The following is a 115,343-nucleotide window of genomic DNA, read 5'->3' as shown; positions in this document are numbered from 1 at the left end:
GCAATGGCAAGGTAATCAAGGGTTACGTCGCCAGGTGGATCAGCTCAGCGTGGCGCTGCCTGAAGCGTTATCTCACTATACCAACCTTAATAGCTTGCTAATGGTGTTGGTCGGCGAGCTTGCCCATTTGACGGGGGAAGGCACCATCACCCGAAAGTTAGCGGCTTACTATAATTTGCTAGAAGCGAAAGATTTGGCGGGTATTGAGCGAGCGTTACTCTCCAATGTGTTTGCTGCCGATGCGATGCCAGCAGCAACGCTACAGCGCTTGTTGGCGTTAATAGGTGAAGAGCAGGCATTCTTAGAGACATTTCGTGTTCTGTCTAATGCGGAAAATCGTGAGGCGTTAGAAGCAGCGCTGAGCGGCCCTGATATTGAGCGCGTGCTAGAGCGTCGTGCGTTAGCGATTCAGCAGTCGGAAGGTTTCGGAGTAAGCTCTGAAGAGTGGTTCGACTGGCAAACAGTAAAAATTGGCCGCTTAAAGACACTAGAAGACAGTGTGTTGGCATCGGTTGTAGCGAAAACGGACGAACTCAAGCAGCAGGCCCAGAGCGACTTATGGTGGTACTTAGCGGTTGCGATAGCCGCTACGGCTATCGCTATTATCATGGCCGTACTGATCGTGCGCACCATGACGCGGCCCCTGCAGCGTGCACTGGTAAGCATTGCAGAGCGTGGCGATGACTTGACGCAGCGTTTGCCAGTGCCTGGCAGTGATGAACTCTCTAAACTTTATCAGGCAGTTAACGATGCCTCCGCACAAACTGAGCGGCTGATTGCCGATATAAAGCGCAACGCCCAGTCGGTGGCTCTTGCCAGCAATGAAATTGCTCAGGGTAATCAGGATCTTGCTCAGCGTACTGAAGAGCAGTCCGCTTCGCTGGTACAGACAGCGTCTAGTATGGAGCAGATGACCGCTACTGTACGGCAAAATGCAGACAATGCGCATCAGGCGCAACGTATGACCGGAGATGTTGCTACCCAGGCTCAAGAAGCCACGCAAGTAGCAGCGCAGGCGCGGGAGGCAATGCAGCATATTCATCAGGCTAACGAACAGGTCACCACCATTGTGACGGCCATCGATAATATTGCCTTTCAAACTAACCTGCTGGCACTTAACGCATCGGTAGAGGCTGCGCGCGCAGGTGAGCATGGCCGTGGGTTTGCCGTTGTGGCCGACGAGGTGCGTAAACTTGCTAGCCGCAGCGCTGAAGAGGCCAACCAGATCCGTCGCCTGATTGATAATAATGTTGCACGTATCAACGAGGGCGAAACGCTGGTGACGACAACGAGTGATACATTAGAGCAGATAGCCGAGCGCGTTCAGCAAGTGGCGGCACTGGTAGATGAAATTGCCACTGCTAGTCACCAACAGTCGGCAGGAGTTGAACAGATTAGTCATGCCATGGCGCAGCTTGAAGATGTCACTCAGCAAAATGCCGCGTTGGTTGAGCAAGTGGCCACTGCTAGCCGTTCGTTAGATGGACAAGCTGAGGAAATGACTACGTTGATTAGTCGTTATCAGGTGCATGATCTGTCATCAAGCGAGAGCCAACAGCTCGCTTACAGCGAAAATTACTAAATGATAGCGTTCCGGGGGAGCTTTATGCTCCCTCTATTCTGTCGGAGGACAGGTTTTGATCGATGTAGCCATAAGTATGTGCCCCGTTTGTTTTAACAACACGTAGGGTTAGGCAGTGTTAATATGACTGAAAGTCATTAAATTTATACTGTTTATAAAGGAGAGCAGAGACGTATGTGTACGCCCTTGAACGATCCTAAGGAGCAGTCTTTGCCTCATTCATCCGCTAATTCGGCTGCCCAGCGTGGGCCATTGGCCTTTAGCGCCGCACCGTCAGTTATCGATTCCAATACGCCGCTAACGCCGGCAGAGTCTGCATTTCGTTATGCCAACGAAGCTATTATTATTACCAATGCTGATAACCTTATCGTGGATGCTAACCCTGCATTCTACGAGCTAACGGGCCTAACGTTTGATGATGTCCGGGGCAGATCGCCAGAAGCCTTTAGTATTTTGCCGCTTGATGATAGTCGTACTAACCGCTCAATACGTGAAGAGTTGCAACTACGAGATCGAAGTAAAAGCCAGATAAGCTATCGTAGCCATGATGGCAAATTTTACCCAGGGATGATGTCGATCAATCGGGTGCGAAATCAGCAGGGGCACATTGATCACCATGTCATTGTCGTTGCTGACCTCTCCGCTATTCCCTCCCATGCCCGCCACTTGAACCGAGAAGTCTATTTTGATGCGCTGACTGGGTTGCCAAATTTGCAGCTGTTAACCCAGCTGATTCAAGAGTCGATCCAACACGCAGAAAGCCGACAACTGCCTTTGGCGATCTGCTCACTGGATATTGATCACTTTCACGCCATTAATGCACGCCTTGGCCCTGAGGTGGGCGATGCTTTGTTATCGGCCTTTGCGCAGCGCATTAGTCATCTGCTATTTGGTGATGATGTGCTTGCGCGTGTCGGTGGCGATGAGTTTGTACTGTTGCTTCACCACAGCGTTGAGGAAGCATTTTTTGAAAAGCTCTTGGCCTCCATTCGCCAGCCGTTGCTTGTGGAAGGCCAGGCCATTTACCTGACCGCCAGTCTAGGGGTTACCCGCTACCCTAGCGATCACGCCCAGGGCGATGTGTTGCTACGCCATGCCAACCAAGCCATGTACCGCGCCAAGCAGCGGGGTCGGGACACATACCATCTTTTTGATCCTACTCATGACCTGCTGCTTCAGGTGCGACACGAACAGCGCCAACGCTTTATGGATGCGCTGAAGCATGGTGAGCTGCGGCTTTTCTATCAGCCGCAAGTTGATATGCGCAGTGGCCAAGTGGTAGGGGTTGAGGCGCTGATTCGTTGGCAGCACCCAGAGCATGGTTTGCTCTCTCCTGGGCAGTTTTTATCGTTTATTGATGCTACGCCACTGGAGATAGACCTGGGTGAGTGGGTTATTGAACATGCATTGCAGCAGCTTGCTCTATGGCAGAGCGACGGTATTGCCTTACCCATTAATGTCAATATTAGTCCCACGCATCTTCTGGTGAGCAATTTTAGCCAACGCTTAGCAGAACTGCTCGCACGCTACCCAACAGTTTCGCCTTCACTGTTAAAGCTTGAAGTGCTGGAGAGTGCGGCAATGCATGATATCAAGGTAGCCCTCAAAAATATGGCCAGCTGCCAAGCGTTGGGGGTTAGTTTTGCCATCGACGACTTTGGTACGGGGTTCTCGTCGCTAACCCATTTACGCCAACTGCCTATCAATTTAATTAAAATTGACCAAAGCTTTGTGCGCGATATGCTCAGCGACCAAGACGATATGGCAATTGTGGAGAGCGTTATTTATATGGCGAATCGCTTCAAGCGCCCCATGCTGGCGGAAGGGGTAGAGACACTTGAGCATGCTAAAGCGCTGATGTCTCTCGGATGCGAGCTAGCCCAGGGGTACGGTATTGCTAGGCCGATGCCACCAGAAGCAATCTCTGAGTGGCTAACCCATTGGAGTGAGCAGCATGAGTGGCGTGCATTAGCCACGCTTTAGCAAGTTAAATAATGTGTCGGTTAAGCCGCCTGTACGGGTGGTGCATCACCGGTTGTTACTCTCTCCTGTTCGCTACGTGCTTGTTCACTACGTGCTTGGTTCATCTCGCTCTGCTGTTGTGCCGCCTCTAGCTTTGCTTCAAGCAGGTACTGTCGCGCTTGGGCAGCAACTTGCAGATCCTTTGGCGACGGGTCAGCAGGCGCCATTGCGGCGGCAATCACCGTCTGCATCTTTTCGACCGTAGCATGTGGGTCACCGGGTACGGGGCCGTAATCAATTGGAACCTCACCAGCGACTGCATAGCGTTTTCCATCTGGGCCAACTTCATACTCATAAGAGGCTCCTCCTGTGTAAGGGCCTCCTGCCGTTTGATGGGCCATTTCATGCTGACGTACCTCTCGGTCAGTCTGCTTTAACTGCTCAAGCTGCTGGATCTCTTCGGGGGCTAATGGCGTACCATCTGGACGTGTAGGACCTGCCGTTGGCTCGCTGCTCTCTTCGAGCTCTTTAGTATTCTCACTTGAACCAACGTCCGCTTCTTTGGCCGCAAGCTTGTCGTCGATTTTCGAGCGCTGGCCATCAGCCTCGTGTCGCTCTACCCGAGCTAAGGGCATGGGAGAGGCAGGCCAACCCACAGAGGAGTAGGCGGAAAACGCATTTAGAGTAGAAATATCCATAAGCGATTACCGATGGTTAGGCCATTTCAGTTAGCATAGAGTATCTGCGAGCCAGTCGAATTGCGCAATGTTATGCCCTCAATAGACGTCATTATTCATCTAAGTGTCAACGAATGCCTTGCTCACTATGAGGGGCAGTACGACAATGTGCGTACACGCAGTGTGGATGGTCGTTGGGTTGTATTTCCCGCTCAGGCGCTGAGGCGCGTAGTGGGTAAGGAAGGGGTGCATGGCGTGTTTCGGTTAACATTTACCGAACAGGGCCGTTTTCACGATATTGTTCCAGTTAATCGCTGTTGAGCCTGTTTATGCCCCAATATGATGCACAAATGACGTTGTATGAGCTTATTTACTCCGTCATTCCCAATTTGAATACCGCCGAGCGTTTAGTTTGCAACACCTTAGATAGCTTGATTGAGTCGGCGGAAAACCCTCTTGATATCTTCAAGCGAACCGAGCAGCGTCAAGCCTTCAATTTAGAGCTGCACCGGATCCGCATGAATATAGAGCACCTGTTAGATCGCTACCGTGCGGATGTAGACGAAGTGCTGCGAAAGGAGGGAGGTGTGACTGGCCCCGTAATCGAGCCAGATGCACTAGAAGCAGATGCGATTCAAAGTGCTATTGATATTTACCAGCATGTTCGAGCATTTCAGCGCGGTGAGCAGCGCCATCCACTCCCGCGTCGGTGGTAATACATACATGGCACTAATATTGCCTTTATAATGTGGCACGCGCTTCAGGGGTACCCACCTGAATGCCTGTAGCTCGCCTACCCGGCAATAGCTGCTTACACATTAGGAGATTACCCATGTCTGCCTCACCTGTCACGCTCATGGTTGCCCGCCGTGTTGCTAATGGCCGCTACCAGGACTTTAATCGCTGGCTGAATGAAGGTCGTGAACTGGCGACTGACTTTCCTGGCTATTTAGGGTCTGGTGTATTGGCACCCCCTAAAGAAGATGATGAGTATCAGATTGTGTTCCGCTTTGATAGCCAGGAAACCCTTGCTGTTTGGGAGCATTCGGCTTCTCGCCATGCCTGGCTTGAGCGTGGTAAAGGTTTATACGAGGCGCCTCACGAGCATCGAGCAACAGGCTTGGATGCTTGGTTTAAAGTAAGCCCTGGCGTTACCCCACCACGCTGGAAGCAAGCCGTGGCGGTCTGGTTGGCATTCTTCCCTATTTCTCTCTTATTTCAGTGGACGTTTGGCGGCATTTTGGTCGAGTGGCCGCTTATTCCTAGGGTGCTGGTGAGCACGATGATGCTGACCCCCGTCATGGTGTTTGTGTTTATCCCGCTATCAATGCGTTTACTAGCACCTTGGTTACAAGGGAAATGGTCGCCCATGGATCTGTTTACCCGCTTTCGGCAGCAGCATAGAACATAAGTAGCTGTCCTGTTTAACTTCCTGGTAATTCACCAATCACTTTTTAAAACAAAAGCTTAATCGCATGTCATAAAAAATAATGACAATACCAAGACATGCGCTTGCCATAATATTAAGTAGGTTACTGCTTTCTCCGTGGGGTTCAACGCTGCAATAGTGCTAAGCTGGAAAGGCTTGCAGTCAATGGATAACTGATACTGGCTTAATGCTAGTGTACCAAGTCACCTCATGGAGTAGTTATGATTCGCGTCCACCATTTAGAAAAATCTCGCTCTCACCGTATTTTATGGCTTTTAGAAGCGTTAAACGTTGATTATGACATTGAGATTTACCAGCGAGATCCTAAAACCCTGCAAGCTCCAGACGCATTAAAAAAGGTTCATCCGCTGGGTAAATCGCCGGTGATTACCGATGGCGATCTAACGGTAGCGGAGTCGGGGGCAATTATTGATTATCTGGTGAGTCGCTATGGGGATGGGCGCTTGCAGCCCGCTGCCGATGAGGGCGAAGAGTGGGTAAATTACCGCTATTGGCTGCATTACGCAGAAGGCTCCCTAATGCCGCTGTTAGTCATGGGTTTGGTCTTTAGCCAACTTCCTAAGCAGTCTCCGTGGTTCATTAAGCCTTTGGCTAAAGGTATTAGCTCAACGGTACAGCAACGCTTTATTCAGCCTCAATTGAAACAGCATCTCGCTCTAATTGAATCTCACCTCTCTGAACGCGGTAACTTTGCAGGCCAGTGGCCGAGCGGTGCAGATATCCAAATGAGCTTTCCCTTGCAAGCGGTGGCAGCCACGCATTCATTGTCATCTTACCCAGCAATTTCTGCCTTTATTGAGCGTGTCGAAAGTGATCCGGCTTGGCAGCGCGTTGTGGAGCGTGCTGGCCCGCTAACAATGCCAGGTGAGTAATTGCTGCTATGGTGCGCAAGGGAGTGTTTGCGCCAAGTAGGGCGCTAGACAAACTGCCCGTAGAGTACTTAAAACGCTACGGGACACTCATAATTGTATTGCTTACATCGGTAAGTTGGAGTGAGGGTTCGCTGGCTAATGAGACGCTTAGGGTAGGGGTATACCACAACCCTCCTAAACTATTTGCTGACGAGCAGGGGCAGCTCAGGGGCGTATTAGGCGAGCTTTTAGAAGCGATGGCTCAGCAAGAGCAGTGGCAGCTTGAAAGCCGTGCTTGTGACTTCCAAGAGTGCTTAACACTATTGGAGCAGGGCGAGATTGATCTTCTGCCAGATGTGGCTTGGAGCGAAGAGCGCGCCCAGCGCTTGGCGTTCCATAGTGAGCCGGTAATGCACAGCTGGTCACAGCTCTATCAGTCTAGCGATAGCCAGATAGAGGCTATTCTTGATCTTGAGCAGAGCCGCATCGCAGTGGTTGAAGGGTCTATCCAGCAGCAATATTTAGCATCCATTACCGAGCGATTTAATATTGCTGTGACGTGGCTGCCGGTAGACAGTTTTGCAGCGGGTTTTCAGGCAGTGGCCAATGGCAGTGCAGAGGCTGTAGCAACCAACCACCTCTTCGGCGATTGGCGGGCGCGTGACTATGGACTGCACAAAACGCCCATTATTTTTCAACCCTCTCGGCTATTTTATGCTGCTTCTCCCCAGCTCTCGACCCACGTGCTTGAGCGTATTGATTCTGTCCTGCTGAGCTGGAAGGACGATATGAATTCGGTCTATTACAGGACGCTCAGCGCATGGCGTTCGCCCTCGTCTGGCGCGCTTGTGCCTAAGTGGCTGTGGTGGTTGGTTGGCCTACTGTTATGTGTACTGGCGGCCACACTAGGCGCTGCTTTGTTACTCAAACGTCGTGTTGCGATCAATCATGCACGTCTCTCAACAAATGAGACTTTATTAACCACTATTTTGGATAGCGTTGACGCCTATATTTATATCAAAACGCCAGCGATGAAATATCGCTACGTTAATCGTCAGATAAGTGAGCTATTTAATCGCCCAGTCGAACATATTATCGGTAAAGGTGACGATGAGTTCTTCGACACGGCCAGCGCGGCAGGGATGGCTGAAGTGGATCGCCAAGTACTGGCCTCGGGAAAAAAAATGACCGTGGAAGAGCACAATGTACTGAAAGGAGAAGAGCGAGTTCGCACGTTTCTATCGATTAAAATGCCGCTTAAAATGGCCCCAGAGGAAGCGCCCTGCCTCTGCGGTATTTCTACGGAGTTAACGGAATATCTCGAAATGCAGTCTAGAACCCATCATCTTGCGTTTTACGATGCGCTGACGGGTCTGCCGAACCGCCGTTTACTCTTAGAATCGCTTGCCGAGGTTACCGATCCCTCTGGCGGTGCGTGTGGGCATAGTGCGGTCTTGATTGTAGATCTGGATAATTTTCGCTTAGTGAATGATATACAGGGGCACGAAAGTGGTGATCAACTGCTGATTAACGTCGCTCAGAAGCTACAGCAGCGGCTTACCGGCGACGCCACGTTAGCGCGTTTTAGTAGTGATGAGTTTGTTGTGCTGCTGAACGGTTTAGGAGAACAGCAAAGCGAAGCGGCAGCCAATACCGAGAAGTTAGCGCGCCAACTACTGGAAGCGGTTGCCCAATTGCGCAACGATCGAGCGTTACCCATCAGTGCCAGTATTGGTATTACGCTATTTAACAGTGTTGACCATGGCATGAACGGCGTGCTGCAGCAGGCCGATATGGCGCTACAGCAAGCAAAAACCGCCGGTGGTAATACGCTGCGCTTTTTTAATGTTGATATGCAAACCAGCGTTCTGGAGAGAGCTAGCCTAGAGGGTGATTTACACCAGGCACTAGCCCGCAACGAGCTAGCGCTGCACTATCAAGTTCAGATTGACCATCAGGGGGTGACTACCGGTGTAGAGGCGCTGCTGCGCTGGTATCACCCCCAGCGGGGTTGGGTTTCCCCAGGCACGTTTATTCCTCTGGCCGAAGAGAACGGGTTGATTGTACCTATCGGACGCTGGGTGCTGCAGTCTGCCTGCGAACAGTTGGCTAAATGGGCTGAGCAACCGTCGTATGCTGGCTTGACGATCTCCGTTAACGTTAGTTCGGTGCAATTTCAGCAACCAGAATTTATCCGCGATGTGGAAGGGATACTGGCCCAAACGCAAGCTCCCCCTGGGCGTTTGGTATTAGAGGTGACGGAAAGCCTACTGATGCGTGAGCCTACCCGAGTGCGTAATACCATGTTGAAGCTACGCGCCCAGGGTATCCGCTTTGCGCTGGATGATTTCGGTACTGGTTACTCATCGCTTAGCTACTTAAAACGCCTGCCGTTGGATGAGCTGAAAATAGATCAGTCCTTTATCCGCGAACTGCTCACTGATAAGGCCGATGCAGCGATTGTCGATACGACGATTTTGCTGGCGGTCAGCTTAGGACTGACCGTAGTTGCAGAGGGCGTTGAGAAAAAAGAGCAGCTCAACTGGTTGAAAGGCCACGGTTGCTATCGCTATCAAGGCTATCTATTTGGGCGACCTACGCCTATTGATTATCTTTTTGAAGCTTATTAAAAAGCCCGCCCAGGGGTGAGCTGGGCGGGCTGTGCTTTCTCATTTCCTACTATAGTGGCTAGCCAAACAGGGCAAAGCTCTCCGCATTGAGCCACATATGAACCATAATACTGGCGATATAGCCCAGCAGAATCACTGGCGACCAGCGTAGGTGGCCCATGAATGTATAAGAGCCGCGCGCTTGCCCCATTACCGCCACACCAGCAGCCGATCCAATTGACAGCAAGCTACCGCCCACGCCCGCTGTCAAGGTGATCAGCAGCCAATGCCCGTGGGACATATCGGGTTCCATGGTCAGGACGGCAAACATCACCGGAATGTTATCCACTACCGCGGACACGACCCCAAGAGCAATATTCGCCCAGGTAGCGTTCCAGCCGGTGTAGAGTGCTTCCGACAACAGCCCCAGGTAGCCCATAAAGCCTAGGCCGCCTACGCACATCACAACCCCGTAGAAGAACAGCAGCGTGTCCCACTCCGCCCGGGCAACACGGTTGAACACATCGAAAGGTACCACGCCACCCAGCTGCTCCAGCTTCTTATTATCGCCCAGGCGGCTATAGCGCTCACGCTTACGTTCCAGCGAGCGGGGTAGGCTTTGGCGCAGGTAGTAGCCAAAAAACTGCAGGTAGCCCAGGCCGGTCATCATACCCAGTACCGGCGGGAGGTGTAGCAGCGTATGGCACAATACCGCTGTGACGATGGTGAGCAGGAAAAGGGCGATAATGCGCCGTGCGCCGCGCTTGAGCTGTACATCTTCATAAACACTGCTGGGCTTTTGGTCTTTAATAAACAGGCTCATTACCACTGCTGGTATGAGGAAGTTCACCAGCGAGGGGATAAACAGGATAAAGAACTCCTGGAACTGAATAAGCCCTGCTTGCCAAACCATCAGTGTTGTAATGTCACCAAACGGGCTAAAGGCACCGCCTGCGTTTGCCGCCACGACAATATTGATACAGGCAAGGTTAATAAAGCGTTTATCGCCTTCGGCTACTTTAGTGACGACTGCACACATTAGGAGTGCGGTGGTTAAGTTGTCGGCGATGGGGGAGAGAACGAAGGCGAGGCCACCGGTTAACCAGAAAAGCGTCCGGTAATTAAAGCCTTTACGAAGCATCCAAGAGCGCAGTGCATCAAATACCCGGCGCTCTTCCATGGCGTTGATATACGTCATGGCAACCAGCAGGAACAGCATTAGCTCGGTAAACTCCAGAAGCGTCACGCGGAATGCGTACTCCGACGTATCCGACATGCCGTTCTGAACATATACCCAGCCAATGAGTCCCCAAATGATACCGGCAGCCACCAGCACAGGCTTAGATTTGCGCATGTGGATCTTCTCTTCCGCCATGACCAAGGCATAGGCCAGGACGAAGATGACCACCGCAAAAAAACCAACCGCCGAAGTGGTTAGATCGATTTCGCCTGTCACGGCAAACGCTGCTGGACTAACAAAAAGTAGTAAGGATGCTAACAAAAAAGGCCAGCAACGAGTATCTCGAGGCTGGCCTGGGTCACGATGTAACGTCAGCATGGCGTGTTTATCCTTATAGGGGTTAAAAGAAAGGGGGAATAAGCGACGCCAGTTTAACAAGCTATATTGCGTTGCAATACGGAATAAAACCGAATGAAAGTCGTTGATAAGTAAGTTATTACGTCTTTTTTTTGGAAATTATCCGTTTCGCTAATAGTAAATTCTGCTAGATACTGTAAAGAGTTAATTCTTCCCTGTTAGTTAGACGATAGTCGCCCCAGCGCGCTTAATAACCGAGCTGTGCAGGCGCTATTGGCATATAGAGCTAGGATAACAGAGAGCGGGATGAACGCTAGCAGTCGGCAAGTATCGCACAGGCAGGTGGCGGTCAGGGCCGCTACCTGCCTGGTGGGAGAGTGTGACCCCAGAGCGCTACGCTATTACAACGAAGCGGGCTTCGAGCTTCCTGACCATGAGCGTTAAAACACAGTAAAGCTCAGTGCAATATAAGCTGCGTAGCCACCCAGCAGCGCGGTGCCTTCCCAGCGCGATAGGCGCATACCGGTATAGAGAAACAGTAGCAGAAGGCCCGCTGAGCCTAGCATCACCCACTGGTCGAATTGGCTTACCCGCTCGGCAACCGGCAGCGGCTGGAGAAAAGCGGAAATACCCAGGATGCCAAGCAGGTTAAAGATGTTGCTGCCGAGAATATTGCCGACGGCAACATCGGCATGGCGGCGTAATGCGGCAATCACCGATACGGCCATTTCAGGCAGCGAGGTGCCAACGGCAACGATGGTGAGGCCGATCACCGCTTCGGAAATCCCTACTGCCTGAGCCAGGCCAGTTGCGCCGTATAGCAGCAGCTGCGAGCCGCCAATCAGCATAGCAAGACCAATGGCCAGGGCACCAATAATGGTTGCCGTAGAGCGAGGAACGGCGGAAAGCTCATCGGCTTCGGCGCTGTGCATCTCAGCTGCTGGCAGTGGTTGATCACGCTCGGTTCGGTAGGCCCAAATAAGATAAGTAGTGAGTGATGCCAGCAATAGCGCTGCTTCCCAGCGGCTTAACGCACCGCTCCATGCCAGCACGATGAACAGCAGGCTAGCGGCTACCACCACTACCCCATCCCGACGCAGGGCTAGCGGATGGACACTCATCGGGCAAATAGCGGCACATAACCCCAAAATAAGCAGGATATTGCCGATATTGCTCCCCACGATATTGCCCACGGCGATATCCGGTTGCTCTCGAATAGCGGCATCCACCGAAACCACCAGCTCCGGGGCGGAGGTCCCGAAGCCTACCACCACTAAGCCAGTGAGCAGTGGTGTGACCCCTATACGCTTTGCGCCAGCCACGGCGCCGCGAATCAATGACTCCCCTCCTAGAAATAACAGCACAATACCGGCTAGCAAGCTTAACCCATACAGCATGTGTCATATCCTTATTGGTCGGCTCAGCTATATGCTAAGCGTAGGCTTATTACATTAGCTGGCTTCAGTATGGCTGCAAAGCCCCTGACAAGGCCTTTATGCGCGCAGTGGGAAAGTGGGGTAAGCCTCAAGCAAGGTGATCAACTCGTTGCATACAAAGCGCGGCTCTATCCACTGCTCCAGGTGCCCGTGAACATAGTGCAAAAAGCGTTGGGCCGACTGCGGCAGGCGCTGGTCGTTACGCACAATAAACTGCCAGTGGCTCTCAATGGGCAGTCCTTCAACGGGGAGTACCGTCAGCTCAGGGTGCTCGTTTGGCAGTACATGTTCCGATAGGACGGCAACTCCCATATTCGCGGCAACGCCCACCCGAATGGCCTCGTTGCTGGCCATTTGCAGGGTTTTACGCATGGTCAGGCCATGCTCCTGCAGCCAGCTCTCCAGCAGCATACGCGATGCGGAACCGGGCTCACGCAGCAGTAAGCGTTCATTCAGCAACTGCTCCATGGCTACCGTTGAGCATTGGGCGAGAGGGTGGTTGGCGGCGGCAATAGCCACCAGCGGATTACGCATAAAGCGTGCCGCCACCGCATGGGCAAGGGCGGGTGGGTGGCTAAACACATAGAGGTCATCCTCCTGGCGCTCAAAACGCGCTAGCACTTGGCGGCGGTTACCGATATTGACCGTCACATCCACCTCTGGAAAAGCTTGGCTGAATGGCCCCAGCAGGCGTGGTAGCACGTATTGCGCGGTGTTCACCAAAGCAATGCTGAAACGCCCCTTACTGCCGTACTGCAGCTCACTTAGCTGATCGGCAAAGTCGTCAAAGCGGCCGAGCACATCGCGGCTGGCCTGATATAAGGCTTGGCCAGTAGCGGTCATGGTTAAGCCTTGGGCGTGATGCTCAAGTAGCGGGCTGCCAACCGCATCGCTCAGCCGTTTTAGCTGTTGCGACACCGTTGGCTGGGTGAGATGGAGCTGGCGTGCCGCCTCGCTAATAGAGCCGTAACGCACCACGGCAACATACACTTGCAGTAAGCGGAACGTTAAGTGACGAATATTCATGTGCCAGCCCTCTCTTGTCAGCGGTGTTCAGCAGTCTGTATAGATAATTATCTATGTTTTTTATGCAATATATTATTAGTTATCTAGCAGTGTCGCCCGCAAAATGCAGCTTTCTTTAAAACAACGGAGCGGTAGCGATGCCAGATATTGTGGTGATGTTCTTCCTGCTAGGGCTATTGGCAGGTGCAGTGAAGTCTGACCTGCAGGTGCCTAAGGCCACCTATGACACACTCAGCTTGCTATTGATGCTGACCATCGGTTTGAAAGGTGGTATGGCGCTGTATGGCAATCTGCACTGGGGTCTGGTGCCTGAGCTGTTAGGGGTTGCGCTACTCTCTGCGTTGATTCCGCTGCTATTGATGCCGGTACTGCGCCGGTTTGTGCGCCTCTCTGCCGCCGATAGTGCCAGTATTGCTGCCCACTACGGCTCGGTGAGTGCCGGTACCTTCGCGGTGGCGCTTGCATACGTAGAGGCGCGCCAACTACTGGTAGGTAGCGAAGTAACACTCTACTTGGTAGCGATGGAACTGCCCGCGATTATGATCGCCATTGCCCTCTTTAGGCGTCACCAAGGCGCGGCGGTAAAAGAGAGCACTAGCAAACTATGGCACGAAACCTTTACTAACCGCGGCGTGATTCTACTCGCTGGCGGCGTAGTGATCGGCGCGCTCTATGGCCCGTTCAAGGGGGAAGAGGTGACAGCACTCTTTACCGGAGCGTTCAAAGGCGTATTGGCGCTGTTCCTGCTGGAAATGGGCTTAACCGCCGCGCAAACCCTGCGTCCTATGCCGTGGCACCATTGGCGGCTGGTGACTTTTGCTCTGGTCACACCGCTATGCTTATCGCTACTCGGGATTTTGGTGGGAGCGTTGGTGGGGCTGCCGATAGGGTCGGTGGTGATTTTGGCAGCGTTAGCAGCAAGCGCTTCCTACATTGCCGCTCCGGCCGCCATGCGCGCTGCTATTCCCCAGGCCAATATTGGCCTAGCAATGCTGGCATCGCTAGGCATCACTTTCCCGCTGAACGTTATGCTGGGTATCCCGCTCTATCATCAGTTGATCGAGTGGCTACTGGTTTGATAACGCAAGGTGGTTCGCTGGGCGCTTGACTAAGCGCCCAGACACAAAAAAAGCACCCGTAGGTGCTTGATTTGTAGGGGTGTCTGGTGGAGGCGGCGTCCCCCTTTGAGCGGTATCACACCATGCTATGCTGAAGCCGTAACCTGCTGAACCCCTTGTGTTTCCTGGCTTTCCTTGTCTTGTGGCGTATCAAGAAATATCACCCTATGCTATCTTTTATGGCTAATAGGTTGGCTAATGGGATGGCGTATAGGGGGAAAGGGTAATGCCAAAGGTAGCGAAAGAGTTAAGCGCGGCTGAAGTGAAGCGGATAGACCGCCCCGGCTTCCACCCCGTAGGGGGAGTGCCCGGCCTGCTGTTACAAGTTAGTCCCGGTGGTGGGCGTTCGTGGGTATTGCGCGTGATGGTAGGCCAGCGCCGCCGTGGCTTTGGGTTGGGGAGCTTCCCCGCCGTTTCTCTTGGTGACGCCCGCAATAAGGCCCGAGAATTACGCGAAAAGCTGGCGCAAGGTATCGACCCGGTAGCAGAGCGCCAAGCCGCCCGCGCCGCCCATATTGCCGCCCAAGCCAAGCGCCTGACGTTTCGGGAAGCGGCTGAACAGTATCACGCCACCAAAGAAAAAGAGTTCCGAAACGCCAAGCACCGTAAAGACTGGATTGGCTCGCTAAAGCGTTACGCCTTTATTCATATCGGGGAAGTGCCCGTTGGTGATGTGGAATTGCCCCACGTCCTGAAAGCACTGGAGCCAATATGGGAAAAGAAAACCGAAACCGCGACCCGTGTTCGCCAGCGTATTGAGAGCGTGCTGGCGTGGGCTGCTGTGCGTGGCTATCGCAATGGTGATAACCCGGCCCGCTGGCAAGGCAACCTTGATGCAGTGCTGGCTAAGCCCGCCAAAGTAGGAAAAGGCAAGCGACACTTCCCAGCCTTGCCGTGGCAGCGTGTCCCCGAGTTCCTGCAAGACTTACGCACCCGTGAAGGCATGGGCGCTAGGGCGCTGGAGTTTGCCATTCTGACCGCCGCCCGGTCTGGTGAAATACGCGGTGCCACTTGGGATGAAATCGACCTGAGCGCCAAGGTGTGGACTATCCCGGCTGACCGCATGAAGGCAGGCAAGCCCCACCGAATACCGCTATCACCCGCCGCTGTTACCCTGCTGGAAGCGTTGCCCCGTATGCAAGGCCAGCCATTGGTATTCCCGGCGGTGCGTGGGGGCAAAATTAGCGATGTGACCATATTGGCCACCGTGAAGCGGATGAACGCCACCAAAGAGAAGGAAGGCGGCGAACAATACACGGATCCCACCGATGGCCGCCCGGTGGTGCCCCATGGTTTCCGCAGTGCGTTCAAGGATTGGGCGCGCAACCGTTCAAGCTATCCCGATGAAGTCAGTGAATTGGCGCTTGCCCACGTCAATAGCGACGCCACCCGCGCCGCCTATGCCCGTGATGAATTGCTGCCCCAGCGTACCAAGCTGATGACTGCATGGGCTGACTACTGCGCAGAACCGGCCAAGGCCAGCGCCAGCGTTACTGCTATTCGTAGGGAGGCGTAACGATGAAAGCGCTAGAGACGGAAGAATATAAGCGCCAGCTAGACATGCTGGATGAAGAATGGCGGATCCATGAAAAGCTTGAAAAGCTTACGCCCGAGCGTCAAGCACAGAAAGAATACGCATACGCCAAGCTTGAAGCGCGTAATGCCTTGGGCTGGGATGAAGGCGACATTGTAGCGGGCTTGATTTATCGCTGGCTAACAGAGCGTAACCCCTACCATATTGACCTTGCTGTTATGTACTGTCACCAGCATGGCCTTATGCCGCCGCCGGTGCTTTGGCGTTACATGGGTGAAGTCGCTACCAAGCGATTTAATGGTGAAGCGCCAGCCGGTACGCCAGCAAAAATAACTAAGGAGCAGACAAAAACCAATGCCATGATATTAATGGCCAATCTGATATTTTATGGAGACACTATCGAGGCCGCCGCAAGCAAAGCCGCTGCCTACTATGTTAGGCACAAGGCCAGCACACTCCAAAAAGAATACGTTAAGCGATGGCGCAAGCCTTACAAGAGGTCGTCCCTTCATCCTGATGAGTTAAAAAAGGCCGCTGCCACCCTTGGCATGGAAGTTGACCTGAGGGACGTGCCAATACCGCCCGCCAATCTGGAAGAAGAACACTTCCAAAGATGGAGAGAGCAAGGCTTCATTCCCGATGAATGGCGTGAACAGTGGTGCCAACTGCGTGAACAACTACCTGAAGCGGATCCTGACCTGAAGGGGGAAAGGCGCTAGAGGAAAAAAAGGATTCTGTTTTTTCCCGTCCAATACAGAAGCTTAAAAACGATGATGCGTAGCGAACCCATAAGATATGAGGTAAATCGCTATGCCCCACTATACCTACCTGACCGTTCGCCAAGCCGCCGCCCGTCTAGCGGTGTCGGTGCCCACCGTATGGCGTTGGGCGCGTGAACGCCCTGACTTCCCGAAACCCCACCGACTTGGCCCCAACTGTACCCGCTGGCGCTTATCTGACCTTGAAGCATGGGAAGCCCAGCGCGGGGAGGTGGTGTCATGAGCCGCCGCTTAATTCGACTAGCCGCCGCCTTGGCAAAAGGCCCCGTTACCCGTGAACAGGCTGACCGGATAGCGCCAGCCAGTAATGGCCCCCACTTTATCGGAGTGTTGCGCCGCAAGCTGGAAATTGACCTTGATTGTGACCGCGTACCGTTTACGACAAAAGACGGGGAACCGTCATGGTATGGCCGCTATACGCCCACCCGAGAGGAACGCGCCAAGCTGATGGCGTTTGTGATTGAGCAGGGAGGTAGCCTTGATGACTAGCGCAGAAAATAGCCCCGCTGTGGCTGCAACCACTGGCGAGGCCCAAGATATTACTTCACCCGAAAAGAATAGCACCGTTACCGCCGCCCTGACCATTATCACGTCAACGAAACCGGCACGGTTGGCTAAGTGTTACCGGCTGGCTAATGATGGCGAGCTGGTGAAGGATCCAGGCGGGGATATGTCACAAGGCAGCGCCGCCGTTGAAAGCGTGGATAGTCTGGCGACCTTTGCCCGTTTGCTGCAATCGCTCAAGACCAACCAAGCGCTGGCCTATGGCCGCCCTGAGCGCATGAATACCGGGCTGGTATCTAAGCGCCGCTGGCTGGAAGCGGGCCGCCCTGATGATCCTATCCCCCGCAGTAAGGAGCATTTTTCATGGCCTGCTGGCGCTGGTGTGATGATGGCCGATTATGATCCCGGCGATGGTGCGAACACGCTTTCCCGTGATGACCTGCTGGCTTGCCTTCATGAAGTCGTGCCCGCATTGGCTGACGTTGGCGCGCTGTGGTGGCCTTCATCGTCTAGCCATATTGTGAACACGGAAACCGGCGATGATTTAACCGGGCTGCGTGGTCAACGGCTGTACTGGCTGGCGCTGGATGCCCGAGATATTGAGCGGGCCGGTAAGGCGCTGCAAACCTACCTTTGGGCTGCTGGCCATGGTTGGGTAGAAGTTGGCGCTGCTGGCCAACGGTTGAAGCGCACCCTGCTGGATGCCAGCGTTTACCAAGCCAACCGGCTGGACTTTGCCGCCGGTGCTGAATGTATCCCGCCGCTAGAGCAACAGCGAGGCGAGCCGGTGCCCGTTGGTGGTGTGGTGGCTGTGCTGGATACCCAAGCGGTAATCCCCGACCCGGATCCCGCTACCTTGGCCGCTGCTGAAAAAAATAAGGTAGCGGCAATGCTTGCCGCCAAGCCTGGAGCCGATATGGTGCAAGCGGACTATATCGAAACCCGCGCCAGCGAAATGGCAGGCAGTGAGGCCAGCGACGAAACGCTAGAGCAGAGCCGGGAAACCGTAAAGCGCGCCCTGAGTAATGGCGTATTGGCCGGGGACTTCCCCATCATGCTGGTGGCTGACAATGGCAGCCAGCAAGCGCTAACCGTTGGGGATGTGCTGGATAACCCTGAGCGCTATCACAATAGCCTGACGCTTGACCCAATCGAACCGGAATACCAAGGCGGTAAGACGGTGGGCAAGCTGTATCTGATGGGTGCTCGTCCGCGTCTGTATTCGTTTGCTCATGGCGGTAAAACGTACAAGCTGAGCAGGCCGCCCGCCCGAGTAGAGTTGGTCAGAGGGCGTACCGTGGAAGCGGTGGAGCAAGTGCTGGCTATCATGCGCCGTGCCCCGGATGTGTTCGACTTTGGCGGGCCGCTGGTGAACGCTACCGATGGTCGCGTTTATCCACTGGATGAACACGCCCTGAAGCATTGGCTTGGTGGTGCTATACAATTCTGGCGCTGGCATAAGCTGAATAACGGGAATCATGTGGAGGTGCTAGAGGATCCCCCGGTAAGCGTGGCCAAGGCCCTGCTATCCCTTGGTGAGCGCCGCGCGTTGAAGCCGCTGAACGCCATTATCACCGCACCTACCTTGCGCCTTGATGGCTCGCTGCTGAACCGCCCCGGCTTTGATGAAGCTACCGGCCTGCTGTTAGAGGCGGAAGGCGACGAAATCCACCCGGTGCCCATGCACCCGACCGGGGAGCAGGTCGAAACGGCGCTAGAACGCCTGATGAAGCCGTTTGCCGACTTCCCGCTAGTAGGCCCCGTAGATAAGGGCGTTTTGCTTGCTGCGCTACTGACAGCCGCCGTTCGCCCCGTTCTACCCACCGCGCCCGCCGTTGGCTTTGACGCGCCCACTCAAGGCAGCGGTAAGACCCTGCTAGCTAAGTGCGTGGCTGTGCTGGCGCTGGGGGAAGTGCCTACGATATGGCCGCATACCCACGCCCGCGATGATGAAGAAATCCGCAAGCGTATCATGACCATCCTGATGACCGGCACCCGTGCGGTGATATGGGATAACGTCATTGGCGTATTTGATAGCGCCGCCCTGGCTGGCGCGCTGACTTCCCAGCATTACAGCGACCGCATACTAGGCAAAACTGGCCATGCTAACGTGCCCAATAAAGCGCTTTGGCTGCTGACCGGTAATAACCTGACGTTGGCCGGGGATTTACCGCGCCGCGTTCTCAAGTGCCGTATTGATCCCGAAACGGATAGACCCTTTGCCCGTCAATTTGACCTGGATCCCGAGGCGTATTGCCAGCACCACCGCCAACGGATGGTAGCCGATGCCCTGACCGTTATTCGTGGCTGGCTGGCGTCTGGTGATGCGCCAGCACCGGGAAACATGGCGAGCTTTGAAGCATGGGACTTGATGGTAAGGCAGCCGGTGGCATGGGTAGCCCGTCATTTTGACTTGCTGGGGGAGTATACCGACCCGATGGAAGCGGTAGATGCTGCCCAAGCGGCTGACCCTGAACAGGAACAGTTAGACGCGCTGCTGTGCGCGCTGGCTGATGTGTTCGGTGCCGATCCCTTCACCGCTAAGGAGGTGAAGAAGATCCACGATAACTATCACGACCCCCAGCTAAAAGACTTCGCCTTGCCGGATGCTGAACAGGCATTGGCGGAAACCATAACGGAGTTCAAGACAGCAAGGCAGCTAACAGTTCGCACGGTAGGGAATATACTCAAGTTCCGAGCTGACCGCGTGGTTAATGAAAGGCGCTTGCGTAAACGCAATGGTCGGGGAGGCGTTGCCGCTTGGGTAATTGAGAACGTCTAACATCTATTATCTAAAATGGTTGCTTTGGTAAGTCTGGGGAGTCTTGTTTCTACCGTCATGAAATAGCCACCCAGAACCTTTAAAGATACCTATAGCAAAACAGGGGAAATCTAACCAATCAGACTCCCCAAACCACTCAAAAAACCAGCATGAGGTAAAAAGCCATGACACGCTTCAATTCACAAGAGTTAACCAACGCCGCCCGCAATGGTGAGGGCTATCGACATCTAACGCCCGCACAAGCCTGGAATGCAGATACCCAAGGCTTTACACAAGAACAACTAACTCACCCATTGCCACCGCTTTTGACATTGGTTTTTGAATTGGCAGAACGTAAACAGCGCGCTGATTTTAATGAACCAGCGAACGACCCCAGAGCCATGTACAATGCCGCCTTTGATGAAGCACACCCGCCTTATGTTCGTTTGCCAGTACTGAAGCAGCTGCGTGAAGGTATCATGAACCACTTGCTTGGTTTGGCTCCCCCTGGTGTGGATTATTCAGACTATGGGCGTTTCAGCTTAGCAGAAGTAGCCCATATTTTTGACACAACAGAGGATAAGCTGCTGGCGCTAGCTGAGGCTACGGGGACGGCTGACCGGCTGCGTGATGGTAGCATTTAACGCAAATTTCCCGACTATAAAAGGAACCGGTGCCATGAGCCACAATCCGCGCCGCTTTATCCGGCCTGTTCGCCTAATCGTTTCTGTAGAGGCTGACACCGTGGCCAGTATCGACCGCCTGATGAAGTATGGCCGCCAGCATGGCCACCGGAACCGGGCGGAGTTTGTTAGACGTGCGATTGAAAGGGAACTAACCCGCTGCCAGTCTGATGATTTTCACACCCCATAAAAAGGGTGATGCTTTCCTGACACATAGAGCACACGGCACCTGATTACCATCCCAATGGCAGGTGCCGTGATGATTTTCAGAGCAGTACGCATGGCTTATTCATGCTAATCTTAATTTGCGATAGAGCGCTATGAATTTTAGATCCAAAACGGAGAGCTAGATGAAAAAATTATGGATTGTGCCAGCTTTGGGAATAGCCTTAGCGGCCTGTGGCGGCAAAGAGCCAATCGGTATGAATGAAGCTAATGAAATTGCGGCGCTTTCACAGGATGCAGAGATACACCAAGAAGCATTTGCTGAGGCAATTCGTGAGCTTAGCACTAAAGAAAAATGTAGTGCAGATTTTATGCGAGATTATGGTGGTTTTATGCGTGTAACCGGTGAAAGATATTATTTTTTATATTGTGGAAAGCCTGAAAATATAAGTCGCAGATGGTACTTGGATCCCGTAACTGGAACACTGACCAGAACGGACGCAGAACTATAATTTGAAGGTATTTTTCGCCTAGTTGCTCAACGTCTAAAGTAGAGCAATTTAGAGAGCCTGCAGCAAAACAACACGGCTGTAAAACAGCGCCCTTACTAAGTTTTCACTAAGGGTTCACAGCGCCCATGATGGCGCTGCTTTCGTTTGTATGGCTGACGCTAATAGGCTGATGATGTGCTGGGAATAGGCGGCTGATGTGGTGCCTTTGGTTTCCCTGTTCAATTCCCAAACCCGGATTTGAACCGGCGTCCCTAGCACGTAATTGAAAAAGCGCCAGCATGGTGGATAAATCGGTTTCGATTTTGGGTAGGCAAGCGCCAGCCGCCTTACAAGCGAAGGTAAAACATGCCTTAGGTATGGCTTTGGGGGATGGCTAATAGGATGGCTAATAAACAAAAAAAGCACCCTTAGGTGCTTGATTTGTAGGGGTGTCTGGTGGAGGCGGCGGGAATTGAACCCGCGTCCGCCAGCACGCGCCCATTGGCTCTACATGCTTAGATTCCGTCATTTGCTTTAGCGCGACTGACTCCGACGGTCAGGATTCAGCCACGCGAGCCTTCTAAAGTTTAACGGTTGACGAGAAGACACCGCCAACCGCGGTCCTATCAGCTTTAGCTCATATCCCCGCAGTGATGAATAGGCACATCACCTTGGGGCCAGACAAGAAGCTAGCAGGGTTTAAGCTGCCAGCGCGCCTTGAGCGTAGTTTTCGTCGTTTGCGACTATTTTTCGTGATGTGGTATTTACGAGATACATCACGCTCTCGGCATGCACCGCAGGGTTTGTCACCGGCGTCGAAACCATGTCGCCCCCTTAGTCAGAGCCGCATTCTAACGTGCTCATCGCTAATTGACCAGTTATGCCTTGTTATGTTCCCGCATAATTCGACCTTTTTGGCGATTCCAGTCGCGGTCCTTCTCAGTGGCCCGCTTGTCGTGGATTTTCTTGCCGGTTACCAACGCCAGTTCGCACTTCACCTTGTTACGCTTCCAGTAGAGCTTGAGCGGCACGCAGGTGTGCCCCTTGTCCTGGGTGACCGAAAAGATTTTGGCAATCTCTTTACGGTGAAGCAGCAGCTTGCGCGTGCGCGTGGGGTCGGCGATTTCGTGGGTGCTGGCCGTGTTGAGCGGCATGATGTGGCTGCCCAGCAAAAACGCTTCGCCGTTGCGGATTAAAATGTAGGTATCGGTGAGCTGCGCCTTACCGGCGCGTAGGCTTTTCACTTCCCAACCCGCCAGCGCCAAGCCCGCTTCGAAGGTTTCGTTGATATGGTACTCAAACCGTGCCTTCTTATTCTGGGCAATGACACTGCTGCCGGGGCCCTTACTGTTACCTTTCTTAGTGGCCATGGAACCTCATCGTTGATCTGTCAGTAGCATCCCCCTTCGTTATGTGGGGAGGCGTGATACCATTCAAGGTCTGAAAAAATGTTTCCCATGATACGCTTTGGGCACTGTGAAGTCAGCGGAGAGGTCAATGCCAACGGTTAATCGTACCGCCTTGGTGCGGCACACCCCCCAACAAATGTTCGATTTGGTCAATGACTTCGAACGCTACCCCGAGTTCCTGCCGGGGTGCCGGCGTGCGCGTTTGCTTGAGTACGACGCCGACCATCTCATTGGTGAGATGACCTTAGGGCGCGCCGGGGTGGAGCAAACCATCACCACTCGTAACGACCTGTTTGCCCCCGAACGCATCGAGCTGTCGCTGGTAAAAGGACCGTTTAAGCAGTTGAAAGGGCGATGGCTGTTTACGCCCATGGGCGAAGATGCCTGCAAGGTGAGCTTGGAAATGGAGTTTGTGTTTGCCAACCGGCTACTCAGCATGGCGTTTGGAAAGCTGTTCCAGCAAATTGCTGGGCAGCTGGTAGATGCTTTTACCAAGCGCGCTGACGAGATGTATGGCCGATAACCTGCTGAAGGTAGAGGTCGCCTTTGCTCTACCGCACAAGCAGCGCATCGTCGCACTCGCGGTAACGGAAGGCACTACCGCACGGCAAGCGGTCGAGATGGCCGATTTGCCCAGCCTGTTCCAAGAAGTGCCCAGCGACATTTTTGCACAGGCGCCGCTGGGTATTTTTGGCAAGGCCATTCGCCACCCGGAAAAAGAGCCGCTGCGCGAGGGCGACCGTGTGGAGGTGTATCGCCCGCTGCAGATCGACCCGAAGGCGGCCCGCCTAGAGCGGGCCAAGCGTCAGGCCAAAGAGCAGTAGCCCGGCGCTTACTCGCCAGTGATGATCGGCTGCGGCTCGGGGGCGGTTTCCGGCGTGGGCGTTCGCTGGCTGGGCAGTGCATCTAGCGGGTCGGCACCTTCAACGGCTGGCCCCATACCGCGGTCTGTGCTCACCGGCAGGTCGCGGGATAGGTCTCCCTCCTGCTCAATGTTGACCAGTCGGCTCGCGTCATCAAACGTGAGCGTGACGCGGCGCTGCTCAACACCTTCATAGGCTTTATCGATGCGGTAGACGTAGTCCCATTCGCGGGAGTCGAAGGGCGCTTCCAGCAGCGGGCGGCCCATTACGTAGGCTACCTGCTCTTGGGTCATGCCCGGTTGGAGCTGGCTAACCATCTCCTGGGTGATCAGGTTGCCCTGAGGAATGTCGCGCTTATAAACGCCGACATAACTACAGCCGCTGACAACGGCCAGGGCGACGGAAAGGGTAATGATACGAGTCAATTTTTGCATTTGAGCCTGTTCTTCACTATCGTGGTTTCGGTCGATGATACCCGACCTAACCTGTTACTGCGAAGAGCAACCATGGCCGATCAGAACCATGAACTGCGCAAAGCCGGGCTGAAAGTGACCCTGCCGCGCGTCAAGATCCTGCAGATTCTCGAAAATGCTTCGGGCCAACACCACCTTAGCGCAGAAGAAGTGTATAAAACACTGATTGATGCGGGCGAGGATGTTGGCCTGGCAACCGTCTACCGCGTATTGACTCAGTTTGAGTCAGCGGGCCTTGTGATTCGTCACAACTTCGACGGTGGCCATGCGGTCTTCGAGATGACCCAAGAGGACCACCACGACCATATGGTGTGTCTGGAAAGCGGTGAAATCATCGAATTCGTCGATGACATCATCGAGCGTCGCCAGCAAGAGATCGCCGAAGAGCACGGCTACGAGCTAGTGGACCATGCCCTGGTACTGTACGTACGCCCCCGCGGGTCGGACGTGACACGCCAGGACAGCGGCCCAACGAATCGCAAATAGTGAATCGTTAAGCACAACGCTGTGTAAAAAACGCCCCCAAAGTGCGAGTGAAAGTTTCACTGGCGCTCTGGGGGCGTTTTGTATCCAACGGAGGCTTGGGGTAGGGCGCGCCGTTGGTAGATCAGTGGGGTGGGCGCTGGCTGGCGTAGAGCATTTCCCGTGCATGGGCCAGGGTTTGGTCGGAGAGTGTGATACCCCCTAACATGCGCGCCAGCTCGCTGATCCGGCCGCGCTCGTCCAGCAGCGCCATATGGGTTTGGGTGGTATCCCGCTTGGCGCGTTTTTCTATGTGTAAGTGCTGGTGCGCTTGGGCGGCCACCTGGGGTAGGTGGGTCACGGTCATTACCTGGCCGTTTTCCCCGAGTTTACGCAGCAGCTGCCCGACGATTTCCGCCGTTGCCCCTGAGATACCCACGTCCACCTCATCGAAGACCAGGCTGGGAATCGTTGAGTGCGAGGCAGCCACTACCTGAATCGCCAGGCTAATGCGCGACAGCTCACCGCCGGAGGCAACTTTGGTGAGTGGCCGTGCAGGCTGGCCAGGGTTGGCGCTAATTAGAAACTGAACGTGGTCCAGGCCTTCCGGCGAGGGCGTTTCGCGGGGAGTCACGTCCACTTCAAAACGTGCTTTGCCCATCGCCAAAAACGCCAGCTGCTGCTGCACCTCTTTACCCAAGCGCACAGCGGCCTTTTGGCGTGCTTCGCTCAGCTGCTTGGCCTCGCTGCGGTAGCGCTCACGGTACTCAGCCACTTGGCTGCTTAACGCCTCTAAATCATCGTCGCTGGCTTCCAACTGCGCCACTTCCTGTTTAAGGCGGGTGTGCAGTGCGCAGATCTCTTCTGGGGCGACGTGGTGCTTGCGGGCAATGCGGTGCACATCGCCCATGCGCTCTTCCACCCACGCCAAGCGCTCAGGATCTAATTCAGTGGTGCTGGCCAAGCGGTGCAGCTCGCTGGCGGCCTCTTCTACCTGAATGCGGGCGTCGCTGAGCATGGTGAGCGTATTGGCAAGCGTGCCTTTATCGCTGCCGGGTAGGGCGCTGAGGTGGGCGTACGCCTGGTTGAGTAGCGACAGCGCGCCGCCTTCATCGCTTTCACAGCAGTCGGCGGCAAACTGGGTTTCTCTTAGCGTCTCTTCGGCGTGGGCCAGGGTGTGCTGCTCCTCCTCCAGAGTTTGCAGCTCGCCTTCGGCAAGGCCTAGCTGGTCCAACTCCTCGACTTGGTAGCGCAGCAGTTGGCGCTTGGCCTCCACCTCGCTGCCCTCTTCACTGAGCTTTTTCAGCCGTCGGCGGGCGCTGCGCCACTCGCGAAAGGTCTCGGCAAGCTGCTGGCTGCGTTCGCGCAGCCCGGCGTAGTCATCCAGTAGCGCTAGGTGCGTCTCTTCCCGCATTAATGCTTGGTGGGCATGCTGGCCGTGAATCTGAATCAGCTGTTCACCGAGAGATTTTAAATCCGCGATCGTCACAGGGTGGCCGTTAATCCACGCCTTGGAGCGCCCGTTGGCGGTGACCACTCGGCGCAGCAGGCACTCATCGGCGGGCAGTTCGCGGGCTTCTAGCCACTCAGTAGCGGCGGGCAGGTGCTGGATATCGAAACGGGCGGAGAGGTCGGTGCGCTCGCAGCCGTGGCGCACGCTGCCCGCATCGGCGCGCTCGCCCAGGCAGAGGCCTAGGGCACCCAGCAGAATGGATTTACCCGCCCCGGTTTCCCCGGTAATGGCGGTCATGCCACGGGTTAAGTCGAGTTCAAGGCGGTCAACGATAGCGTAGTCTTGGATCGCAAGCTGCGTAAGCATAAGGCCTCCTGAGGCGGTGCGGCACAGAAGCTGGATACTTATCCAATAATTGTTGTTTTATACAGTAGTCGATAACTCACTTCAATGCCCCTCTTGAGATGGCTTTTATGGCCCCCATATAGGCTGCATACGTGGATAACACCCGCTACTTAACTCAGGTGGCCGCCACCGGCACCGCTACTTATTTCAGGAGCAAGGCATGGCAAAAGAACCGCAAACCCCGTTGGAAGATGAGCTGGCACGCCAAGAGCAGGAAGCAGAGATCACGGAACAATCTGCCGAAGAGCGTTTGGTGGAAGGCGAACTGGAAGGGTTGATTGACGACGACGCCCCGCTGGAGGGCGGCAGTGGCAACCCGGAAGCCGACGTGCTGGCCGCCCAGGTGGAAGAGCTGGAGCAGAGCCTAGCGGAAGCTAAAGACCAAGCGCTGCGCGCTGCCGCTGAAGCTCAAAACGTGCGCCGCAGGGCCGAGCAGGAAGCGGAAAAAGCGCGCAAATTTGCCCTGGAGAAGTTCGTTAAAGAGCTGCTGCCCGTAGTGGATAGCCTGGAAAAAGCGCTGGAAAGTATGCAGGAGGACGCTGCCGAGGCGCACCGCGAAGGTGTCTCCATGACGCTGAAAATGCAGCTGGACGTGCTGGGTAAGTTTGGCGTTGAGAGCATTGAGCCACAAGGCGAGCCCTTCGACCCGCAGGTGCATGAAGCCATGGCGATGGTGCCGAACCCGGAGCTAGACCCCAACACCGTGATGGATGTGATGCAGAAAGGCTATCTGCTGAACGGACGCCTGGTGCGCCCGGCCATGGTGGTGGTCAGCCAGAAAGCGAATTAAGCCGCGTTGACGCGATGCAGTAAAAAAAGCCCTTGAAATGCTGCAAGCGGCCCCCAAATAAAGGGCAACCCGCGGGAAAGCCCGCAGACGCCAAGATTAAGCAACAGCGGCGTAAAACATCAGTTTTGTTTCAACCGAATTCGAGGTTTTTGCTATGGGACGCATTATTGGTATCGACCTGGGCACCACTAACTCTTGTGTGGCCGTTCTGGATGGTGACAGCGCTAAAGTTATCGAAAACGCCGAAGGCGGTCGTACCACGCCTTCCATCATTGCCTACACCGACGACGGCGAAACCCTGGTAGGCCAGGCCGCCAAGCGTCAAGCCGTTACCAACCCGGAAAACACTCTCTACGCCATCAAGCGTCTGATTGGCCGTCGCTTCAAAGACGACGTTGTACAAAAAGACATCAAAATGGTGCCGTACAAGATCGCTGAAGCCGATAACGGCGACGCGTGGGTAGAAGTCAAAGGCAAAAAAATGGCACCGCCGCAGGTGAGCGCGGAAGTGCTGAAGAAAATGAAGAAGACCGCCGAAGACTACCTCGGCGAGACCGTGACTGAAGCGGTTATCACCGTGCCGGCCTACTTCAACGACAGCCAGCGTCAGGCCACTAAAGACGCGGGCCGCATTGCCGGTCTGGACGTTAAGCGCATCATCAACGAGCCGACTGCCGCTGCGCTGGCCTACGGTATGGACAAATCCCGTGGTGACAAAACCATCGCGGTCTACGACTTGGGCGGTGGTACCTTCGATATCTCCATCATCGAAGTGGCTGACGTTGACGGCGAAACCCAGTTTGAAGTGTTGGCCACTAACGGCGACACCTTCCTGGGCGGTGAAGATTTCGACCTGGCGCTGATCAACTACCTGGTTGACCAGTTCAAGTCTGATAGCGGTATCGACCTGTCTGGCGACAACCTGGCCATGCAGCGTCTGAAAGAAGCCGCCGAGAAAGCCAAAATCGAGCTTTCCAGCGCGCAGCAGACCGACGTGAACCTGCCCTACATCACTGCCGACAACACCGGCCCGAAACACCTCAACGTGAAGGTGACCCGTGCCAAGCTGGAAGCGTTGGTCGAAGAGCTGGTTCAGCGCTCCCTCGAACCGTGCAAAATGGCACTGAAGGATGCTGGCCTTTCCTCCTCTGAAATCGACGAAGTGATCCTGGTCGGCGGTCAGACCCGTATGCCGATGGTGCAGAAGAAGGTAGCCGACTTCTTCGGTAAAGAAGCACGTAAAGACGTGAACCCGGATGAAGCAGTTGCCGTGGGCGCTGCGATTCAGGGCGGCGTACTGGGTGGCGACGTTAAAGACGTGCTGCTGCTTGACGTTACCCCGCTGACCCTGGGTATCGAAACCCTGGGTGGCGTGATGACGCCGCTGATCGACAAGAACACCACCATCCCGACCAAGAAGACGCAAACCTTCTCCACCGCGGATGACAACCAGACGGCCGTGACCATTCACGTCGTTCAGGGTGAGCGTAAGCAAGTGTCGCAGAACAAGTCGCTGGGCCGTTTCGACCTCGCCGACATTCCGCCGGCACCGCGCGGCGTACCGCAGATCGAAGTTGCTTTCGACCTGGACGCCAACGGTATCCTGAACGTGTCTGCTAAAGACAAGGCGACTGGCAAAGAGCAGTCCATCGTTATCAAAGCGTCCAGCGGCCTCTCCGATGAAGAGATCGAGCAAATGGTACGCGATGCCGAAGCCCACGCGGATGAAGATAAGAAGTTTGAGGCGCTGGTGCAGCTGCGTAACCAAGCGGACGGCATGATCCACGCCACCCGCAAAACCGTTCAAGAAGCGGGTGACAAGGCGACCGATGACGAGAAACAGGCCATCGAAACCGCCATCGCCGAGCTGGAAGAAGCGGTGAAAACCGATGACCAGGACAACATCCAGAAGAAACTGGATGCGCTGACCGAAGTCTCCGGCCAGCTGGCGCAGAAGATGTACGCCGAGCAGGCGGAAGCGGCCCAGGCGGGCGGTGAAGGCGCTGGAGAAGCCAACACCAAGCAGGACGATGACGTGGTTGACGCCGAGTACGAAGAAGTCAACGACGACAAGAAGAAGCAGTAACCCACCTCTTTCTGCCAAGGAAAGCGGTGACGCGGGAGGCAACTCCCGCGTTGCTGTTTCCGCGGCCGAGACGCCTATAGTGCGTAGCTAACCAGGAGGCGTAGGACCCATGTCCAAACGCGATTATTACGAAGTCCTGGGTGTCGAAAAAGGGGCCGATCAGAAAGAGATCAAAAAGGCCTATCGCCGTCTGGCGCAAAAATTCCACCCTGATCGAAACCCGGACGATAACACTGCAGCGGAAAAATTCCGTGAAGTGTCAGAAGCCTACGAAGTCTTGAGCGATGGCGAGAAGCGCGCGGCCTACGACCAGTTTGGTCACGCCGGTGTGGATGGCCAGGGCGGCGGCTTTGGCGGTGGTGGCTTCGGCGGCGGTGGCGCAGGCGATTTCAGCGACATCTTCGGCGATGTGTTTGGCGATATTTTCGGTGGCGGCGGTGGTCGTCGTCGTGGACCCAACTCACCCGCCCGTGGTTCTGACCTGCGCTACAACCTAGAGCTGGATCTAGAGAGCGCGGTCGCGGGTACCACGGTGGACATTCGCGTCCCGCGCCATATCGAGTGTGACCGCTGCGACGGTGGCGGCGCCGAGCCGGGCTCTACCAAAGAGACCTGCCCCACCTGCCACGGACACGGCCAGGTGCGCATGCAGCAGGGCTTCTTCGCGGTTCAGCAAACTTGCCCGACCTGTCATGGCAGTGGCCAGCACATCAAAGTGCCGTGCCACAAATGTAACGGTGAAGGCCGCGTGCGCGAAACTCGCACCCTCTCGGTGAAGATTCCGCCAGGCGTGGATACCGGCGACCGCATTCGTCTCAACGGCGAAGGCGAGAGCGGCGTCAACGGCGGCCCAGCGGGCGATTTGTATGTTCAGGTCGCCATCAAGCCGCACCACATCTTCAAGCGCGACGGCAAGCACCTACAGTGTGACGTGCCGATCAACTTTGTCGATGCAGCATTAGGTGGCGAGCTGGAAGTACCCACGCTGGATGGCCGCGTGAAACTGAAGATTCCGCCGGAAACCCAAACCGGTAAACTCTTCCGCCTACGCGGTAAAGGCGTGAAACCGGTCCGCGGCGGCGCCCCCGGCGACCTGCTGTGCAAAGTAGTGTTGGAAACGCCCGTCAACCTCAACGACGAGCAGAAAGACCTGCTTCGCCAGCTGCAAGAGAGCTTCGATGGCAGCAACAGCCACAGCCACTCACCGAAGAAGACCGGCTTCTTCGATAGCGTGAAGAAGTTCTTTGAAGATATGAAGCCGTAAGAAGTCTTTATTAACGTTAGTCAGCTTACATAACGTTGTCAGAAGCCAGTGCCTACTAGGTGCTGGCTTTTCTATGAGGCGCAGCGAAGTGAACACACCGTTGCAAGGAATTCTCATTCGCTGCTTGGCTCTTTTCGCTGCGGGGATGTAGGCTAGGGGTAAGTACTTCTATTAGATTGGAGAGAGCTGCATGCCTTTATCCCGAGCAGAGATTGCCACCCCATCCGGCGCGCGGTTGATTAACCGCCTGTGTAAACACTGGGCGCATAAGCTTGAGGTGGAGCACAGCGAGCAGGATGCCAAGATCGTGTTTGCCAGCGGTACTTGCCTGTTGCACGCCGAGCCCGAGCGGCTGCTGGTCTCCATCGAAACCTTGGAAGAAGAGCACCTAGACCAGCTAGAGGGCGTGGTCGAGAGCCATCTAGTGCGTATGGCGAAAGATGAGCCGCTGGAGATTGTCTGGGAAAACTGAAAGTGCATGCAGGGCGCTGCCGTTAGCGCCGCATCGCTAAGGGTGGTCTGCTATAATCGCGGCCACCTTTTTTGTTTCTAGTTGATGCCATAGCACAGGCGTAGGAGTATCCATGACCCGAATTGCCATTGTAGGCGTAGCTGGCCGCATGGGCCGCACGTTAGTCAACGCCGTTGAGCAAGACCCCGACGCCTCGCTTGCCGGCGGTATTGTGGAGCCGGGTAGCTCCCTGGCGGGCGTAGATATCGGTGAGCTGGCCGGTGTGGGTAAGCGTGGCGTGGCCGCCGTGGATTCGCTCGACGCGATTGTGGATGACTTCGACGTGCTGATCGACTTCACCGCCCCCAAGGTCACTCTGGCGAATCTGGCATTCTGCGCGCAGCATGGTAAACGCATCGTGATTGGCACCACCGGCATGAATGACACAGAGCTGGCCGAGCTGGATAGCTACCGCGATAAGGTCGCCATGGTGTTCGCCCCCAACATGAGCGTGGGCGTGAACTTGACGCTCAAACTACTGGAAACGGCAGCCAAGGCGTTGGGTGATGAAGGCTACGATATTGAAGTGATCGAGTCCCACCACCGCCATAAAGTCGATGCGCCTTCCGGCACGGCCATTAAAATGGGCGAAGTGGTCGCGGAAAGCCTGGGCCGTACTCTGAAAGAGCACGGCGTGTTCGAGCGGGTAGGGCAGTGCGGTCCGCGTACCGATAAAGAGATCGGCTTTGCCACCGTGCGAGCGGGCGATATCGTGGGTGAGCATACCGTGATGTTTGCCACCGAAGGCGAGCGCATCGAAATCACCCACAAAGCCTCCAGCCGTATGACGTTCGCCAAGGGCGCCGTGCGTGCCGCCCGTTGGGTGGTCGATAAAGCCAACGGTCGCTACGACATGCAGGATGTGCTGGAGCTAAGCTGATCGTTCAAAGGCCCTTGAGTGCCGATCCGGCATAAAGGGCTAGCCTACGGCCAGGAAATCCTGTAACATTCCAAAAATTTTGGCCGAGTGGCTGCCAAGACGCAGCAAAACGCCTGCAGCGAATGGCTGTGGAGAGCACCGCGCTTGTTGCACTGGCCGTTAGGTTAGAGAAGATAGTCAGCGAACTGCTGCGCCATGGCTACTACCGTCACGGTGGCATGGAAGAGAACAACAAGCGGGATGAAACCGATTTTTTATTGTCGGCTTCGTCCCGCTTTTTTACGACCCGACGTTTGCACGCAAACGCCGACAACCGGATCGCCGAGCCTGCGCCCACAGGCTCCCACCAGCATGGGAGAACTTGTCTTGAATAACCCCGCATTGAGCAAACCCGCGATATTAGCCCTGGAAGATGGCAGTGTGTTTCATGGAACTGCCATTGGCGCGGATGGAGTCACAAGCGGTGAGGTGGTGTTCAATACAGCCATGACCGGCTACCAGGAAATCCTCACCGACCCCTCTTACACCCGCCAAATCGTCACCCTAACTTACCCGCACATCGGCAACACTGGCATTAACTCTGAAGACGTAGAGTCCGCCTCGATTGCGGCAGCTGGCTTGGTAATTCGCGATCTCCCCCTGCTGGCCAGTAGCTTCCGTTCCGAGCAAACCCTCTCTGATTACCTGAAAAGCCAAAACGTGCTGGGTATTGCGGATATCGATACCCGCCGCCTGACGCGTATTTTGCGCGATAAAGGTGCCCAGAACGGTGCGATTCTGGCGGGTGCCGATGCAGAAGGTGAGGATGCCGTAGAGCGGGCGCTGGCGGCGGCGAAGGCGTTCCCAGGCCTGAAGGGCATGGATTTAGCCAAGGAAGTCTCGTGCAAAGAAGCGTACGAGTGGTCAGAAGGTGAGTGGACCTTGGGCGAAGGCTACGCGGATACCACTCAGGGCGAGCGCCCTTACCACGTGGTCGCGTTTGATTACGGCGTGAAGTTCAACATCCTACGCATGCTGGCGGCGCGCGGCTGCCGCTTGACCGTGGTGCCGGCGCAAACGCCTGCGGCAGAGGTGCTGGCGATGAACCCGGACGGCGTGTTCCTGGCCAACGGCCCCGGCGACCCTGAGCCCTGCGACTACGCGATTAAAGCGATCCAGGATGTGCTGGAAACCGATACCCCGGTGTTTGGTATCTGCCTGGGCCACCAGCTGCTGGCGCTGGCCTCCGGTGCCAAAACCGTCAAGATGGGCCACGGCCACCACGGTGCCAACCACCCGGTGCAAGATCTGGATACCGGCACGGTGATGATCACCAGCCAGAACCATGGCTTTGCCGCCGATGAAGCGACCCTGCCTGCTAACGTACGCGCGACGCACCGCTCGCTGTTCGATGGCACCCTGCAGGGCATTGAGCGTACCGACCGCCCGGCGTTTAGCTTCCAGGGCCACCCGGAAGCCAGCCCCGGCCCGCGCGATGTGGCGCCGCTGTTCGATCGCTTTATCGCCATGATGCAGGCGCGCCGCTAAGTTAGCCGCGCTGCCTCTCATTGCCTAGTTACGCCGTTTTGATGCTCATCGTCACCACTTTTTGCGGGAACCGTTATGCCTAAGCGTACCGATATCAATAGCATTCTTATCATTGGCGCTGGCCCGATTGTCATCGGCCAGGCCTGCGAATTCGACTACTCCGGCGCCCAGGCGTGTAAAGCGCTGCGTGAGGAGGGGTACCGGGTTATTTTGGTCAACTCCAACCCGGCTACCATCATGACCGACCCCGCCATGGCCGATGCCACCTACATCGAGCCGATTACCTGGCAGGCGGTTGAGAAAATTATTGAAGCCGAGCGTCCCAACGCCATTCTTCCTACCATGGGCGGCCAGACCGCGCTGAACTGCGCGCTCGACCTCGACAAACACGGCGTGCTGACCAAGTACGGCGTGGAGATGATCGGTGCCAATGCCGATGCCATCAACAAAGCCGAAGACCGCGATCTGTTCGACAAGGCGATGAAGAACATCGGCCTGGAGTGCCCCAAAGCCAAAGTGGCGCACACCATGGACGAGGCGTGGGAAATCCAGGCGGAGCTTGGCTTCCCGACAATCATTCGCCCCTCCTACACCATGGGCGGCTCCGGCGGCGGCGTGGCGTACAACAAGGAAGAGTTCGAAGAGATCTGCACCCGCGGTTTCGAGCTGTCCAATAACCACGAGCTGCTCATCGATGAGTCGCTGCTGGGTTGGAAAGAGTACGAAATGGAAGTGGTGCGCGACCGCAACGACAACTGCATCATCGTCTGTGCGATCGAGAACTTCGACCCTATGGGCGTACACACCGGCGACTCTATCACCGTCGCGCCGGCACAAACGCTGACCGATAAAGAGTACCAGATCATGCGCGACGCCAGCCTCGCGGTGCTGCGCGAGATCGGCGTGGAAACCGGTGGCTCGAACGTTCAGTTCGGTATGGACCCGAAAACCGGTCGTATGGTCGTTATCGAGATGAACCCCCGCGTCTCCCGCTCGTCGGCGCTGGCCTCGAAAGCCACCGGCTTCCCGATTGCCAAGATCGCCGCGAAACTGGCAGTGGGGTACACCCTGGATGAGCTGCAGAACGACATCACCGGCGGCCAAACCCCGGCGTCGTTCGAACCCTCTATCGACTACGTGGTTACCAAAATTCCGCGCTTCACCTTCGAGAAGTTCCCCCAGGCGAACGACCGCCTGACCACCCAGATGAAGTCAGTGGGCGAGGTGATGGCGATTGGCCGCACCTTCCAGGAGTCGCTGCAAAAAGCGCTGCGCGGCATGGAAACCGGTAACGACGGCCTCGACCCGATCATTACCGAGTTCAACGACGAAAACATGGCGTTGATCAAGGGCGAACTGCAAGCGGCGGGTGCCGAGCGTATCTTCTACGTGGCCGACGCTATACGTGCGGGGATGAGCGTGGACGAGGTGTTCGCGCTGACCAATATCGATCGCTGGTTCCTGGTGCAACTGGAAGACCTGATTCTGACCGAAGCGGCAGTGTCCAAGCGCGCGCTGGCGGATCTTTCCGCCCGCGAGCTGTTCCAGCTTAAGCGCAAGGGCTTCTCCGACGCGCGTCTGGCGAAGCTGCTTGGCGTGTCCGAGAAAGAGTTCCGTAAAACCCGCCAAAAGGCCGGTATCCGTCCGGTCTACAAGCGGGTGGACACCTGCGCCGCCGAATTTGCCTCCGATACAGCTTACATGTACTCCACCTACGAGGAGGAGTGCGAAGCAGACGTCTCGGATCGCCAGAAAATCATGGTGCTGGGCGGTGGTCCGAACCGGATCGGTCAGGGTATCGAGTTTGACTACTGCTGCGTTCACGCCGCCTTCGCCATGCGCGACGACGGCTATGAAACGATCATGGTCAACTGCAACCCGGAAACCGTCTCTACCGACTACGACACCTCTGATCGCCTCTACTTCGAGCCGGTCACGCTGGAAGACGTGCTGGAAATCGCCGACAAAGAGAAGCCGGTGGGCGTCATCGTCCAGTTCGGTGGCCAAACACCGCTGAAGCTGGCCCGCGAACTGGAAGCCGCAGGCGTGCCGATTATCGGCACCACGCCGGACGCCATCGACCGCGCCGAAGACCGCGAGCGCTTCCAGGTGATGATCGATAAGCTTGGCTTGAAGCAGCCGCCCAACGCCACTGCGCGCAGCTTTGAGGACGCCTTCGCCAAGGCCGAAAAAATTGGTTACCCCTTGGTCGTGCGCCCGAGCTACGTACTGGGCGGTCGGGCAATGGAGATCGTCTACGACGCCTCCGAGCTTGAAAACTACATGACTAACGCGGTGAAGGTCTCCAACGACTCACCGGTACTGCTAGATCACTTCCTGAGCGCGGCGGTGGAAGTGGATATCGACGCTGTCTCCGACGGCCAGCAGGTCGTGATTGGCGGCATCATGCAGCACGTTGAGCAAGCGGGCGTTCACTCCGGCGACTCCGCCTGCGCGCTGCCGCCTTACTCGCTGCCTGCCGACGTGCAGGACGAGATGCGCGAGCAGGTCAAGAAAATGGCCGTGGAGCTGGGCGTGAAAGGCCTGATGAACGTGCAGCTGGCGTGGCAGGATGGCGAGATTTACGTGATCGAGGTCAACCCCCGCGCATCCCGTACCGTGCCGTTTGTTTCCAAGTGCATCGGCACCTCGCTGGCCCAGATTGCCGCGCGTTGCATGGCTGGTAAAACGCTGGCCGAGCAGGGCTTCGAACGTGAAATCGTGCCGCACTTCTACAGCGTCAAAGAAGCGGTATTCCCGTTCAATAAGTTCCAGGGCGTTGACCCGATTCTCTCGCCGGAAATGAAATCGACCGGTGAAGTGATGGGCTCGGGCGATACCTTCGCAGAAGCCTTCTTTAAAGCGCAGCTAGGTGCGGGTGAAGCCATCCCGGCGCTGGAGGGTGAGCGTAAAGCGTTCCTGTCGGTGCGTGAACCTGACAAGCAGGGGATTATCGAAGTGGCCCGTTCTCTGCTAACATTGGGCTTCACGCTTTGTGCGACACGCGGCACGGCAGCAGCGATTGAAGCCGCCGGGCTACCCGTGGAGCACGTCAATAAAGTCTACGAAGGCCGTCCCCATATCGTCGATCTGCTGAAGAACGACGAAATCGCCTACATCGTGAACACTACCGAAGGTCGTCAGGCAATTAACGACTCTTCGATTATTCGCCGTACTGCTCTCGCGCGCAAGGTGCCCTATGCGACCACCTTGGCGGGCGCTAATGCTGTTTGCATGGCGCTAGAGTACGGTAGGGAGATTACGGTGCGGCGCCTTCAGGATCTGCATGCAGGAGCAAGTCAATGAACAAGGTCCCGATGACGGTAGCGGGAGAAAAAAGCCTTCGCGAAGAGCTCAACCACCTGAAGGGCGAAGCCCGCCCCCGGGTGATTGCCGCGATCGCTGAAGCGCGTGAACACGGCGACCTGAAGGAGAACGCCGAGTACCACGCTGCCCGTGAACAGCAGGGGTTTATTGAAGGTCGTATCCAGGAAATCGAGAGCAAGCTCTCCGGTGCCCAGGTGATTGATGTCACCAAGCTGCCGAAGACCGGCAAGGTCATTTTTGGGGTGACTGTGTCGCTGTTAAACCTGGACAGTGACGCCAACGTGACCTACCGCATTGTGGGTGAAGATGAGGCCGATATTAAAGCAGGCCTTATTTCGGTCACCTCACCCATTGCCCGTGCGCTGATTGGTAAGGAAGAGGGCGATGTGGTGGTGGTGAAAACCCCCGGCGGCGACGTTGAGTATGAAATTGAGAGTGTTGAACACCTCTAATGCCGTGCGGCTAGCACCATAAAAAAGGCCCGAAGCAGCTAGCTGCTTCGGGCCTTTTGGCTGGCGGCGTTTCGCGCTGCCAGGGCGCGCGTTAGCGTGCGTATTTAGTGCCGCCCGTGATGGTTCTCGTAGCGAACAACGTTGGAAAGCTTGGGATTGGCCTTTGGGTTGTGGCGATATAGCAGCGCCATCTTGCCAATGGTTTGTACCAGCTCGGCGTTGCTATCCGCCAGCAGCTCGTTGAGCATGGCGGCGCGGTCGTCCCGTTCGGGCAGGGCGAGCTTCACTTTAATCAGTTCGTGATCATTGAGCGCGCGGCTGAGTTCTGCGAGCAGGTTTTCGGAGACGCCGTTCTCAGAAACGGTGACCACCGGGTTCAGGTGGTGGCCAATGCTACGAAATGCTTTCTTTTGTGCCTGTGACAAGCTCATGGTATCTTGCGGTATCCCGGTTAGCGCTTAACGCTCCATCTTACGGTGAAACGCCGCTAAGTGAAAGCAATCGCATGAATGCGCCCATCTCTTATTTATTCCAGTGTCAGATTCCCACATGCAGCAAAAGCCCCCAAGCCGTAAACATTCAGTGAGCAAAACCAGCAATAATTGGAAGAAAGAACACTTCGACGACCAGTATGTAAAACAGAGCTGGCAGGATGGCTACCGCTCACGGGCAAGCTATAAACTGCTGGAGCTGGATGAGAAGGACAAGCTGTTTCGCAACGGCATGACGGTGATCGACCTGGGTGCCGCTCCGGGCGGCTGGAGCCAGATTGCCGCTGAAAAAGTCGGCCCGGAAGGCGTGGTCATTGCCTCTGATATCCTGGAGATGGATGCGCTGGCCGGCGTGGACTTTATTCAGGGCGACTTTACCGAGGAGAGCGTACTTAACGCGATTCTTGAGCGCCTGGGAAATCGTCCGGTAGACCTTGTTATGTCGGACATGGCCCCCAATATGAGTGGTATGGCGGCGATCGACCAGCCTCAAGCGATGTATCTTGTTGAGCTGGCGTTAGAGCTGGCTCGTGAAACGCTCTCGCCCAAGGGGCGGTTTTTGGTAAAAGTATTCCAGGGGGAGGGCTTTGATGCCTACCTGAAAGAGCTGCGCGGCAGCTTTGACCGCGTGGTAACCCGCAAACCGGATGCCTCCCGGGCGCGCTCCCGAGAGGTCTACTTTTTGGCGGAGGGTTTTCGCGGTTAAGCCAGTGCTGGTAGGGCCCTGGTGTGATGGCGAAGCGTTATAGCAAAGATTTATCACCACGATTGCCAGACAGGCAGGCGTAAGGTGTGTCACATTATGCACATTGGACGAGCGTGACACAGATGGCCCAAAGCCAAATGTGCTTTGGCAATGGTTGAACGTTAAGCTCTAGTGTAAGGTCAGAGTATTGACGGTTAACTGACGGATTCTTGTAATGAGGGTAGCCCCTTGAACGATATGGCGAAGAACCTGATTCTGTGGTTGGTCATCGCGGCCGTTCTACTGACAGTGTTCAACAATTTCAGTACGGAAAGCGCACCGCAAACCACTAACTACTCCCAGTTTGTGCAGCAGGTGCAAAATCAACAGGTCCGCAGCGTTACCATTGATGGCTATACCATCACCGGTGAGCGCACGGATGGGTCGCAGTTCCAAACTATCCGTCCGGCGGCGGAAGATCCTAAGCTGATGGATGACCTGCTGAGCAATAACGTAACGGTGGTAGGTAAAGAGCCAGAGCAGCAAAGCATCTGGACACGCCTACTGATTGCCAGCTTCCCAATTCTGCTGATCCTGGCCATCTTTATGTTCTTTATGCGCCAAATGCAGGGCGGTGCCGGTGGCGGTAAAGGCGGCCCGATGAGCTTTGGCAAATCCAAGGCGAAGCTGCTCTCCCAGGATCAGATTAAAACCACCTTTGCCGATGTCGCAGGCTGCGACGAAGCGAAGGAGGAAGTAGAAGAGCTGGTCGATTTCCTGCGCGATCCCACCAAGTTCCAGCGTTTGGGCGGTACCATTCCCCGCGGCGTGCTGATGGTGGGCCCGCCCGGTACCGGTAAAACGCTGCTGGCCAAGTCCATCGCGGGCGAGGCTAAAGTGCCGTTCTTCTCTATTTCAGGCTCTGACTTCGTTGAAATGTTCGTCGGTGTGGGTGCGTCCCGCGTACGTGATATGTTCGAACAGGCCAAGAAGCAGGCACCTTGCATCATCTTCATCGACGAGATCGATGCCGTTGGCCGTTCGCGTGGTACCGGCATGGGTGGCGGTAACGATGAGCGCGAACAGACGCTTAACCAGCTGCTGGTAGAGATGGATGGCTTTGAAGCTAACGAAGGCATCATCGTCATCGCGGCTACCAACCGTCCGGACGTTCTCGATCCAGCGCTGCTGCGTCCAGGCCGCTTCGATCGTCAGGTCACTGTTGGCCTGCCGGATATTCGTGGCCGTGAACACATTCTTGGCGTTCACCTGCGCAAAGTGCCGCTGGCGGATGACGTGAAGCCGCTGCTGATCGCCCGTGGTACGCCGGGCTTCTCCGGTGCGGATCTTGCCAACCTGGTGAACGAGGCTGCGCTGTTTGCCGCTCGCCGTAACAAGCGTTTGGTCAGCATGGAGGAGCTGGAGCTTGCCAAGGACAAGATCATGATGGGCGCTGAGCGCAAATCCATGGTCATGACCGATAAAGAGAAGCTCAATACGGCCTACCACGAAGCGGGCCACGCGATTATTGGCTTGGTCATGCCTGAGCACGACCCGGTCTACAAGGTAACGATTATTCCTCGTGGCCGAGCGTTGGGCGTGACGATGTTCTTGCCTGAAGAGGATCGCTACAGCCTGTCGCGTCAGCAAATTATTAGCCAGATCTGCTCGCTGTTTGGCGGTCGTATTGCCGAAGAGATGACGCTGGGCGCTAACGGTGTTACTACCGGTGCGTCTAACGACATTAAGCGCGCGACAGAGCTGGCCCATAACATGGTCGCTAAGTGGGGTCTGTCCGATGAGATGGGGCCGATCATGTACGACGAGGACGAGTCTCACCAGTTCCTCGGTGGCCCTGGCCAAGGTGGCGGTAAGCTGAAGTCGGGCGAAACCACCACGCGCCTTGATAAAGAAGTGCGCAAGATCATTGATGAGTGCTACGAGCAGGCGCGTCAGATTCTTCATGACAACCGCGATAAGCTGGATGCCATGGCAGAAGCGTTGATGAAGTTTGAAACCATCGATGCCAGCCAGCTAAAAGACATCATGGAAGGTCGTGAACCGCGTCCGCCAGAAGGCTGGAGCGACGGCGACTCCTCCGGTGGCGGTATGCGCGCCAGTGACGACAAGCCGGAAGTGAAGGCGGATGATCAAGCGCCTAACGCGTCAAGCGATGATGGCGAAGAGGATGATGATGAGCCTCGCCGCCGTCCTTCTGATCCGCTAGGCGGCCCTGCTGGCCCTTAAACGGTTAATACCATTGGTGTTAGCAAAGGCGTCCCATGATGGGGCGCCTTTTTGTTATGCTGTGGAGCAATAGCAGTTCCGTTTCTTTTATTTTTTAGGCGGTAGCATGACACCGAACGTTGATCCTTCAGCGCCTTCGCAAGCAGCAAAGGCGTTGCAACTGCGCTGCGGGCGCCATGAACTTGATCTCTCCTTTCCTAGGGTGATGGGCATTCTAAACGTCACGCCCGATTCGTTCTCCGATGGTGGACAGCATGTCGCGCTTGATGACGCGCTGCGCCATGCTGAACGTATGCTGGCCGAAGGGGCCGCTATCATCGATGTAGGAGGCGAGTCGACCCGTCCAGGCGCCACGCCAGTTTCCGAGCAGCAGGAGTTGGACCGCGTGGCCCCGGTGGTAGAGGCGCTGGTGCGCGAGCTGGATGCGTTGGTCTCGGTGGATACCAGCAGTGCGGCGGTCATACGTGAAGCGAGCGCCCTAGGGGCGGGAATGATCAACGATGTGCGGGCGCTTGAGCGTGAGGGCGCGCTGGCAGCCGCGGCCAGCAGCGGCTTGCCGGTATGTCTGATGCACCGGCAGGGTGAGCCGCAGGATATGCAGCACTCGCCCAACTATAGCCAACCCATAGAGCGGGCCGTTGCGGCTTACTTAACCGAGCGCGTAGCGGCCTGCGAGGCGGCTGGGCTGCGCCGCAACCGGCTACTGATCGATCCTGGTTTTGGGTTCGGCAAAACCGTCGAGCATAACCTGCGCCTGCTTAAGTACATGGCGTCGTTACAGGCGCTCGACCTACCGATTTTAGTCGGCATGTCGCGTAAAAGCATGATTGGCAAAGTACTGGGTCGTCCAGTAGAAGAGCGTTTAGCGGGCGGCTTGGCGCTGTCGGCTATGGCAGTTGAGCGGGGAGCGAGCATCCTACGCGTGCATGATGTTGGGCCGACGGTGGATGCTGTCAATATGGCTTGGGCGGTACTCCAAGAGGGGTGTGAACCGCCCGCGGATAAGGAACTTTCGTTATGACACGACGCTATTTTGGCACCGACGGTATTCGCGGCACGGTGGGGCAAGCTCCTATCACCGCTGACTTTATGCTCAAACTCGGCTGGGCGGCAGGACAGGTGCTGCGCCGAGAAAAAGGGCGCACCCGCGTCTTGATCGGTAAAGACACGCGTATTTCCGGCTACATGTTCGAGTCGGCGTTGGAAGCAGGGCTTTCCGCTGCAGGGGTCGATGTTGCCCTGCTGGGGCCGATGCCCACCCCAGGGATCGCTTATTTAACACGCACCTTCCGGGCGGATGCGGGCATTGTGATCTCGGCATCCCATAACCCGTTCGATGACAACGGCATTAAGTTCTTCTCGGCGGAAGGTAAAAAACTGCCCGACGAGATTGAGGACCGTATCGAGGGGATGCTGGAAGCACCGCTGACCACCGCCGATGCGGCGCAGCTGGGTAAAGCAACACGTATTGACGATGCGGCCGGGCGCTATATCGAGTTTTGCAAATCTACCCTGCCAGACCGGCTAAGCCTGCACGGGCTGAAAGTGGTCTTGGATTGTGCCCACGGCGCGACATACCATATTGCGCCCAGCGTTTTCCGTGAGTTAGGAGCGGATGTCAGCATCATTGGCGCGGCTCCAGACGGGTTAAACATTAACCATCAGGTAGGCTCTACCCATCCTTCGGCGCTGAGGGCGGCGGTGATTCAGCAAGGGGCAGATTTAGGGGTTGCCTTCGATGGAGATGGCGACCGAGTCCTGCTTGTCGATGCCGACGGCCGTGAAGTTGATGGGGACGACATTTTGTACCTGATCGCCCGTGACCGCTACGAGCGCGGCCTGTTGGAAGGCGGCGTAGTCGGCACGCTGATGAGCAACTTTGGTTTGGGCCTGGCGCTGGATCGGCTGGGTATTCCTTTCCAGCGCGCCAAAGTGGGTGACCGTTTTGTGATGGAGATGATGGCAGCCAACGGCTGGGAACTGGGCGGCGAAGCATCCGGCCACATTGTGTGTGGCCATGTGCAGACCACCGGTGACGGTATCGTATCCGCCTTGCAGGTGCTGGGCTTGATGGTGCGCGAACAAAAGCCGCTGCCCGAGCTGCTCACAGGGTTGGAGAAGGTGCCTCAGTCGTTGGTGAATGTGCGCCTGCCCGCAGGAGCGAATGCCAAAGAGGTCATGGCTGCCCAGCCGCTGCAGGATGCCGTTGCGGCATTGGAGGCGGAGCTAGGAAACCAAGGGCGCGTGCTGCTTCGTCCATCTGGAACTGAGCCGCTGATCCGCGTCATGGTAGAAGGACGCGCCCACCTTGATGTAGATCGCCTAGCGAATAAGCTGGCAGGTCAGGTAGAGTCACTGCTTGGCTAACGTGCACAGCCTGGTTCAACCAACCAGGCTGTACTTATAACAGCGGTTGTCTTGACAAGGCGGCTCCTATACCATTTCGCTCCACCTTGAGTGAGGATCATCCATGCGTACGCCATTAATTGCCGGTAACTGGAAGATGAACGGTTCTGCGGCGTTGATTGAGTCGTTCGGTAAGACCTTTGCCAACGCCGAGCTACCCGCCAATATCGACGTGGTGGTTATTCCACCGTTTCCCTATCTAGAAGCTGCACGCCAGGCGTTCAGCGGCACACCGCTGCAGTTAGGGGCGCAAACGCTAAATCCCCACCACTCAGGGGCGCATACCGGTGAAGTGAGCGGGAGTATGCTCAAAGAGTTTGGCGTGGCCTACGCTTTGGTAGGGCATTCCGAGCGTCGCCAGCTCTACCGCGAGAGCGATGAGCAGGTCTTCGACCGGCTGCTGGCAGCCCTTGACGCAGGGCTAACCCCTATTCTGTGCGTGGGTGAAACGCTGGAGGAGCGGGGCGCAGGACAAACAATGGACGTTGTTTTGCGCCAAGTGGGCTATATCATGGCCCGTCTAGCACCCGAGCAGCGTCTAAAGGTTGTTATTGCCTACGAGCCCGTTTGGGCTATAGGTACCGGGCGCACAGCGACCCCTGAACAAGCCCAGGAAGTGATGGCAGGCATTCGTGCCTATCAGGCAGAGTTTGATGCGTCGCTTGCCGAGCAGCTAAAACTGCTTTACGGCGGCAGTATGAACGCAAGTAACGCGGCTGAGCTGCTTGCCCAGCCGGACATCGACGGCGGTTTAGTAGGCGGTGCCTCACTCAAAACCGACGATTTCTACGCCATTTGTCAGTCAGCAGGATAACTCCATGCAAGTTGCAATTCTTATGGTTCACGTGGTGATTGCGGTCGCCCTGGTTGTACTCATCCTGCTCCAGCAGGGTAAAGGTGCTGAAGCGGGTGCCGCTTTTGGTGGCGGAGCCTCGCAAACGGTGTTCGGCTCCCGGGGTAGCGGTAATTTCCTCTCCCGCACCACGGGTGTTCTCGCAGCGGGCTTTTTCGTCACTTCCATGGCGCTCGCCTACTTTGCGACCCAAGCAGGCCAGGCACCGGAAGCTGGTATTCCCGATGCACAGATGATCGAACAGCAGCGCAACACACCAATGCTTGACGACACCCCGGCAAGTATGGATAATAACGCGCCAGTGCTAGAGGAAAGCAGCGAGTAAGTATTTGATGCTGCTTTTTTTTAGCCTCCCCTGATGCCGAAGTGGTGGAATTGGTAGACACGCTATCTTGAGGGGGTAGTGACCTTACGGTCGTGCGGGTTCAAGTCCCGCCTTCGGCACCATCTGTTTTGCTGGTCTACCAGCTTCCCAGAATGTCAGGATTGGCACCTGAGACAAAAATACACTTGAAGCAAGTTGTTGGAATGAGTTCTTGACGTAGTGTTTTCAAGTGTCTATTATTGTCGACCTAGATTGATGCGGGGTGGAGCAGTCTGGTAGCTCGTCGGGCTCATAACCCGAAGGTCATCGGTTCAAATCCGGTCCCCGCTACCATTTATTTAGTAGCAGTGTTTGCAGCTTAAAGTGTCCAGTAAGATACTATTAGTCGGTAAATAAACGGCGAAAAGCTCGTAGCATGTTGCTAAAATGGTACTACAGCTTTTTTTCAAAAAGCCCCTTCCTGTGAAGGGGCTTTTTGTTAGTAGCTTTTTGTTAGTAGCTTTTTGTTAATAGCTTTTTGCGAGCCAAGAGTGTCTCACGAGCGGATGTTGTCCGAGTAGCCAGAGGCACATTCCCAGGTAATGCCAATCAGCCACCTAGCTTTTCTTATGACTCCTGGCCAGGTGCCTGATGCAACGGCTATAGGAGCTTTGTCTGTGGCCACAAAACACGCTGCGCTTCATGCGCTGATCGAACCTGTCGTTGCCGCCATGGGCTTCGAGCTATGGGGTATCGACCATATTTCCCAGGGCAAGCATTCGCGGCTGGTGATTTACATCGAGCGCGAAAGTGGTGTCAGCGTGGAAGATTGCGCTGATATTAGCCGTCAAGTCAGTGCCGTTCTGGATGTGGAAGACCCGATTCCCGGTGAATACCGCCTGGAGGTCTCGTCACCCGGCATGGCTCGTCCCCTCTACTCCCTGGATCACTTTATCCGCTATCAAGGCCATCAGGTGGCGTTAAAGCTGCGTGTCGCTTTCGATGGGCGGCGAAAATATCAAGGTCTGCTCGCAGGTGTCGAGGGGGATGAAGTGCTGCTGCAACTGGATGGCGAAGAGTACTGCTTTCCGATCGAAAGCATCGATTCTGCGCACGTTGTCCCGCAGTTCGACAAATAACACGGGTCGCGGCTTCCGGCAGACGTCGGGATGATGCACAAAAGGACAGGTTTTCTGGCGAGGCAAACGCATGAGTAAAGAAATTTTAATGGTCGTGGACGCGATCTCTAATGAAAAAGGCGTCCCCCGCGATGTTATCTTCGAAGCGGTAGAAGCCGCGCTGGCCAGCGCGTCGCGTAAGCGTTTTGAGCACGAAGAAGCGAATGTACGCGTACATATTGACCGCCGCACTGGCGACTACGAAACGTTCCGCTACTGGACCGTGGTTGAAGATGATGAGTTTGAAACCCCTGACTACGAAATCAAAGAGAGCATTGCCGAGCAGCGCGATCCGCCGCTGAAGCTAGGCGATGTTGTCGAGCAAAAAATTGAAAATGCCTTATTCGGCCGTATTGCTGCGCAAACCGCTAAGCAGGTAATCGTGCAGAAAGTGCGCGAAGCCGAGCGTGCTGAAGTTGTGCGTCAATACGCCGACCGTGAAGGCGAGCTGGTCGCCGGCATCGTCAAAAAGACCACCCGTGACGGTCTGATCATTGATCTGGGTGAGAACGCTGAAGCGTTCCTGCCGCGCAATGAAATGATCCACGGCGAGCGCTACCGTATGAATGAGCGCGTTCGTGCACTGCTGGTCAAGGTTGACCCAGATGCTCGCGGTGCCCAACTGCAGCTCTCGCGGACCTGCCCCGAGTTCATCATTGAGCTGTTCAAAATCGAAGTGCCGGAAATTGCCGAGCAGCTGATTGAAATCAAAGGTGCCGCTCGCGACCCAGGCTCACGTGCCAAGATCGCAGTGAAAACCAACGACCGCCGCATTGACCCGGTCGGTGCCTGTGTCGGTATGCGCGGATCTCGCGTTCAGGCGGTGTCGTCTGAGTTGCAAAACGAGCGGGTGGACATCGTCCTGTGGGACGACAACCCCGCGCAACTGGTGATCAACGCCATGGCACCTGCCGATGTGGCGTCTATCCTAGTGGACGAAGATGCCCACGCCATGGACGTTGCGGTGGCACAAGACAACCTGGCGCAAGCGATTGGGCGTAGCGGTCAGAACGTTCGCTTGGCGTCGGAATTGACCGGTTGGCGGATCAACGTCATGACCGAAGATGAAGCCGAATCCAAGCGTGAGCAGGAGCTGGATAGTCTGGTCGAATCCTTCGTTCAGCACCTGGGAGTGGAAGAAGACATTGCCCGCCTGCTGGTGGAAGAAGGGTTTACCACCCTAGAAGAAGTTGCCTACGTGCCGCTGGAAGAGATGCTTGAAATCGAGGAGTTCGATGAAGAGCTGGTAGAAGAGCTGCGTGCACGTGCGAAAGACGAGCTGCTGACGATGGCCATTGCCTCGGAAGAAGCGCTAGACGGTGCCCAGCCGGCAGACGACCTGCTGGAAATGGACGGTATGGAGCGCCACTTGGCCTTCATTCTGGCTAGCCGCGGCATTGTCACCATGGAAGATCTCGCCGAGCAGTCTGTCGACGATCTGGTCGATATCGAGGAGTTGGACGAAGCGCGCGCAGCGGCACTGATCATGACTGCCCGTGCGCCCTGGTTTGAAGACGATGGTCAATCGGACTCAAACACACAGTAAACAGGTCACGGGCTGAGGAGGGTCACTATGTCAGATATGACAGTTAAAGATTTTGCAGTAAAGGTGGGCCGCGATGTGCCCCGCCTATTGGAACAGATGAAAGAAGCTGGCTTGAAGCACTCTTCGGAAAACGACGCCGTGTCTGAAGAGGATAAACAGACGCTGCTGAGCTTTTTGAAGAAAAGCCACGGTGGCGCTGACAGCGAGCCGAGCAAAAACCGCATTACGCTAACCCGTAAAACCCGCAGCCGTATCAAAACCGGCGAGCGCGGTAAAACGATTGAAGTACAGGTTCGTAAGAAGAAAACCTACGTTAAGCGCGAAGAAGAGTCGAAACCGAAAGCAGCCGAGCCGAAACACTCTGGCCCGCGCCAGCTGGTAGGCGATATGGCGGAAGCGGAAGCCGAGCGTAAAGCGCGCGAGGCCCGCGATGCGGAAGAGAAAGCCGCTGCCGCGAAGGCCAAGGCTGCCGAAGAAGCCGCGCGTAAAGAAGCGGAAGAGAAGGCCAAGGCAAAAGCGGTCGTAGTGCCGGATATTGAAGTACCTGAGCTTGAAATCGACGATTCGCCGGTGGCCGATGACCTGCCGCCAGCGCCGCCGAAAGAGGGCCGTAGTGACCGCCGTACCGCGCCGCCGAAAAAGGCCGCTGCGAAGAAGAAAGGCCGTGACGACGATGATGACCGTGGCGATCGCGAAGAGCGTAAGCGCGGCGGTGGCAAGAAAGTGAAGCGTGCCGAGCGCCGTGGCGGCCGTCGCGGTGGCGCAAGCCAAAGCGGTAACGGCAAGCACGGCTTCCAGAAGCCGACGCAGCCGATCGTTCGTGAAGTCTCAATCCCTGAGTCGATCAGCGTTGCCGAGCTGGCCGACAAAATGTCGATCAAGGCCAACGAAGTGATCAAGGCCATGTTCACTATGGGCGCGGCAGTGACCATCAACCAGACAATCGACCAGGATACCGCGGCGATTGTGGTAGAAGAGATGGGCCACAAGGTCAAGCTGGTGAAGGATGACGCGCTGGAAACGGAGATGCTGGAAGGCATCTCCTACGAAGGCGAAGAGATCACCCGTTCGCCGGTCGTCACCGTCATGGGTCACGTTGACCACGGTAAAACCTCGCTGCTGGACTACATCCGCCGTGCCAAAGTTGCCACCGGCGAAGCGGGCGGTATTACCCAGCACATCGGTGCGTACCACGTGGAAGATGACCACGGCGGTGTGACCTTCCTGGATACCCCCGGTCACGCGGCGTTTACCGCCATGCGTGCCCGCGGTGCGAAAGCCACCGACGTGGTTATCCTGGTAGTCGCTGCCGACGACGGTGTCATGCCGCAAACCATCGAAGCCGTCGAGCACTCGAAAGCCGCTGGCGTGCCGATAGTCGTGGCCGTGAACAAGATCGATAAGCCCCAGGCCGATCCCGATCGTGTCAAGAACGAGCTGTCGCAGCACGGCGTTATCTCGGAAGAGTGGGGCGGTGATACGCAGTTCGTTCACGTCTCTGCGAAGAGCGGTGAAGGCATCGAAGATCTGCTGGAAGCCATCCAGCTGGTATCTGAAGTACTCGAACTGAAGGCCGTTCCGTCGGCACCGGGTAAAGGTGTGGTAGTTGAGTCGCGCTTGGATAAAGGGCGCGGTCCGGTCGCTACCGTACTGGTTCAAAACGGTACGCTGAAGAAGGGCGATATCGTCCTGGCGGGCCTGCACTACGGTCGCGTGCGTGCGCTGACCAACGAGCTAGGCAAGCAGGTCGATACCGCTGGCCCCGCCATGCCGGTAGAGATCCAGGGTCTCGACGGTACGCCGGATGCCGGTGACGACTTCATGGTAGTCGCCGACGAGAAGAAAGCCCGCGAAGTGGCTAACTTCCGTCAGGGTAAATACCGCGAAGTGCGCCTGGCGCGTCAGCAGAAGGCCAAGCTGGAGAACATGTTCAGCCAGATGGGCCAGGACGAAGTGGCCAAGGTCAACATCGTCCTCAAAGCCGACGTACAGGGCTCGCTGGAGGCAATCAAAGGCGCCTTGGAAGAGCTCTCCACCGAAGAGGTACAGGTGGCCGTGGTCTCCTCTGGCGTGGGTGGTATCACCGGTACCGACGCCAACCTGGCGCTGGCATCGGAAGCCATCGTGGTCGGCTTTAACGTCCGTGCCGACGCCGCTGCCCGTGAGATCATCGAGCGTGAAGGTCTGGATCTGCGCTACTACAGCGTCATCTACCACCTGATCGACGAAGTCAAACAGGCGATGAGCGGTATGCTCGCCCCCGAGTGGAAAGAAGAGATCGTCGGTGTGGCCGAAGTACGCGACGTGTTCCGCGCGCCGAAGATCGGTGCAGTGGCTGGCTGTATGGTCGTCGAAGGCACCGTCTCACGCAGCAAGCGTATCCGCGTTCTGCGTGACAACGTGGTCATCTACGAGGGCGAGCTCGAATCGCTGCGCCGCTTCAAAGACGACGTACAAGAAGTGCGTAACGGCATGGAGTGTGGCATCGGCGTGAAGAACTACAACGATGTCCAGGTCGGCGACAAGATCGAAGTCTTTGACCAAGTGAAGGTCGAGCGCAGCCTGTAAGGCCGCGAGGAGCAACCATGCGCGAATTTAAGCGTACCGACCGAGTAGCCGACCAGCTCCAAAAGGAGCTGGCGGTACTGATCCAACGCGAAGTGAAAGATCCGCGCTTGGGCATGGTCACGGTGAGCGGTGCAACCGTCAGTCGTGACCTTGGCTACGCCGATATCTACGTCACCCTGCTGGGTGAACAGGATCCCGAGCGTATTAAGGAGAACCTGCAGGTGCTGAAACGTGCCTCAGGGTTTCTAAGAAGCCAAATTGCCAAGCGTATCAAGCTGCGCCATGTACCCGAATTGCGTTTTCATTTCGATGAAAGCGTGGTGCGCGGCCAGCACCTCTCATCGCTGATTGACGAAGCGGTCTCGTCTGACCGCGCTCGTCAGGGGCATGACGAGGATGAGAATGACGAACAGGGTGAGGAGACGCGCTAATGGCCCGTCGCCGTCGCGGATTACCGGTTAATGGCGTGGTGCTGTTGGATAAGCCGAAAGGCATCTCCAGCAACCATGCGCTACAGCGTGTGCGTCGTTTGTTTGAGGCGCAAAAAGCCGGGCACACCGGCACGCTGGACCCCATGGCGACAGGTTTGCTGCCTATCTGCCTGGGTGAAGCCACTAAGTTTTCCGCGCACTTGCTAGAAGCCGACAAGATGTATCGCACCCGGATTGAACTGGGGGTGATCACCGACACCGGCGATGCCGAAGGCACGGTGGTGGAGCGGCGCGAGGTGCCAAGCCTCACAGCCGAGGACGTTGAGTCCGTCTTAACGCGTTTTCGCGGTGAGATCGAGCAGGTGCCGCCTATGTACTCGGCGCTCAAGCATCAGGGTAAAAAGCTCTACGAGCTGGCCCGCGAGGGTAAGCAGGTTGAGCGTGCAGCGCGGCGGGTAAGCGTGTATGATGCGCGCCTGCTTGCGTTTGAGGGCGCGGCGTTCGAGCTGGAAGTCAGCTGCAGCAAAGGCACGTACATCCGCACGCTGGCCGAAGATATTGGCCATGCCCTGGGTTGCGGTGCCCACATTAGCCAACTGCGTCGGCTCAAGACCGGGCCGTTTAGCGGCGACGCCATGTGGACACTAGAAGACCTGGAAGCATTGGCTAGCCAGGCTGCCCGCGAAGCAGAATTGATGCCCGTGGATGTGCTGGTTGATCATTTGCCTTCGCTTAGCGTTGATGAAACCTCGTTTGGCAGGCTTGCCCACGGGCAGTCGGCCCAGCTCGCCATTGGTGAGTTAGCACCGGATGCGCTAGCACGACTTTATTACGCCGAGACGTTTATCGGCCTTGGCGTTGTAAAAGGGCCCCAGGAAGTGGCCCCCAAGCGGCTGTTAAGTACGGTCGCTATCTCGTAAAACGTTGCAAGGATGTGACGATTTGCGCGAAAATAGTCGCCTGGGACTGCAAATATGCGTGGTCCCACCCATTCATTTTTAGGCATATTGCTTACTGGAGAGACAGATGGCATTAACCGCTGAGAAAAAGGCCGAGATCGTCAACGAGTACGGCCGCGGCGAAAACGATACCGGTTCCCCTGAAGTTCAGGTTGCACTGCTGAGCGCCAACATTAACGGCCTGCAGGACCACTTCAAAACCAACAAGCAGGATCACCACTCCCGTCGTGGTCTGATCCGCATGGTAAACCAGCGTCGTAAGCTGCTGGACTACCTGAAGCGCAAAGATTTCGAACGCTATCAGTCTCTGATCCAGCGTCTGGGTCTGCGTCGTTAAGCTTTAACGGCAATGATTCGAAACGGGCAGCCCCTTACAGGCTGCCCGTTTTTTTGTTTCTGGTAGCCGTATGGCGCGTCAACGCCTAGAATGGTGGCGAGTCAAAACGACCCAAGCGAAAAGACAAGTAGCTATTAATGTTAAAGGAAGTAGCCGTGAATCCGGTCAAAAAAACGTTCCAATACGGTCGTAGCACCGTCACCCTAGAAACTGGGCGTATCGCTCGCCAAGCCACTGGTGCCGTGATGGTCACCATGGATGAAACCGTCGTACTGTGTACGGTGGTGGCGAAGAAAGACGTTAACCCAGGCCAGCCCTTCTTTCCGCTCTCGGTACACTACCAAGAGAAAACCTACGCCGTCGGTAAAATTCCTGGTGGCTTCTTTAAACGTGAAGGCCGCCCGACGGAGAAAGAGACCCTTACCTCGCGTCTAATCGACCGTCCGATTCGTCCGCTGTTTCCTAAAGGTTTCATGAACGAAGTGCAGGTCATCTGTACTGTTCTTTCCACCGACCGTAACCATGACCCGGATATCGCGGCCATGCTGGGCACCTCGGCGGCGCTGTGCATTTCCGGCGTACCGTTTAACGGCCCGATTGGCGCAGCCCGCGTTGGCTTCAACGAAGAGCAAGGCTACTTCCTGAACCCCACCGTTGAAGAACTGACCACCTCCGAGTTGGACATGGTGGTGGCCGGTACTGAAAGCGCCGTGCTGATGGTGGAATCCGAAGCCCAAGAGCTGCTTGAAGATGAAATGCTGGGTGCCGTGCTATATGGCCACCAGGAGATGCAGGTTGCCATTAGCGCGATTAAAGAGCTGACCGCGGAAGCAGGCAAGCCGCGCTGGGAGTGGCAGGCGCCGGTTGAGAACGTAGCGCTGAAAACCGCCATGGCCGACGCTTTTGAAGCCAAAGTGGGCGATGCCTACCGCATTACCGACAAAATGGCCCGCCAAGACGCGCTGGCTGCGCTGAAAGACGAGGCCGTTGAGCAGTTAGCGGTTGCTGAAGGCGAAGAAGTAACAGAAGGCAAGTTCAGCAAAGATGACGTCAAAGGGGCGTTCGCGGCGCTTGAGAAACGCGTTGTACGCTCACGGGTAGTAAAAGGCGAGCCGCGTATCGATGGTCGTGACAACTTCACCGTGCGTCCATTAAGCATCGAAGTCGGCGTGCTGCCGAAAACCCACGGCTCAGCCATCTTTACCCGTGGCGAAACCCAGGCTATTGCCGTCGCTACGCTGGGTACGCTGCGCGACTCGCAGCTGATCGAGTCGCTGGAAGGCGAGCGTAAAGACCGCTTCATGCTGCACTACAACTTCCCTCCCTACTCGGTGGGTGAAGCTGGCTTTATGGGTGGCCCGAAGCGCCGTGAAATCGGCCACGGCCGCTTAGCGCGTCGCGGCGTGCAGGCCATGCTGCCTTCTGAAGAGGCTTTCCCTTACACCATTCGCGTGGTGTCGGAGATTACCGAATCCAACGGCTCTAGCTCCATGGCCTCCGTTTGCGGCTCCTCGCTGGCCCTGATGGATGCCGGTGTGCCGCTGAAAGCCCCGGTGGCGGGTATTGCCATGGGTCTGGTTAAAGACGAAGACGGCTACGCGGTGCTGACCGATATCCTGGGTGACGAAGACCACCTGGGCGATATGGACTTTAAAGTCGCCGGTTCTGAAGAGGGCGTCACTGCCCTGCAGATGGACATCAAGATCGAAGGCATCAACGAAGAGATCATGGAGACCGCGCTGCAGCAGGCCCACGATGCGCGTATTGGTATCCTGGCGCAGATGAACGCCGTGATCAGCCAGAGCCGTAACGAAGTGTCTGAAAACGCGCCTTCCATGGCGACGATCAAAATTGATCCAGACAAGATTCGTGACGTTATCGGCAAGGGCGGCGCCACCATCCGTAAGATTTGTGAAGATACCGGCGCATCTATCGACCTCGACGACGATGGCACGGTACGCATCTACGCAGAAGATAAAGCCGCTGCCAAGAAGGCTATCGACACCGTACTGGCGATTACCGCCGAAGCGGAAATCGGCAAGCTCTACAAAGGAAAAGTGGTACGTATCGCTGACTTCGGTGCCTTTGTGAACATCATGCCGGGTACCGATGGCTTGGTGCACATCTCGCAAATCGTCCAGGAGCGCGTCAACAACGTTCGCGACTTCCTGAACGAAGGCGACGACGTGATCGTGAAGGTGCTGGATATCGACAACCGCAACCGGGTGAAGCTCTCGATCAAAGAGATCACCGAGGAAGAGAAAGCGGCGTTTGCAGCTGCCGAGGCGGATGTTGCTAGCTAAATAGCGATTAGCGTATGACTCACCGCCCCCGCAGCCCCTGGCTGCGGGGGCGGTGTCGTTTGATAGGCCCAGGAAGTGAGGAAACAAGCATGGAGCAGCAGCAAGCACCGCGGTGGTGGGCGGTGGTGGCCGTGATGATCGGCATTTTCTTGTTGGTGACCGCAGAGCAGCTACCTATCGGTTTGCTCTCTCAGGTAGCGGATGCGATGAGCGTAACACCTGGGATGGCGGGGCTGATGGTGACGGTGCCTGGCGTTGTCGCGGCATTTTCAGCGCCGCTATTGCCAGTGGCGGTAGGGCGGCTCGACCGCCGTATCATGCTCACGCTGATGATGGCGGTGATGGTGCTGGGCAGTGTGCTGACAGCCATAGCAAGCAACTTTGCGTTTTTGCTGGCGGCGCGGGTGCTGGTGGGGATCAGCATCGGCGGTTTTTGGGCGATTGCCGGCAGTATTGCACCGCGCTTAGTGCCGAGCGCCCAAGTGCCCAAAGCCATGACCGTTATCTTTGGTGGGGTGGCGGCGGCCTCTGTCCTAGGCGTGCCGTTAGGTACGCTGTTAGGCGATTTGAGCAACTGGCGGGTCGCGTTTGCTGCCTTGGGCGGCTTAAGCCTGCTCACGGCTCTGGCGCTATGGTGCTGGCTGCCGCCGCTGCCCCCCAGGGAGCCAGTGCGGCTAAGGGTGCTAGCACAGCAGTTGCAAAACCGTGGTGTGCGCGTTGCGGTACTCACCACGGGCTTTGTAGTGGTTGGCCACTTTGCCGCGTATACCTTTATCAGCCCGATCCTTCAGGAGATTAGCGGTATTGCCCAGCGTCATGTTGGAAGCCTGTTGCTGCTGTACGGGGCGGCGGGGATTTTGGGCAATATCGCGGCGGGCGCCTTCGCCGGGCGGCATCCTTACCGAGCGGTGCTGGCCATTCCCAGTCTGCTGCTGGGGGTCGTGGCGCTCTTTCCACTCTTGGGCGTTCAACCGACCAGTGGCGTCCTGCTGCTAATGGCATGGGGCGCGATATTTGGCAGCGTATCGGTAAGCATCCAGACTTGGATATTGCGGACGGCACCCAACACAGAAGCCGCCACGGCGCTCATGGCGTTTGTGTTTAACCTGTCGATCGGCTTAGGAGCGATGGTCGGTGGTCGGGTGGTGGATAGCACTAGCCTGCCGGTTGCCATGTGGGCGGCGTCGGGGCTATTTCTGCTGGGGATGCTGTTGGTATGGCGCACGCCCTCGCGCATCGTGGGAGAGAGGCACCGTTAGCGGCAGACAAAAAAATACCCCCGCGTTGCGGGGGCATTCACTATGGTCGATTTCTCAATGGCTCATAGCCTTACGGACGCTCGATGGCCAGCGCAACCCCTTGGCCGCCGCCGATACACAGCGTTGCGAGGCCTTTTTTGGCATCACGGGCAATCATTTCGTGGAGTAGCGTGACCAGTATCCGGCAGCCGGAGGCACCAATGGGGTGGCCCAGGGCAATCGCGCCGCCGTTGACGTTCACTTTGGAGGTATCCCAGCCCAGCTCTTTATTCACGGAAAGCGCTTGGGCAGCGAAGGCCTCATTGGCTTCAACGAGGTCCAGGTCATCCAGGCTCCAGCCCGCTTTTTCCAGGCAGCGGCGGGTGGCCGGAGCCGGACCAATGCCCATAATCGCTGGATCAACGCCTGCATTGGAGTAGGCCGCAATACGGGCCAGCGGTTCTAGGCCAAGCTCTTTGGCTTTTTCCGCCGAGCAGAGCATGACAACCGCTGCGCCGTCATTCAGCGACGAGGCGTTGCCAGCGGTCACGGTGCCATCTTTCTTGAACGCTGGGCGCATGCCGGCCAGTTTGTCAGCGGAGACTTCGCGGGGGTTTTCGTCGGTATCAAACACCACCGGGTCGCCTTTACGCTGCGGGACTTCGACCGGCACGATCTGGCCTTTGAATTTGCCCTCTTTGATGGCGGCGGCGGCTTTTTGCTGAGAACCAGCGGCGAATTCGTCCATCGCCTCGCGGGTGATACCGTACTTCTCTGCCAAGTTCTCGGCAGTAATCCCCATGTGGTAGTTATTGAAGGCGTCCCACAGGCCGTCATGCACCATGGAGTCGATGGCTTTCCAGTCACCCATGCGTTGGCCGTTACGGGAGTTTGGCAGCACGTGCGGAGAAGCGGACATATTCTCCTGGCCACCGGCCAGAATGATCTCGGCATCGCCGCAGCGAATGGCTTGGGTCGCCAGGTGCAGCGCTTTGAGGCCCGAACCACACACCTTGTTGATCGTCATGGCCGGTACGGTTTCCGGCAGGCCTGCTTTAATGGCGGCTTGGCGTGCCGGGTTCTGACCAACGCCGGCGGTCAGCACTTGGCCTAGCAGCACTTCATCGATTTGCTCAGGTGCAACGCCGGTGGAAGCGATAATGTCTTTGATGACCAGTGCGCCCAGGTCGCTGGCTGGAATGCCCGCGAGTGAGCCACCAAAACTACCAACAGCGGTGCGGCGAGCCGCCACAATGACCACGTCTTGCATACAATAACTCCTTGAGTAGGTGACGCAACGTTTCTACGGCAGATAGACGTAGCTGCCTATCTGTTGTTATTAGCATCGTTATTAGCGTGTCGTGTCAGGCTTGACTACCAGCATAGGGAAGGTTGTGCATTGCGGCAATACGCTTTTTTTGACAAATAAAAAACGGGCCGATCAACGGCCCGTTTAATAACGCCTTCTCAGATGATTAGCTTATGCCAATTGGACCGGAATGGCGTTGCTAGTATGGCTAACGTGGTTGCCTTCTTGGAGGTACACCAGCGCGGGCTGATGGTTTTCAAGTTCGGCTTCTGAGTAGTGGGCGTAGCTGCAAATAATGATGCGATGCCCCGGTGAGGCGAGGTGGGCCGCTGCACCGTTAATGGAGATCAAGCGCGATCCCTCTTCGCCACGGATAGCATAGGTGGTGAAGCGCTCGCCGTTCTCCACGTTATAAATTTGGATCTGTTCATTTTCACGGATGCCGGCCATATCCAGCAGTTCGCCGTCGATGGCGCACGAGCCTTCATAGTTCAATACGGCGTGGGTAACACGGGCCATATGTAGTTTGGCTTTGAGCATAATGGTATGCATGGAAACTCCTGGGTAACGGGCTAGCCTTACCAGGCTAGGCAGTGGCAGCACTGGGTAGCTGCACGCTGATATTGTCGATAAGCCGGGCTGGGCCGAGTTTGGCGGCAGCTAATAGCACGGCGTGGCGCGTGGAGGCCGTCACAGGGCCCAACGTCGTATCACGTAGCTCAAGGTAGTCCGGCGTAAAGCCGGCATCATACAGCGCCGCTTTGCCCCTTTGTAGTACCTGTTCGGCGGATTCGCCCCTGGCCAGCGCATCGCGTAGCTCACACAGGGTACGGTAGAGCATGGGGGCCGTGGCTCGCTCCTGCTCGCTGAGATAGCCGTTGCGGGAGGAGAGTGCCAGGCCATCGTCGGCGCGCACAATCGGCACGCCGATAATCTCGATGGGCAGATGCAGGTCGGCCACCAGCTTGCGAATCACCGCGAGCTGCTGGTAATCCTTTTCGCCAAAACAGGCGACATCCGGCTGTACCAGGTTGAACAGCATACTCACCACAGTGGAAACGCCGTCAAAGTGTCCTGGGCGCGAGCCGCCGCATAACCCTTCGCCTACTTCTGGTACATGCACGCGGGTCTGGGTGGCAAGCCCGTTCGGGTAGAGCGCGCTAACCGTGGGGGCAAAAAGAAGATCGCAACCTGCGTCGGTAAGCTGGCGCTGGTCAGCCTCAAAGGTGCGCGGATAGGCGTCGAGGTCTTCGCCCGGGCCAAACTGCATGGGGTTGACGAACAGGCTAGAGACCACCACGTCGGCGTGTTGGCGGGCAGTGGCGACCAGCGCTAAGTGCCCAGCGTGCAAGTTGCCCATGGTGGGGACGAGGGCAATGCGCCGACCCTGTAGGCGGTGCTCATGCAAGGTAGCGCGGAGCTCGTTAATATCTCGCAAAGTGTGCATAGAGAATTCGCTGCGACTCACTTAAAAACAGTGTTCTGGAGCGGGAAATACGCGGGTTTTGACGGCTTCATGGTACTGCTTAAATGCGTCCTGGATCGAGCCGGCATCCGCCATAAAGTTTTTCACAAAACGTGGCGTGCGCCCATGGGTTACCCCCAGTACGTCATGCATCACCAGAATTTGGCCATCGGTGTCTGGGCCTGCGCCAATGCCGATGACCGGCACATCAAGTGCTTCAGTCACCGCTTTGCCGAGGCTGGCGGGTACACACTCCAGCAAGATGACCGAAGCCCCCGCGTCGACCAGTACTTTGGCATCTTGGATGATCTGTTCGGCCTGTTCGGCTTCTCGGCCTTGCACCTTGTAACCGCCCAGCTGGTAAACGGTTTGCGGGGTTAGCCCTAAGTGGGCGCAGACCGGTACGCCGCGACGAGTTAATTCGCGAATGCCGTCGGCCATCCACGCCTCGCCTTCTACCTTCACCAGCTCTGCCCCTGCGCGCATAAGCGCGGCACCATCTTCCAACAGGCGTTCGGTGGTGGCATTGCTCATAAACGGCAGGTCGACCATCAGCAGGCTATGCCCTTTACCGCGAGCCGTGCAGCGGGTGTGGTAGCAGATGTCGTCAATGGTGACGGGCAAGGTACTGTTATGCCCTTGTAGAACCATACCCAGAGAGTCGCCTACCAGCAGGACATCAATTCCCGCAGCGCTGGCGGCATGGGCAAAGGAGGCATCGTAAGCAGTCAGGCAGCTGAACGTTTCACCGGCGCGCTTGTACGCCTGCAGAGTGCTCAGGGTGACGGTTTTCATGGCGTGCTCTCATTAAATCTTTATGGGGCCGATGCGGCATGGGCTATTAAAGCGCGGGCTACGCTCGGCCATTTTTATCGCAGCGTCCCTGCATACGCGATGTGGCGTAACCGGCAATTGTTACCCGAATGGGGGGGTGGTGTCGAGATTTGTGTCAAATGGTAGCAGTCGTGGTGACACCGGTATCACCTAAGCGTCGGATATCGCTGGTATTTAGTGCGGCTACCCAGTGATTAAGCGGCTGCTGATGCAGGGTGATGGGCTGCTTGAGGGCAGTGGCGACTTCATCCAGAGGCACCAATACAAAGGCACGGCTGTGCATATGTGCATGGGGAATGGTTAAGCGCGGCTGATGAAGCGTTTGCTCTCCGTAAAGAAGCAGATCTAAATCCAGCGTGCGCGGCCCCCAGTGGCGCAGCCGCCGTCTGCGGTGGCGCTGCTCTAACGCCTGCAGTTGGTCTAGCAGCGCCAATGGCGAAAGGTGGGTCTCCAGGCAGGCCACCGCGTTGATAAAGTCGGGCTGGTCTTGCGGCCCCACAGGAGGCGTGGCATAGAGCGAGGAGTGCGCAACGAGCTGGCAAAGCGGCAGGGCAGCAAGCTCGTGGAGCGCTTGCTGCACCTGGGCTTTAGGGTTCTCTAAATTGCTGCCCAAACCGATAAATGTGCGGATAGCGCTATTCACTGTTGGCTTTCCGTGGCTTGCGGCGTTTTTTGCGCCGGCGGTCACCCTGGCTTGCCGGGTCGCTACCTACCTTTTGCAGCAGGCGGCGCTGCTCGTGCTCGTCGCCGTTCTGGAATGCTTCCCACCAGTCGCCTAAGCCACGGGGAAGTTCACCCGCCTGCTCGCGCAGCAGCAGTAGATCGAAGGCGGCGCGAAAACGTGGATGCTCGCGGGTTTGGAACGCCCGTTTGCCGCGACGCATGGGCAAGCGTGCTTGCAGCTCCCAGATTTCCCGCATCGGAATCCCAAAGCGCTTGGGGATTGAGGTGTGCTGAAGCTGGCGCGCTACTACCTGCTGGGCGGCCGTTTGCAGCGCAGGCACGGCAGGCATCCCTTCACGCTCAAGCTCTGCCTGGCGATGCACCACCGGCGCCCACAGGAAGGCGGCTAGCAGGAAGGCGGGCGTTACCGGGCGGTCTTCGGCAATGCGCTTATCGGTATTGGCCAGCGCCTGCTCAATCAAATCTTCTGCCCAGGCCGCGTCGGCCATTGCCTCTTCCGATTCTGGAAAGAGCATCCCGAACAGGTTGTAGTGGCTGAGTAGGCGGAAGGTAATTAACCCGTGGCCCGACATAAACAGCTTGAGCACTTCATCAAATAGGCGGGCGGGGGGAATCTGCAGCAGTAGCGGCGCAAGGTCGTACATGGGTGCTTCGGTCGCCGGCTCGATCGTGAAGTCGAGCTTGGCGGCGAAGCGTACCGCCCGCAGCATCCGTACCGGGTCTTCCCGGTAGCGGGTTGCAGGGTCGCCAATCAGCCTTAACGTGCGTGACTCAATATCCCGCGCACCGTTGGCAAAGTCGTGGATCGTGAAGTCGGCAATATTGTAGTAGAGCGCATTGACGGTAAAGTCGCGGCGCAGCGCGTCCTCTTCGATATTGCCCCACACGTTATCCCGCAGCAGCAGGCCGTCGTCCGACTGGTGAGCAATATGGTCGCCGTGTTCGTCCTGGGGTTTACCACGGAAGGTGGTCACCTCAATGACTTCACGGCCAAAGCGCACATGGACGATACGGAAGCGGCGGCCAATGAGGCGAGAGTTGCGAAACAGATCCCGCACCTGCTCCGGCGTTGCATTGGTGGCAACGTCGAAGTCTTTCGGCATTTTGCCCAGCAGCGCATCACGAATGCAGCCGCCTACCAGGTAGGCGTCAAAGCCTGCCCCGTTCAGGCGGTAGAGCACCTTGAGCGCGGCTTCGCTGATTTGCTGACGAGAAACAGGATGCTCGGAGCGCGGAATAATACGCGGGCTGGGCGCCTCAGAGGCGCTCTCTGGGGAATCGAGCAGGGATTTCAAGTGCTCTCCCGGACTATGTAATAAACGGGTAAATCCTTTAAACATGCGGCGATATCGACTCGCAGTGTATCGAAAACGGGTGCGAAAACAGACCGTATAGAGGACGGTAAGTCATTGAGTGTATCCGACCCCCGGTGGCTTGCAAAGCGCCTAGGCGGGGTTTGATGGGCGGCCAGGGTGGTGGAGTCCTTCAAGAAGCCTTGTCAACAAACCCTATAAACGCGGAAAGGGGAGGCTACGTGAGCCTCCCCTATAAAGCAGACAATCAGCGTCCATGCTGCTGTTTTTATTCATGATGGCACATCGCCCTGAATACGCACCGCAGTCGGCAGGCGTAAGAACCACTCTGATCCCGACCGCCTCGTATTCAAAACAATAATCCAACCGCGAACTTTTCTCTCCCGGCGAGTTGTTATTGTGTCCGGGGTGTACACCAATGCTGCTGTTATTTTTGTTGGGGCGCAGAACCTTGTGTACGTCGCGTCCTTATTTGGGCACTTGCTAGCTGTTGTTATTGTTCGCTGCGCTTAGGTGCGTGGTCCCGTTGGGACCCTGTACCGCGCATGCAAGTAACGAGACTCAAGCCTGTTGTTCTTATTTGTGCCGTTATCTCTACCTGGCACTGTTGTTTTTGTTTTGGCTCAGGTCGGGGCGGTGTCATATTGTTTTTGTTAGCGACTTACCGCGCTGCCCAGTTTGTTCTTCTTGCCCAGTAATATTGCACTCGCCGTGCCACTCATTTGTTATTTTATATATTTCAGTAGCTTAAGATTTTTTGAGTGGAGTGTTGAACTAATGAGACAGGAAAGTGTTACCCGTTTTTGCTCCTATTTTTTGCTTCGTTGTGTGGGAAGGTAACAGTGACTGGGTAACGATTTTTGAATATTTCTTATGGAAATCAATCTATTAGACGTTGGTCTTACGGCTAATGGTTAAGCCCGGCAAACACCAGCCAAGCAGTACCGCTAGCTCTGGCGGCGGGCGGTCTTTTTGCGCGGAATGCCCAAGCGCTGGCGACGCTCCCATAGGTTTTTACGGCTAATGCCTAGCTTCTGTGCTAGCTCGGTTTCGCTCATTTGATCTTGATGCTCTAGTACAAAGTGCTGGAAGTAGTCCTCCAGAGAGAGATCATCCTCTTCGGCGGTAGCGTCGCTAGTGGGAGCGGCGGAGCTGGCGGCAGGCGGGTGCGGGCGGTTGGTTACCGGACCAAGCCCCAGGTCATCTGGGTGGATTAAGTGCCCTTCTGCGAGAATCACGCCGCGCTCCAAGGCGTTTTCAAGCTCGCGCACGTTACCCGGCCAGGGGTAGTCGCGCAGGTCCTGGCGGGCGGCGCGTGAAAGCCGTAGGCCGGGGCGCTCGTGGCGCTTACAGGCCTTTTCCAGCAGGATATCGGCGATTTTGAGCACGTCATCCTCGCGATCCCGCAACGGTGGCAGGGCAATCTGCATCACGTTCAGGCGGTAGTACAAATCGAGCCGGAACTCGCCGCTTTTAGAGAGCGCACGTAGGTCGCGGTGGGTGGCGGCAATCAGGCGAACATCGACATGGCGGGTTTCCACCGAGCCAATTTTGCGGATTTCGCCCTCTTGCAGCACCCGTAGCAGCCGTGCTTGGGCGTCTAGGGGCAGCTCGCCAATTTCGTCAAGAAAGAGCGTGCCGCCATCGGCAGCCTCTACCAAGCCGGTACGCGCAGCGCTGGCGCCGGTAAAGGCGCCCTTTTCGTGGCCAAACAGCTCGGACTCGATCAGCGTTTCGGGAATTGCCGCGCAGTTAACACAAATCAGCGGCGCTTTGGCGCGCTTGCTCTGCTGGTGGATGGCGCGCGCGACCAGCTCCTTGCCGGTGCCGGATTCGCCTTGAATCAGCACGGTGACATCCGCCGGCGCGGTTTTGCGGATGCGCGTGTACACCTCCTGCATGGCGGTGCAGTCGCCAATCATGGTTTGGCGGCCGCCGCCTTCGTCGGTGACATCTGGCGGAGTGCCCTGCTGCATCGACTGCTTATGCAGAATGCGCTCAACGGTTTCCAGCAGCTCGGTGTGGTCAAAGGGTTTGGCAACGTAGTCGACCGCACCCTGCTTCAGTGCATCCACCGCCGAGCGCATACTGGCATAGCTGGTCATGATCAGCACCGGTGCCGGTGCGGCCAGCTCAATCAGCGTTGTGCCCGGCTCGCCTGGTAGGCGTAGGTCGCTGATGATGAGGTCAAAATCGCTGAGCGCCAGCGTGCGGGCCTCTTCGGCGCTGGCCGCTTCGCTGACGCTGTAGTGGTGGCGTTCGAGTAAGCGCTTTAGCGCGCTGCGAATAATCGCTTCATCTTCAACAATCAATATCCTGGGCATGGGGCAAGTGATTATCCTGTTGGTAAAGCGGTAGCCATAGCGTAATGGCCGTGCCGCGAGGCTTTCCGGGAGGTGGCGACGCAACCTCTATTTTGCCTTGGTGCTCATTGATAATTTGATACGCCAACGATAACCCAAGTCCAGTACCTTCCCCCGCCGGTTTAGTGGTCGTGAAGGGTTCGAACAGGCGGTGTTTGACGCTAGGGTCAATCCCGTGGCCATCATCGGTAACGCGCCACCAGGCGTGACTGGCTTGGGTGCCTGCTTCAATATGTACCGTTCCCTGCGGTTGGCAGGCATCCTTGGCGTTGCTCAATAAATTTACCATGACTTGAGTGAGGCGCTGAGCATCACCACGCACCACGATGTCACTCGGGCAGGCGTTGGTAAAGGTGACATCCTCGCCCGAGCGGGCTAAATGGATCAAGTGCAGCGCATCATCGCTCACCGCTTTTAGTGAGGCCGGGGCGCTGGGCAGCGCCGGCCGCCCGCCGTGGGCAAACCCTACCAACGAGTTGACGATTTTGGTGACCCGCTGGGTGAGCTGCTGAATTTGGTCGGCGGTTTCCAGCAAGGCCGGGTCTTCCGTGTCGTAGCGCAGGTTTTGCGCCAGAGAGGAGATGCCGGTGATCGGGTTGCCAATCTCGTGAGCCACGCCGGCGGCAAGCTGGCCAATGGAGGCAAGCCGTGCGGCGTGCACCAGCTCCTCTTCCAACCACTTCATCTCGGTGTGATCCTCCACCAGAATAACGCTACCGCCGCGACTATCATGGCCGCTGAGCACTGCTTTGTGCAGCGTTAAAAAGTAGTCTTTGCCGTGTAGCGTTACCGCCTGCTTATACAGCGGCGTTTGGCTGGCATTCAATACACTGCCCAGCAGGTTGGGCCAGGGTGGCGGCAGGCTGTCGCGCCGGGAGCCAATTACGCTATCGCCGCTGATGCCAGAGAGCTGGGACAGCGCTTGGTTCCACATCAATAGCTCATCGTCGTCGCCCAGCACGCACAGCCCCACCGGCAGATAGGCCAGGGTTTGCCGATGGTGGCGGCGTAGCCCATCTAGCTCCCTGGCAAGCCCGGTGAGGCGCGAGCGGTAGGCCTCTAAGCGGCTCTCTACAAAGTGGATATCGTCGGTAACGGGGGCGTCGTCATGACGGTAAGGGAGGTAGCGGTCCACGATATCCCGCGCCACCGATGGCCCCATTAGCCCCGATAAGTTGGCCTGGATGCGGTCGCGCAGGCGGCGCAGCGCATAGGGGCGGCGCTCTTGGGGGGTGAGGTTGAGCGCTTTCAAAGCGCGCTCCACCTCGCGGCTAGCGGCTTCATCGCCTAGTGCCTGGGCCAAGTGGGCGGGGAAGTCACCCGCCGTGGCGGCTTCCAGTGGTAGGCGTTTCGAGCGGATGACCGCATCTACCGAGCAGGCTTCTGCCGCTGAGCGCTCGCCCTCTGAGATGCGCGTAAACAGCGATACCACGATCAGCAGTACGATATTCACCGCCAGCGAAATCAGCGTAACGTTGTACCAAGTGGGCGCATCCGCCGGCATCAGCGGGGTGAAAGGCAACGCGGGCATAGTGATATCGAACAGCAGCGGTAGCCACAGCCCCCATAGCCATACGCCAATGCCGCCGATAAGGCCGGCAATCATGCCTTTGCGGTTCGCGCCGGGCCAGTAAAGTAGCGCCAGCAGCCCCGGCAGGCACTGAGCCATACCTACAAAGGCGGCCAGCCCTAGGCTGGTAAGGGAGTGGTAGCGCCCGACGCTTTCGGCAAATAGCCAACCGCCGAAGATTACCCCCCCCACTAGCGCTCGGCGCAGCCACAATAGCCAGCCGTAGAGGTCGCTACGCGCCTCCGGCGGGTGGGCGACAAGTACGATATGGTTGAGCGCCATACCTGAAAGTGCCAGCGCGATCATCATCATGGTGCCGCTGGCGGCTGCAAGGCCACCGATAAACGCCAGCGCGCCGACCCACCAGTGTTCGGTCATTACATAAGCGGCGTAGGCAGCCAGTGGCACGCTCTCGTTGGCTGACTGCGCGGCCCAAAGAATCAGCGGCACCGGTAGCGCCATTAGCAGCAGAAAGAGTGGCAGTGTCCAGCTGGCTTGCAGCAGGGTGTGGCGGGAGAGGCTTTCAGCGAAGGTGATTTGGAACAGGTGCGGCATCATAAAAGCCGCCGCAAAAAACAGCAGCAGAAGCGTGCGCCATTGGGGGGCTTCCAGCTGTGGGGTGGCGGCTTGCAGGACTGCACCGGGGCCTTCCAGCCAGCGCTGCACGTCCTGTGGCCCGTCAAACACCCACCACAAGGCAATGGCACCGAGCCCGAGTATGGCCATCAGCTTAATCACTGACTCAAAAGCGATCACGCTAAGCAGCGTATCGTGGCGGTGTCGATGGCTGTGGCGGGCGCCAAACAGCACGGCGCAGCCTGCAATCACCGCGCAGAACAGTAGCGCCACTGCCGCACTGTAGCGGCTGCCGGTCAGCAGTTGAATGGCATCGCTGAGGGTTTTTACCTGAATGCCTAGCAGCGGCAGCACGGCAAATAGGCTGAGCAGTGTTACTAGTGTACCCGCCCAGCGAGAGCGGTAGCGAAAGGCGAACAGGTCCGCCAGCGAGGAGAGTTGGTAAGTACGAGTAATGCGCTGAATGGGCACCAGCAGCACGGGGGCGAGTAAGAAAGCGCCCGCCGGCCCCAAGTAGTAAGCGAGGTAGCCAAACCCGGCGTTCGAGGCGAGCTCGATGCTGCCATACATTGCCCAGGCGCTGGCATACACACCGAGTGCCAGGGTATACACCATGGGGTGGCGGGTAATACGTACCGGTACCCAGCCCCGTTCAACGGCCATGCCGCAGCCAAACAGTAGCCCAAGGTAGCCAAGCCCCAGTAATACGACGCCTATTAACTCAGCGTTCATCCAACTTCCTCTTCTGCTCAAGCCATAGGGTAAGGGCAATCAGGCCGCCCCAAATCGCAAAGGGACGGTACCAGGCCACGCTCGGGTCGCCCCAGCCATCCATCAGCAGCGGCGAGAGCAGGTAGCCGCCAAACACAAGAAATAGCATGATGCGGTAGACGTACATTTTACTGCTCCGGTGGCGTGGGGCGGTGGGCGAGTGGTGTCAGGCGCGACACCGACCAGTTCTCTATAGCCCAGCGTAGCTGTGCTTCCGGTGGCTCATCGGCAAGCGCGGCTGGCGGCGCTTGGTCGAGTAGCCGCAGCGCCTGGAAGAGCTGGCAGCGTATGCCGGTGCTCTCCTCCGCTAGGGCAGGGGCGAGGTTCTGCTTGGAGAGCTTCTGACCATCCGCAGTGACCACCAGCGGCAGGTGCAGGTAGCGGGGTGTTGGCAGGTTGAGCGCGTCTTGAAGCTGGTGCTGCCAGGGCGTGTTATCCAGCAGGTCGTACCCACGCACAATATCGGTGATGCCCTGGTGGGCGTCATCTACCACCACGGCGAGCTGGTAGGCCCATAAACGGTCTTTGCGCTTTAGCACCACATCGCCCAGCTCGGCGGGGTCGAATCGCTGCTCGCCGAACAGTCGGTCATTCCAACTTACGGGGCGTTTGGCGAGGTCGCTGCGCAAACGCCAAGCGACCGGCTTGCTGGCATCGCATACGCCGCTGCGGCACCAGCCGGGGTAGATATCGAAGGCCTGCCACTGTTTGCGTGAGCAGCTGCACGGGTAAGCCAGCCCCTGTGCAGTCAGTTGCTCCAGCGCTTGCTGGTAAGCGTCATCGCGGTGGCTTTGCCAGGTTACCTGCCCATCCCAGGTGAGCCCAAAGGCTTCTAGCTGGCGCAAAATGGTGCTGTCCGCGCCTTTTGGGCAGCGTGGTGGGTCGATATCTTCAATGCGGACCAGCCACTGGCCGCCAGCGGCGCGGGCATCTAAATAACTGCCAAGTGCGGCAACTAGCGAGCCAAGGTGCAGTGGCCCGGAGGGAGTAGGGGCGAAGCGCCCCCGGTAGTGTGCAGTAGCGGTCATGGCAATCCGGCGTTTAAGAAACTGCAGAGCGATGTGTTAAGCACAAGATGACAAACAAAAACGGGCACCTCAAGGGTGCCCGTTGGCTGCCACCGTAGGATGGCGAGGCGTGGGGTGATTAACCGCCTAGCTGCTTCTCTTTTAGCTCGGCCAGGGTTTTGCAGTCGACGCAAAGCGTGGCGGTGGGGCGTGCTTCCAAACGGCGGATGCCGATTTCTACGCCGCAGGCTTCGCAGAAGCCGTAGTCGTCTTCATCGATTTTCTCGATGGTTTCGTTGATCTTCTTCAGCAACTTACGCTCGCGGTCCCGGGTACGCAGTTCCAGGCTAAAGCCCTCTTCTTGCGTCGCGCGGTCGGCGGGGTCGGCGTAGTTGTTAGCATCTTCCTGCAGGTGGCGTACGGTACGATCCACCTCTTCCATGAGGTCCTGTTTCCAGTCCAGAAGCAGCTGGCGGAAGTGCGCGAGCTGCTTCTCGTTCATATACTCTTCGCCCGGTGCCGGCTCATACGGGGTGAAGGATTTGGACGCTTCCGGTTTCTTTTCCGCTACTGGCATGGGAGTGCCCCTTACGTATGTGACTGCTGATCGACCATGAGCGTGTATCACGTTCTCACGCCAAAGGGATGCTTGTTTAGCTGAAAATTTCGCGCGATGCAAGCATAATAGTGCGTTTTGGACCTTGGTCCCACATCTTGTGCAGGCTGGGTCATGGTTTAACTACTGCTAGGTGAAGGAGCCGTTATGGGCTGGAATTCGCGTGTTGATCACGTTGCGCCTTTCCGCGTGATGCACTTATTAGAGATGGCCCAGGCGCGGGAGGCCGCCGGCCATGATGTGATCCATCTAGAAGTAGGAGAGCCCGATTTTGCGACTCCCGAGCCGGTTATCGCAGCAGGCCAGCAGGCCTTGGCTGAGGGTAAAACGCGCTACACGCCGGCGGCTGGGCTGGCAACGCTCCGCGAGGAGATTGCCGGGCACTACGCTGAACACTTCAACGCCACGGTGGACCCTTCACGTATCCTGGTCACGCCGGGCGCCTCCGGTGCGCTGCTGCTGGCTAGCCAACTGCTGGTTGAAAGCGGCGACCGAGTATTAATGGCCGACCCTAACTACCCCTGTAACCGCCACTTTATGGCCCTAGCGGGCGCGGAAATTGACACTGTGCCCGTTGGCCGTGACAGCGGCTGGCAGCTCACCGCGCCGCTGATTGAGCGGCACTGGCAGGCCAAGACGCGGTTAGCGATGTTGGCAAGCCCCTCCAACCCCACCGGGCATACGCTGGATGCCCCGGCGCTCACCGAGGTGATCAATACGGTGGCTGCTAAGGGCGGCGATGTGATTGTGGATGAGATTTACCAGGGGCTGAATTACGACGACGCACCACTCTCAGCCACCTCGCTGTCGGAGGATGCCTTTGTGGTGAACAGCTTCTCGAAGTACTTCGGCATGACCGGCTGGCGATTGGGCTGGCTGGTGGCGCCGGAGAGGGCTGTCGAGCCGCTCACCCGGCTGGCGCAAAACGTGTTTCTCGCCGCAACGACCCCTTCCCAGCACGCGGCGCTGGCGGCGTTTACCCCCGAATGCCGGGATATTCTGGAAACCCGGCGTGCCACCCTCAAGCAGCGCCGCCAAGTGCTGCTGGATGGCTTGGCAGAACTCGGGCTAACGCCCGACCTACCGCCCCAGGGGGCGTTCTATCTCTGGCTGGATATCTCCCGCTACAGCCGTGACAGCCAAACATTCTGCGAACGCCTGCTGGTGGAGGAGAACGTCGCTATCACCCCCGGCATCGATTTTGCCGTGGAAGGAGGCGAACACCACGTGCGTATCGCCTTCACTAACGACGTCGCACGGCTGCAGGAGGCCGTGGTGCGCATCGGGCGCTTTGTGAGCCGCTTATGATGAGCTACCCAGGGCTGGTCCCCAGCACGCTGCTGCGCCGCTATAAGCGCTTTCTGGCCGATGTGCGGCTGGAAAGCGGTGAGGAAGTAGTGGCCCACTGCCCAAATACCGGCTCGATGAAGGCGGTGAACGTACCCGGCTGCCGGGTGTGGCTCTCGCCTAGCGACAACCCGAAACGCAAGCTGGCCTGGACCTGGGAGTGGATAGCGTTGCCCGAGCCAGACGGCGGTACGGCGCTGGCATCGGTGCACACAGGCCGCGCTAACCGCTTGGTAGAGAGCGCCATTGAGGCGGGGGATATCCCGCCGCTGTCGGATTACCAAGCGTTAAAGCGCGAGGTGAAGGTAGGCGAAGCGCGGCTCGATTTTCGCTTGGATGACCCAGAGAAGGGTGCCGCCTATGTGGAGGTCAAGCAAGTCACGCTGAAAGAGGAGGATGGCCACGGCTACTTTCCTGATGCCGTCAGTGTGCGGGGCACCAAGCATTTAGCCACGCTGGCGGCGCTAGCCGAACAGGGCGAGCGGGCGGTGCTGCTGTTCTGCGTGGCCCATGAGGGGATTGCGGACGTAGCACCAGCGGCGCATATCGACCCCACCTATGCGGCAGCGTTAAGTGATGCGGTGAAAGCGGGTGTGGAAGTACTGGCGTATGGCGTGACGGTGGAATGGCAGCAGGGGGTGCCGGTAGCGGCCCGTCTGACGCGGGCGCTACCGGTACGGGTTTAGCGTTCGATATAGAAACGCTGAATAAAGCTTACCGGCTCGGGGTTTTCATTGCGGTCGTAGCGCACGTCGAGATTGAAGCGCATTGGCTCGTCTTGGCGCAGGGTGAAAGTGGCAAGATGGTAGGTGGCATCGCCATCGTGCACGGTGCGAAAGCTGAGCGGCTCGCGGGTATCGGTTAGGTCGCTAACATAGCCCTCAACGCTGGCGTTGACCGGTCGCGTGGAACCATCGGGCTGGCGCTCGCGCACGCTCACGTTCACCAAACCGTGCCCGATGCTGCGCTGGATGCTGTTCGCCTGCGCCACTTCCGGCGTTAGAAAGCGCGTTTCGATGGCGTTGTAGTGGATCTCATAATCGCCCACTCGAACCATCTGCTCAGCAGCTGCCTGGGTGGCACACAGTAGTGTTCCCAGCAGTACCATGAGCAGTGGCAGGCGGCGCAGCGTAGAAATAGCCATGGCGTGTCTCCTCTTTTGGGTGAGGTAAGGGCTAGATTAGGGGCGTCGGCGTACCCGGAAAATGGCGATTTCACCAAACAGGTTAGGCCACCACTTCGAGGTCCAGTGCCCCTTGTGGTCGCCAACACCCACGGCACGATCAACAATCACCAGCCCTTTCTCTTTGCACAGATGTTCGAAGTCGTTAAACGTCGAGAGGTGGATGTTGGGGGTGTCGTACCACGCGTGGGGCAGCGATTTCGATACCGGCATATAGCCGCGCAGCCCTAAATGGATGCGGTGGCGCCAGTAGGCAAAGTTGGGGAAGGTGATAATGCCCTCCTCGGCTACCCGAAGCATTTCATCGAGCATTTTATCCGGGCGGCGCAGCGCCTGCAGCGCCTGGGTCATGATCACCTGGTCATAGCTGTTATCGCAGAAGCTGCCCAGGCCGTCGTCCAGGTTGTGCTCAATCACGTTGACCCCACGCGCGACGCACTGGGTAATGCCGTCGGGGTCGATCTCTAGCCCGTAGCCAGTAACGCCCTTCTCCTTAGCCAGCCTTTCCAGCAGGACTCCATCGCCACAAGCAAGGTCCAGGACGTGAGCGCCCTTGGGTACCCAGTCATAAATCAGTTCAAGGTCCGTTCGCATTAGTGTGTTTCCTCTGCACCCGTGGCATCAAGTTCTAGCTCTCGGGCAATGCGGCCCATAAAGGCGCTGAACAGCGCTTGATAGCGCGGCTCGGGCAGTAAGAAAGCATCGTGCCCGTGGGGCGACTCAATATTGGCATAGCTGACCGATTTACCAGCGCGGGTGAGGGCATCCACCAGCTCCCGCGAGCGCGACGGCGGGAAGCGCCAGTCGGTGGTAAAGCTCACAATCAAAAAGGGGCACTGCGCTGGTGCCAGGGCGCAGGCAAGATCGCCATCGCAGCTGGCCGCCGGGTCAAAGTAGTCCAGCGCCTTGGTCATCAGTAGGTAGGTGTTGGCATCGAAGGCGGTCGAGAAGGTATCGCCCTGGTAGCGCAGGTAAGACTCCACCTGAAACTCAACGTCGAAGCCAAAGTTCAAATCGTCGCTACGCAGGTCGCGGCCAAACTTGCTGCCCATGGCATCTTCGGAGAGATAGGTAATATGCCCCACCATGCGGGCGAGCTTTAGCCCCCGTTTGGGGACAGTGTCGTGCTCTGCGTACCAACCATCGAAAAAGTCGGGGTCCGAGCGGATGGCCTGGCGGGCCACCTCGTTAAAGGCGATATTCTGCGCGGAAAGGCGGGGCGTTGCCGCAATGACCACGGCATTGGCAACCCGCTCAGGGTAAGTCATCGTCCACTGCAGTACCTGCATACCGCCTAGGCTACCGCCCACGGCGGCGGCCCAGCGCTCAATGCCTAGGTGGTCGGCAAGGCGCGCTTGGCTGGCCACCCAGTCGCTGACGGTAACCACGGGGAAGTCCGGCCCCCACTGGCGGCCGGTTTCCGGGTTGTGGCTCACCGGGCCGGTGCTGCCGTGGCAGCCGCCCAGGTTGTTCAGTGACACCACAAAAAAGCGATTGGTATCAATGGATTTGCCGGGGCCGATATGGGCATCCCACCAGCCGGGTTTGCGATCCTCGGCGGTGTGGTAGCCAGCGGCATGGTGGTGCCCCGACAGCGCGTGGCAAATCAGCACTGCGTTAGAGCGCTCGGCGTTCAGCGTGCCGTAGGTTTCGTAGATCAGTTCATACTCAGGCAGCGTCTTGCCGCAGGCAAGCGGTAGCGGAGTATCAAACTTAACCACATGGGGTGTGACCAGGCCAACGGAACCCGTTGGCCGGTCGTCATAAGCAAGAGTGTCTGAATCAGGCATCGAAAGCGCTAGTCCTGCAAAATTAAGTCCTGCAAAAAGTAAGCTCGGGCCGGTAGTCGAGTCGATGGGGCCGTTATAGGCCTACGAGTGCGCCAGAGATGCCCGCCGCGCGGATCAGCGAACCAACCACCACGCCGTCCACCAAGTTAATGGCGATAAAGACCACAATCGGCGAGAGGTCGATCATCCCCAAAGGCGGGATCACCTTTCTCACCGGCGCCATGATCGGCTCGACCAGCTGCATCACCAGCAGCGCGCCTGGATGGCTGGCATTCGGTGCCACCCAGCTCAGGATGATCATCACGATCATGGCAAAGAAGTAAATCTTCAAAATGGCGTTGGCGAGCGCGGCCACGCCTGCGATCAGCAGCCCTGCGATGGGCGGCATGCCCACGCCGATCACCATGAAAATGGCAATCATGCTGACGACTTTCAGCACGAAGCCAGCCGCCAGGGTAGCCAAGTCAAAGCGACCGGCTACCGGCCCTAAAAAGCCTTGGAATAGCCCTACGACGGGCTGGGTGATTTTGACCACCGACTGGCTTAGCGGGTTGTAATAGTCTGCCCGCGATGCCTGCAGCAAAAAGCGCAGCATTAATAGAAACAGGTAAATATTGATCAGCGAGTTAACCAGCATTAACCCGGCACTGCCTAATTGACTTCCCATTGCGGCTTCTCCTACGAAATGTCGTTCTTGAGGTGAGCAGCAGGCGCATTAGCGGGCTGCCCACCTTGTTCTGATACTTAGCTCACGGTTTGGTAACGGTAGTGTTGATGGGGGCGGCGATACCCTTTGCGCTTAGCTGTGTTTATCGCTTAGCTCTTTGGCCATGGCGTCGGCACGGGCAGCGCAGGCCTGCATGGCGTCGGCAATAATCGTACGCAGGTGGGCATCTTCCATATGCGCAATAGCGCGCTCGGTAGTGCCGCCCGGCGACATCACGTTCTGTTTTAGCGTGGCCGGGTCTTTATCGCTGCGCTGGGCCATAGTAGCCGCGCCTAGGGCGGTTTGAATGGCTAGGCGGCGGGCGGTATCGGCAGGCAGGCCGAGCTTCACAGCGGCCTCTTCCATCGCTTCAAACATCAGGAAGAAATAGGCTGGCGCACTGCCGGAAACGGCAGTCACGGCGTTCAGCAGGTGCTCCTCTTCGACCCACTCCACAATACCTACCGCTTCCATAAGCTGAGTGGCGAGGGTGCGCTGTGCATCGCTGACCGCCGCATTGGCGTAGAGGCCGCTGGCGCCAATGCCTACCAACGAGGGGGTATTAGGCATACAGCGCACCAGGGCGTTACCGCCGCCCAGCCACTGGTCGATGGTGTCGGCGTCCAGGCCAGCGGCAATGGAAATCACCAGCGGCGCCTGCTGCTGCACGCTGTCACGCAGCGCTTCACAAACGCCGCGCATAATCTGTGGTTTGACCGCCAGTACGACCACATCGGCACCGCTCACCGCAGCGCTGTTATCGGTGTGGGTATGAATGCCCAGGCGCGCCTTCAGCGGAGCCAGTTCGCTTTCGTTGGGGGCCGTGGCGGTGATGTCGCTGGGTGAGACGCCGCTTTCGATCAGGCCGCCGATAATGGCGCTAGCCATGTTGCCTGCGCCAATGAAGGTGATCTTGCTCGCCATGGGGGTATCCTTTTTCGTAAATGGCTGCGTCTTGCAGCGTGTAAAGTAAACCGTGTGTTGTGTGAGCCGCGTGCTGTGTGAACCGTAGTTAGCCCCGTGCGCCAAAAATAGCGGTGCCTAAACGTACCAGCGTGGCACCTTCTAAGACAGCCGCTTCTAAATCGTCGCTCATGCCCATCGACAGCGTATCCAGCGGCGCTTCGGGCAGTGCCGCCTGTAATTCTTCCAACAGCTGGCGTAGGGCTGCCAGCGGCTGGCGCTGAGCTTCGAGTGTCTCTGCCGGAGCGGGAATCGCCATCAGCCCGCGCAGCGCGAGGCCAGGCAGGGCGGCAACTTCTTGGGCCAGCGGCAAGGCGTCTTCCGGCAGCACGCCGGATTTCGTTGCCTCGCGGCTAATATTCACCTGCAGGCACACGTTCAGCGGCGGTAGCGCTGCCGGACGCTGTTCGCTTAGGCGCTTGGCAATTTTTAAGCGGTCAACGCTGTGTACCCAGGCAAAGTGTTCGGCCACGGCGCGGGTTTTATTCGATTGCAGCGGGCCAATGAAGTGCCACACAATATCGTCAAGATCCGCCAGCGCTGCCTGCTTCTCTAGCGCTTCTTGCAGGTAGTTTTCGCCAAACTCGCGCTGGCCGTGCTGCCACGCCACGCGCAGCATCTCGGCGGGCTTGGTTTTGCTCACCGCCAGCAGGGTGGCGCTGGCGGGCGAGCGTCCGGCGTCCTCAAGCGCTCGGCGTAGGCGTTCGCGCGCAGACGCAAGTGACTCGGGAAGCGCGTTGTCTGTCATACTCAAGCACCTTACCGCAGCTGGGAAAGAGAGATGGATATTACCGAACTGCTGGCATTCTCGGCAAAGCAGAATGCATCCGACCTGCACCTTTCGGCGGGTCTTCCCCCCATGATACGTGTTGATGGCGATATTCGTCGGCTTAATGTGCCTGCCATGGAGAATAACGAGGTTCGGCGGCTGATCTACGACATCATGAACGATCGGCAGCGCCGCGACTACGAAGAGCACTTGGAAGCCGACTTCTCGTTTGAAGTGCCGGGGGTGGCGCGCTTTAGGGTCAATGCCTTTAACCAGGCGCGCGGGGCGGGGGCAGTGTTCCGAACCATTCCGAATAAGGTGCTCTCCATGGATACCTTGGGAATGGGCGAGGTGTTCCAGCGCCTTTCGATGCTGCCAAGGGGGTTGGTGCTAGTGACCGGGCCGACGGGGTCGGGGAAAAGCACGACGTTGGCGGCGATGATTGACTACATCAACGACCACCGCTTTGAGCATATCCTGACCATTGAAGACCCGGTGGAGTTTGTACACACCAGCAAACGCTGCTTGATCAACCAGCGGGAGGTCCACCGCGATACCCATAGTTTCTCGGGGGCACTGAGAAGCGCGCTGCGCGAAGACCCAGACGTGATTTTGGTGGGGGAGCTTCGCGATCTCGAAACGATTCGCCTGGCGCTCACCGCGGCTGAAACGGGGCATTTGGTATTCGGCACCCTGCACACCACTTCCGCAGCGAAAACCATCGACCGGATTATTGATGTCTTCCCCGGCGAAGAGAAATCTATGGTGCGCTCGATGCTCTCTGAATCGCTTCAGGCGGTTATTTCGCAAACGCTGTTGAAGCGCCAGGGCGGCGGACGCGTGGCGGCTCACGAGATCCTGATCGCCACGGCAGCGGTACGTAACTTGATTCGCGAGGATAAGGTGGCGCAGATCTACTCAGCCATTCAGACCGGCGGCGCGTTGGGGATGCAAACCCTCAATGCTTCGCTCGCCAAACTGGTCAAAGAGGGGGTGGTGAGTATGGACGACGCCCAGGCGCGGGCCAAAGGCACGCTTACGCTAAACGATGAATAAAGTAGCTAAAGGAAAAGGGACGCGATGAGTGAGCCAGCCAGCGGTATGACCGCGACCCAGTGGCTGCATCAACTGCTGGGGATCATGGTCGAGCAGCAGGCCTCTGACCTGCTTATTTCAGTGGGCGCGCCGCCCAGCCTTAAAACGCCCCAAGGGCTGGTGCCGCTGGGGCGTCAGCCGCTCTCTGCTAGCCAGGTGCGTAGTTTGGTGCTGAATGCGGTTCCCGATAAGCAGCGGGAGCGATTTCAAGCTGAGCACGAGGCGAATTTTGCCCTAAGCCTGGAAAGCGCGGGACGGTTTCGGGTGAGCGCCTTCCAACAGCGCAACGAACCCGCCATGGTGGTGCGCCGCATTGCCCAGCAAATTCCCACGCTGAGCGCGCTGGGGGTGCCTAGCCAGTTGTCGACGCTGGCCAATGCCAAGCGCGGGCTGGTGCTGGTCGTGGGTGGCACGGGAACGGGGAAATCCACCACGCTGGCGGCGATGATTCAGGAGCGTAACGCCTCGGTGGGCGGGCATATCATCACCATTGAGGACCCCATCGAGTATTTACATCCGCACCAGCGGGGCATCGTTAATCAGCGCGAAGTGGGGGTGGATACGGAGTCCTTCGAGGTGGCGCTGAAAAATACGCTACGCCAAGCGCCGGATGTGATCTTGATTGGCGAAGTGCGTACCCGCGAGACCATGGAGCACGCCCTGACCTTCGCTGAAACGGGGCATCTTTGCCTGGCGACGCTGCACGCCAACAACGCTAACCAGGCGCTGGAACGTATCCTGCACTTCTTTCCCCACGAACGGCACGAGCAGGTGCTGATGGACCTATCGCTGAATCTGCGCGCCGTGGTGGCTCAGCAGCTGCTGCCTACCCAACAGGGTGGCCGCTGCGCGGCGATTGAGATTCTGCTCTCATCGCCGCGGGTGGTGGATCTGATTCGTAAAGGGCGTATTGATGAATTGAAACAGGCCATGGCAGGCTCTCGCGATGCGGGGATGCAAACCTTTGATCAGGCGCTTTACGCGCTCTATCAAGCGGGTAAAGTGAGCCAACAGGTAGCGCTGGCCCATGCGGACTCCGCCAACGACCTGCGGCTGATGATCAAACACGGTGATGCCGCCGCCAGCGGTAAGCCGTTAGACGCACAGGTGCCGTCCCATCTGGCCCTGCGCGACGGTGACGATTACTGACGGCAGTCGCCGTTAGGGGGAGTAAATACCGCCTAGCACCCGTGGGCCGCTGGCGCCAGTCACAGAGGGTAGGTTGCCGGGTAACCCGTGCAGGCGCTGGTGGGCGAGCCAGGCAAAGGCCCCTGCTTCAATCCAGTCTTCCGGCCAGCCCAGCGTGGCAGGGGAGAGCAGCGTTACCTTGGGAAGGTGCGCGGCTAACCTGTCCATCAAATAGGTATTGTGGGCACCGCCGCCGCCGACCAGCAGCGTGGCGGTAGGCTGGCTCAGCGGCAGTTGGGCAACCCCTTGCGCCACGCTCACTGCCGTTAGTTCGGCCAGCGTTGCCTGAACGTCACTGGGGGCTTCGCCGCCGGTAAGCTGCTTCTCTAACCACGCTAAGTGGAATAGTTCGCGGCCAGTGCTGCGTGGCGGCGGCTGGTGGAAGAAGGGCTCCCGCAGCAGGCGCGTGAGCAGCGCTTGGTCGAGTTGGCCGCTGGCCGCCCAGGCGCCGTTTTTATCAAACCGTCCAGTATGGTGTTTGGCAAACCACGCATCGAGTAGCACGTTGGCAGGGCCGGTATCAAAGCCCACCACCGGGCGCGTTTGTTCCTGGGGAAGCCAGGTGAGATTGGCAAAGCCTCCTAAATTGAGCACGAGCTGTTCGTCTGGGCGCTGCCCAAACAGCGCTTGATGGAAAGCGGGAGCGAGTGGGGCCGCTTGGCCACCGGCAGCCAAATCCCGCCGACGAAAATCGGCCACGACGGTACAGCCCGTTAATTCTGCCAATAAACTCGGATTATCCAGCTGCAGCGTATAGGCAGGGCCGCCTTGGTGGCCTTGGGGCGCGTGCTCAATCGTCTGGCCGTGGCTGCCAATCGCCGCGATCTGTTCCGCAGTGAGTCCTTGTTCCGTTAATAGTGCGGTGACTGCCTGGGCCTGGACACGGCAAAAGGCATCCTCGGCGGCCGCGAGTTCGGCAAAGCTAGCGGAAGGCGCGTGGCAAAGGTGCAGCAACTGCGCGTGCAGCGTATCAGGCATGGCAACGGCGGCCGTGGCTAATAATTGGGGTGGCGCGCCAGGGGTGATAGAGACCAGCGCTGCATCAATGCCATCCAGGCTGGTGCCCGACATTAACCCGATATAGTAGGCCGTTGATGTAGGGGAAGCGGTTTTCATTATGCGGGTCATCCAAAACGGGGTGAAGGCTCAACCAAGGCGGTGGAGCGTGATAACATCGCCCACTATTGATCATTTAAACGCCTTTAACGGCACATAGTACATGGAGAGAGACAATGAGTGAGGTGGATCAGGCGTTAGCGCTGCTGTCGCGGGGGACGCATGAAATCCTGGTAGAAGAGGAGCTGCGTAAAAAGCTCGCGTCTGGTCGTAAGCTGCGTATCAAGGCAGGGTTCGACCCGACGGCACCTGATCTGCACCTGGGGCACAGCGTACTGCTGACCAAAATGCGCCAATTTCAAGAGCTTGGTCACACCGTCATTTTTCTGATTGGCGATTTCACCGGCCGTATTGGCGACCCCACCGGTAAAAACGTCACGCGTAAACCGCTGACCGAAGCAGATGTCAAAGCAAATGCGGAAACCTATAAAGAGCAGGTGTTCAAAATCCTCGATCCAGAAAAGACCGAGGTGCGCTTCAATGCCGAGTGGTTTGGTGAGCTAAGTGCCGCCAAGATGATCGAGCTGGCCGCTCAAAGCACCGTAGCGCGGATGCTGGAGCGCGACGACTTCGAAAAGCGTTACAAAGCGAATCAATCCATTGCGATTCATGAGTTCCTCTACCCGCTGGTGCAGGGCTACGACTCGGTGGCGCTGGAAGCCGATGTAGAGCTGGGCGGTACCGACCAGAAGTTCAACCTGCTGATGGGTCGCGAGATTCAAAAGCACTTCGGCCAGGAACCCCAGGTGGTGATTACCATGCCCCTGCTGGAAGGTTTGGACGGCGTGCAGAAGATGTCCAAGTCTCTTGGCAACTACGTGGGTGTGGATGAAGCGCCGGGTTCTATGTTCAATAAGCTGGTCTCCATGCCCGACAGCTTAATGTGGCGCTACTTCGAGCTACTGTCGCTGAAATCGAATGAAGAGATTGATGCGCTGAAGCTGAGCGTTGAGCAGGGCGCAAACCCGCGCGACGTAAAAATGGAGTTGGCCCGCGAACTGATCGCCCGTTACCACGGTGAAGAAGCGGCTGCCAATGCACACAAGTCGGCGGGTAACCAACTGGCTGACGGTGAGCTGCCGGAAGATCTGCCGGAAGTAGAGGTCGATTTCGAAGGTAGCGAGCAGGCGCCGATTGCGGCCGTGCTTAACCGCTCTGGCCTGACCAAGAACAGCGCTCAAGCGAAAGACATGCTGAAGAACCGCAGTGTGAAAGTAGATGGCGAAGCCGTCGCGCAAGACACCATGCTGGCTACCGGCAAAGCTTACGTCATCCAGGCGGGCAAGAAACGTTACGCCCGCGTGACCCTGGTGTGAGCTTTTTGAAAACTTTTTCACATTAGCTCTTGCCAACCCGGCCGCGAATCCGTAAAGTACGCATCCGCTGCCGGGGACGCCTAGCGTTACCAGCGGTGCAAGAGGTTGAAAAACCTCTGGTTTGTCAGGAGGTTAGCGCCGTCTTGTTGTCGTTTAGATCGCTCGCTTCCCTCGCTGAAAACAGCGGTTGACAAACACCACGGAATGCGTAGAATACGCCTTCCTCGCTGAGGCAACACGGTTCAGGTCATCGAGCCCGCCTCGCGACACAGCTCTTTAACAATTTGATCAGGTAATTCATGTGGGCGCTTGCCGATGAGGGTGATAAATCACCAAAACATCAAGGCAAGCGACTCGTCAAACAGGCTTCGGCCTAATGAATGAATTCGTTTGACCCTTGAGCCAAGTTTGGTTCGCTTCTGTTGCTACGGTGACAGGCAAGAACCGCATAGATCTTAAACTGAAGAGTTTGATCATGGCTCAGATTGAACGCTGGCGGCAGGCCTAACACATGCAAGTCGAGCGGTAACAGATCCAGCTTGCTGGATGCTGACGAGCGGCGGACGGGTGAGTAATGCATAGGAATCTGCCCGATAGTGGGGGATAACCTGGGGAAACCCAGGCTAATACCGCATACGTCCTACGGGAGAAAGGGGGCTCCGGCTCCCGCTATCGGATGAGCCTATGTCGGATTAGCTAGTTGGTGAGGTAACGGCTCACCAAGGCGACGATCCGTAGCTGGTCTGAGAGGATGATCAGCCACATCGGGACTGAGACACGGCCCGAACTCCTACGGGAGGCAGCAGTGGGGAATATTGGACAATGGGCGCAAGCCTGATCCAGCCATGCCGCGTGTGTGAAGAAGGCCCTCGGGTTGTAAAGCACTTTCAGCGAGGAAGAACGCCTAGCGGTTAATACCCGCTAGGAAAGACATCACTCGCAGAAGAAGCACCGGCTAACTCCGTGCCAGCAGCCGCGGTAATACGGAGGGTGCGAGCGTTAATCGGAATTACTGGGCGTAAAGCGCGCGTAGGTGGCTTGATAAGCCGGTTGTGAAAGCCCCGGGCTCAACCTGGGAACGGCATCCGGAACTGTCAAGCTAGAGTGCAGGAGAGGAAGGTAGAATTCCCGGTGTAGCGGTGAAATGCGTAGAGATCGGGAGGAATACCAGTGGCGAAGGCGGCCTTCTGGACTGACACTGACACTGAGGTGCGAAAGCGTGGGTAGCAAACAGGATTAGATACCCTGGTAGTCCACGCCGTAAACGATGTCGACCAGCCGTTGGGTGCCTAGCGCACTTTGTGGCGAAGTTAACGCGATAAGTCGACCGCCTGGGGAGTACGGCCGCAAGGTTAAAACTCAAATGAATTGACGGGGGCCCGCACAAGCGGTGGAGCATGTGGTTTAATTCGATGCAACGCGAAGAACCTTACCTACTCTTGACATCCTGCGAATTCGGTAGAGATACCTTAGTGCCTTCGGGAACGCAGAGACAGGTGCTGCATGGCTGTCGTCAGCTCGTGTTGTGAAATGTTGGGTTAAGTCCCGTAACGAGCGCAACCCTTGTCCTTATTTGCCAGCGCGTAATGGCGGGAACTCTAAGGAGACTGCCGGTGACAAACCGGAGGAAGGTGGGGACGACGTCAAGTCATCATGGCCCTTACGAGTAGGGCTACACACGTGCTACAATGGTCGGTACAAAGGGTTGCGAGCTCGCGAGAGTCAGCCAATCCCGAAAAGCCGATCTCAGTCCGGATCGGAGTCTGCAACTCGACTCCGTGAAGTCGGAATCGCTAGTAATCGTAGATCAGAATGCTACGGTGAATACGTTCCCGGGCCTTGTACACACCGCCCGTCACACCATGGGAGTGGACTGCACCAGAAGTGGTTAGCCTAACGCAAGAGGGCGATCACCACGGTGTGGTTCATGACTGGGGTGAAGTCGTAACAAGGTAGCCGTAGGGGAACCTGCGGCTGGATCACCTCCTTAATCGATGACTCATCCTCGCGGTAAGCGCTCACAATGAATTACCTGATCAGAATGCTGTTGGTACGCAGTGATAAGCGTTTTCTTCATATTAAAAAAAGAGAAAAGACTTTTTAAAGCCCTTTCTTTTTCTTTTGATGTTGACAATACGATTCGTTTATCACTGCTTATAGCAGTCGCTCTTTAACAATGTATATCATGCTGACAAGAACGTTTTCGAACGTTCTTACGTAAATTGTTAAGTGATACGTCTCAAGCGTATCCGGCAATCGTTATCATTGCGAAATCCAGACCCCTTCGGGTTATAGGGTCAAGCAATGAAGCGCACACGGTGGATGCCTAGGCAGCCAGAGGCGATGAAAGACGTGGTAGCCTGCGATAAGGTTCGGTGAGGTGGCAAACAACCTGTGACCCGGACATCTCTGAATGGGGAAACCCACTCAGCACCAGCTGAGTATCCTACGCTGAATATATAGGCGTAGGAGGCGAACCAGGGGAACTGAAACATCTAAGTACCCTGAGGAAAAGAAATCAACCGAGATTCCCCTAGTAGCGGCGAGCGAACGGGGACCAGCCCTTAAGCGTGTGACGGATTAGGCGAACGTGCTGGGAAGCACGGCCATAGCGGGTGATAGCCCCGTAGCCGAAAATCTGATCACGTGAAATCGAGTAGGTCGGGGCACGAGAAACCTTGACTGAAGACGGGGGGACCATCCTCCAAGGCTAAATACTCCTGGCTGACCGATAGTGAACCAGTACCGTGAGGGAAAGGCGAAAAGAACCCCGGAGAGGGGAGTGAAATAGATCCTGAAACCGTGTGCGTACAAGCAGTAGGAGCGGACTTTGTTCCGTGACTGCGTACCTTTTGTATAATGGGTCAGCGACTTATATTCAGTGGCGAGGTTAACCGTATAGGGGAGCCGTAGGGAAACCGAGTCTTAACTGGGCGACACAGTCGCTGGATATAGACCCGAAACCGAGCGATCTATCCATGAGCAGGGTGAAGGTTGAGTAACATCAACTGGAGGCCCGAACCAGGATCTGTTGAAAAAGATTTGGATGACTTGTGGATCGGAGTGAAAGGCTAATCAAGCTCGGAGATAGCTGGTTCTCCTCGAAAGCTATTTAGGTAGCGCCTCACGTATCACCACCGGGGGTAGAGCACTGTTTCGGCTAGGGGGTCATCCCGACTTACCAACCCGAGGCAAACTCCGAATACCGGTGAGTGCCAGCGTGGGAGACACACGGCGGGTGCTAACGTCCGTCGTGAAAAGGGAAACAACCCAGACCGTCAGCTAAGGTCCCCAAATCCTGGTTAAGTGGGAAACGATGTGGGAAGGCTCAGACAGCTAGGAGGTTGGCTTAGAAGCAGCCATCCTTTAAAGAAAGCGTAATAGCTCACTAGTCGAGTCGGCCTGCGCGGAAGATGTAACGGGGCTAAACCAGGTACCGAAGCTACGGGTTCATCCTCTGGATGAGCGGTAGAGGAGCGTCGTGTAAGCCAATGAAGGTGTGTTGAGAAGCATGCTGGAGGTATCACGAGTGCGAATGCTGACATGAGTAACGATAAAGGGAGTGAAAAACTCCCTCGCCGGAAGACCAAGGGTTTCTGTTCGACGCTAATCGGAGCAGAGTGAGTCGGCCCCTAAGGCGAGGCCGAAAGGCGTAGTCGATGGGAAACGGGTCAATATTCCCGTACCGGACATGATTGCGATGGGGGGACGGAGAAGGCTAGGTGAGCCAGGCGTTGGTTGTCCTGGTGAAAGTCAGTAGGCTGGTGTCTTAGGTAAATCCGGGACGCCAAGGCCGAGAGACGAGACGAAGACACCCCGGTGTCGAAGTCATTGATGCCACGCTTCCAGGAAAAGCCTCTAAGCTTCAGATCATGTGCGACCGTACCCCAAACCGACACAGGTGGTCAGGGTGAGAATCCCAAGGCGCTTGAGAGAACTCGGGTGAAGGAACTAGGCAAAATGGTGCCGTAACTTCGGGAGAAGGCACGCCGGCGTAGGGTAAGGGAACTTGCTTCCTCAGCCCGAACCGGTCGAAGATACCAGGTGGCTGCAACTGTTTAGTAAAAACACAGCACTCTGCTAACGCGCAAGCGGACGTATAGGGTGTGACGCCTGCCCGGTGCCGGAAGGTTAAGTGATGGTGTTAGGCCTCGGCCGAAGCTCTTGATCGAAGCCCCGGTAAACGGCGGCCGTAACTATAACGGTCCTAAGGTAGCGAAATTCCTTGTCGGGTAAGTTCCGACCTGCACGAATGGCGTAATGATGGCCACGCTGTCTCCACCCGAGACTCAGTGAAATTGAAATCGCCGTGAAGATGCGGTGTACCCGCGGCTAGACGGAAAGACCCCGTGAACCTTTACTATAGCTTCACACTGGACGCTGATGTTGCCTGTGTAGGATAGCTGGGAGGCTTGGAAACCCGGACGCCAGTTCGGGTGGAGCCAACCTTGAAATACCAGCCTGGCATCATTGGCGTTCTCACTCAGGTCCGTGATCCGGATCGAGGACAGTGTGTGGTGGGTAGTTTGACTGGGGCGGTCTCCTCCCAAAGCGTAACGGAGGAGCACGAAGGTACCCTCAGCACGGTCGGACATCGTGCAATGAGTGCAAGAGCATAAGGGTGCTTGACTGCGAGACAGACACGTCGAGCAGGTGCGAAAGCAGGTTCTAGTGATCCGGTGGTTCTGTATGGAAGGGCCATCGCTCAACGGATAAAAGGTACTCCGGGGATAACAGGCTGATACCGCCCAAGAGTTCACATCGACGGCGGTGTTTGGCACCTCGATGTCGGCTCATCACATCCTGGGGCTGAAGTCGGTCCCAAGGGTATGGCTGTTCGCCATTTAAAGTGGTACGCGAGCTGGGTTTAGAACGTCGTGAGACAGTTCGGTCCCTATCTGCCGTGGGCGTTGGATGTTTGAGAAGAGCTGCTCCTAGTACGAGAGGACCGGAGTGGACGACCCTCTGGTGTTCCGGTTGTCACGCCAGTGGCATTGCCGGGTAGCTATGGTCGGACGGGATAACCGCTGAAGGCATCTAAGCGGGAAGCCCCCTTCAAGATGAGACATCCCCGAGGCCGTGAGCCTCCTAAAGGGCCCAGCGAGACCAGCTGGTTGATAGGCACGGTGTGGAAGCGCTGCAAGGCGTTGAGCTAACGTGTACTAATGGCCCGTGAGGCTTGACCCTATAACACCCAAGGGGTCTGGGCGCAGTGATAACGACGAGTGGACAGCCACTCAGAACACCGGATACGCACAAGCCAGCCAAGGCTTGCCAAAGAGACGATCACCTAACACAGCATGATATGCATTACCTGTTACGCCTGACGACCATAGCACGCGTGAACCACCTGATCCCATGCCGAACTCAGCAGTGAAACCGCTTAGCGCCGATGGTAGTGTGGGGTCTCCCCATGCGAGAGTAGGTCATCGTCAGGCACCTATCCTGCAAAAAACCCAGCCTAATGGCTGGGTTTTTTGTTTTTACCCAACGAAAGCCCCGAGCACGCTGTGTTCGGGGCTTTTTGCTGTGTGGATGATTTAGAAAGCTCAAAAAACCTCACAAAAAGTGAGGTTTTTCAGAAGCCTGAGTAGCTATGAGTTAATGCTACTTTTGATATTCACCCATCCGCACGAATTTTTTCAACAATCTCCGCCAGCGCACTCTCAGCCTGGTCGTTGTCGACTTGGCAGGTGCCTGCGTTCAGGTGGCCACCGCCGCCGTAGCTTAAGCATAGCTCGCCCACGTTGGTGTTACTGGAGCGGTTGAGGATTGATTTACCAATCGCCAGCACGGTGTTCTGCTGTTTCAGCCCCCACATCACATGAATCGAGATATTGCACTCGGGGTACATGGCATAGATCACAAAGCGGTTGGTGGCGTAGATGGTTTCCTCGTTGCGTAGATCCAACACCACCACGTTGCCGTGTACTGTCGCGCAGCGTTCGATTTGCGCTTTAGCTAACTGCTCGTGTTCACGGTAAAGCGTGGTGCGTTCGTGGACATCGTCGAGGGCGAGGATTTCATCGATGGTGTGCTCGCGGCAATAATCGATCAGCTTCATCATTAGCTGATAGTTGGAGATACGGAAGTCGCGGAAGCGACCTAGGCCCGTGCGGGCGTCCATAATGAAGTTCAGCAGCACCCAGCCTTGCGGGTTGAGAATTTCGTCTTTATTGAACTGAGCAGAGTCGCCTTTATCGACGGCTTCCATCATATCGTCCCAGCGTGCGGGGAAGGCCTCGTGGCCGCCATAGTACTCCCACACCACGCGGGCGGCGGAAGGGGCGTCTGCATTGATGATGTGGTTGTCGGCCCGCTCGACGTTACGCACGGTCTCGCTTAGGTGGTGGTCGAAGGCGAGGTGGCAGCCGGGCACATAAGGCAGGTTGGTGGTGATATCGTTGGCATCAATCTCAATCTTGCCATCCTGCATGTCTTTTGGATGCACAAAGGTGATTTCATTAATAAGCCCTAAGTGCTTGAGCAGGGCGCCGCATACCAAACCATCAAAATCGCTGCGGGTGACTAAACGAAACGCGGATGTTTGTTGCGTAGGCATTTGTTTTCTCGAAATAGTGAATAGTCACCAAAAGATACCAGTAGTTCCTGAGGGTTAAAACAACCTGTTAAAGCCCCACAAGAACGTTGCGCGCGTGTTTAGTTGTTAGAGCTGCTAACCGTAAGCGCCAGCTTTGGGTCACGGCTAGCGGCGAGCGTGATAAACTGGCCTACCGTCTTGGGTTTTTTGATTAAGGAGTTTGTTATGGCACGTGCCAGCGCCCGTCATATTTTGGTAAGCAGTGAAGAGCAGTGCAACGCACTGAAACAAGAGATCGAAAACGGCCGTGATTTCGCAGACGTGGCCAAGCAGCACTCCAGCTGCCCCTCCGGCCGCCAGGGCGGCGATCTGGGTAGCTTTGGCCCCGGCCAAATGGTGCCGGAATTCGACAAAGTCGTCTTCAGCGGTGAGCTCAACAAGGTTCACGGGCCGGTACAAACTCAGTTTGGCTATCACTTGCTCGAAATCACCAGCCGCACTTAATACCTTTTAAAGGCCGTCATGCACCGCGGCAGCCATGTCGCGGTGCCATTGGCATCGCGCTGCGCTGGTTCTGAGCTGTCCCGCGATGTAAGGAGACTATCCCGCGGCCAGGGAGCCGAGAGAGGAAGTGTTATGACCACCGTCACACGCATTCTTCATGCAACGAGTCCGGATCTTTTGCGTTTGCTGGCGATGTGCCGGACGATGGGGTTCATTCGGGCCGACCTTTGGCGCCGGTACGGTGCCCTTGGTACCGTTGGCAAGAGCGCCAGCGCCGTTCGCAAGGAAATAACCCAGGGTGGCTGGCATACAGACTTGCCACTGGATGGCACGGTTCGCGCCGAATCCACTAAGGATGTGATCAACGACATCCTGACCTACAAGGCGGCTGCCAAGCACAAGGTGCGCCGGGCCGTGGCCGCACGCACCACGGACGAAACCGAACGCAAACGCCTCTACACGCTGCTGAAACAGGACAAATGGCTAGAAGATACCTATCTGCATCGCATGATGCGCAAACATTTCAGGCATGGCAAAAGCCAGTGTAGTAACCAGTTCGTCGTCCGTTCCGACAAGCACAGTGAGCGACTCATCGACGGCCAACTGGTTATTACATTGCATCTGTCCAAAAAGGTGGGCGGCAGCATCACGCTATACACCACGACGTCAGGCAAGAACGTCAGCCTGGAAAAGAAGAATCTGCGCGTCATCGTTCGGGAGGGAAAGGTCGAGATCCATTATGCCTACGAGAAACCGCCAGGGCGGCCTCATGGGGACAAGGTAATGGGTGTCGATAAGGGCTACACGGAGGCCTTCACTGACTCGCAAGGCCAGCATCATGGCGAGTCGTTCGGTCAAGTGCTCACTGCGTACAGCCATCAGGTATCCGCCACTGGCAAGGCGCGCAATCGCCTGCACGCCCTGGAAAAGAAGCATCGGGCGGCAGGACGGATCGCCAAGGCCGAACGCATCCGCGCCAATCATCTGGGTAAGAAGAAGCAAGTGGCTCGCCGCCAGCGCACCCAGCAGCACCTTCGCACCATCGCCTATCAGGCGGCTCATACCATCATGGACGAGGCGGCGCTTCTCGCTTCGGAAGACCTGACTCAGCCCATCGCGGGCAAGGTACAGTGGCGGGATTACAACCGCCGCATGAGCCACTGGGCCAAGGGGGTGCTGGCCCAGGCGCTCGACGAAGTATCGCAGCAGCGTGGCACCCGTCACGACATCGTGAACGCCGCCTATACGTCGCAAATGGACTCGATCACGGGACGCCTGGAAGGTGAGCGCCGTGGCGACAAGTTTTACCGTGCAAACGGGGACGTGATCCAGGCGGATGTCAATGCTGCGCGGAATGTCCTGGCAAGGCTTGATGACCCCGACATTACGCGGTACATGCCGCACGGCGAGGTCAAGCGACTATTGTTGGGACGTTTCTCCGGCGCAACTGAGCGTCAAGAGGCCCGAGTTGTTTGCCAGCACGGCATGTCAACCGGGTGCGGATAAATCCTTTTTGGCCAATGATGGCCAAGCTTTAAGGAGCAGCACGCCTTGAACGACCCCATCATTACTATCGATGGCCTGAATAAAACCTACGAAGGTGGCTTTCAGGCGCTCACCCGTGTGGATTTAACCATCCAGCGCGGCGAAATTTTTGCACTGCTCGGCCCTAACGGGGCGGGCAAAACTACGCTCATTAGCGTGGTATGTGGCCTGGTCAATCCCTGCGAAGGCCATGTCATTGTCGATGGCTTCGATAGCGTGCGCGATTACCGCCAAGCCCGCGAGCGGATTGGCCTGGTACCGCAGGAGCTCACCAACGAAGCGTTCGAAACGGTCTGGAACACGGTGAGCTTCAGCCGTGGCCTGTTTGGTAAACCCCCAAACCCCGCCCATATCGAAAAAGTGCTCAAGTCGCTCTCGCTGTGGGGTAAACGCCACAACCGCCTGATGACCCTCTCCGGCGGTATGAAGCGGCGGGTGCTGATTGCCAAGGCGCTCTCCCACGAGCCGCGCATCCTGTTTTTGGATGAGCCGACCGCCGGGGTAGATGTAGAGCTACGGCGGGATATGTGGAACGTGGTACGCGGGCTGCGGGACGATGGTGTGACGATCATTCTCACCACCCACTATATTGAAGAAGCCGAAGAGATGGCCGACCGCATTGGCGTCATTAATCGCGGCGAGATCGTACTGGTGGAAGAGAAAGCCGCGCTAATGAAAAAGCTGGGCAGCAAGCAGCTCACCCTACAGCTACACAGCCCGCTAGCGAAGTTGCCGCCTGCGCTAGCGCAAGCGGAGCTAAGCTTAACCGCTGACGGCTATGAGCTGGTGTACACCTACGATGACCGCCAGGAAGAGGAGGGGCGAGGGATCTCTACCCTGTTAACGCAGCTAGAGCAGGCGGGCATTAGCTTTAAAGACCTGCACACCCGCCAGAGTTCGCTGGAAGACATCTTCGTTGACCTGGTGAAGGAGCGCACATGAACCTCTATCCCGTTCGCGCCATTTACATGGCGGAGATGGCCCGCACCCGCCGCACGCTGCTGCAGAGCATTGTCTCGCCGGTGATTTCCACCTCGCTCTATTTTGTGGTGTTCGGTGCGGCGATTGGCTCGCGGATCAGTGAGATTGGCGGGGTGAGCTATGGCGCGTTTATCGTCCCTGGCCTGATTATGCTGATGCTGCTGACCCAGAGCGTCTCGAACGCCTCGTTTGGCATCTTTTTTCCCAAATTCTCCGGCAGCATCTATGAGATTTTGTCGGCGCCGATCTCCTATCTGGAAATCGTCGTGGGCTACGTAGGGGCGGCGGCCTCGAAATCGATACTGCTAGGGCTGATCATTCTCGGCACGTCCAGCTTCTTTGTGCCGCTTGAGATCGCCCACCCGTTCTGGATGCTGACGTTTCTGGTGCTGACCGCCGTCACCTTCAGCCTGCTGGGCTTTATCATCGGCATCTGGGCGGATGGCTTCGACAAGCTGCAGCTTGTGCCACTGCTGGTGATTACCCCGCTCACGTTCTTGGGCGGTAGCTTCTACTCCATCGATATGCTGCCTCCGTTTTGGCAGAGCGTGACCCTGGCGAATCCGGTGGTGTACCTCGTCAGCGGTTTCCGCTGGAGCTTCTACGGCATTAGTGATGTCAGCTTGGGGGCCAGCGTGGCGATGATTTTGCTGTTTTTGGCGGCAAGCCTTGCCACCATTGCCTGGATTTTCCGCACCGGCTACCGCTTAAAGCCTTGATGCTGAAGTGACCTCTTCGACGTTTTTATAAAGGTAATGCCTGTTTATGCCGCTACTGCAAAGTACTGTCTACCGCCTTGAGCCATCCCTCGACGGCGAGCGCCTAAGTGTGACTGCCCCGCCTGCGGAGGCCGACGCCGCCAGCAATGACACGGTGATGGCCAGCCTAGTCAATGCGCTAAACGACACCTACAACACCAAAGCGAAAGGCTGGGGGCGCTTTGCCGAGCAGGGCGAGCAGGCGGGGCCTCTGGTGGCGTGGCTCACGGCGTATCAAGCCGAAGAGCAAACCTTTGCCCAATTGGCGAACGCCATTGCCGAGCGGCTGGCTCAAACGCTGCAAGGGCAGCTCTCCGTTGGCGGTTACTTGGTGATCGCCCATCTGCGCCAGGGCGACACCGAAACGCTATTCATGAGCCTCATTCACCAGCGAGAAGGTATCGGCTTTAACGACGCGCACCAAGCGGTGCCCGCCGCCCAGCTAAACACGAGCCAGCTCACCCTGGCAGCCCGCATTAACCTGACCCAGTGGCAGAGCGGTGCAGAAAGCACGCAGTACGTCTCGTTTCTAAAAGACCGGGGCGGTAAAAAGCTGGCCGATGGCGTAGCGGCGCTGCTGGGTATGGAAGAGGGCATCGATGCCCCCGCCGAAACCCGCACGCTGCTGAAAGCCTTTAGCGACTACGTCGAGAAAGAGGACCTGGACGACGACGCCAGCCGTGAAAAAACCGATACTCTGGTCGATTACGCCAACGAGCAGCTGCGCCGTGGCGAACCCATGACGCTGGAAGAACTCTCCGAGCTAGTGGATGAGAAGCAGCCCAAAGCGTTTTATGACCATATTCGCAATGCCGACTACGGCCTCTCGCCGGAAATACCCCCGGATAAACGCACTATCAGCCAGTTTCGCCGCTTCACCGGGCGCTCTGGCGGCGTCTCGATCAGCTTCGATTCACACCTGCTGGGTTCCAGTATTGAGTATGACGAAGCCCAGGACCGGCTGATCATCAAACAAGTGCCTAAACAGCTCAAAGAGCAGCTCGCCAAGCGGAAAGAGTGACAAGGTTAAACGGGCAGCGTAAAGCTTGGGTAGCGAGCGGCACCAAGGGCTAACCTATAGAGGCCAAGCGATTAACCAAGCAGCGACGCGAAACAGATCTGAGCTAAACAGATCGACGCGAAACATACCTACTTTAAACAGAGCTCAATGGCAAAGGAGCGCCGCAGTGCCCATGAAAGAAACGCAGGATGCGACGAATTTAACCGAGCTGATCCACGCCATGGAGCGGATGGAGCGGGAAAAATCCCAGGTCAGCGTGGATGACGTGGTACACGCGGTGGGGCGGCGCTCGTTTGGGCCGCTGCTGCTATTAGCGGGGTTGATTACCTTGGCCCCCATCCTGGGCGATATCCCTGGCATGCCAACGCTGATGGCCTCCCTGGTGCTACTAACGTCGGTGCAGCTATTAATCGGCCGCGAAACGTTCTGGCTGCCCGGCTGGCTGCTTAACCGCTCCCTCTCCCGGCAAAGGTTCGATAAAGCGCTGCACTACATGAAAAAGCCCGCCAAATGGGTGGATAGCTTGCTGGGTGTGCGCTTGGCTTGGATGACCGGCTATATCGGCATTCGCGTCACCGCCGTTGTGTGCCTGCTCGTGGCCTTAGCCATGCCGCCGATGGAGTTTATCCCGTTCAGCGCCAATGGCGCTGGGCTGGCACTTACGCTGTTTGGGCTGGGGTTGGTAGCCAGGGATGGCCTGATGCTAGCGCTAGGGTTTTTGCTCACCGGCGTGACCTTCACGGTAGTAGTGATGAACCTCGTCTAATGCTTTACTAGGCACTCCCGCTATTTGCCTGAAAGCAAGAAGGAGCTATGTGCCTACTATGAGCAACCCATCCCACTCACCCCATTCACCGCCGCCCCCAAAACCGCCTCACGAGCAGTCGACATGGGAGCGGCGTATTGAAACCGCGCTGTGGAACTCGCGCTTTTTGGTCATGCTGGCAGTGGTGCCGAGCTTACTAGGCTCGCTGATGCTGTTTATCGTCGGCACGCTGGATATCTTCAAGGTGGTGGGCGATGTGCTGCACTATTACTTGGTGGACGACAGCCGCAACATCCACGACACCTTGGTGCCCGATATCATTATCGCGGTGGATATCTACCTGATTGCCATCGTACTGCTGATTTTCGGGCTAGGCGTATACCGGCTGTTTGTCTCGCGTATCGACCAAGCGGAAGTACGCTACCCCTCACACCCCTTCAACGTTGCCTCGCTGGATCAATTGAAAGACAAAATCGCCCGCGTGGTGATTCTGGCGGTGATTATCGAATTCTTCCGGGCGGTGGTGGATATCCGCTTCACCACGCCGCTGGATGCGATCTACCTAGCGCTTTCCGTACTGGCGCTGGCAGCGGCGCTCTACTTAATGAGCCAGGCGCATAAGGGAGAGTAAGGGAGAGTAACAAGGCGAGCCGCGATAGAGGGGGCTGATTACGCAAAACAAAACAAAGCCTGCTAGGCTGGAAGGGTCAGCTCAAGGGCGAGCAACCATCTGATTTCTCGAAAACGCAACAAGCAAGGAGCGCCGTTATGCGTAATATTATCTATATCGTGGGTTTGATCGTGGTAGTGCTGTTTATTCTTTCCCTACTGGGCCTACGCTAAGCGCTACGCTGCTGTACCACTCACTCTATGCCCCCGGCCTGTGCTGTCAAGCACCCGCTCCTGCCTAGCGGGCGCTTGGCTAACGCGTTAGGCGCAGTCTGCGGCTCCCTGCCCAAACATATCAAACATCAGCTCGCGGCCCATGGCCGTTAATACAAACCTGCCGTAATCATTAAAGGTGGCGGCGCCACTCTCCTCTAGCACTTGCTGGCACATCGCCCAGCTGGGGTGCTGGTGATTCAACGATTCAAGCTCGCGGTGCGCAAGGCCACGCTGCGCTAGGGTGATGGTTTCCAGCACATGGCCGTTTTCATACAGCAGCTCTGCAGCGCTAGAGAGGCAGTGGCGCAAGCTGCGCTGTATATGAAAAGCAGCATTTATGGCTTGGGGGGCGGGGGATAACGCTTCTGCGGGCATAAAGGGGTATCGCTCCTACAAACAGCACCAAAGGGGTCGTGCTGCGGCGCATTATAAAACATGGAAAGCGTTAGACCAAGGTCTATGTGTGGCGGTAGGGGCTGGATGTTATCTGAATCACAAAAAAGGTGTGATAGGCTTGCGGCACTCCTTTTTAGAGCTGGTTGATTATGCAAATTAGCGTTTTTGGTACCGGATATGTAGGGCTTGTAGCAGGTGCGTGCTTGGCGGATGTGGGGCATCAGGTGATCTGCATGGATATTGATGCTAACCGCATTGCCCAGCTAAGCCGTGGCGAGATTCCTATTTTCGAGCCAGGCCTGAGCCAACTGGTTACCCATAACGTCGCCGCCGGACGCCTGCGGTTTACAACGGATGCCGCCCACGCGGTCACCGAAAGCGACACGCTGTTTATCGCGGTGGGCACGCCGCCCGATGAAGATGGCAGCGCCGACCTACAGTACGTATTAAGCGTCGCGGAAAGTATCGGCCAGCACATGCAGGGCTATAAGCTGGTGGTGGATAAATCAACGGTGCCGGTAGGCACCGCCGAGCGCGTCAGCGACACCATCCGCCGTGCGCTACAGCAGCGCAATGTAGAGCACCCTTTCGATGTGTGCTCCAACCCTGAGTTTATGAAAGAAGGCGCTGCCATTGATGACTTCACTCGCGGCGCTCGCATTATCGTCGGCACCGAAAGCGAGCGGGTAAAAGAGTTAATGAAAGCCTGCTACGCGCCCTATAACCGCAACCACGACAAACTGATGTTTATGAGCGTGCGAGCGGCAGAACTGACGAAATATGCCGCCAACGCCATGCTGGCGACCAAAATCAGCTTTATGAACGAAATGGCGAACTTAGCAGAGCGCCTAGACGTTGATATTGAAGATGTACGGCGGGGCATAGGGAGCGACCCACGCATCGGCTATCACTTTATTTACCCTGGCTGTGGCTACGGCGGTTCCTGCTTTCCTAAAGACGTACACGCCCTGGAACAAGCGGCGTTGCAATTAGGTTACACGCCAGAATTACTCAAAGCGGTGGAAGCCGTTAACCAGCGCCAAAAACAAACGCTTTACACAAAACTGCAAGAGCACCTTGGCCACTTAGAAGGGAAAGTGATTGCGATTTGGGGGTTAGCGTTTAAACCCGGCACCGACGATATGCGCGAAGCGCCCAGCCGAACGCTAATGGAAGCCCTTTGGGCGGCAGGTGCGAAGGTACAAGCGTTCGACCCGGAAGCCATGGGCGAGTGCCGGAGGCTGTATGGCGAACGTGACGACCTGATGCTCGCAGGCGACCGCATACAGGCGGTAAAAGGCGCCGATGCACTGGTGATCTGCACCGAGTGGAAAGAGTTCCGCACGGTGGATGTCACTTGGTTAGCTAGCCAGCTAAACAATAAATTAGTGGTTGATGGGCGCAATTTATACGCACCTAATGCACTCAAAGCCGCTGGCATTCACTATGTAGGTGTCGGGCGAAAATCTTAATAAACAAGCTTTTATATCAAAATAGTGCTATTTTCTTAACAGAATAAACCTTGAAATAAGAAATTTGCTAAAGTTTATAGTGACACAGCCGACGATATAACTAATTAATTTGAACGACTTCTGCTGCCAATGAAAAGACGCGTGACGGCAGCACGACGCAAAAAGGGACGGTACGTATGGCTTCCATTTCATCATTGGGTATTGGTTCAGGGCTGGACCTCAACGGCTTGCTCGACCAGCTGCAAGACGCTGAGCGGGGGAAGCTTGCACCCATCGAGCAGCAACTGGAAACCCAGCAAACCAAAATTTCTGCCTACGGGCAGCTGCAGAGCGCCCTTTCTGAATTTCAAAGCGCCGCAGGTGCACTCAACGACAGCGCGCTCTATGAAAGCCTCTCTACCAACGTAGGGGGCGAAGCAATCACCGCCACGGCCGATGGCGAAGCGCAGCCCGGCAGCTACAACGTAACGGTGGAAACGCTAGCAACCCGCGGCACCTTAGCCTCTGAAGGCGTTACGGCTGCGGATGAAGCGCTCACCACAGCAGAGCAAACGCTTACTTTTACCTTTGAGGATGGCAGCACGCAGGATGTTACCATTGCGGCAGATAGCACCCTCGAAGATATGCGCGACGCCATCAATGCCAATGAAAATGCAGGCGTTAACGCCACTATTGTGAACGACGGCACTAACTACCGGTTAGCGCTTAGCTCAAGCGAAACAGGCGCTGATGCCTCGATTGCGAACTTCAGCTTCTCAGGCACTGCGCCGTTTGCAGCGGATACCACCAACACGCTTCAAAAAGGCACAGACGCCGCGCTGAATGTGAATGGCATCGCCATCACTAGTCCTACCAACCAAGTCGAGGGCGCCATTCAAGGCGTCACGCTGAACCTTCAAGCAGAAGGGGATAGCACCGTTTCAGTAGAGCAAAACACCCTAGCAGTGCGCGAAGCGGTGACGGGCTTTGTGGATGCCTACAACGACCTAAAAGGCACCATTGGTGAACTCACCAGCTTTAATGCTGAAACCGGCGCCGCCGGTGACTTGTTGGGCGATAGCGCCGTGCGCACGGTAGAATCCCGCCTGCGCAGCGTGCTTGGCAGCGGTATTGAAGGCCAGTTCTCCATGCTGACTGATATCGGCATTTCACTACAGCGCGATGGCACGCTGGAGATCGATAGCGGCAAGCTAGACGACGCCATTGCCAATAACCAAGATGCGCTCTCGGCGTTTTTTGCAGGCAGCGCAGAAGATGAAGGCATGGCAGGCCAGCTGAACCAAACCGTTGAGCAGCTGTTAGGCACGAATGGCGCAGTGGCTGGGGCGAAGTCGGGGGCTGAAAATCGCATTGAATCGCTCGGCGAACGTTATACCCGCATGGAGCAATCCATCGAGCAAACTATCTCCCGCTACCGCACCCAGTTTGGTCAGTTGGACGGCATGATCTCCCAAATGAACCAAACCAGCGCCTACCTCACCCAACAGTTTGATGCGTTAGATGCACAGCTAGGCCGAGAATAATACCAATTTTGTTTAGCTATCTCCAAAGCGCCTGCGATAAGCAGGCGTTTTTATTAGGGTAATAAGTGGGTACTACCTAAAGCACGAAAAAGCGCTAAATTTAGGCGTTGTTCCATCGATAAAAATGCTATTAAATTTCAATAAACACGCCGTACCTGGCTAAGTGTTTTAGATGACTGTTGGTTTAGCCTTTTGCATCGAGGAACATCGGCATGGCGACAATAACTTCCCTAGGCGTTGGCTCTGGCTTAGACCTCACTGGCCTATTAGACCAGCTTCAGGAAGCGGAGCGTGGCAAGCTCGCGCCTATTACCCGCCAAAAAGAGCAGCAGCAAGCCAAGATCTCTGCCTATGGCCAGCTGCAAACATCGCTAAACGCATTCCAAGACGCCGTGGCGAAAGTTAACGACCCAGCGCTTTACCAAAGCCTCTCGGCTAACGTGCGGGGCGATGCGATTAAAGCCACGGCCACGGCTGATGCACTGCCGGGCAGCTACCGCGTTGAAGTAACAAAACTCGCCACCACAGGCTCCCTAGCGTCTAGCAGAGTCACCGAGAGCGATACCGCGCTAGACCTGCAGGGTGCCACCGCCATTCAGCTCACCTTTGGCAATAGCGATACGGTCAGCATTGATATTGCGGCAGACAGCAGCCTAACCGACATCCGCGATGCCATTAACGCCAACAAAGACGCTGGGGTAAACGCCACCATTATTAACGATGGCACAGGCTACCGGCTGGCGCTTAGCTCTAAAACGACCGGCGCGGATGCCTCTATTGCCAGCTTTGGCTTTGTAGATGCAGCCGGAGCCACGGTAGCAGGCCCCTTTGCAGAAGATGCCGCCACCAAGCAAACCGGTGAAAACGCCGCGTTAACGGTAAACGGCATTGCCATTAGCAGCGCCAACAACCAGATCGAAGGCGCCATCCAGGGCGTTACCCTCAACCTAGCGGAACTCAGCATTGCCGATGGTGAAACCGCCTCCAGCACGGTGAACGTAGAGCGCGATACGCTCAAGCAGCGCGAAGCGATTAGCGGCTTTGTAAAAGCGTTTAACGACCTGAAAGGCACCATTGGCAAACTCACCAGTTTTAATGGCGACAGTGAAACCGCCGGTGAGCTGGTAGGCGACAGCACCGTGCGCACCATTGAAAGCCGCCTGCGGAGCGTGCTGACTGGCGGCGTAGCCGGTGGTGAACTTTCTACGCTTAACCAGCTAGGCATTACCCTGCAACGAGATGGCACGCTGGAAATGGATGAAGACAAAATCAGCGACCTAGTCGCCAATAACCCCCAAGCACTCAGCGACTTTTTCGTAGGTGGCGAAGCAGGCAATGGCCTGGCAGCCCAGCTCGACAGCACCGTTGAGCAGATGCTTGGCGATAACGGCGTCGTAAAATTAGCCATTAGCGGCGCTGAAAACCGGGTAAAAAGCCTGGATGAGCGCTACGAACGCATGGAAAAAACCATTGAAGGCACCATCTCCCGCTACCGCACCCAGTTCAGCCAGCTAGATAGCATGATTGCTCAAATGAACAGCATGAGCTCCTACCTAACCCAGCAGTTTGAAGCGCTAGATGCTCAGCTAGGCCGTAAAAAGTAGCCAACGTCACGGTAGCCAATAACGCCAAAAGCGGCCTCAACGGGCGATAAAGTGAACCGCTCAGAAAGAGGCCGCTTGGCGAAATAAAATACCTACCTTGTGAAATAAGTAGAAAATCTGCACAGCTATCAAACGCTAACAAGGTAATCTGTGTTTAGGTGGCACCGCCGACAATACTGTTGTGCACGACTTCTCACCAATTCAAGAACGCTCTTTGGTAAGGTATATGTACCGATAGAGGAGCCATCATGAGCGATCAAGATGACCGTCGTCGCGCTGACCATGACAGCCCATGGAAAATGGCGTTAGAGGCGTATTTTAAAGAATTTCTAGAATTACTGTTTCCGACGATAAACCAGCACGTTGATTGGTCAAAAGGCTACAGTTTCCTTGATAAGGAATTGCAACAGATTACGGTTGGTGCCGAAAGCGGCCGACGTTACGCCGACAAATTGATCAAGGTCTATGCCAAAGACGGTAGCGAGACCTGGGTGCTGATTCACGTTGAAGTGCAGGGTGAGCCCGAAGTTGAATTTTCCGAGCGGATGTTTACCAAACAGCGCGTAAAGCATCGCCCAGTCGGGCGGTGATACAAGCGCGCACCGCGTAGCGGTGCCAGATTGACGTCGCCTCACTACCCTGATATTTATACAGCATGACAAAGCGTGCCTACAAAGAACGGTTCTACCCCACCTCCGAACAGGCTGAGCTGCTGGCGCAGTCGTTCGGGTGTGCCCGTTTTGTCTGGAATAATACCCTGGCCTATCGCACCGAGGCGTATCAGCAGCGCGGTGAATCGGTCTCGCACTCATCGGCGGAAAAGCGACTGGTGGGCTTAAAGGCGGAGTTTCCGTGGTTGCGGGATGTTTCCAGCGTGATCCTGCAGCAAACGCTCCGCGACCAGAAAGCCGCCTTCGACAACTTCTTCAACCCAAAGCTCAAGGCGCGCTACCCACGTTTCAAGCGCAAGGATTGCCGGCAGTCGATCCGGCTGACTAAGGCCGCGTTCCGCTATCGGGAGGGTGAGATCACTATCGCAAAAGCGAAGACGCCGTTACCCATCCGGTGGAGCCGGTCACTACCCTCTGCACCCTCTACCATCACGATTTCACGCGATCGTGCTGGACGCTACTTCATCAGTTGCCTGTGTGATTTCGTGCCAAAAGCGCTTCCGGTCACGCCCAAAACGGTCGGCATTGACCTTGGCTTGAGCGATTTGTTCATTACCAGTGACGGCGCAAAATCGGGCAATCCGCGTCATCTGAAACGCTACGAGGCGAAGCTGGCCTGCTTGCAGCGCCGGTTGGCGAAAAAACAGACAGGTTCAAACAACCGCAACAAACACCGCCGGAAAGTGGCACGGCTACATGCCAAGATCGCCGACTGTCGCCGTGACGCCACCCACAAAGCGACCCGCGCCCTCATTAACGAAAACCAAGTCCTGTGCGTCGAGTCACTTAATATCATTGGTATGATCAAGAATAGACGGCTTTCTAAATCCATTAGCGATGCCGGGTGGGGTGAGTTCGTCCGGCAACTGGAATACAAGGCCGCCTGGGCGGGGCGCCAACTGGTGAAAGTAAGCCAGTGGTTCCCCAGCAGCAAGCGGTGTCATGGCTGTGGCTACAAGGTTGAGAAACTGCCGCTGTCGCAACGTCACTGGCACTGCGAAAGCTGCGGCTACCCCATTGACCGCGACATCAACGCGGCCAGGAATATACAAACCGCCGGGCTGGCGGGGTTAGCCTGTGGAGCGACCGGAGCGGGGGCAGCGGCCTAGCGGCTGTCTAGTGAAGGCGTGTGGAAGCAGGAAGGTTCTGGGGGTGATCTCAGAACCCTCGCCCAAAGCGCGAAGCGCGGCGGGTGGGGAGTGTCAGGGCTATTTAACATTATTGACTGGATGATCCAGTTACCAAAACGCCTAGACCCTGATTTTGCGCAAGCGGTTTATGCGATACAGGAGGAAAAACACATGCCTTACGTGAACACCATTGAGCGCTTAGGTATTGAAAAAGGCCGCCAAGAAGGTCGCCAAGAAGGCCGCCAGGAAGGACTTCAGGAAGCTAAGCGCAACGCAGCGCGCAAGTTGATTGCACTGACCGAAATGAGCGACCAGTTGATCGCAGAAATTGAAGAACTGCCCATTGAAGAAGTGGAGAAGCTACGCGCTGAGACCCATCATTAACATGACGATTTTGCGCAAGCGGTTTATGCGATACAGGAGGAAAAACACATGCCTTACGTGAACACCATTGAGCGCTTGGGTATTGAAAAAGGTCGCCAGGAAGGGCTTCAGGAAGCTAAGCGCAACGCGGCGCACAAGCTGATTGCTTTAACAGAAATGAGCGACCAGCTCATTGCCGAGATTGAAGAACTCCCCTTGGAAGAAGTAGAGAAACTCCGCGCCGAAACCAAGCACTAAAACACCACACGCCCTATCCTGACAAGCCCCTTGGGGCACTCATAAGGCTGCCCTCACAGAGTCTCAGTCAAAAGTAGAAGTCAGCCAAAGTGAGAGCCAGACAAAAGTGGGCCTTAGTCAAAAGTAGAGGTCAGTTAAAAGTGAGAGTCAGTCTAAAGTGGGAGGCCGCTTCAGCGGGCGACGGATTCCAGCACCCTTCTTAATGCGCCCCACATGATTGCAGGGCACAACAACAAAGCAACCTAACCCCTTCCAGCTACTCCCCCTCTCGGTACATGGCCGCCAAACTCTCTTCCGTGATAGGCTTGCGCTTAGCATCCAAAATTTTGCCACCCAGCGCCGCCACCTCATGGGTGAAGGTAATTAAATCCTCCGGGTTGCGCGACACCTTCCGCGTGTTCAAAAAGCGGATCAAGATCGACACGCCCTGCACCGGCGTATGCTCCCCCTCTTTATGCTCTTTATGTAGCGGCGGCAGCTTACCCGGCGAGGTAGCGCTAGCCAGCATAATCGGGTAGCCCTGCGGCCCCGGCGGAAGATGGAAGGCGCCTAGCTCCGCCTCGTAAAAGGCGTTTTTCGCGGCAAGCATTTCCCCCAGCGCTTGGTTAATGGCTTGGCTGGGGGTATCAAACATCACAAACAAGCACTGCTGGGTCGGCTTTTTGCCCTGCTTGCTGGTTGTTTTAGGCTGGCGTTGGTAGCTGGGGATCTCCGCCTGCTCTGCTGAGGAAGTAGGTGAATGAGTAGGGGCCTGCTGAGAGGAAGGCTCGGCCTTACGCGGTGCAATCACCACCTTGTAAAACAGCACAACGCTTATTAGCCCTAGCACAACAGCAATGCCAGCCAGTAGCAAAGGTAGGTAGGTTGTTGACATGGGTGTTTCCTGTCGAGCGTTCAAGTGGGGATACAATACGCGTTCACGCACAAAAATGCAGCGCCTCATCCGAATGGCTTAGCTCTTCCTGCGGTTTCGCTCACCAAAAATTACATAAATTTTTACTATCTACCCTAAAGATTCTCTTCAGTAAGCCGTTAATCAATATAACGGCACACACAGTGGCCGAAAAGCGGGCCTTTTAGGCCAGTGTTCCAGCAAGGAGAATCACCATGTCAGTGATCAATACCAACATCACATCGATGATCGGTCAGCAGAACCTGCGTGAATCGCAAAATGCTCTGCAGACTTCCATGGAGCGTTTGAGCTCTGGCCTGCGCATCAACAGCGCCAAAGATGACGCAGCTGGTCAAGCCATTGCTAACCGTATGAGCGCCCAGATTACCGGCCTAGCAACTGCTCAGCGTAACGCCAACGACGGTATCTCTGTTGCGCAAACCGCTGAAGGCGGCCTGGACCAAATCAATGACAACTTGCAGCGCATTCGTGAGCTGGCGGTACAGGCCGAGAACGGCACTAACAGCCAGGACGACTTGAACTCCATTCAAGACGAAATCAACCAGCGTCTGTCTGAAATTGATCGTATCTCTGAAGAGACCGACTTCAACGGCACGAAAGTGCTTTCAAGCGATGAAGGCCTGCAGATTCAGGTAGGTTCTGAAGATGGCCAAACCATCGAAGTTGGTTTAAAGCAAATCAATGCACAAACGCTGGGGCTGGGTAGCTTTAACGTTAACGGCTCGGGTGAAATAGCCAACCGTGTGGCGAATGTGTCTGATATTACGTCTCAGCCAGGCTACAGTGCAGCAGCTTCTGACCCCGATAACGGACTCTACTCTGTCACCGAATCTTTTGATGCCGTAGATCTTGAGTCACTGGTTGGTCAGCTGAACGATGGTGATCAGGTTACCGTAACAGATAGCGGCGAAGACACTGTCTACACCTTTAATGCCGATACTAGCAGCTTCACTTTTACCAATACATCTTCTAGCTACGGCACTCTTGCTCAACAACATATCCCGTCTGCTGGTAATACCAATACTGGTACATACGAATATGCCGATGGCCAGCAAGGCAGCTTTGAAGTCGATGCTAACGGTAACCTGACTATTCAAGGTGAAGCGGCTTATCTTGAAAATGGTGTTCTGACGTCCACTCCGGGTAACACCGGTGCTACTCAAGCAACGCTAGAAAGCTTATTGACTCAAGTAGGTGATGCTACTACTGCCGCAACAGCGAACATGGCTGTTGAAATTGACGGTCAAACGTATTCTGGCCAAGGTGGCACTACCGGTACACTAGATGTGTCTGGCCTTGATTTGTCGGGTGGTGTAACGGCTGCTACAGCAGCAGACACAGCAGCAGCAGCAGCTGCTGCTGGCCTGACAATTGATTCTGGCACTGCTGGTGCTGCTACGGCTCTTGGGGCGGCCACAGGTGCAGCTACTTTTGCATCTGCATTAGAAGCATACAATGAAATTGAGTCTGCAGATTATGATGCTGCTACTGGTAATATCAATATTACCTATGCTGACGGAGTTTCAGCGAGTGATATAGACTTTACGGAATTTGAAACGACGACAGGGGCTACAGCTCTCTCTGCAGCAGATGATACATCTGGCGGTGGAGTCTCTTTCCAAGATACAGTCTCTGCAGATGAAGTGCTGGCTGCCGCTAGTGGTAACACCACTGCCGTTAGCATGGAAGTAGGCATCAACAGCTCTACAGTTGGGTTTAACGGTAGTGGCGACATGCTTACTGGTGCAGCTGCTACCGCAGGTGGCTTCGATCAGGTATATGTCGACAGTGATGATGAGTTAACTACCACTGCTCAGGTGACCACTCAGTACAATGTTGATCGCAATACTGCGGAAGTGACAATTGCATCTTCCAACGGCACTGGAAAGTACGAGCAGGAGGCTGGTGCCGCTGTTTATATCAGTAGCGATGGGCGTCTAACTACAGATGAAACCAGCGATGGCGACCGTACTGAAGATCCGCTGGCAGCATTGGATAGCGCCCTATCCCAAGTAGATAGCCTGCGTTCCGAGCTGGGTGCGGTGCAGAACCGCTTTGAGTCGGCGATTACCAACTTGAGCACTAACGAAACTAACCTCTCTGCAGCGCGTTCACGTATTGAAGATGCTGATTACGCAACTGAAGTAGCTAACATGACTCGTGCGCAGATCCTGCAACAGGCCGGTACCTCTGTGCTTGCTCAGGCGAATCAGCTGCCGCAGAGCGTTCTGTCTCTGCTGGGCTAAGCGAGTACTAGACGGTAAAGCCAGCTATTTAGCACGCAGTAACACAACGAACCGGCCTTTAGGGCCGGTTTTTTTAACGCTTTTTTGTTAACAATGCATATCCCAAGCCTACTGTTTAAGGTACGCTAGCTTTAACGCTTTATATTGGTTTTAACATTTAATAGAGACTGCAATGGCTAAATCACTCCACAGCAAAGGCAAGCCCATCGCATCGTCACGTAAACCACTTTCGGTTGCACAAGCGAAACGTTTAACACAAAAAAATCCTAATGAAACCGAGTCTTGGAAGCAGCTAGGCTTAGCTTGCATACGCAACTCTCAAAATGAGGAAGCGCTGAGAGCGTTAGAGCATGCAAGCTCGCTAAACGATAGCGACGCGGAGATTCATGCATGGCTGTCTATGGTTTATAACGCTGTAAACCGGTTGACATTAGCGAAAGAAAGCGCTGAACAAGCACTAACTATTGATCCCTATAACGTAAAAGCGTTAACACAGTTAGCCCGTATAGAGTTTGATAGCAGTCGCTTTTCAAAAGCGTTGTCTTATCTAGAAAAAGCTGAGCAATATGAGCCAAATAATGAAGTTTTAATTTTTACTAAAGGGAAAACGTTGGGGGCCATGAGTCGTTATGATGAAGCCCAGGCGTTATTCCAAAAATTAGTCCAGCGTGACCCAAACAACCTCCATTATTGGAATGAACTGGGCATTGTTCAGCGCGATTTGGGAGACCTAAAAGAGGCCGAGCGTAGTTTCCGTAAGGCGATGACGTGCGGGAGTAGCCCTATCCCCTTTGCCAACCTTATTACTGGTATACATTACGATCCAGCTCAACGTCATGACGCTATCGCTGCTATATGTCGTGAATGGCAAGGCCGCTTTGGTGTGAAAAGTCCGCCTTCGCGTCCTGTGCCTAAGGATTTAACACCTAGCCGCCAGCTACGTATTGGCCTGCTTTCAGATGGTTTTCGCCAGCACCCAGTGGGCAATATGGTCATTGAAGCACTAGAAAATACTAGCCCACAGGAAGCGGAGTTCTATTTCTATACAACCAACCTCAGTAGTGATCCGCTAACTAAGCGTTTTCGTAAACTGGCCAGCCGCTGGTTGGATGTAAAATATATCAGTGATGAGGAGTTTGCTCAGCAAGTCCGTAATGACGAAATTGATATTCTTTTTGACCTAGCTGGCCACAACGCAGGCACTCGTTCGCAAGCAATCTCTATGCAGCCAGCACCGCTAATTGTGAAATGGGTGGGGGGATTAATTAATACTACTGGCGTTGAGGCAATTGATTACCTAATCAGTGATCATATTGAAACACCAGAAGGTGAGGATGCACATTATACCGAAAAATTAATCCGCATGCCGGATGACTATATTGTGTATGCTCGGCCTTTTTTGGTACCTTCGCTTGCCTCTTTGCCTGCTAAAAAAAATGGCTATATTACATTGGGCTGCTTTAACAACCCTACCAAGCTCAACGGTGAGTTATTTAGCCACTGGGCAAACATTATGCAGCAGTTGCCAAACTCCCGTTTGCTGCTAAAAGGTAAGCCCTATACTAGCGAAGAGTTCTGTAAGCGTATCTATAATCACTTTGAGCAAGTAGGTATAGAGCGTGACCGCTTAATACTGGAAGGCCCATCGCCGCACCATAAGTTTCTGGCTGCCTACAACCGTGTTGATATCGCCCTAGATACCTGGCCCTACTCCGGTGGTCTAACCACCTGCGAAGCCTTTTTGATGGGTGTGCCCGTAGTTAGCCTACCTGGCCCCACCTTTGCGGGGCGCCATAGCGCCACACACCTAGTCAACGCTGGCATGCCAGAGCTAGTGGTCAACAGCTGGGAGGAGTACCAAGAGCGCGTGTTAGAGTTAGCAAGCGACCTAGATAGTCTGAGTACTATTCGCCAACACCTGCGCGATGTGCTTCTTCAATCCCCAGTGTGTGACGGCCCACGTTTTGCTAAGCATTTTATGCGTGCTATGCGCGCTATATGGCAGCGCTACTGTGAAGGTAAGGCTCCAGAGGCATTATCATTCAACAAACAGGGCGAACTATGGTTTGAAGATGATAAGCAAGTGCTGGATATTAAGATAGATGAAACGCCACGTATTAGTAACGCCAAGGTTAGCCAACAGGAGCACAGCTTTTCGTGGAAGTTGCAAGGTAAGCTAATTGGCATAGATAACGGGGCGAGCCTAGTCAAGCAACCTGCTGTGCAGGAGATGCTGAAGCATAAGAGTTTAGAGCTTATTACGTTCGACCCAGCAGGCGAGCTTAGCAACGATGCGGCGAAGAGTGCCGAAGGGGTACATTACTATTCGGGAGCGCTGCTCGGTAATGGTGAAACCGCTACGCTTTATGCCACACTTGACCCAGCCAATACCGCAACGTTATTACCGCTAGAAAGTGCAAGTTTGCCCAACGCGGTGCGCCGCGCCAATAAAGTGCTTACCCAGCTGCCTGTGGCAACATTAGCCCTAGACAGCATTGAAGGCCTGCCAGCACTCGATTGGCTTGTGTTAGATGCTCACCACGATGCCAATACAATTCTGGAAAATGGTTCGCAAGCGCTGAAAAATGCTCTGCTGCTAGATATTACCGTTGCCTTCCAGCTAACGCACGAGTGCCAGCCTAACCTGGCAGAGCTGCAACACTGGGCAAGCCGGAATGGTTTCCGCTTCTACCGCCTCAATACCCCGCAACACATCAGTCACTTACCAGAAAGCGTGCCCGCCGAAAAACGCCAAGCAACGGAACTGGCAAGTGCCAACGCGCTCTTTTTGCCAAGCCATGAGCGCATGGCGGCATTGGGCCATGAGCAATCCATGAAGCTCGCCTTCCTGCTGCACACGGTCTATGGCATTCAGGATATGGCGTATGCATTGTTGGCTCAGGTGAGTGAGGAGGAGGCGGAGGAGTACTTGGTGGAGGAAGGCTTGGCTGAGAAAATGAAAAAGCCAGCTGTGAAGCGTGAAGTGATTTATGACCCTAGTCTGCTTGAGTGTAACCAGCGTGAATTTACCCTGTGTGTAGGGGTGCCGGTTTATAATGAAGAAAAATATATCCGTGAAACCATTCAGTCATTGAAAAAACAAGACTTTGGCGATGTGAAGTTTTTGATTTCAGATAACTGCTCCACAGATAATACGTTGAATATTATTTGTGAAGAGGTGATAGGGGATGACCGATTTGAAATATTTCAACACCAAAGTAATGTAGGAGCTGCTGGTAACTTTGAGTTTGCATTTAAGAATAGTCAGTCGAAATATTTTATGTGGCTAGGTGGTCATGATTTTTTGTCAGACTCTTATCTTTCAACGGCTATTAAAAGTATGGGGAGGGATTCAGGCGTATCTATGATGATGGGTAAACCAGTTGCGGTAGCTGAAAACTCAAAAGAAATTGGTTTTTTAGAGAGCGGAGTTTATGATTTTTCTGATGATAAAAAGGAAAATCGCTATTTGAAATCTGTTGCTGAGCTTTCAAACTGCACTGTGGTACACGCGATTTTTCTTCGTGAGGCTCTTGAGGATTTTGAGTTTAGAAGGACCGTGTCGCCTGATCATGTTTTGATAAGTCATCTTCTTTGGTATGGAAAGCTAAAGAACTTGTCAAATGTTTTCTATTATAGACGCTTTTTTGGTGAAAGGAAGGAAAGTCAAGATGAAAGAATTACAGGAATACCAGTAAAGCTTGAAAGGAAAGATTTTTTTGATTATTACTTAGATGATTTGAGGAAGTTGTCTAAAGATTTGAATTCCTTAATTCATAAAAAACTTATTGAGAGTGTGGACAATACTCTCAGGGCTAGGTTCGATTAAGAGGAGTTGTTTGTGAAGTGCGTTATATTAGCCGGTGGGCTTGGTACCAGAATATCTGAAGAAACGCATTTAAAGCCAAAGCCGATGATTGAGGTCGGAGGAAAGCCCATGCTTTGGCATATAATGAAGTTGTATTCTTTTTACGGGGTTAATGATTTCATTATTTGTTGTGGGTACAAAGGCTATATTATTAAAGAATATTTCGCTAATTATTTTTTGCATATGTCAGATGTAACGTTTGACATGTCAAATAATACAATGCAGGTGCATGAAAAACATGCAGAGCCATGGCGGGTTACTTTAGTTGATACGGGTGAGGAAACGCTTACCGGTGGTCGTCTGAAGCGCGTTGCTCACTATGTACGCGATGAAGCATCTTTTTGCTTTACCTATGGTGATGGAGTGGCCGATATAGATATTGGTGCTCAACTTGCTTTTCATCAGCAGCATGGGAAGCTCGCTACTGTAACGGCAGTACAACCTCCAGGTCGTTACGGGGCCTTACTTCGGGATGGAACTTCGGTAAGTGGTTTCCAGGAAAAGCCTCCAGGTGATGGAGCTTGGATTAACGGTGGTTTTTTTGTACTCAATCCGAAAGTTCTGGAATTTATTGATGGAGACCAAAGTTCATGGGAAGGCCGTCCACTGGAAAGCATTGCTAGAAGTGGACAGTTGGAAGCTTTTGAACATCTTGGATTTTGGCAACCCATGGATACTCTGCGTGAAAAAAATTATCTAGAGCATCTTTGGGATTCAGGTAAAGCCCCTTGGAAACTATGGTCATGAATAAGGCATCATCGTCTTTTTGGCAGGGTAAACGAGTGCTAGTGACCGGCCACACAGGTTTCAAGGGGTGTTGGTTGGTCTTGTGGTTGCAGCGCTTGGGAGCAAATGTAACAGGGCTTGCTTTAGCGCCTAATACAAACCCCAACTTGTATATGCTTGCCAATGTAGATAACAGCTTGAAGAGCTACGAATGTGATATCCGTGATGCTCATAACGTCTCGCGCATTGTACAAGAAGCTAAACCAGAAATAGTATTTCACTTGGCTGCACAATCATTAGTGCGTGCTAGCTATAAAGACCCGCTGGCTACCTATGCTACTAATATTCAAGGTACAGCCAATGTGCTGGATAGCCTGCGAGAGATGGAGCATGTGCGTGTAGTTGTGGCAATTACCACCGATAAAGTGTATCGCAACCTCGAGCAGCCATATCCTTATCGCGAAACTGATAATCTTGGTGGGCATGATCCTTATAGTGCTAGTAAGGCTGCTGCTGAGCTGGTCGTTGCCAGTTATCGGGATGCTTTTTTGTCAGAGCAAGGGGTTGCTGTGGCGACGGCTCGGGCCGGTAACGTAATTGGCGGTGGCGATTGGGCTGAAGATCGCTTATTGCCTGATGCCGTGCGCGCCTGGAGTGCCGGACACCCATTATATATTAGACGGCCAGAAGCGGTTCGCCCCTGGCAGCATGTGCTAGAGCCGCTTTCTGGGTATTTGCGTCTGGCAGAGCAGCTCTATGAGGAGCCCAGAAAAGCAGGGGCTTATAACTTCGGTCCTCGCCCTCATGATGCAGCTACCGTAGAAGATGTTATTACACAGGCTTGCAAATCGTTTGGGGTCGGTGAGATTAAGTGGGATGATGGTTGTGGAGGGCCGCATGAAGCGAATTGGTTGGCTCTAGAGACAGCAAAGGCACGTACTGCACTAGGTGTTGAGCCGCGTTGGAACTTGGGGCAATCTATAGCCTGTACGATGAACTGGTACCGTCGCCAGCTTGCAGGTGAATCAGCTCAAGCGCTGTGTTTAGAAAATATCACTGCCTATGAGTCACATATCGAAGGTATGAAATCATAATGGGCCTATTGACCGTGAGCCACACCCCATTAAACGGGCTGATGCTTGTGCAAAGGAATCAGATTGGAGATCATCGGGGCTTCCTTCAGCGACTTTTTTGCGCTGATTTTTTAAAGCAAGCTGGTTGGCATACTCCTATTGCGCAAATCAATCATACCTTTACACGTCACTGTGGCACTGTGCGTGGCCTACATTTTCAATACGCACCTTATACTGAAATGAAATTAGTGACTTGCTTGAAAGGTTCGGTGTGGGATTTGGCTGTCGATTTACGTCCCGGTTCCTCTACTTTTCTCCATTGGCATGCGGAAGAATTGAGTGCAAATAACCAGAGATCCTTGATGATACCAGAAGGGTTTGCACATGGATTTCAAGCCTTGAGTGATGGCGTTGAGATGCTCTATTGTCATTCTCAAAGTTACATGCCTGCTATGGAAGGAGGGTTGCATCCACAAGACCCTCGTCTAGCGATTAATTGGCCACTTCCTATTAAAAAATTGTCGGATCGAGACGCTTCCCATAAGCTGATTGATAATAATTTTGAAGGAGTTGTACTTTGAACTGTCGACATTGTGCAGCATCTTTAAGTCACACGTTTCTTGACCTAGGTTTTGCTCCACCCTCCAATGCCTATCTTACGGTGGCTGATCTTGCTAAACCCGAAAAATATTTCCCGCTAAGAGTTAAGGTTTGTGATCATTGTTGGCTAGTACAGACTGAGGATCACGCCCAGGCGAACGAACTCTTTAATCCTGATTATGCCTACTTCTCCAGTACCTCTAGCGGCTGGTTGGCACACGCTGAACAATATGCTGCACAGATATCTAATGAACTGAACCTTAATGCTGACAGCCTAGTTATCGAAGTGGCGTCTAATGATGGTTATTTGCTTAAAAACTTTGTTGCCATGCGGATACCATGCTTTGGCATTGAGCCAACCGACAGCACTGCTACGGCGGCGGAAGAGAAAGGCATTCCTGTTTTACGGGAGTTCTTTGGTGAAGCGCTGGGTAAACAACTGGCTCGTGAGGGCAGGCAGGCTGATTTAATTATCGGTAACAATGTTTATGCTCATGTGCCGGATATTAACGATTTCACGCGTGGACTCAAGTCAGTACTTAAGCCAAGCGGCACTATCACTCTAGAGTTTCCCCATCTAATGCGCTTGCTTGAGCATTGCCAGTTCGACACTATCTACCATGAGCACTACTCTTATTTGTCGCTTTCAACTGTAAATCGTATTTTTAAGGCTGCAGGCCTACGTATTTGGAAAGTTGAAGAATTGGATACTCATGGAGGAAGTTTACGTATATACGGTTGTCATGATGAGGATGATAGGGCAGATCATCAATCAGTTGCGGCAATGCTGCAATTGGAGTCCAGCCGTGGCTTGCAACAATTGGATACCTACCTTGACTTTCAGTCTCGCGCAAACAAAATCAAGGATGACCTGCTATATTTTCTCATCAAACAAAAGCGTGAAGGGAAAAAAGTTGCTGCTTATGGCGCAGCTGCTAAAGGAAATACCTTGCTCAATTATGCTGGTGTGAAGCCAGATTTACTTCCTTTAGTGTTTGACGTTGCGGTATCCAAGCAAGGTAAGTTTATGCCAGGTAGTCATATTCCTATTTTGGCGCCAGAGAAAGTTTTGGATAGCCAAATAGATTATTTGCTGATCTTGCCTTGGAATATTTCAGGGGAAGTGCGCCAACAAAATAGTGCAATCCAAGAGAGAGGAACGGAATTTTTCATTGCCGTTCCGGAACTTCGTTTTTTAGGAAGATAAATGAAAAAGAAACAAGGGCCACAGGTGCCAGTTTTTAAGCCGCTAATTGAAAAGAGCGAAATATCTGCTGCAGTTGAGTCGCTTGAGTTAGGATGGCTTGGCATGGGAAGTTATGTAAAAGATTTCGAAACTGCACTAACCAGAGTCTGTGATTTTTCCCTTGAAGAAAATCGCCATATTGTAGCTGTCAGTACAGGACATGCGGCGCTTCATCTTGCATTGTTGATGATCGGTGTGAGTTCCGGTGATGAAGTCATTACACCGTCATTTAATAATGCTGCAGATTTTCAAGCAATTCGAGCTTGTGGAGCAGAGCCAGTTTTTGTTGATATAAAAGAAGATACGCTCTGTATAGATGTTGATAAAGTTGAAGAGTTGATAACAAATAAAACTAAATGCATTGTCTGTATGGATTATGATATTTTTCTTTGTGATCATAATGCATTGCAGGCAATATCAAAAAAATACAATATACCAGTTCTCCACGATGCTGCACACTCTTTTGGTTCGTATTATAATGGGCGACCAATTGGCAATCAGCATGAATATACTATGTTTAGCTTTGATCCGGTTAAAGCAATTACATGTATTGATGGTGGCGCTATTGTTGTTAAAGGTATGGAAAATATAAAGCGCCTACAAGCAATGCGTCTGATTGGTATGACACAGCCGGTTGAGCAAATGTATAATAATTCAAGAGCATGGACCTATGATATTGAAGAGCTGGGTTTCAGATACCATATGGCTAACCTGCATGCTGCAATAGGACTTTCCCAAATATCAAAGCTTGATAAAATCCGTAGTTCTCGGCAAGCATCATGTAAAAAATATTATGAAGAGCTATCTTCAATTACGTGGTTAGAAGCTCCTAAAGGTGACTTTGACGAGGTAAATCCTTTTCTTTATTATATAAGAGTTCTTGATGGAAGGCGCGATAAGCTCCGTGAGCATATGAAACTGCAGGGAGTAGATACTGGTATTCACTGGCAGGCAGGCCATAATTTTACTTATTTTAAGGATTGTCGCAGGGGAAGTCTGTTTGTGACTGAAAAGATTGTCGATCAAATTTTATCACTTCCTCTGCATAGTTATATGAGTGATGAAGATCAGTTTCGTGTCATTCAGTCGATTGCAACTTTCTAAGGGTGAGTATGAATTATCAAGATATCTTTCAAGCTCTTAAAGGGGTTGGTGATATAGACTTATCCTCTTTGGTATTGCTTGTGGCTGAAACAGGCTTCGCATTGTATCCCATTACTTGCAAGTCTGATTGTGTCGATGAAAGCATTGTCGACATGTTGACGAAATCTCGAAATATAAATCGTGATTCGTTTTTAACGTATTTTAAAGCCACTCATGAACGAACGCTCGATTGGATTTTAGGTCCTGTTGCTAAGGACAGTACAAGAATTTTATTTGCGCTAAAGGAGATTAGAACAGGAAAGCTTTATGGCTATATGGGACTTGCCTATGGAGATGCTGAGGGTGCTCGCATCGAGGGGGACGCGATTGTTCGTTTCAGCGATAATGTTCGTCCTGGCTTGATGCGTGCGGCATTCCTTAGACTAGTTGAGTGGGTGACAAACGATATAGGTGTAAGGGAGGTTTGGGTTAGAGTTCGATCAAGTAATTCAGCTGTTAAGTTTTATGGCCAATGTGGGTTTTTGGTAGAATTTGAAGCTCCATTGTATGTAGTGCATGGATCCTTTGGTAATGTCGAGGAGCTTAGCGAGGCCCCTTTAAAGGGCTATTCAAAGATTTCTTCTGATTCACTTCTTTATATGAAATATTGTCGCTAAGTTGAAATGTTAATGCTTATTTGTTTTAATTTAACTGGAATAGTGTAAGTGTTGATTGTTTTTTATGATAAGCTATTTAGCGTTGTAGGCGGAGCGCAATTTATTTTTAGTTTATGGAGATGTTCATGAAAAGCAGTGATGATAATTCGTTTTCACAATTTTTGCGGGAAAGCCATGATTCAGTAAGTAGTTACCCTTCTGAAACTGAGTGGAATCGCCAATCAAATCAATGGCTAGTGAGGGCTTTTGATAAAAGATACATGTACAACTTTCAGTGGATGGGAAGGCCTATTATTCAAACTCCAGTTGACATGGTAGCTATGCTGGAACTGGCCTGGCAAGTAAAGCCGGATTTGATCATTGAAACAGGTATCGCCCACGGTGGTTCGCTGATGTTAAGTGCGTCTATGTTAGCGCTGCTAGATATGTGTGAAGCCATTGAGACAGGCGCAACGATTGACCCCAAGCAGTCTAAGCGAAAAGTGCTGGGTATTGATATCGACATACGCGCACATAACAGGGCGGCTATTGAAGCCCACCCAATGTCCTCACGCATCGAAATGATTCAGGGCTCCAGCATTTCGCCTGACGTGATTGAGCAAGTTCAACAAATAGCTAAGGGCTACGAGCGCGTGCTGGTGTGCCTAGATTCCAACCATACCCATGACCACGTACTGGCCGAGCTGGAAGCTTATGCGCCGCTGACGAGTGTTGGAAGCTATTGTGTAGTCTTTGACACCATCGTAGAAGATATGCCTGCTGATATGTTTCCTGACCGCCCCTGGGGGCCAGGTAATAATCCAAAAACGGCTGTCTGGGAATACCTTGAAAAACATGACGGATTTAAAATAGATAAGGATATCCATAATAAACTTATGATTACTGTCGCGCCAGATGGGTATCTGAAGCGAATATTTTGATTTAAGTTTTTCCTGTCGTGAAGCTGTTTGGTTGGATAAGCTGGACGACCATAAAAGCTCCCATGGGCAGCATGCCCTAACTGCCTATGGGATACGAGAGCGGTGCATGCTTACATGCTGTAGTTCGCTGCCCAGAAGGACGGGTAGAGACTCTGTCTGGAGGGTAAGCCACTGAACTACTTCAACCCCGCAGAAAGACTCAAACCTCATTTTGTGGTGTGAGGGTATTGGTGGGATGATAGCCGTTCTTGCGATTATTATGCCAAAAGCGATAAAAAAATAGAAAATTCAGCAAAGCCAGGAATGAATGTGACTCAAACCAGCACCACCATCTCAGCCCGTGAGGTCGTCAACGACCTTGTCCCCAAGCTCAACGCCGTTGAAAAGCAGATCAAGCTGACGATCAGCGCCGTTGTGGAAGCCAGCGGCACAGCGCCTGAGCAAAAAGAGCGCTATGCCAAGCTGAAGGCAGAGTTCCAGCTGGAGCTCACCATGATCCGTATGAACCTGGAGCATTTGTTAAAACGCTACCGTAACGAGCTGGAAGCAGCGATGAACGACCCGCGTAAAGATATGCTGCTCACCCTGGATGAGTATGAAGCCACAGCGGTTGAAAACGCCAAGCAGCTGTATGCGCGGGTGCAACGCCTGCAGCAAGGCCATTAAGTGAGTATGCAGCCCGAGGAGCATGAACAAGTAGCGCTCGCGTTAGAAACGCTGATTCGTGAAACCCAGGCAACGATAGCGCGGGTAGAGCAACACGGGCTGGATATCGCCATGCCGGAAGATTACCAGGCGCTGTTGGATATTTTAGACAGCGCTATCAAGCAGCAGCGCGAGCATACGATGGGGATGCTATCGAACGTTCAATATTCAGCCAAGTGACGCTCGGCCTGAAGGAATGTATTTAATGCTTGATTTCGGCGCGTAGCTTCTCAATCTCTTCCACAGGCAATTCTTCAATATCTGCGATAAGCTGGTCGCTCATTTCGGTAAGTGCGATGAGTTTGCGGGCGGCATTGCGTTTACTTTCTAGCGCACGGTGCTCCGCCTCTTGCAGGCCTTCTTGACGGCCTTCTTGACGACCCGCTTGGCGCTCTTGCTGCGCCCAGTTTTTAATGTTTTCAGCCAATATGTCTTTTTCCTCCCAAGCTTGGGAACTGAACTAGGTTTGTTAACAGCCCGTTAGTGTTGTGTCTCTGCTTGCAACTTGGAAATGTCTTCTATTGCTAACCCTGTTACCTCGGCAATCTGCTCGTTACTAAGCACTCCAAGCTTCAGTAAGTTGCGAGCAGTTTTTTCAATACCTAGCTTTGTGCCCTTTTCAATGCCCGCTTGGTGCTCTTGCTGCGCCCAGTTTTCAAGATTCTCTGCCAACATGTCTTTGTCCTCCATTAAGCTTGTGAGCTGGTCTAGGTTTGCCTTGGCTCCCAACCGTTGAAGATATCGTTTGAGCCAACGGGTGATAATGTTGTCTATTCGCTCTTTATCAGGGGAGACTTGTATGATGGCAACAATGCGATCAACGGCTTGCTGCAGCCCTTTCCTGTCAGCAGACGCCTTTTCAATACTGAACACGCCGCTCAGCGGTGTTGGGCGTAACCCCAGCTCTTCATCAGTATAGCGCCCTTCATCCACAAGGTAATACCGTAGGTGTGGTTGATAGACTTGAAGGAAAGCTGGTGGTTCCGGGTACACCATGTCGTAGATATCCTGGCGTGCCGTCCAGCGCTCAGAGCCGTTGTACAGCACGATAGGCAGAATGGGTGGTAGCCCTTTGCTCGGGGTGGTGGTGCCATTTTTGAGCAGGTGGTCGTAAAAGCAGGCGACGTAGTGCATCAGTCGGATCGGCATAGTGCGATCAACAGTCGACTGAAACTCTAGCAGGATGTAGAGATAAACCTCTTGTGTGAGGCCTTCCCAGGTGATCTCCACCGACCACACCACGTCTTCGAATTTCTCCTCGAACAGGGGCGTGATGTAATTGCCGCTGTGATTTTTGAGCGTAGAGAAATTCATCAGTTGGGCGATTTCTGGAGGTGCAAACCCTTCCATTAACTGCTGAACGAACTCAGGGTAGCTGAATAGCTCCTTGTAGCCGGTGTCCGTGCTGGTTGTTGGCCATGCCTACTCCTGTCTCAATACGCATGTTTTACCACTATTTCATCGCTGGCTACACCTAACTTAAAGCGTCTCCACGTCAAACGCGACTATCTGCCGCTTAACGCTTGAAAACTCAACGCCCACCAAATGGATCGGCTTGCCGCTGGCGCGGTGTTTGTCGGCATAGCCTTTGGCTTTGATCTGTTCTAGCGCTTTGCCTTCGGGTAGCTGTTCAACCACTTTGAATTCAAACAGGTAGATATGGCCGTTAAAGTCGACGCTCATATCGACTTTGCCGTGGTGGCTAGCATCTTCCACCGTCACCTTTACACCTAGCGCAGCGAAATGGCTGTAAAAGACGCTGGCATAGTGGCCTTCGTACTGGGCAATAGGATTGTTTCGGTACCAGTCGTGGGGTAAACCGGCATACAGTGCTTTGAGGTGGGTTTCCAAGCCTGTTAAGTCATGCTGAAGCAGTACGCTAAACAGCGCCATTTGATAGGCTTGGGCGTTGCTGTCTCGTATGCCCAGCACGGGCAGTAAGAACTCGTTTAAACTGGTTTCTACTTCGCGATTAGGCAGTCCTAGCGAGTATAGCCGATAGCCAATCATGGGCTCTTGTACATCTTTAATCGTTATATAGCCTGTCTGGAAGAGCAGTGCTTCGGTAGCGATATCATCCACATCAAAACGGCCAAGAAGTTGCGCTTTGGCGTGTAAGTTGCCGAGTTGCGGCGTAAAAACGCCGCGCTGTTTGAGCAAGTCTACTAAGAATGTGGGCGTGGCGCTCTCAAACCAGTAGGGGCTGAAAATGCGTTTTTGTAGTAACAGCAATACGTCAAAAGGGTTGTAAACGCTGGAGACTTCTTGCCCACC

Annotated in this window: 104 protein-coding genes, 2 tRNA genes, 3 rRNA genes and 1 other RNA gene (2 of these 110 only partly in view); 77 read left to right on the top strand and 33 right to left on the bottom strand. The window is 55.4% G+C overall.

The annotated features are described in order from the left end of the window. Together LG300_RS14385 and LG300_RS14380 are read left to right on the top strand one after the other, a co-directional pair. Positions 1 to 1,582: the 3' portion of a methyl-accepting chemotaxis protein gene (locus tag LG300_RS14385; RefSeq protein ID WP_404375993.1), read on the top strand. 371 nt of this gene lie to the left of the window's left edge; only the last 1,582 of its 1,953 coding nucleotides appear in the window; its start codon lies beyond the left edge, outside the window; it ends in the stop codon at positions 1,580 to 1,582. Between the two features lie 279 nt (positions 1,583 to 1,861). Continuing rightward, a complete protein-coding gene (locus LG300_RS14380) occupies positions 1,862 to 3,565 on the top strand; it encodes a putative bifunctional diguanylate cyclase/phosphodiesterase (protein WP_404378045.1) in 1,704 nt (567 codons plus the stop codon). A 20-nt stretch (positions 3,566 to 3,585) separates the two neighbouring features. Here LG300_RS14380 and LG300_RS14375 read toward each other — a convergent pair whose 3' ends face one another. Further along, positions 3,586 to 4,242, bottom strand: coding sequence for a putative metalloprotease CJM1_0395 family protein (locus tag LG300_RS14375; protein WP_404375992.1), 657 nt, complete (start codon positions 4,240 to 4,242; stop codon positions 3,586 to 3,588). A 72-nt stretch (positions 4,243 to 4,314) separates the two neighbouring features. Between LG300_RS14375 and LG300_RS14370 the strand changes: the two genes are divergently transcribed. From LG300_RS14370 to LG300_RS14350, 5 genes are all read left to right on the top strand, one after another. Continuing rightward, the gene (locus tag LG300_RS14370; protein ID WP_404375991.1) at positions 4,315 to 4,542 is read left to right on the top strand and encodes a DUF2835 family protein; all 228 of its coding nucleotides are present in this window, start codon (positions 4,315 to 4,317) and stop codon (positions 4,540 to 4,542) included. Between the two features lie 8 nt (positions 4,543 to 4,550). Next, complete coding sequence (locus tag LG300_RS14365; RefSeq protein ID WP_404375990.1) at positions 4,551 to 4,937, top strand: hypothetical protein; 387 nt, start codon at positions 4,551 to 4,553, stop codon at positions 4,935 to 4,937. A 116-nt stretch (positions 4,938 to 5,053) separates the two neighbouring features. Continuing rightward, positions 5,054 to 5,632: an antibiotic biosynthesis monooxygenase gene (locus tag LG300_RS14360; protein WP_404375989.1), complete on the top strand. Its 579-nt coding sequence runs from the start codon at positions 5,054 to 5,056 to the stop codon at positions 5,630 to 5,632. A gap of 239 nt (positions 5,633 to 5,871) precedes the next feature. Then, entirely contained in the window at positions 5,872 to 6,543 is a 672-nt protein-coding gene (locus LG300_RS14355) for a glutathione S-transferase (protein WP_404375988.1), read from the top strand. 89 nt (positions 6,544 to 6,632) lie between these two features. Further along, positions 6,633 to 9,152: an EAL domain-containing protein gene (locus tag LG300_RS14350; RefSeq protein ID WP_404378044.1), complete on the top strand. Its 2,520-nt coding sequence runs from the start codon at positions 6,633 to 6,635 to the stop codon at positions 9,150 to 9,152. A 58-nt stretch (positions 9,153 to 9,210) separates the two neighbouring features. Here LG300_RS14350 and nhaD read toward each other — a convergent pair whose 3' ends face one another. The 3 genes from nhaD to LG300_RS14335 all read right to left on the bottom strand — a co-directional run bounded on the left by nhaD (position 9,211) and on the right by LG300_RS14335 (position 13,130). Next, the gene (gene nhaD, locus LG300_RS14345) at positions 9,211 to 10,689 is read right to left on the bottom strand and encodes a sodium:proton antiporter NhaD (RefSeq protein ID WP_404375987.1); all 1,479 of its coding nucleotides are present in this window, start codon (positions 10,687 to 10,689) and stop codon (positions 9,211 to 9,213) included. 419 nt (positions 10,690 to 11,108) lie between these two features. Beyond that, positions 11,109 to 12,065: a calcium/sodium antiporter gene (locus LG300_RS14340; protein WP_404375986.1), complete on the bottom strand. Its 957-nt coding sequence runs from the start codon at positions 12,063 to 12,065 to the stop codon at positions 11,109 to 11,111. Between the two features lie 96 nt (positions 12,066 to 12,161). Then, positions 12,162 to 13,130, bottom strand: coding sequence for a LysR family transcriptional regulator (locus LG300_RS14335; protein ID WP_404375985.1), 969 nt, complete (start codon positions 13,128 to 13,130; stop codon positions 12,162 to 12,164). A gap of 137 nt (positions 13,131 to 13,267) precedes the next feature. Here LG300_RS14335 and LG300_RS14330 point away from each other — a divergent pair, with 137 nt between their 5' ends. From LG300_RS14330 to LG300_RS14290, 9 genes are all read left to right on the top strand, one after another. Beyond that, entirely contained in the window at positions 13,268 to 14,209 is a 942-nt protein-coding gene (locus LG300_RS14330; RefSeq protein WP_404375984.1) for a sodium-dependent bicarbonate transport family permease, read from the top strand. Positions 14,210 to 14,474: 265 nt separating this feature from the next. Next, a complete protein-coding gene (locus LG300_RS14325) occupies positions 14,475 to 15,764 on the top strand; it encodes a tyrosine-type recombinase/integrase (RefSeq protein WP_404375982.1) in 1,290 nt (429 codons plus the stop codon). Between the two features lie 2 nt (positions 15,765 to 15,766). After that, positions 15,767 to 16,501 carry a hypothetical protein gene (locus LG300_RS14320; protein WP_404375981.1) on the top strand — a complete coding sequence of 245 codons (735 nt, stop codon included), beginning with the start codon at positions 15,767 to 15,769 and terminating at the stop codon, positions 16,499 to 16,501. Positions 16,502 to 16,592: 91 nt separating this feature from the next. Next, positions 16,593 to 16,784 carry a helix-turn-helix transcriptional regulator gene (locus tag LG300_RS14315; RefSeq protein WP_404375980.1) on the top strand — a complete coding sequence of 64 codons (192 nt, stop codon included), beginning with the start codon at positions 16,593 to 16,595 and terminating at the stop codon, positions 16,782 to 16,784. Next, positions 16,781 to 17,050, top strand: a complete 270-nt coding sequence (locus LG300_RS14310; RefSeq protein ID WP_404375979.1) for a hypothetical protein — start codon at positions 16,781 to 16,783, stop codon at positions 17,048 to 17,050. Before LG300_RS14315 ends, LG300_RS14310 begins: the two co-directional genes overlap by 4 nt. After that, entirely contained in the window at positions 17,043 to 19,847 is a 2,805-nt protein-coding gene (locus LG300_RS14305) for a hypothetical protein (RefSeq protein WP_404375978.1), read from the top strand. Before LG300_RS14310 ends, LG300_RS14305 begins: the two co-directional genes overlap by 8 nt. A gap of 164 nt (positions 19,848 to 20,011) precedes the next feature. After that, a complete protein-coding gene (locus LG300_RS14300; RefSeq protein WP_404375977.1) occupies positions 20,012 to 20,470 on the top strand; it encodes a hypothetical protein in 459 nt (152 codons plus the stop codon). Positions 20,471 to 20,504: 34 nt separating this feature from the next. Then, positions 20,505 to 20,699 (top strand): hypothetical protein, encoded by a 195-nt coding sequence (locus LG300_RS14295; RefSeq protein WP_404375976.1) that lies wholly within the window; start codon positions 20,505 to 20,507, stop codon positions 20,697 to 20,699. Positions 20,700 to 20,859: 160 nt separating this feature from the next. After that, complete coding sequence (locus LG300_RS14290; RefSeq protein WP_404375975.1) at positions 20,860 to 21,186, top strand: hypothetical protein; 327 nt, start codon at positions 20,860 to 20,862, stop codon at positions 21,184 to 21,186. Between the two features lie 433 nt (positions 21,187 to 21,619). On the opposite strand, the gene ssrA is transcribed toward LG300_RS14290, so the two are convergent. Together ssrA and smpB are read right to left on the bottom strand one after the other, a co-directional pair. Continuing rightward, positions 21,620 to 21,999: a transfer-messenger RNA gene (gene ssrA / locus LG300_RS14285) on the bottom strand. 44 nt (positions 22,000 to 22,043) lie between these two features. Next, entirely contained in the window at positions 22,044 to 22,535 is a 492-nt protein-coding gene (gene smpB, locus LG300_RS14280; RefSeq protein WP_404375974.1) for an SsrA-binding protein SmpB, read from the bottom strand. A 127-nt stretch (positions 22,536 to 22,662) separates the two neighbouring features. On the opposite strand from smpB, the gene LG300_RS14275 reads away from it, so the two are divergent. After that, positions 22,663 to 23,097 carry a type II toxin-antitoxin system RatA family toxin gene (locus LG300_RS14275; RefSeq protein WP_404375973.1) on the top strand — a complete coding sequence of 145 codons (435 nt, stop codon included), beginning with the start codon at positions 22,663 to 22,665 and terminating at the stop codon, positions 23,095 to 23,097. Next, positions 23,087 to 23,398, top strand: a complete 312-nt coding sequence (locus LG300_RS14270) for an RnfH family protein (protein ID WP_399843962.1) — start codon at positions 23,087 to 23,089, stop codon at positions 23,396 to 23,398. The genes LG300_RS14275 and LG300_RS14270 overlap by 11 nt, the downstream gene beginning before the upstream one ends. An 8-nt stretch (positions 23,399 to 23,406) precedes the next feature. Here LG300_RS14270 and bamE read toward each other — a convergent pair whose 3' ends face one another. After that, positions 23,407 to 23,871, bottom strand: a complete 465-nt coding sequence (gene bamE / locus LG300_RS14265) for an outer membrane protein assembly factor BamE (protein ID WP_404375972.1) — start codon at positions 23,869 to 23,871, stop codon at positions 23,407 to 23,409. A 72-nt stretch (positions 23,872 to 23,943) separates the two neighbouring features. Here bamE and fur point away from each other — a divergent pair, with 72 nt between their 5' ends. After that, positions 23,944 to 24,396 carry a ferric iron uptake transcriptional regulator gene (gene fur, locus LG300_RS14260; RefSeq protein ID WP_016915905.1) on the top strand — a complete coding sequence of 151 codons (453 nt, stop codon included), beginning with the start codon at positions 23,944 to 23,946 and terminating at the stop codon, positions 24,394 to 24,396. A gap of 121 nt (positions 24,397 to 24,517) precedes the next feature. On the opposite strand, the gene recN is transcribed toward fur, so the two are convergent. Then, positions 24,518 to 26,191, bottom strand: a complete 1,674-nt coding sequence (gene recN, locus LG300_RS14255; RefSeq protein ID WP_404375971.1) for a DNA repair protein RecN — start codon at positions 26,189 to 26,191, stop codon at positions 24,518 to 24,520. Between the two features lie 199 nt (positions 26,192 to 26,390). Here recN and grpE point away from each other — a divergent pair, with 199 nt between their 5' ends. The 9 genes from grpE (at position 26,391) to greA (ending at position 37,067) form a co-directional block, all read left to right on the top strand. Continuing rightward, positions 26,391 to 27,020, top strand: coding sequence for a nucleotide exchange factor GrpE (gene grpE / locus LG300_RS14250; RefSeq protein ID WP_404375970.1), 630 nt, complete (start codon positions 26,391 to 26,393; stop codon positions 27,018 to 27,020). Between the two features lie 154 nt (positions 27,021 to 27,174). Further along, positions 27,175 to 29,106 (top strand): molecular chaperone DnaK, encoded by a 1,932-nt coding sequence (dnaK, locus tag LG300_RS14245; RefSeq protein WP_404375969.1) that lies wholly within the window; start codon positions 27,175 to 27,177, stop codon positions 29,104 to 29,106. 109 nt (positions 29,107 to 29,215) lie between these two features. Beyond that, entirely contained in the window at positions 29,216 to 30,370 is a 1,155-nt protein-coding gene (gene dnaJ, locus LG300_RS14240) for a molecular chaperone DnaJ (protein ID WP_404375968.1), read from the top strand. 190 nt (positions 30,371 to 30,560) lie between these two features. Further along, positions 30,561 to 30,842 carry a DUF2218 domain-containing protein gene (locus LG300_RS14235; RefSeq protein ID WP_404375967.1) on the top strand — a complete coding sequence of 94 codons (282 nt, stop codon included), beginning with the start codon at positions 30,561 to 30,563 and terminating at the stop codon, positions 30,840 to 30,842. A 112-nt stretch (positions 30,843 to 30,954) separates the two neighbouring features. Further along, positions 30,955 to 31,761, top strand: a complete 807-nt coding sequence (dapB, locus tag LG300_RS14230; RefSeq protein ID WP_404375966.1) for a 4-hydroxy-tetrahydrodipicolinate reductase — start codon at positions 30,955 to 30,957, stop codon at positions 31,759 to 31,761. A gap of 122 nt (positions 31,762 to 31,883) precedes the next feature. Continuing rightward, positions 31,884 to 32,135, top strand: a complete 252-nt coding sequence (locus LG300_RS14225) for a hypothetical protein (RefSeq protein ID WP_404375965.1) — start codon at positions 31,884 to 31,886, stop codon at positions 32,133 to 32,135. Positions 32,136 to 32,142: 7 nt separating this feature from the next. Next, a complete protein-coding gene (gene carA / locus LG300_RS14220) occupies positions 32,143 to 33,288 on the top strand; it encodes a glutamine-hydrolyzing carbamoyl-phosphate synthase small subunit (RefSeq protein WP_404378043.1) in 1,146 nt (381 codons plus the stop codon). A 75-nt stretch (positions 33,289 to 33,363) separates the two neighbouring features. Further along, positions 33,364 to 36,594: a carbamoyl-phosphate synthase large subunit gene (gene carB / locus LG300_RS14215; protein WP_404375964.1), complete on the top strand. Its 3,231-nt coding sequence runs from the start codon at positions 33,364 to 33,366 to the stop codon at positions 36,592 to 36,594. Then, on the top strand, positions 36,591 to 37,067 hold the full coding sequence (greA, locus tag LG300_RS14210) for a transcription elongation factor GreA (protein WP_404375963.1): 477 nt from the start codon (positions 36,591 to 36,593) through the stop codon (positions 37,065 to 37,067). The genes carB and greA overlap by 4 nt, the downstream gene beginning before the upstream one ends. 104 nt (positions 37,068 to 37,171) lie before the next feature. Here the strand turns inward: greA and yhbY are convergent, their stop codons facing one another. Continuing rightward, the gene (gene yhbY / locus LG300_RS14205; RefSeq protein ID WP_404375962.1) at positions 37,172 to 37,498 is read right to left on the bottom strand and encodes a ribosome assembly RNA-binding protein YhbY; all 327 of its coding nucleotides are present in this window, start codon (positions 37,496 to 37,498) and stop codon (positions 37,172 to 37,174) included. 118 nt (positions 37,499 to 37,616) lie between these two features. On the opposite strand from yhbY, the gene rlmE reads away from it, so the two are divergent. The 16 genes from rlmE to LG300_RS14125 all read left to right on the top strand — a co-directional run bounded on the left by rlmE (position 37,617) and on the right by LG300_RS14125 (position 54,634). Further along, entirely contained in the window at positions 37,617 to 38,264 is a 648-nt protein-coding gene (gene rlmE / locus LG300_RS14200; RefSeq protein WP_159340793.1) for a 23S rRNA (uridine(2552)-2'-O)-methyltransferase RlmE, read from the top strand. Positions 38,265 to 38,492: 228 nt separating this feature from the next. Next, positions 38,493 to 40,490 (top strand): ATP-dependent zinc metalloprotease FtsH, encoded by a 1,998-nt coding sequence (gene ftsH, locus LG300_RS14195; RefSeq protein ID WP_404375961.1) that lies wholly within the window; start codon positions 38,493 to 38,495, stop codon positions 40,488 to 40,490. A 106-nt stretch (positions 40,491 to 40,596) separates the two neighbouring features. Beyond that, complete coding sequence (gene folP / locus LG300_RS14190) at positions 40,597 to 41,511, top strand: dihydropteroate synthase (protein ID WP_404375960.1); 915 nt, start codon at positions 40,597 to 40,599, stop codon at positions 41,509 to 41,511. Then, positions 41,508 to 42,857, top strand: a complete 1,350-nt coding sequence (gene glmM, locus LG300_RS14185; protein WP_404375959.1) for a phosphoglucosamine mutase — start codon at positions 41,508 to 41,510, stop codon at positions 42,855 to 42,857. Before folP ends, glmM begins: the two co-directional genes overlap by 4 nt. 103 nt (positions 42,858 to 42,960) lie before the next feature. Further along, positions 42,961 to 43,710 (top strand): triose-phosphate isomerase, encoded by a 750-nt coding sequence (tpiA, locus tag LG300_RS14180; RefSeq protein WP_404375958.1) that lies wholly within the window; start codon positions 42,961 to 42,963, stop codon positions 43,708 to 43,710. Positions 43,711 to 43,714: 4 nt separating this feature from the next. Beyond that, the gene (gene secG / locus LG300_RS14175) at positions 43,715 to 44,074 is read left to right on the top strand and encodes a preprotein translocase subunit SecG (RefSeq protein WP_404375957.1); all 360 of its coding nucleotides are present in this window, start codon (positions 43,715 to 43,717) and stop codon (positions 44,072 to 44,074) included. Between the two features lie 35 nt (positions 44,075 to 44,109). Next, a tRNA-Leu gene (locus tag LG300_RS14170) sits at positions 44,110 to 44,196 on the top strand. A gap of 134 nt (positions 44,197 to 44,330) precedes the next feature. Further along, positions 44,331 to 44,407, top strand: a tRNA-Met gene (locus tag LG300_RS14165). 323 nt (positions 44,408 to 44,730) lie between these two features. Further along, entirely contained in the window at positions 44,731 to 45,192 is a 462-nt protein-coding gene (gene rimP, locus LG300_RS14160; protein WP_404375956.1) for a ribosome maturation factor RimP, read from the top strand. Between the two features lie 70 nt (positions 45,193 to 45,262). Further along, complete coding sequence (gene nusA, locus LG300_RS14155; protein ID WP_404375955.1) at positions 45,263 to 46,777, top strand: transcription termination factor NusA; 1,515 nt, start codon at positions 45,263 to 45,265, stop codon at positions 46,775 to 46,777. A 27-nt stretch (positions 46,778 to 46,804) separates the two neighbouring features. Then, positions 46,805 to 49,345: a translation initiation factor IF-2 gene (gene infB / locus LG300_RS14150; protein ID WP_404375954.1), complete on the top strand. Its 2,541-nt coding sequence runs from the start codon at positions 46,805 to 46,807 to the stop codon at positions 49,343 to 49,345. 17 nt (positions 49,346 to 49,362) lie between these two features. Continuing rightward, positions 49,363 to 49,776, top strand: coding sequence for a 30S ribosome-binding factor RbfA (gene rbfA / locus LG300_RS14145; RefSeq protein WP_404375953.1), 414 nt, complete (start codon positions 49,363 to 49,365; stop codon positions 49,774 to 49,776). Further along, positions 49,776 to 50,696 carry a tRNA pseudouridine(55) synthase TruB gene (truB, locus tag LG300_RS14140; protein WP_404375952.1) on the top strand — a complete coding sequence of 307 codons (921 nt, stop codon included), beginning with the start codon at positions 49,776 to 49,778 and terminating at the stop codon, positions 50,694 to 50,696. The genes rbfA and truB overlap by 1 nt, the downstream gene beginning before the upstream one ends. Before the next feature lie 106 nt (positions 50,697 to 50,802). Further along, on the top strand, positions 50,803 to 51,072 hold the full coding sequence (rpsO, locus tag LG300_RS14135) for a 30S ribosomal protein S15 (protein WP_027337656.1): 270 nt from the start codon (positions 50,803 to 50,805) through the stop codon (positions 51,070 to 51,072). 137 nt (positions 51,073 to 51,209) lie between these two features. Continuing rightward, positions 51,210 to 53,375, top strand: coding sequence for a polyribonucleotide nucleotidyltransferase (gene pnp / locus LG300_RS14130; protein WP_404375951.1), 2,166 nt, complete (start codon positions 51,210 to 51,212; stop codon positions 53,373 to 53,375). Between the two features lie 89 nt (positions 53,376 to 53,464). After that, positions 53,465 to 54,634: an MFS transporter gene (locus LG300_RS14125; protein WP_404375950.1), complete on the top strand. Its 1,170-nt coding sequence runs from the start codon at positions 53,465 to 53,467 to the stop codon at positions 54,632 to 54,634. A gap of 70 nt (positions 54,635 to 54,704) precedes the next feature. Here LG300_RS14125 and LG300_RS14120 read toward each other — a convergent pair whose 3' ends face one another. From LG300_RS14120 to dksA, 11 genes are all read right to left on the bottom strand, one after another. Further along, positions 54,705 to 55,883 carry an acetyl-CoA C-acetyltransferase gene (locus tag LG300_RS14120; RefSeq protein ID WP_404375948.1) on the bottom strand — a complete coding sequence of 393 codons (1,179 nt, stop codon included), beginning with the start codon at positions 55,881 to 55,883 and terminating at the stop codon, positions 54,705 to 54,707. Between the two features lie 210 nt (positions 55,884 to 56,093). Continuing rightward, positions 56,094 to 56,474 carry an aspartate 1-decarboxylase gene (gene panD / locus LG300_RS14115; RefSeq protein WP_009723730.1) on the bottom strand — a complete coding sequence of 127 codons (381 nt, stop codon included), beginning with the start codon at positions 56,472 to 56,474 and terminating at the stop codon, positions 56,094 to 56,096. A 34-nt stretch (positions 56,475 to 56,508) separates the two neighbouring features. Then, entirely contained in the window at positions 56,509 to 57,369 is an 861-nt protein-coding gene (panC, locus tag LG300_RS14110) for a pantoate--beta-alanine ligase (RefSeq protein WP_404375946.1), read from the bottom strand. A gap of 21 nt (positions 57,370 to 57,390) precedes the next feature. Beyond that, complete coding sequence (gene panB / locus LG300_RS14105; protein WP_404375945.1) at positions 57,391 to 58,182, bottom strand: 3-methyl-2-oxobutanoate hydroxymethyltransferase; 792 nt, start codon at positions 58,180 to 58,182, stop codon at positions 57,391 to 57,393. 154 nt (positions 58,183 to 58,336) lie between these two features. Then, complete coding sequence (gene folK / locus LG300_RS14100) at positions 58,337 to 58,864, bottom strand: 2-amino-4-hydroxy-6-hydroxymethyldihydropteridine diphosphokinase (protein ID WP_404375944.1); 528 nt, start codon at positions 58,862 to 58,864, stop codon at positions 58,337 to 58,339. Further along, positions 58,857 to 60,245: a polynucleotide adenylyltransferase PcnB gene (pcnB, locus tag LG300_RS14095; RefSeq protein ID WP_404375943.1), complete on the bottom strand. Its 1,389-nt coding sequence runs from the start codon at positions 60,243 to 60,245 to the stop codon at positions 58,857 to 58,859. Before pcnB ends, folK begins: the two co-directional genes overlap by 8 nt. Positions 60,246 to 61,165: 920 nt before the next feature. After that, positions 61,166 to 62,542, bottom strand: coding sequence for a sigma-54-dependent transcriptional regulator (locus tag LG300_RS14090; protein WP_404375942.1), 1,377 nt, complete (start codon positions 62,540 to 62,542; stop codon positions 61,166 to 61,168). After that, a complete protein-coding gene (locus LG300_RS14085; protein WP_404375941.1) occupies positions 62,520 to 65,459 on the bottom strand; it encodes an ATP-binding protein in 2,940 nt (979 codons plus the stop codon). The genes LG300_RS14090 and LG300_RS14085 overlap by 23 nt, the downstream gene beginning before the upstream one ends. Then, positions 65,449 to 65,625: a hypothetical protein gene (locus tag LG300_RS14080; protein WP_030074101.1), complete on the bottom strand. Its 177-nt coding sequence runs from the start codon at positions 65,623 to 65,625 to the stop codon at positions 65,449 to 65,451. Before LG300_RS14080 ends, LG300_RS14085 begins: the two co-directional genes overlap by 11 nt. Before the next feature lies 1 nt (position 65,626). Beyond that, positions 65,627 to 66,526, bottom strand: a complete 900-nt coding sequence (gene gluQRS / locus LG300_RS14075) for a tRNA glutamyl-Q(34) synthetase GluQRS (RefSeq protein WP_404375940.1) — start codon at positions 66,524 to 66,526, stop codon at positions 65,627 to 65,629. 118 nt (positions 66,527 to 66,644) lie between these two features. Continuing rightward, entirely contained in the window at positions 66,645 to 67,082 is a 438-nt protein-coding gene (gene dksA / locus LG300_RS14070; protein ID WP_009723720.1) for an RNA polymerase-binding protein DksA, read from the bottom strand. A 186-nt stretch (positions 67,083 to 67,268) separates the two neighbouring features. Here dksA and LG300_RS14065 point away from each other — a divergent pair, with 186 nt between their 5' ends. Both LG300_RS14065 and sfsA read left to right on the top strand, forming a co-directional pair. Beyond that, positions 67,269 to 68,429 carry an aminotransferase class I/II-fold pyridoxal phosphate-dependent enzyme gene (locus LG300_RS14065; RefSeq protein WP_404375939.1) on the top strand — a complete coding sequence of 387 codons (1,161 nt, stop codon included), beginning with the start codon at positions 67,269 to 67,271 and terminating at the stop codon, positions 68,427 to 68,429. Then, positions 68,426 to 69,154: a DNA/RNA nuclease SfsA gene (gene sfsA / locus LG300_RS14060; RefSeq protein ID WP_404375938.1), complete on the top strand. Its 729-nt coding sequence runs from the start codon at positions 68,426 to 68,428 to the stop codon at positions 69,152 to 69,154. Before LG300_RS14065 ends, sfsA begins: the two co-directional genes overlap by 4 nt. Here sfsA and LG300_RS14055 read toward each other — a convergent pair. The 6 genes from LG300_RS14055 to LG300_RS14030 form a co-directional block, all read right to left on the bottom strand. Further along, positions 69,151 to 69,612, bottom strand: coding sequence for a DUF4426 domain-containing protein (locus LG300_RS14055; protein WP_404375936.1), 462 nt, complete (start codon positions 69,610 to 69,612; stop codon positions 69,151 to 69,153). The two genes, sfsA and LG300_RS14055, sit on opposite strands and share 4 nt — an antisense overlap. A gap of 36 nt (positions 69,613 to 69,648) precedes the next feature. Beyond that, the gene (gene metW / locus LG300_RS14050; protein ID WP_404375935.1) at positions 69,649 to 70,245 is read right to left on the bottom strand and encodes a methionine biosynthesis protein MetW; all 597 of its coding nucleotides are present in this window, start codon (positions 70,243 to 70,245) and stop codon (positions 69,649 to 69,651) included. Next, the gene (locus tag LG300_RS14045) at positions 70,245 to 71,441 is read right to left on the bottom strand and encodes a homoserine O-acetyltransferase (RefSeq protein ID WP_404375933.1); all 1,197 of its coding nucleotides are present in this window, start codon (positions 71,439 to 71,441) and stop codon (positions 70,245 to 70,247) included. Before LG300_RS14045 ends, metW begins: the two co-directional genes overlap by 1 nt. A 73-nt stretch (positions 71,442 to 71,514) precedes the next feature. Continuing rightward, the gene (locus LG300_RS14040) at positions 71,515 to 72,108 is read right to left on the bottom strand and encodes a YggT family protein (RefSeq protein WP_404375932.1); all 594 of its coding nucleotides are present in this window, start codon (positions 72,106 to 72,108) and stop codon (positions 71,515 to 71,517) included. A gap of 132 nt (positions 72,109 to 72,240) precedes the next feature. Then, complete coding sequence (gene proC, locus LG300_RS14035; RefSeq protein WP_404375931.1) at positions 72,241 to 73,071, bottom strand: pyrroline-5-carboxylate reductase; 831 nt, start codon at positions 73,069 to 73,071, stop codon at positions 72,241 to 72,243. Positions 73,072 to 73,159: 88 nt separating this feature from the next. Further along, positions 73,160 to 73,858: a YggS family pyridoxal phosphate-dependent enzyme gene (locus LG300_RS14030; RefSeq protein ID WP_404375930.1), complete on the bottom strand. Its 699-nt coding sequence runs from the start codon at positions 73,856 to 73,858 to the stop codon at positions 73,160 to 73,162. 33 nt (positions 73,859 to 73,891) lie between these two features. Between LG300_RS14030 and LG300_RS14025 the strand changes: the two genes are divergently transcribed. Then, complete coding sequence (locus LG300_RS14025; RefSeq protein ID WP_404375929.1) at positions 73,892 to 74,935, top strand: type IV pilus twitching motility protein PilT; 1,044 nt, start codon at positions 73,892 to 73,894, stop codon at positions 74,933 to 74,935. Between the two features lie 24 nt (positions 74,936 to 74,959). Next, positions 74,960 to 76,123, top strand: coding sequence for a PilT/PilU family type 4a pilus ATPase (locus LG300_RS14020; RefSeq protein ID WP_404375928.1), 1,164 nt, complete (start codon positions 74,960 to 74,962; stop codon positions 76,121 to 76,123). A 12-nt stretch (positions 76,124 to 76,135) separates the two neighbouring features. On the opposite strand, the gene LG300_RS14015 is transcribed toward LG300_RS14020, so the two are convergent. After that, positions 76,136 to 77,278 (bottom strand): anhydro-N-acetylmuramic acid kinase, encoded by a 1,143-nt coding sequence (locus LG300_RS14015; protein ID WP_404375927.1) that lies wholly within the window; start codon positions 77,276 to 77,278, stop codon positions 76,136 to 76,138. Positions 77,279 to 77,394: 116 nt separating this feature from the next. Between LG300_RS14015 and tyrS the strand changes: the two genes are divergently transcribed. From tyrS to rrf, 4 genes are all read left to right on the top strand, one after another. Beyond that, positions 77,395 to 78,594 carry a tyrosine--tRNA ligase gene (gene tyrS / locus LG300_RS14010; protein WP_404375926.1) on the top strand — a complete coding sequence of 400 codons (1,200 nt, stop codon included), beginning with the start codon at positions 77,395 to 77,397 and terminating at the stop codon, positions 78,592 to 78,594. 457 nt (positions 78,595 to 79,051) lie between these two features. Further along, positions 79,052 to 80,584, top strand: a 16S ribosomal RNA gene (locus LG300_RS14005). Positions 80,585 to 80,889: 305 nt separating this feature from the next. Next, a 23S ribosomal RNA gene (locus LG300_RS14000) occupies positions 80,890 to 83,781 on the top strand. Between the two features lie 135 nt (positions 83,782 to 83,916). After that, positions 83,917 to 84,032 (top strand): 5S ribosomal RNA (rrf, locus tag LG300_RS13995). Together the 16S, 23S and 5S rRNA genes form the textbook arrangement of a ribosomal RNA operon. Before the next feature lie 182 nt (positions 84,033 to 84,214). On the opposite strand, the gene LG300_RS13990 is transcribed toward rrf, so the two are convergent. Continuing rightward, complete coding sequence (locus LG300_RS13990) at positions 84,215 to 85,156, bottom strand: exopolyphosphatase (protein ID WP_404375925.1); 942 nt, start codon at positions 85,154 to 85,156, stop codon at positions 84,215 to 84,217. A gap of 204 nt (positions 85,157 to 85,360) precedes the next feature. Here LG300_RS13990 and LG300_RS13985 point away from each other — a divergent pair, with 204 nt between their 5' ends. From LG300_RS13985 to LG300_RS13955, 7 genes are all read left to right on the top strand, one after another. Continuing rightward, on the top strand, positions 85,361 to 85,639 hold the full coding sequence (locus LG300_RS13985; RefSeq protein ID WP_016915098.1) for a peptidylprolyl isomerase: 279 nt from the start codon (positions 85,361 to 85,363) through the stop codon (positions 85,637 to 85,639). Between the two features lie 132 nt (positions 85,640 to 85,771). Beyond that, positions 85,772 to 87,145, top strand: coding sequence for a hypothetical protein (locus LG300_RS13980; RefSeq protein WP_404375924.1), 1,374 nt, complete (start codon positions 85,772 to 85,774; stop codon positions 87,143 to 87,145). Between the two features lie 45 nt (positions 87,146 to 87,190). After that, positions 87,191 to 88,126 (top strand): ABC transporter ATP-binding protein, encoded by a 936-nt coding sequence (locus LG300_RS13975; protein WP_404375923.1) that lies wholly within the window; start codon positions 87,191 to 87,193, stop codon positions 88,124 to 88,126. Next, entirely contained in the window at positions 88,123 to 88,884 is a 762-nt protein-coding gene (locus tag LG300_RS13970) for an ABC transporter permease (protein WP_062372851.1), read from the top strand. The genes LG300_RS13975 and LG300_RS13970 overlap by 4 nt, the downstream gene beginning before the upstream one ends. Before the next feature lie 46 nt (positions 88,885 to 88,930). Then, positions 88,931 to 89,944: a nucleoid-associated protein gene (locus LG300_RS13965; protein WP_404375922.1), complete on the top strand. Its 1,014-nt coding sequence runs from the start codon at positions 88,931 to 88,933 to the stop codon at positions 89,942 to 89,944. A 172-nt stretch (positions 89,945 to 90,116) separates the two neighbouring features. Next, positions 90,117 to 90,710: an exopolysaccharide biosynthesis protein gene (locus LG300_RS13960; RefSeq protein WP_404375921.1), complete on the top strand. Its 594-nt coding sequence runs from the start codon at positions 90,117 to 90,119 to the stop codon at positions 90,708 to 90,710. Positions 90,711 to 90,768: 58 nt separating this feature from the next. After that, positions 90,769 to 91,341, top strand: a complete 573-nt coding sequence (locus tag LG300_RS13955; protein WP_404375920.1) for a YqhA family protein — start codon at positions 90,769 to 90,771, stop codon at positions 91,339 to 91,341. A 299-nt stretch (positions 91,342 to 91,640) separates the two neighbouring features. On the opposite strand, the gene LG300_RS13950 is transcribed toward LG300_RS13955, so the two are convergent. Next, complete coding sequence (locus LG300_RS13950; RefSeq protein WP_404375919.1) at positions 91,641 to 91,970, bottom strand: hypothetical protein; 330 nt, start codon at positions 91,968 to 91,970, stop codon at positions 91,641 to 91,643. Positions 91,971 to 92,140: 170 nt separating this feature from the next. Here LG300_RS13950 and LG300_RS13945 point away from each other — a divergent pair, with 170 nt between their 5' ends. The 7 genes from LG300_RS13945 (at position 92,141) to LG300_RS13915 (ending at position 99,012) form a co-directional block, all read left to right on the top strand. Continuing rightward, positions 92,141 to 93,463: a UDP-glucose dehydrogenase family protein gene (locus tag LG300_RS13945; protein ID WP_404375918.1), complete on the top strand. Its 1,323-nt coding sequence runs from the start codon at positions 92,141 to 92,143 to the stop codon at positions 93,461 to 93,463. A 176-nt stretch (positions 93,464 to 93,639) separates the two neighbouring features. Further along, the gene (gene fliD / locus LG300_RS13940) at positions 93,640 to 94,986 is read left to right on the top strand and encodes a flagellar filament capping protein FliD (RefSeq protein ID WP_404375917.1); all 1,347 of its coding nucleotides are present in this window, start codon (positions 93,640 to 93,642) and stop codon (positions 94,984 to 94,986) included. A 212-nt stretch (positions 94,987 to 95,198) separates the two neighbouring features. Next, complete coding sequence (fliD, locus tag LG300_RS13935) at positions 95,199 to 96,590, top strand: flagellar filament capping protein FliD (RefSeq protein ID WP_404375916.1); 1,392 nt, start codon at positions 95,199 to 95,201, stop codon at positions 96,588 to 96,590. A gap of 248 nt (positions 96,591 to 96,838) precedes the next feature. Further along, positions 96,839 to 97,180: a hypothetical protein gene (locus tag LG300_RS13930; RefSeq protein ID WP_404375915.1), complete on the top strand. Its 342-nt coding sequence runs from the start codon at positions 96,839 to 96,841 to the stop codon at positions 97,178 to 97,180. A 65-nt stretch (positions 97,181 to 97,245) separates the two neighbouring features. Further along, entirely contained in the window at positions 97,246 to 98,370 is a 1,125-nt protein-coding gene (locus tag LG300_RS13925; RefSeq protein WP_404375914.1) for an RNA-guided endonuclease InsQ/TnpB family protein, read from the top strand. Between the two features lie 192 nt (positions 98,371 to 98,562). Continuing rightward, positions 98,563 to 98,775: a hypothetical protein gene (locus tag LG300_RS13920; protein ID WP_404375913.1), complete on the top strand. Its 213-nt coding sequence runs from the start codon at positions 98,563 to 98,565 to the stop codon at positions 98,773 to 98,775. A 48-nt stretch (positions 98,776 to 98,823) separates the two neighbouring features. Beyond that, on the top strand, positions 98,824 to 99,012 hold the full coding sequence (locus LG300_RS13915) for a hypothetical protein (protein WP_404375912.1): 189 nt from the start codon (positions 98,824 to 98,826) through the stop codon (positions 99,010 to 99,012). Between the two features lie 256 nt (positions 99,013 to 99,268). Here the strand turns inward: LG300_RS13915 and LG300_RS13910 are convergent, their stop codons facing one another. Continuing rightward, positions 99,269 to 99,886 carry a hypothetical protein gene (locus LG300_RS13910; protein WP_404375911.1) on the bottom strand — a complete coding sequence of 206 codons (618 nt, stop codon included), beginning with the start codon at positions 99,884 to 99,886 and terminating at the stop codon, positions 99,269 to 99,271. A 233-nt stretch (positions 99,887 to 100,119) separates the two neighbouring features. Here LG300_RS13910 and LG300_RS13905 point away from each other — a divergent pair, with 233 nt between their 5' ends. From LG300_RS13905 to LG300_RS13855, 11 genes are all read left to right on the top strand, one after another. Continuing rightward, positions 100,120 to 102,171: a flagellin gene (locus LG300_RS13905; RefSeq protein WP_404375910.1), complete on the top strand. Its 2,052-nt coding sequence runs from the start codon at positions 100,120 to 100,122 to the stop codon at positions 102,169 to 102,171. Between the two features lie 172 nt (positions 102,172 to 102,343). Further along, positions 102,344 to 106,000: a glycosyltransferase gene (locus tag LG300_RS13900; protein WP_404375909.1), complete on the top strand. Its 3,657-nt coding sequence runs from the start codon at positions 102,344 to 102,346 to the stop codon at positions 105,998 to 106,000. 12 nt (positions 106,001 to 106,012) lie between these two features. Further along, positions 106,013 to 106,786: a glucose-1-phosphate cytidylyltransferase gene (gene rfbF / locus LG300_RS13895; RefSeq protein WP_404375908.1), complete on the top strand. Its 774-nt coding sequence runs from the start codon at positions 106,013 to 106,015 to the stop codon at positions 106,784 to 106,786. Further along, entirely contained in the window at positions 106,783 to 107,859 is a 1,077-nt protein-coding gene (gene rfbG / locus LG300_RS13890) for a CDP-glucose 4,6-dehydratase (RefSeq protein WP_404375907.1), read from the top strand. The genes rfbF and rfbG overlap by 4 nt, the downstream gene beginning before the upstream one ends. Beyond that, positions 107,859 to 108,419, top strand: a complete 561-nt coding sequence (locus LG300_RS13885; RefSeq protein WP_404375906.1) for a dTDP-4-dehydrorhamnose 3,5-epimerase family protein — start codon at positions 107,859 to 107,861, stop codon at positions 108,417 to 108,419. Before rfbG ends, LG300_RS13885 begins: the two co-directional genes overlap by 1 nt. Next, on the top strand, positions 108,416 to 109,645 hold the full coding sequence (locus LG300_RS13880; RefSeq protein WP_404375905.1) for a methyltransferase domain-containing protein: 1,230 nt from the start codon (positions 108,416 to 108,418) through the stop codon (positions 109,643 to 109,645). Before LG300_RS13885 ends, LG300_RS13880 begins: the two co-directional genes overlap by 4 nt. Then, on the top strand, positions 109,646 to 110,788 hold the full coding sequence (locus LG300_RS13875; protein WP_404375904.1) for a DegT/DnrJ/EryC1/StrS family aminotransferase: 1,143 nt from the start codon (positions 109,646 to 109,648) through the stop codon (positions 110,786 to 110,788). Positions 110,789 to 110,796: 8 nt separating this feature from the next. Next, complete coding sequence (locus LG300_RS13870) at positions 110,797 to 111,444, top strand: hypothetical protein (RefSeq protein WP_404375903.1); 648 nt, start codon at positions 110,797 to 110,799, stop codon at positions 111,442 to 111,444. A gap of 125 nt (positions 111,445 to 111,569) precedes the next feature. Beyond that, positions 111,570 to 112,364 (top strand): cephalosporin hydroxylase family protein, encoded by a 795-nt coding sequence (locus LG300_RS13865; RefSeq protein ID WP_404375902.1) that lies wholly within the window; start codon positions 111,570 to 111,572, stop codon positions 112,362 to 112,364. A gap of 309 nt (positions 112,365 to 112,673) precedes the next feature. After that, complete coding sequence (locus tag LG300_RS13860; RefSeq protein ID WP_404375901.1) at positions 112,674 to 113,030, top strand: hypothetical protein; 357 nt, start codon at positions 112,674 to 112,676, stop codon at positions 113,028 to 113,030. 6 nt (positions 113,031 to 113,036) lie between these two features. After that, the gene (locus LG300_RS13855; RefSeq protein WP_404378042.1) at positions 113,037 to 113,249 is read left to right on the top strand and encodes a hypothetical protein; all 213 of its coding nucleotides are present in this window, start codon (positions 113,037 to 113,039) and stop codon (positions 113,247 to 113,249) included. A 22-nt stretch (positions 113,250 to 113,271) separates the two neighbouring features. Here LG300_RS13855 and LG300_RS13850 read toward each other — a convergent pair whose 3' ends face one another. The 3 genes from LG300_RS13850 to LG300_RS13840 all read right to left on the bottom strand — a co-directional run. Beyond that, positions 113,272 to 113,496: a hypothetical protein gene (locus tag LG300_RS13850; RefSeq protein WP_404375900.1), complete on the bottom strand. Its 225-nt coding sequence runs from the start codon at positions 113,494 to 113,496 to the stop codon at positions 113,272 to 113,274. 53 nt (positions 113,497 to 113,549) lie between these two features. Further along, positions 113,550 to 114,419: an Rpn family recombination-promoting nuclease/putative transposase gene (locus tag LG300_RS13845; protein WP_404375899.1), complete on the bottom strand. Its 870-nt coding sequence runs from the start codon at positions 114,417 to 114,419 to the stop codon at positions 113,550 to 113,552. A gap of 129 nt (positions 114,420 to 114,548) precedes the next feature. Further along, positions 114,549 to 115,343: the 3' portion of an ATP-binding protein gene (locus tag LG300_RS13840; RefSeq protein ID WP_404375898.1), read on the bottom strand. The gene runs 774 nt beyond the window's last position; the window shows 795 of its 1,569 coding nt (coding positions 775–1,569); the start codon falls outside the window, past its right edge; it ends in the stop codon at positions 114,549 to 114,551.

Origin of the sequence: Vreelandella aquamarina (genome assembly GCF_044805175.1) — a bacterium.
In the GTDB taxonomy this organism is placed as follows: domain Bacteria; phylum Pseudomonadota; class Gammaproteobacteria; order Pseudomonadales; family Halomonadaceae; genus Vreelandella; species Vreelandella aquamarina_B.
Note: the sequence above shows the minus strand (reverse complement) of the source record. Positions and strands in the feature narration are given on the sequence as shown.

Coding starts and splice junctions, on each gene's coding strand:
- LG300_RS14375 (WP_404375992.1), bottom strand. CDS start 4,242: ATGGATATTTCTACTCTAAATGCGTTTTCCGCCTACTCCTCTGTGGGT.
- LG300_RS14370 (WP_404375991.1), top strand. CDS start 4,315: ATGCCCTCAATAGACGTCATTATTCATCTAAGTGTCAACGAATGCCTT.
- LG300_RS14365 (WP_404375990.1), top strand. CDS start 4,551: ATGCCCCAATATGATGCACAAATGACGTTGTATGAGCTTATTTACTCC.
- LG300_RS14360 (WP_404375989.1), top strand. CDS start 5,054: ATGTCTGCCTCACCTGTCACGCTCATGGTTGCCCGCCGTGTTGCTAAT.
- LG300_RS14355 (WP_404375988.1), top strand. CDS start 5,872: ATGATTCGCGTCCACCATTTAGAAAAATCTCGCTCTCACCGTATTTTA.
- nhaD (WP_404375987.1), bottom strand. CDS start 10,689: ATGCTGACGTTACATCGTGACCCAGGCCAGCCTCGAGATACTCGTTGC.
- LG300_RS14340 (WP_404375986.1), bottom strand. CDS start 12,065: ATGCTGTATGGGTTAAGCTTGCTAGCCGGTATTGTGCTGTTATTTCTA.
- LG300_RS14335 (WP_404375985.1), bottom strand. CDS start 13,130: ATGAATATTCGTCACTTAACGTTCCGCTTACTGCAAGTGTATGTTGCC.
- LG300_RS14330 (WP_404375984.1), top strand. CDS start 13,268: ATGCCAGATATTGTGGTGATGTTCTTCCTGCTAGGGCTATTGGCAGGT.
- LG300_RS14325 (WP_404375982.1), top strand. CDS start 14,475: ATGCCAAAGGTAGCGAAAGAGTTAAGCGCGGCTGAAGTGAAGCGGATA.
- LG300_RS14320 (WP_404375981.1), top strand. CDS start 15,767: ATGAAAGCGCTAGAGACGGAAGAATATAAGCGCCAGCTAGACATGCTG.
- LG300_RS14315 (WP_404375980.1), top strand. CDS start 16,593: ATGCCCCACTATACCTACCTGACCGTTCGCCAAGCCGCCGCCCGTCTA.
- LG300_RS14310 (WP_404375979.1), top strand. CDS start 16,781: ATGAGCCGCCGCTTAATTCGACTAGCCGCCGCCTTGGCAAAAGGCCCC.
- LG300_RS14305 (WP_404375978.1), top strand. CDS start 17,043: ATGACTAGCGCAGAAAATAGCCCCGCTGTGGCTGCAACCACTGGCGAG.
- LG300_RS14300 (WP_404375977.1), top strand. CDS start 20,012: ATGACACGCTTCAATTCACAAGAGTTAACCAACGCCGCCCGCAATGGT.
- LG300_RS14295 (WP_404375976.1), top strand. CDS start 20,505: ATGAGCCACAATCCGCGCCGCTTTATCCGGCCTGTTCGCCTAATCGTT.
- LG300_RS14290 (WP_404375975.1), top strand. CDS start 20,860: ATGAAAAAATTATGGATTGTGCCAGCTTTGGGAATAGCCTTAGCGGCC.
- smpB (WP_404375974.1), bottom strand. CDS start 22,535: ATGGCCACTAAGAAAGGTAACAGTAAGGGCCCCGGCAGCAGTGTCATT.
- LG300_RS14275 (WP_404375973.1), top strand. CDS start 22,663: ATGCCAACGGTTAATCGTACCGCCTTGGTGCGGCACACCCCCCAACAA.
- LG300_RS14270 (WP_399843962.1), top strand. CDS start 23,087: ATGGCCGATAACCTGCTGAAGGTAGAGGTCGCCTTTGCTCTACCGCAC.
- bamE (WP_404375972.1), bottom strand. CDS start 23,871: ATGCAAAAATTGACTCGTATCATTACCCTTTCCGTCGCCCTGGCCGTT.
- fur (WP_016915905.1), top strand. CDS start 23,944: ATGGCCGATCAGAACCATGAACTGCGCAAAGCCGGGCTGAAAGTGACC.
- recN (WP_404375971.1), bottom strand. CDS start 26,191: ATGCTTACGCAGCTTGCGATCCAAGACTACGCTATCGTTGACCGCCTT.
- grpE (WP_404375970.1), top strand. CDS start 26,391: ATGGCAAAAGAACCGCAAACCCCGTTGGAAGATGAGCTGGCACGCCAA.
- dnaK (WP_404375969.1), top strand. CDS start 27,175: ATGGGACGCATTATTGGTATCGACCTGGGCACCACTAACTCTTGTGTG.
- dnaJ (WP_404375968.1), top strand. CDS start 29,216: ATGTCCAAACGCGATTATTACGAAGTCCTGGGTGTCGAAAAAGGGGCC.
- LG300_RS14235 (WP_404375967.1), top strand. CDS start 30,561: ATGCCTTTATCCCGAGCAGAGATTGCCACCCCATCCGGCGCGCGGTTG.
- dapB (WP_404375966.1), top strand. CDS start 30,955: ATGACCCGAATTGCCATTGTAGGCGTAGCTGGCCGCATGGGCCGCACG.
- LG300_RS14225 (WP_404375965.1), top strand. CDS start 31,884: ATGGCTGTGGAGAGCACCGCGCTTGTTGCACTGGCCGTTAGGTTAGAG.
- carB (WP_404375964.1), top strand. CDS start 33,364: ATGCCTAAGCGTACCGATATCAATAGCATTCTTATCATTGGCGCTGGC.
- greA (WP_404375963.1), top strand. CDS start 36,591: ATGAACAAGGTCCCGATGACGGTAGCGGGAGAAAAAAGCCTTCGCGAA.
- yhbY (WP_404375962.1), bottom strand. CDS start 37,498: ATGAGCTTGTCACAGGCACAAAAGAAAGCATTTCGTAGCATTGGCCAC.
- rlmE (WP_159340793.1), top strand. CDS start 37,617: ATGCAGCAAAAGCCCCCAAGCCGTAAACATTCAGTGAGCAAAACCAGC.
- folP (WP_404375960.1), top strand. CDS start 40,597: ATGACACCGAACGTTGATCCTTCAGCGCCTTCGCAAGCAGCAAAGGCG.
- glmM (WP_404375959.1), top strand. CDS start 41,508: ATGACACGACGCTATTTTGGCACCGACGGTATTCGCGGCACGGTGGGG.
- tpiA (WP_404375958.1), top strand. CDS start 42,961: ATGCGTACGCCATTAATTGCCGGTAACTGGAAGATGAACGGTTCTGCG.
- secG (WP_404375957.1), top strand. CDS start 43,715: ATGCAAGTTGCAATTCTTATGGTTCACGTGGTGATTGCGGTCGCCCTG.
- nusA (WP_404375955.1), top strand. CDS start 45,263: ATGAGTAAAGAAATTTTAATGGTCGTGGACGCGATCTCTAATGAAAAA.
- infB (WP_404375954.1), top strand. CDS start 46,805: ATGTCAGATATGACAGTTAAAGATTTTGCAGTAAAGGTGGGCCGCGAT.
- rbfA (WP_404375953.1), top strand. CDS start 49,363: ATGCGCGAATTTAAGCGTACCGACCGAGTAGCCGACCAGCTCCAAAAG.
- truB (WP_404375952.1), top strand. CDS start 49,776: ATGGCCCGTCGCCGTCGCGGATTACCGGTTAATGGCGTGGTGCTGTTG.
- rpsO (WP_027337656.1), top strand. CDS start 50,803: ATGGCATTAACCGCTGAGAAAAAGGCCGAGATCGTCAACGAGTACGGC.
- pnp (WP_404375951.1), top strand. CDS start 51,210: ATGTTAAAGGAAGTAGCCGTGAATCCGGTCAAAAAAACGTTCCAATAC.
- LG300_RS14125 (WP_404375950.1), top strand. CDS start 53,465: ATGGAGCAGCAGCAAGCACCGCGGTGGTGGGCGGTGGTGGCCGTGATG.
- LG300_RS14120 (WP_404375948.1), bottom strand. CDS start 55,883: ATGCAAGACGTGGTCATTGTGGCGGCTCGCCGCACCGCTGTTGGTAGT.
- panD (WP_009723730.1), bottom strand. CDS start 56,474: ATGCATACCATTATGCTCAAAGCCAAACTACATATGGCCCGTGTTACC.
- panC (WP_404375946.1), bottom strand. CDS start 57,369: ATGCACACTTTGCGAGATATTAACGAGCTCCGCGCTACCTTGCATGAG.
- panB (WP_404375945.1), bottom strand. CDS start 58,182: ATGAAAACCGTCACCCTGAGCACTCTGCAGGCGTACAAGCGCGCCGGT.
- pcnB (WP_404375943.1), bottom strand. CDS start 60,245: ATGTTTAAAGGATTTACCCGTTTATTACATAGTCCGGGAGAGCACTTG.
- LG300_RS14090 (WP_404375942.1), bottom strand. CDS start 62,542: ATGCCCAGGATATTGATTGTTGAAGATGAAGCGATTATTCGCAGCGCG.
- LG300_RS14085 (WP_404375941.1), bottom strand. CDS start 65,459: ATGAACGCTGAGTTAATAGGCGTCGTATTACTGGGGCTTGGCTACCTT.
- LG300_RS14080 (WP_030074101.1), bottom strand. CDS start 65,625: ATGTACGTCTACCGCATCATGCTATTTCTTGTGTTTGGCGGCTACCTG.
- gluQRS (WP_404375940.1), bottom strand. CDS start 66,526: ATGACCGCTACTGCACACTACCGGGGGCGCTTCGCCCCTACTCCCTCC.
- dksA (WP_009723720.1), bottom strand. CDS start 67,082: ATGCCAGTAGCGGAAAAGAAACCGGAAGCGTCCAAATCCTTCACCCCG.
- LG300_RS14065 (WP_404375939.1), top strand. CDS start 67,269: ATGGGCTGGAATTCGCGTGTTGATCACGTTGCGCCTTTCCGCGTGATG.
- sfsA (WP_404375938.1), top strand. CDS start 68,426: ATGATGAGCTACCCAGGGCTGGTCCCCAGCACGCTGCTGCGCCGCTAT.
- LG300_RS14055 (WP_404375936.1), bottom strand. CDS start 69,612: ATGGCTATTTCTACGCTGCGCCGCCTGCCACTGCTCATGGTACTGCTG.
- metW (WP_404375935.1), bottom strand. CDS start 70,245: ATGCGAACGGACCTTGAACTGATTTATGACTGGGTACCCAAGGGCGCT.
- LG300_RS14045 (WP_404375933.1), bottom strand. CDS start 71,441: ATGCCTGATTCAGACACTCTTGCTTATGACGACCGGCCAACGGGTTCC.
- LG300_RS14040 (WP_404375932.1), bottom strand. CDS start 72,108: ATGGGAAGTCAATTAGGCAGTGCCGGGTTAATGCTGGTTAACTCGCTG.
- proC (WP_404375931.1), bottom strand. CDS start 73,071: ATGGCGAGCAAGATCACCTTCATTGGCGCAGGCAACATGGCTAGCGCC.
- LG300_RS14030 (WP_404375930.1), bottom strand. CDS start 73,858: ATGACAGACAACGCGCTTCCCGAGTCACTTGCGTCTGCGCGCGAACGC.
- LG300_RS14025 (WP_404375929.1), top strand. CDS start 73,892: ATGGATATTACCGAACTGCTGGCATTCTCGGCAAAGCAGAATGCATCC.
- LG300_RS14020 (WP_404375928.1), top strand. CDS start 74,960: ATGAGTGAGCCAGCCAGCGGTATGACCGCGACCCAGTGGCTGCATCAA.
- LG300_RS14015 (WP_404375927.1), bottom strand. CDS start 77,278: ATGAAAACCGCTTCCCCTACATCAACGGCCTACTATATCGGGTTAATG.
- tyrS (WP_404375926.1), top strand. CDS start 77,395: ATGAGTGAGGTGGATCAGGCGTTAGCGCTGCTGTCGCGGGGGACGCAT.
- LG300_RS13990 (WP_404375925.1), bottom strand. CDS start 85,156: ATGCCTACGCAACAAACATCCGCGTTTCGTTTAGTCACCCGCAGCGAT.
- LG300_RS13985 (WP_016915098.1), top strand. CDS start 85,361: ATGGCACGTGCCAGCGCCCGTCATATTTTGGTAAGCAGTGAAGAGCAG.
- LG300_RS13980 (WP_404375924.1), top strand. CDS start 85,772: ATGACCACCGTCACACGCATTCTTCATGCAACGAGTCCGGATCTTTTG.
- LG300_RS13970 (WP_062372851.1), top strand. CDS start 88,123: ATGAACCTCTATCCCGTTCGCGCCATTTACATGGCGGAGATGGCCCGC.
- LG300_RS13965 (WP_404375922.1), top strand. CDS start 88,931: ATGCCGCTACTGCAAAGTACTGTCTACCGCCTTGAGCCATCCCTCGAC.
- LG300_RS13960 (WP_404375921.1), top strand. CDS start 90,117: ATGAAAGAAACGCAGGATGCGACGAATTTAACCGAGCTGATCCACGCC.
- LG300_RS13955 (WP_404375920.1), top strand. CDS start 90,769: ATGAGCAACCCATCCCACTCACCCCATTCACCGCCGCCCCCAAAACCG.
- LG300_RS13950 (WP_404375919.1), bottom strand. CDS start 91,970: ATGCCCGCAGAAGCGTTATCCCCCGCCCCCCAAGCCATAAATGCTGCT.
- LG300_RS13945 (WP_404375918.1), top strand. CDS start 92,141: ATGCAAATTAGCGTTTTTGGTACCGGATATGTAGGGCTTGTAGCAGGT.
- fliD (WP_404375917.1), top strand. CDS start 93,640: ATGGCTTCCATTTCATCATTGGGTATTGGTTCAGGGCTGGACCTCAAC.
- fliD (WP_404375916.1), top strand. CDS start 95,199: ATGGCGACAATAACTTCCCTAGGCGTTGGCTCTGGCTTAGACCTCACT.
- LG300_RS13930 (WP_404375915.1), top strand. CDS start 96,839: ATGAGCGATCAAGATGACCGTCGTCGCGCTGACCATGACAGCCCATGG.
- LG300_RS13925 (WP_404375914.1), top strand. CDS start 97,246: ATGACAAAGCGTGCCTACAAAGAACGGTTCTACCCCACCTCCGAACAG.
- LG300_RS13920 (WP_404375913.1), top strand. CDS start 98,563: ATGCCTTACGTGAACACCATTGAGCGCTTAGGTATTGAAAAAGGCCGC.
- LG300_RS13915 (WP_404375912.1), top strand. CDS start 98,824: ATGCCTTACGTGAACACCATTGAGCGCTTGGGTATTGAAAAAGGTCGC.
- LG300_RS13910 (WP_404375911.1), bottom strand. CDS start 99,886: ATGTCAACAACCTACCTACCTTTGCTACTGGCTGGCATTGCTGTTGTG.
- LG300_RS13905 (WP_404375910.1), top strand. CDS start 100,120: ATGTCAGTGATCAATACCAACATCACATCGATGATCGGTCAGCAGAAC.
- LG300_RS13900 (WP_404375909.1), top strand. CDS start 102,344: ATGGCTAAATCACTCCACAGCAAAGGCAAGCCCATCGCATCGTCACGT.
- rfbG (WP_404375907.1), top strand. CDS start 106,783: ATGAATAAGGCATCATCGTCTTTTTGGCAGGGTAAACGAGTGCTAGTG.
- LG300_RS13885 (WP_404375906.1), top strand. CDS start 107,859: ATGGGCCTATTGACCGTGAGCCACACCCCATTAAACGGGCTGATGCTT.
- LG300_RS13875 (WP_404375904.1), top strand. CDS start 109,646: ATGAAAAAGAAACAAGGGCCACAGGTGCCAGTTTTTAAGCCGCTAATT.
- LG300_RS13870 (WP_404375903.1), top strand. CDS start 110,797: ATGAATTATCAAGATATCTTTCAAGCTCTTAAAGGGGTTGGTGATATA.
- LG300_RS13865 (WP_404375902.1), top strand. CDS start 111,570: ATGAAAAGCAGTGATGATAATTCGTTTTCACAATTTTTGCGGGAAAGC.
- LG300_RS13855 (WP_404378042.1), top strand. CDS start 113,037: ATGCAGCCCGAGGAGCATGAACAAGTAGCGCTCGCGTTAGAAACGCTG.
- LG300_RS13845 (WP_404375899.1), bottom strand. CDS start 114,419: ATGGAAGGGTTTGCACCTCCAGAAATCGCCCAACTGATGAATTTCTCT.